The following is a 115,343-nucleotide window of genomic DNA, read 5'->3' as shown; positions in this document are numbered from 1 at the left end:
GTTCGTTACTCGATTTACGTCGCACTAAAATAGGGTTGAATGAGTTATGTGATGGGAAAGACTGTGACTTCAACAAAGTGCAAAGGCAGGGTTCTACTAAAATAGAGTTAGATCAGCTATGCAAAGAAGGAAGGTGTGATTCTAATGAGATAAAGAAGTACAGCTCTTATGAGCTTAACTGTTACTATCAAAACTTGTGCTATACTGAGAGTGGTATATGGAATTATAGTTCACATGGAAACGAAGAACGGAACTGTGTCTCTTCTATAAGGTATAACAAATACGATAAAGGTAATAAGTGTGATATGTCTTCTTATCTTGAAGAGATTCAAAAGAAGCTGAAAAGTACTGAATTAGTTAATGAAAGTAATAAAGATAGCGAAGATGAAGATGATGAAAAGAATCAAGATATTTCTAGAGCTGAGGCTCTTGTTGCAAAGATAAGTGATTATTCAGGTAATGCAAATATTCCTGAGAACGAACGTGATGATATGAAGGACACTGCTAAAGGTACACAATGTCTTCCAAAAAGAAAAGGAGTACATAAGAACTTGGTATGCTCAGAACTAGACGATAATTTTAGGCATTTTTCTTTAAGGTTAGATCATGATTACGCAATAGATGTTAAAGATGTAAAACCTGATAGTAGTGTGATGCTTGCTATTGCAGATTATGATCATTACTACTATAATAGGGGTGGTTACCATGTTGAAGTAACTAAGTCATGTGAATATATTAATGGCCAAAAACTATATATCTACTTAGGTGATGAGCCACCTAAAGATTTCCATGGTGTAGGAACTAGTGATTTTCAAGTAGTGGGAATAAGAAAGGGAAAAGATGAGTATAACATATTAAATGTAATAAGTGGAAAGCATTTTCAGAATGGAGAGTCTAAAAAGATATATTTCGGTATTGATGTAAGAAGTGCCGTGAAAGATGATATTACGGACAAAAATGGTAAATATTATGAAAATAATAAGTATATTGTAACCTTATTTGTAAAAAGAAAGATTAATGATTTTATTTCATCAAATATAAACAAGGTATTTGATTTTATAAAAAAAGAAGTAATTCACAACAGCATAAAAGTTTCATATGAAGGGTATGCAAAAGGTCTCCTTCAAGGAGTAAGTGCTTTGCTTACTCTATATGTTATATTTACTGTTGTTGGCTATATGCTTGGAACAATACAGCTAAGTAAATTTGACTTTATTGTAAGGATGATGAAGATAGCATTTATAGCTTTTGCCCTTAGTGATAGAAGTTGGGAATTCTTGGGCATGACTTTATCTAAACTTTTTGTGGATGGTAGCACTTATCTAGTTGATAGTTTCTCTGGCTACATAGAAGAGGGAGGTAAAAGATTTGCATTCTTAGACTTAACAGTGGGAGTATTATTTACAGGAGAAACTTGGTTAAAGTTTTTATCATTAATGCTCGCTGGTCCTTTTGGTTTTATAGCTTTCCTGATAATACTCTATTCTAGTTTTATATTTTTACAATGTATTATTAGTGCTACATTTAAATATGTAATATCTACTATTCTAGTAGCGCTTTTGCTGTCATTAGCACCTTTGTTTATTATATTGATTTTATTTCAACAGACTAAATCCCTGTTTGATAACTGGATAAAAACTCTGGCTCATGTTGCGGTGCAACCAGTGATCTTATTTTCATCTTTATCCATTTTAAACCAATTGATGTATTCAGTCTTGTATAACCTCACGAATTTTTCTGCATGCTATCAATGCTTGGTTAGCATAAATTTCTTATCGTACGATCTTTGCATTATGAAATCAATACTACCTCTTGGGTACAATCCTGGTACTGGTATTGATGTTGCACTCAGCACCGGAGAAAGAACTGGTGGATATTTTGCAGCATTGCCTATAGATCTCATTCAGGCATTTATATATCTAATTGTTGCCAGTACAATGGAAGTTTTTGTTGGTGCATCAGAAACCATAGCACAAGCAATGTTTGGTGCTGGTTATGGGATAATAAATGGTGTGAGCAATGTTGCCAATAGCGCATCACAATCTATACTGTCAACTGTTGGCCTTGATCGTGATACTCAAGCAAATATCCAGCATATTAGAGGAGTTATGCATAAAGATCTGGTAGAAATTAAAGCTCAACTTCCAATGTCTAAGGAAAACCAAATTAAGAAATCATCGAATATATTAAATAAAGGAAAACATGATGATAGAAAAGATGTAAAGAAAAAGCAAAAACGAGCTAATGAACAACTAAAAGTACTGGGCAAAAAAGAATGCAGTGGTCAAGGAGATTATGTTGAAGCAACAAGCACTTCTGGTGAGGATCAACAATCTAAAGAAGAATGAGGAAAAATATGGGGGAGAGAATATGATTACCATGTAGTAACTGGTTAAAGAGATATTTTAGTAAAGTTTTAGAAATTTATTTCTATATTTGGAAAAAGTTTAGATATGCAGTTACGCTTAAGCAAATTTTGGTTTAGGTCACTACTTCTTGTAACTTATGTGCTGGTAACAGGTTGTGATAAGAATGATATGCCTTTTCCAAGATGTATATCTGCTGACTATTTTGGTCCTGAACCTATTACAATTAGTGCTCACTTTCCAATCGGTCATGATGCATTTTTCCCAGATGATGGAGAGGTTATTGACCCTGATACTGGAGAAATCAATTATGGTTTTCATCATAACCAGGTAATAAAGTGGAAAGATACTGGACTGGAAACTAATGGAGATGATTTGATAGTGCGAATTAGTGGTGCGTGGACATCTTGGAGTAATAATAAAAGAGAATCTCAAAATAGTTACAGTTTACAAAGTTTGGAGCAGCTAAAATATGCGACCAAATTTGAAGGAGAAGAAGGTGATAATAATTTGCCTAACTTTCACCTAGTTTGTAATGATTATAAACCTAGCACACCACAAAAGGTTTCAAATAATCCTAACGCAAGTTGCACTGTGAGTTGTAAATGCATTAATGAAGATGATGGCAAGAGTGCAGTGTCACGTGGAACTCCATGTTGGTTCACTAAAGGTTATGGTGCTTATCTTTTATTTAAATCAGGTGATGGTAACCCTAATGAAAGTTTGAAATCGATGCGTAATCCTTCATTTCCTACTGTACATTTGGGTCACAGTTCTACAGCAGAAAATGGAAGTGGATTATTTACTCTAGAAAGAAATAGCACTAAGTTAAAGGACCAAAATTGTGGCACAGTGAAATTAAAAAAGGGATGGAAAATATATGTAAAAATATTAGACAGATATTACTTAGATAATGCGGGTGGCTACTCCTTTGAATTTTTGAGTGGAGTGCAGAAGCCAAGTGCCTTTGGATTTTTTGATTATGTTTATAATTATTTGAAATGTGTGTTATTGATTAATGAAAATTGTGAGAAGCATTTTGGCAGTAAAGATCACGCAGCTGCACAAGCTATTTTCCAAAATATAGCAGAAAAAAGCACAAGTTTTCACAATTTTGTTCTTTCTCTGCTTGTTCTATTTATAGTAACTTCATCGCTTCTTTATCTTTTTGGTATGGTACAAGAAACTAAGCATGATATCTTCATCAGGATGATAAAAATCACTCTAGTAATAATGCTTATATCTCCTGGAAGCTTCAAGTTTTTCTATGATCATTTTCTTATTCTATTTATCAAAGGTCTTGAACAATTGATAAATATAATTACTAATTTTGCTCCCAACATTAATACCGGGAATGATTCAAGCTTTGCTCAAGGAGATGAAGCTTATGTTAAGTTGTTTAGCTTCATAGAGGATATGTTTGACAAATTTTTTGCTTACTCTGTTTGGAAAAAGTTTGCAGCTTTTTTACATTACCAAATGTGGGCAAGCATTTTTATGATGCCGGCTATTTTTATAGGAATCGTCTTATATTTTCTGTTGTGTTTGTATGCTTACATAATATTTCTTTCTGGTTTTATGGGTATAGCTTTTCTTATAGCTATAATGCCACTATTCCTAATCTCTATTTTATTTTCACCACTAAGAAGTCTATTTGAAGGTTGGATAAAATTTTGTATTAGTTTCTGTTTGCAATCAATTATGATGTTTACCTTACTGTCATTGTTAGCTGCAATTATAATGAGCACCTTTTATAGACAGTTAGGTTTCACTGTGTGCTATAATAAGTGGCTTGAAGTGAGATTATGTGCTCCAACATGGGTATTTGGCGGTTTTTGTGTTGTTGATAAGCAGTACTTTGGTTGGACTCCAGGGCAAATTTTTGTACCTTATACTATCGGAGAAGCTTCTACGCTGAATGTAGATAAAAGTATAGATGGCGTAGAAAAGATAAGCAGAGAAGGTGGTACAGTAAAATTTACTGGAGGGGCTAGATACATCCCACTCCCGCCGAATTATCCTAAAAATGAAAGCGGTGAATATGTAAAAGGTTTCCGTTACATAGATTATCCTTTCTTCAATCCAATTCCTAGCACTAAAGATAATTCAGCAGATCATTATATAGCAGAAAATGACATTGTAGTTAATGATAATTGCGGTGCAAAAGATCTGGTACGCTTGACAAATAGTTTACTACATGCAGTAGAAAAGGATGATATTCTATTGTTGATTAATAATATAGGCAAAAAAATAGGTGATGAGATAAAAAGGCATTATTGTCAATCTCAACAACATGAAGAAAAATGTAAAAATTATAAGGAAATAATAGGTGACCACAAAAAGGGTATCATTCGACTAAATTTAAAAAGTGAAATGAGGTCTTTAGTGCAGAGTGTGATAGAAAATCAGGGTTGTAAAATACTGAAGCTCCATGATTACAATAGTGAATACTGTCAAAAATGTAAAGGTTGTGAAGGTTGCAAAAGCTATCAAGAGAATAGTGATTATCAAAGGATACAAGATATACAAAGAGGTTATTTAATTAATGCAGAAGAGACCTTTATATTATTCTTGCTTTCGTTTTTAATGTTTTCTTTACGCAGGTTTGTACAACAGATGGGCTCAAGTGTAGCTGGTGGTGGATACGGCATTTACAATATGTCTAAAATATATGAAGGAGGTGGTATATTATCCCAAATTGATTTGCCATTTAAAATAGGTGGACAAAACATTAGCTTAATGCGTGCTATTTCTATGCCTAAGTATTTGTGGCAAGGTGCAATTGGTGGAAGATTAGATGCTCTTGGTAAGTTTGCTACTGAACTTCCTAACAGGTTAGCTGGAGGCACAGCTAATCTGTTAGGAAGAATGCCAAGGGTGGGAGGTGTATTGAAACATGCTATTGATATACCACGTAAACTTGTAGGTGCTACAATTGAGGCAACAAAATTTGCAACATTACCTGAAAGTGATGTTGATAAGCTTGAGGAGAAGATTTATAGAGCATTTGGAATTGATAAAGAAAATATTACACACAGAAGGATTGCTAGATATTTAGATTATTACAAAAGATATGTAGGCTCACATCTGAGCTACACAACAGAAGATGCTATGAAATTTACTTGGGAACATGGTCTTGATTCTATAGGGAAGCATGGCTATAATCATAATCTACTTTATAGGGCAAAAGAATACAGAAGAGCATTCTTAGAGAAGCTTCATGATGACACAATGGGACGTAAGAGGAAGCCAGAGAGACATAAAGATAAAGGTGGTAACAGCCAACTTGATACACCAGGTTTGAAACAAAACAAGAATTTATCGAATGAGTCAGCGAAAAGAGGTGTACCAAACAAGCTAACAAAAGGTAGGAATAATGAATAGGAATAACAAGGCTAGTAAAAGAAATTTCAAGGGCTTTGATTATTATAGACTGCAACAAGATGACAATGGTAACATAAAGTTAAATAATTATGATGATATTTTGAATGCGCGTAGAGCAAGAGTAGACTTATTGTTGGATAGTATCAAGCAAAGTGATGTTAATCTTTCAAAGCTAGATAAAGCTCTTAATGAGAAGCTCGTAAATGATAGAGGATTATTGTCTGAATTTGATCAGGAAGATCGCGAAATTGTGCAGGAGGAGCTTAAGATATTTAATATTTTAAATAATATTAATAATCTTACAAATATTAAAAGCGAAGATCTATTAGAGGTTAGTTTACTGCTGTCAGATCTTAGCTTCATTGAGAGAAATATTGTACTCAATACTGACCAGAATTCTGATTTAATAGACTTTAAAGGTTTATTCATTGAAAAAAGGGCATCTGGTGAGGAGTATAGCGATGAAGACTGTAAAAGCTTTCTCAACAATATAGACAAAATTAATACTATAATTAAGTTGGAGTTAGAAAGCAGAATTGAAGAATTGAACTATGATGAAAGGAATGACCATAATGACTTACAGGATGAAATTGGTTATGCAATTGGTATAGTTGATAAATCAAAAAAAAGTGATTGATTGATCTTGCGTTCGACTTGGAGCCAATTCTGGCAGCATTCACTTATTAGTGATTCTTTCCATAATAAGAAAGAAGTACTTAAGTAAACACAAAATAGTGCATATGTTGCAAAGAAAATTAAGTGCTGTAATTACAGCAAAAAAGCATAGTATAGCAGCAGTAACAAAATATGTTTCATTTCAAGAACAGCACTTAACTTTCTTTGCAACATATGCACTATTTTGTGTTTACTTAGATATTTCTTTTGCTGATTCCATGACTTTTTTTATCCAAAAATTTTGCTTTCAAAGCTATTTAACTAGTGCTATTTTACTTACTTTAGTATGGCTTCTTTTTCATTGTTATCTGTCTGTTCTTTTTATAATGGAATAGCATAAGATGCTAAGGTCATATTGACATAATTATATATTATTAAATAATTATTTATTTGGGAGCTCATTTAGTATGCTGCGTGTTATTGCAGGAAAATATCGTGGAAGAAAAATAACTGCAGGCAAGCATTTAGCTGCGCGGCCAACTACAAGTATTGTCCGAGAAGCAGTATTTAACGTACTCTCCTCAAAAAAAACTCTTTATAACTCAAATATACTTGATCTATTCTGTGGTAGTGGTTCTTTTTCAATTGAAGCTCTTTCTCGCGGTGCTAAGCATGCGTTCATGGTAGATTCAAACTATTATAATTTGCAATTACCTAAAAAAACAGCAAAAGATCTTGGTATTATAGACAGTATTACACCAATTTGTTGCAGTGCTAACGTATTGCCAAAGCCTATTTCAAAATGTGACATAGTTTTTATAGATCCGCCTTATCATAGCAATCTAGTTGACTCAACTTTGGAGGAATTGGCTAATTCAGGCTGGTTAAGTAACGATGCATTAATAGTTTTAGAAATTAGAAAAAATGAAGATTTTCAGTGCAGTAAAAACTTTAGTGTAATCTTAGAACGTACTTACGGCATAGCAAGAATAATTTTTCTTTCTTTATTAACTTAAATTGTATATACTCTATCATTGATAGGCCTCATGTTAATCCTTATTTCTCATTATTAATAAATCAAGCGAGTGACGTTGCAGAGTTGTTTAATTGCGAAGTAAAAAAAGAGGAATAAGTTTATATAAAGCGCTCTCAAGCAAAGCAATTGTATCATTAGACTTTGTTCATAAAATGTTCTATTTTATATACAACCAAAGTCTCTTAATAGGATTGAATTCAGGTGAGTATGGTAATGGATATATAATCTCGATATTTTACTATCTACCTTTATCTTGTTCATTATGAATTGGTCTTGGAATAATATATGAAAACTTCATTTAGTTTTTTTAACATATACGTTATTTCGTGCTTTCTTCAGCATTTCTTTTGCTGATTTCACGACTTTTTTTATCCAATAATTTTGATTTTAGCGCTATTTAATCTTCGCTATTTGCTTACTTCTGTGTGTCTTTTTTTTTATTATTGTCTATGCGTTTCTTATATAGTGGGAATTGATATTATTAACTAAACCTTTCAATAGATCATTGCTAAGTTCGTAATCCAACTCTCACCACACTTACTTTCATGCAGTATTGGTTACCTATAGAAAATAATCTTGAGTTATATTCCTTGCTTTTTGTATTGTCTTATTTTTAGTGAAGTTTTTGCATTTCTTTATTTGGCTGCTTTTTATAATGAGTGGTTTTTTGTATTAATTGTTCTGATATTTTTTTGAAAAATTACACTTTTACTTTTGCAAGTCCAGCTTTATGAAGCCCTAAAACTTTTGACTGCCTTTTCTGACAAGTCTGTTATCCTATCCTTAAATAAGTGGTCATCTGTTGTTAACTCTTACAACAAGCTTTCTTCCATTTTTTGAATTAATGACAAGAGCAAAGCAGGGTAGAGATAAAGTCTTATGGCTGCGGAAATCAAGAGTGACGGTTAAACACTTCTTCATTGCTGCAAGTGTGCCATGATCTTCTGTTCCATACCGATGTGCTATCTCTATTTCTTTATAATGGTTTCAATATTTGGGGTGGTAAGTTATACTATTGATTGTATTGATATTATCAATTTTATAATAGCTTGCAGTGTCATGACACCTGTTGAGGAAATTGCAACTACTTGTCAAAATGAATGTTAAGTGTAGAAGGGTTAGATTTTTTGTTGTTGTATTTAGTGAAGGTGGGTGATATTATGATGATTTTAAATTTTACTATACTAAATTTAGTAATAAGTAAAAATCTGCTGCTAAATATGAATGGAGTTCAGGAAGGAGTAATACATATAATTGGTATAGGTGGAATTGGAATGAGTGCTATCGCTGAAATTCTTCATAATTCCAGTTACAAAGTTCAAGGTAGTGATACGCAATTGAGCAATAATGTAGATAGGTTACAAAAGCTGGGTATAGAGGTCTACATTGGTCATAATGCCAATAATATTAGACAAGCTCAAGTAGTTGTATATTCTTCCGCCATAAAATCTGATAATGTGGAGTTAGTTGCGGCGAGAGATGGTAATAAGGCTATTTTGCATAGATCAGGCATACTTGCTGAGATTATGAAAGATAAGTATGTGATAGCGGTTTCAGGTTCAAGTGGAAAGACAACAACAACGGCCATGATTGCTTCTATTTTTGATCATTCTGGTGTTGATGCAACTGTAATTGTGGGAGGAATATTAAACTCCTATCAAAATAACTCAAGACTTGGCAAGAGTGACATTTTTTTAATTGAAGCTGATGAATCTGATGGAACTATGCTAAAGATCCCTGCAAATATTGCTGTTATAACAAGTATTAATGATGATCATATAGACTATTATGGAACATTTGATAATATCAAAAATGCATTTTCTCAATTTATAAGCAGTGCAGATTTTGCAATTTTGCCTGATTATGTAGAAATTAGCGATAGCAAAAGTAGTTACATAACATTTGAAGTTGAGGGTATTTATCCCTTTGTCATACAATCCCTTTTTATTACCCCAGTATATAACATTGTGCTCCAGAAAAAAAAATTGATGTCACGCCATGCAAAAGCGAGTAATATCAAAGCAAGTAACATTAAGCAACATAATAACAGTATAGAATTTGATGTGTTGATTGATGATTATAGTATAGATAGAAGTCACATGGTCCAGGTGTCATGTGCTGAGATGGCAGCAATCCCTGCTTTATCTGCCATTCAAATGACACTAGTTAGATCCAGAATTATAAAAAATATAGTACTATCAAACGCAATAGGAATACATAAGGTTAGTAATGCTATAGCTGCAATATCAGTTGCAATGAAGCTGGGAGTCACCGATTTGGATATTAAAAAAGGCCTTTTGAGGTTTAAAGGAGTTGCGAGAAGATTTTCTTTAGTGGCCGATATTAAAGGCGTTAAGTTAATTGAAGATTATGCCCATCATCCAAGTGAAATACAGGCAACTTTAACAGCAGCACGTTCAATCGCTAAAGGGAAGATAATAGGCGTTGTTGAGCTACTTCGTTTCACTCGTGTTCGTAATTTTTTCAATGAATTTATACGAATTTTCATGATGTTTGACTATATAATCCTTATTCCTATTTATCCTCCAGAAGACAAACCTATTTCTGGTTGTAGGATTGATGATATACAAGAAGCTTTAATCGGTAATGGATTTAATAACGTAAAGATTATGGATGATGCTTTGCTCGTTTCAAATTTTATTAGTAATTCGACAAATTCAGGTGATATTGTACTATTTATTGGTGCCGGTAATAATATAGCTAGGCTGGCAAGAGAAACTGTAGTGTTTATGTCAGGAGTGGAGATTTAATATGATAAAAAGAATAATTAATAATGTATTTGCAAGAGAAATTTTAGACAGCAGGGGTTACCCCACTATTGAGGTGGAAATTGAGCTCCGTGATGGAGCAATAGGTAGGGCATCTGTACCTTCTGGGGCTTCAACTGGCAAATTAGAAGCTTTGGAATTGAGGGATCAGGACGAAAAAAGGTATTGTGGTAAGGGAGTGCTGAAGGCTGTTCAGGCAGTCAATGAAGTGATAGCAGATGCGATTATTGGAATGGATGCAGCAGATCAAAGTTCAATTGATGAAACGTTAATCGAGTTAGATGGGACAAGAAATAAGTCTAAGCTTGGAGCGAATGCAACTTTAGGAGTGTCTTTTGCATCTGCAAAAGCGGCAGCAAACAGTTTCAAGATGCCGTTATATAGATATTTGGGAGGAGAGCAGGCAAGTGTTATGCCGTTTCCGCTGATTAACATAATTAATGGTGGAGTTCATGCAGATAATAAACTAGATTTTCAAGAATTTATGATTCTCCCTATTGGAGCTGAGGCTTTTAGTGAAGCGATCAGAATGTCTGCAGAGGTATTTCATAATTTGCGTGATATTCTTAGAAAGAAAGGTTATAGCACAAATATAGGAGATGAAGGTGGTTTTGCATCTAACATTGAAAGTACTGAGGAAGCACTTGACTTAATCATACAAGCTATAGAATCTGCTAGTTATTCAACACAGAGCCATTTTGCACTGGGGCTTGATATTGCTTCATCTGCTTTTTATAAAAATAGAATTTACAAATTTGCAAATAAGGAGCTTCCTTCAGAGAAGCTGGTTGAATACTATTATGACCTTATAAGAAAATATCCGATAGCTTCCATGGAAGATGCGATGAGTGAGGACGATTATGAGGGTTGGAAGTTGCTTACTGCAAAGCTGGGAAATAAAGTCCAATTGATCGGAGATGATTTATTCGTTACAAATTGTGAGCTAATACGTAAAGGAATAGAGGAAAAAATGGCAAATGCTGTACTAATCAAACCCAATCAAATAGGAACGTTAACAGAAACTTTTGCTGCTATTAGAATGGCAAGATTAGGTGGCTATAAAGCTGTTATTTCTCATCGCTCAGGTGAAACAGAAGACACAACAATATCTCATATAGCAATTGCGTCAAATTGTGGGCAAATAAAGACTGGTTCTCTATCACGTTCTGATAGACTTGCAAAGTATAATGAGCTAATGAGAATAGAGGGTGCATTAGGAAAAAATGCTAAATATTATCGCGAGTTAGTACATGGTCTTTGTAGACGAGGTTAAATTATATTTAAAAGCGGGTAATGGTGGCGATGGTTATGTAAGTTTTCGTCGAGAAAAATTTGTTGAATTTGGTGGTCCAGATGGTGGTAATGGAGGAAATGGTGGAAGCATAATTTTTGTTAGTAATGCAAATCTTAACACTTTACTTAATTTTCGTTATAGGAAAAACATTAAAGCAGGTAATGGAAAAAGTGGTGCGAGTAGAGATAGATCTGGCACAGCAGGGAAAAATGTTGTACTTAAAGTGCCAGTTGGCACACAAATGATCGATGAAGAAAGTGAAAAGGTAATAGTAGATTTTAATAAGCCTGATATGGAGTTTTTAATAGTGCAAGGTGGAAAAGGTGGACTTGGTAATGCTAATTTTAAGTCTTCTATTAATAAGGTACCAAAGCGTTTTACTTATGGTCAGTCTGGTGAAGAAAAATGTGTAGTATTAAAGCTCAAAGTTTTATCTGATGTTGGTATTATTGGTATGCCAAATGCAGGTAAATCTAAATTTTTAACTCGCTGTTCAAATGCAGATACAAAGGTAGGAGACTATCCGTTTACCACCATTAAGCCTCATTTAGGTGTAGCAAAAGTGGATAATAGTGAAGTTATAATAGTAGACATTCCTGGAATAATTACTGATGCTCACCTTGGAGTTGGACTTGGGCATAAATTTTTGAAACACGTAGAAAGGTGCAAAATCTTATTGCATTTGATTGATATAACTCACGATAATGTCATTTCAGCTTATAATTGTACGCGCAATGAACTAGAACTTTACAATAGTGATCTTGTTAAAAAAGAAGAAATTGTAATGTTAAACAAATGCGATTTGTTAAGGGAAGTAGAAATTTTTGAAAAAAAGAATCATCTAGCTGATTATCTTAATAAAGAGGTGCTGTGCTTATCAATTAGTGAAGATTTACAGCCAATTCTAAGATTATTAAATGAAAAATTAAAAAGGGGAAGTCCTAGGGAAATGGGTGTATATGATCCTTTTAGGAGATGAATTCTATCTTACAATAAGATTGAGCTCAGATGAGTATAGTGGTAGATATATAATATTGATATTTTTAGGTACCTTAAAATTTTTTGACTTATACCAACTAGTACAATCTATAATTAAGAAAGGCATCTCATATTCTTAAGTATTGCAACATTTGTTCAAGAAATATATTCATACAATCAATGGTGATATTCGATACAAATAAGCTGTAACTCTCTTTATTTTTAGAATTAATTGCACTGTAAAGATAAAAATTTTTCTACTAACTTTACTTTAATCTGTGTTTTGGCACCCTTTTAAAATCGCCCGTATCCAACTTTCAAATGTGTACTAAACCGCGATTCATCAAAGAAAAATAACTCTATTTCTCTTAGATTCTTATTCTCATTTCTTTAGTGATAATATTGGTTTTTTTTGTATTCATATTTCAACTTATTTAAATATGCTCTGATTCAATTTAGTTTTTCTACAAAGTTGAAGAATAGTCAATGCTCTTTTTGAAATAGAACATATTTTTGCTACTGCAGTTATATTGTGCTTTTTTATTATAATTACAGCATTTAGTTTTTTTGCACATATGTGTTATTTTGGACTTTCTTTAGCGTTTCCTTTGCTGATTACATAACTTTTTCATCCGATATTTTAATACCATTTGAACCTAGCTATTTTACTTACTTCAACATGGCTTCTTTTCCATTGTTGTCCATCTGTTCTTTGTAAAGTAGGAACTAGTACTAAAACACAGGTTAAAGTAAAATTAGTAGAAAAAGTTTTTATCTTTACAGCGCAATTAATCCTAAAAATAAAGAGAGTTATAGCTTATTTGTATCGAATATCACCACTGATTGTGTGAATATATTTCTTGAATAAATGTTGCAATACTTAAGAATATGAGATGCTTTTCTTAATTATAGATTGTACTAGTTGGTATAAGTCAAAAAATTTTAAGGTACCTAAAAATATCAATATTATATATCTACCACTATACTCATCTAAGCTCAATCTTATTGAGAGGCTTTAATTATATGTAAAATAGAACATTTTCGTAACAAAGTCTATAATACAATTACTTTTCTTAAGAGCGTTTTGTATAGATTTGTTATCTCATATATTCTTGCTTTGCAATTGAACAACTCTGTAATGTCATTTATTTGATCCATAACCAATGAGAATTGGTATAAGAAAATAAGGTAAAGAGTATACTTCATTCCCCATATGTGCTATTGAAGAATAAGCTATTTAATATAGTGATTTATAAATTTATCAATAACTTTAAATTCATCGTTATCTTCTATCATAGATTCTGTAATCCAATCGTTATTTTTTGAATTTATACTGCCTGTAGTGCTAAATTAATTGCGTGAGAAACGAAAATCCATATATTTTAAATTAAACAATATTACTTAATTATACTACAAATTGGTATTGTTGTCGATAATTATTGCTAATATTTTAGCAAGTAATAAGATATTTTATTGTCTAATTGTAGAAAAATTTTATTTCCATAGAGTGAATATTAGGGTTATTACATGGGTAACAAATGAAAAACCTCTGTGCTAAATTTTAGTTGACGTGCATGTTAAAGATATTAAAATTGTTTTTGAGGTATTGCATTTTGTTCTTGTTTTAACTATAAGGTTGGTTTAAGTTGAATTTTCAACATTTTTGTATTATTTATGTTTAAGATAATGATTTTGAAATTTTTTGGGGGCACTTCATGAAAAAATTTACTTATACTAGAACTGCTCTAGCTTCTTTATTAACTTTATGTTCTTTCAACAGTTTTGCTGCTGACTCTTTTAATGAAGTTATGAAGGAAGTAAAAAAGCAAGAGAACACAGAGTCAACCGTAACTTCCGAGAAAATGGAAATTATGAAGACATCAAACAAAAAGCTAAAAGAGAAAATGCATAGGATATGTAATGCTGATCCAAGAACAAAAGCTGAAGAGCTTAAGAAGAAAGATGAGCTCAAATTAGCAGCTCAGAAAAAGAAAGAAGAATTAACTGAAAAGAAAAAAAGGAGGATGAGTCTAGCAAATGAAAAGAGAGCAGAATCTTCAAATGCTAGGAATTCTAATGTAGAGAGTTCAAAGACTAGAAGTGCAAAAACTAAGAAAGCTAGAGATATAAAGAAGGATTTAAAGAAAGATGTAAAAGTTGTTAATCAAAATGTAGAGAAAAAAGGTAAAACAAGCCCTGTTGTCTCGGTTAGTAGCATTGATGTTGTCGATACTAATCAAGGAATAAGTGGTTTGAAAGTAACTTTTGGTGGTGTTGTTGATGCTCAAGGTTATGGCAAAGCTGGGCCAAGTGATGAAGATTATAAACGCTATAATGTTATGTCAGGCAAATCTACTGGTTACTATGATGGTATTTCAGATAAGGTAAAAGGAGCAAATCCAATATTTCCTAGTGAGATAGGAAATATCGGTGATTATAGTGAAGACATGGGTATGATTGCAGATGCGATATTGCACTTGAGAGCAGAGAATGAAAATGAAGATAAGGGTCTTCTTTATGGTGCTGATGTGCAATTCCAAGTTCCGGTAACAGAAGGTAAAGGAGCTTCACAGGGTATTCGTGCTGCGAGGGGTAGAAGTGCACATGTCTTTTTGAGTTCGAGGTATGGTGACTTAAAACTTGGTTATCAGTTTGGTCCTGAGGCTCTGATGAGGCTTGATGCAACAAGGATTGCAACTATTGATGGAGCTGCAGATAGTGACTGGTTTAGAAAAGTGAATTTAGAAGGAAGTGCTGCAAGCTTTCCATTTTATGTAACACCACGTCTTTACACTGAAAGTTTCTCAAGCGAAAGTGAAAAACTTTCTTTCCGCATGGCGGGGAAATATTATAAAGACGTTATGGCGGCTACATTGCCATTTAGAGTCGCTTACTACTCGCCAAATTATGTAGGTGCAAGATTTGGTATTAGCTACTCACCTCGCTACAATAGTAATTTGTTTGTTATAAAGGATGGTGATGATATAAAACATGTTGGTCCAGGCTATGAGCACATAGTAAGTGCTGGTACATTATATGAGTATGATTTTAGTAAACATAAGGTAAAAATTAAAGTTGCTGCAGTTGGTGAATATGGTCAAGCAAAAGAACCTGATAGTACTAAGTATGCTTATAGAGAGTATGTGAAGTACAATAACCTAATGGGTGTTAATTTAGGTATAAGTGCTGACTACAATATTAATGAGAATCAAGGTGTAAAATTTGCTACCTCTTTTGCATATTTAGGTAAATCTGGTCAACCAAGGGGTATTGAAAAGTTGGTTGGTAATGCCTATCAAAAAATTGATGGTAAAGGTGTTACTGATGATGATAAGAGAGTGAAAGGGCTCGAAGATCAGTTTAAAGGAGATGATAAAAATACTATGTATTGGACTACAGGGGCTGGTTATCGACATGAGAATTTCTATACAAGCTTGACGTACTTTGGTAGTAAGATGAGTGATGGAGATAAGCTTCACGATGTTGCATTTGGTATTCAGTATGATCTCTCTCCTGCTTGCAGTAAGGGAAAATTTGTTCCTTATGCATCTTTCCATTATTTTAAAACTGATGAAAAGCAAGGTGATGGATATAAAATTACAAAAAAAGATAGTTCGGAAATAGTGCCTTCTAATCAAGGGGTTCTCTTTCTTACTGGTATGAAATTTTCTTTCTAATTAGGGTTAGTGCACACCACAGCTGTGGTGTGTATTTCCATGTCATCTACTCAGGCTTTCAGGATTATTTTTGTGTGGAAAAATTTTTAATATATGTCTAGATTAGAATGAAAGTAGCAATATTATTGATATAATAGTGAATCTTGATAAAGAGTTTGAGAAGATAGTATAATCTTATTTCATGTTGTAACGAGTAAAGCGCTAGATCCCAAATTGGTCAGATAATCCTCCTGGACTAAGTTACAACGTGTCACTAAAGAAATTCTATCAAGTATTAATGGTGCTAATTAGGAAATATAACAAGTATTGTCATCTTATACTCATTCTCATTATTAATGGGTTAAATGAGTGATATTGTAAAATTGTTTAATTGCGGAGTGAAAAAGAGAAGTAATAAATTTGCACAAAGCGCTTTCAAGCAAAGCAATTGTATTATAGACTTATTACGCAAAATATTCTATTTTATATAGAACAAAAGTCTTTCAATAAGATTGGAGCTCAGGTGAGTATGGTGGTAGGTACGTAATCTCGATATTTTTGGTACGTTTAAATTTTTTGACTTATATTAACTAGCACGATCTACGATAAGAAAGGCCTCTTGTGATATTTGTTCAAGAAATATATTCATATAATCATTGTTAACATTCTAGTACAAATAAGCTAGAACTCTCTCCATTTCTAAGATTAACTATACTGTAGAGATAAAAATTTTGTCTACCTAACTTGCTTTAGTCTGTGTTTTAATGTCCTTTTAAGCTACCATGATCTAACTTTCGAATGTATGCCAAGTTGAGAGATTCATCAAAAACAATAACTCTTGTTTAGGATACTTATAATCAATTATCACTGTATAAGGAACGTATAGGTGTAGTAAGGGAAAAGAAGCTTTGCTGAAAATGAGTAAAATGGCGAGGTTTAAATGAGGCGTTGACATCAAAATTAGTTGAAAAAATTAAATGCTGTAATTGCAAGTAAAAAGACATAGTAAAGCATAGCAAAAGTATTTTTATTTCAAGAATAAGTATTGATTACATGGATAAAGCACCTAAAATTTGGAAGAGAAGAAAAATCATTTACTTTTCATCAACTTCATAAAAAAATTAGATTGAATCTAGGTTAACTTGAGCAAGTTAAAGTATGAATATAAGAAAACGCTAACTTTACCTTTAAAGAAATGAGCATAAGGATCCGTGAAAAATTTAGCTTAAATATTAGTAAGTATTACAGTATACCTTAAATATGCAAAAATGAAGTTTTTGTATACTACACCAAGACTAATTTACGATGAACAAGATAAAGGTAGATAGGAAAAATTAAAAAAAACTTAACGAAATTATTGATAAATATCCTGAAAAGAAGCTGCTTTTTTTTGACGAATCGAGGTTTGGTACACATTCAAAAGTTGGATATAGGTGATTTAAAAAGGGCGTTAAAATGCAGATTAAAGTAAAATTAGGTAGACAAAAATTTTATCTCTCAGTGTAGTTAATCTTAGAAATGGAGAGAGTTCTAGCTTATTTGTACTAGAATGTTAACAATGATTACATGAATATATTTCTTGAACAAATATCACAAGGCCTTTCTTGTCGTAGATCGTGCTAGTTAATATAAGTCAAAAAATTTAAACGTACCAAAAATATCGAGATTACGTACCTACCACCATACTCACCTGAGCTCCAATCTTATTGAGAGACTTTTGTTCTATATAAAATAGAATATTTTGCGTAATAAGTCTATAATACAATTGCTTTGCTTGAAAGCGCTTTGTGCAAATTTATTACTTCTCTTTTTCACTCCGCAATTAAACAACTTTATAATATCCTCATTTAACCTATTAATAATGAGAACAGGTATCATTTCTTTAATGTAATATTAGAATTTTCTTGTATCCATACTTCAACTTATTCAGAATTGACTTTGATTTAATCTAGTTTTTTTTATGAAGTTGAGGAGGAGTAAATAATTTTTTTCTCTTCGAGTTTTGAGTACTTTATCCATGTAGTCAATACTTGTTCTTGAAATCGACATATTTTTGTTATGCTATACTGTGCCTTTTTACTGCAGTTACAGCATTTAATTTTTTCCAACATAAGAATTATTTCATACTTTCTTCAGAATTTCTTTTGTTGATTCCACAACTTTTTCATCCAATAATTTTAGGTTTAATACTACTTAAATCTCGCTATTTTATCTGCTTAAGTGTAATTTCTTTCTATTATTGTCTATTTATTTCCTGTACAGTAGGAATTGGTATAATTTTATTTTTACTGGTATGCTTTTTCTTAGCTGGGTAAGCAGGCATTTCATAATGAATTTTGTCGATAATTACCATATTTTCTGATGTTGTGCAAAAAGCCATTCCAGCACTTAACGCTGAAGTGACACCATTTTCGTTTACCTATTTAAAAGCATTGGCGTTTTTTATGTTTTAAGCACTTAATAATCGTGATTCAGCTGCTTTTTGACAAAATCAACCTTTAGTTAAAATATTTATGAAATTTATTAGGAGGAAAGAAAGGTACAAGATGCCATGTGATAGAAATTGCTCATTCTTTAAATTATGAAATTAGTATATTTTATTGTCTTAAATGCTTTATAAGCTTGTTTCAGTTTATATGGGAAAAATCTCAAAACATTGCGGAGACATAAGATGTACATAGTGCAAAAAATTAAACATAAAATGCCAACTACGTGATATTTTTCATTTAATTTGTACAGATTAAGGTAACTGAATACCTTCAGGCTATAGTCAAGAGTGCTGGTGAGATTTGTTAAGTAATTTTTATTGAAAAACAGTAAAATGCCTAACGCACTGTCAAGAACTGACTTGTTATGAGAGAAGGGGTCCTTATTGACTTTCTACACTTTAGTCTGTACAACTCTGGTATCTTGAATTATTAATATGCCAGATCTAAAGACAATGATGTTAAATTTTGGACCTCAGCATCCAGCTGCACATGGGGTATTGCGTCTTGTTTTGGAAATGGATGGCGAAATAATTGAAAGGGCTGATCCTCATATTGGGCTTTTGCATCGTGGTACTGAAAAACTAATAGAACATAAAACTTATCTTCAAGCTTTACCTTATTTTGATCGCCTTGACTATGTATCACCAATGTCACAAGAGCATGCGTATTCACTATGCGTGGAGAAGTTGCTGCAATGTAAAGTTCCAATTAGGGCAAAGTATTTGCGTGTTTTGTTTTGTGAACTGACAAGGATACTGAATCATCTGCTTAATATCTCTTCTCAAGCACTTGATGTCGGTGCAATGACTCCTCTTTTATGGCTTTTTGAGGAGAGAGAAAAAATATTAGAATTTTATGAAAGAGCTTCAGGTGCAAGGTTTCATGCAGCTTACATCAGGCCAGGTGGAGTTGCGGCAGATGTTCCAGAGGGTTTAATTGAGGATATTGCAGAATTTATAGAGCACTTTCCAAAGTATATAGATGACGTAGATGAACTTTTAACGGAAAATAGAATATGGAAGCAACGCACCGTAGGAATTAGTGAAATATCAATTAAACAGGCACTTGACTGGGGCTTTAGTGGACCAATGCTGCGTGCTACTGGGCTTGCTTGGGATCTACGAAAAAGTCAACCATATGAAATATACGATCAATTAGATTTCGATATACCTATTGGTCAAAATGGTGATTGTTATAACCGTTATCTAGTAAGGATGGAAGAGATTAGACAATCTATTAGTTTGGTAAAGCAGTGCATAGAGAAAATGCCTAAAGGGCCAGTAAAAACTGAGAATAGAAAGATTTCTCCACCACCAAGAACTGAGATGAAAAGATCTATGGAAGCTCTGATCCACCATTTTAAACTTTATTCAGAGGGGTATCATGTACCAGAAGGTGAAGCTTATGTAGCTATTGAGGCACCAAAAGGTGAGTTTGGAGTATATATAGTTTCAGATGGCACTAATAGACCATATAGATGCAGAATAAGAGCACCTGGCTTTGCACATTTGCAAGCCCTAGATTTTATGGCAAAAGGACATATGCTTGCTGATGTTGCAGCAATTATTGGTTCACTTGATATAGTTTTCGGAGAGATTGATAGGTAGCTGCAATAATTCAATTGATGGCTAACACATCTTCTATTAAAAATTGCACAAATTTATTGCCATTCCAATAATTCATAGAGATTCTACCTAAAATAGCTTCAACATTGCCCTGCATGATAGCAGAACCAAGATGAGTATTTACAGAACGAAATGCAATAGCTCTGACCATAACGTCATCATCAGCGATGAAACATTTTATATGGTCAAATCCTACAATTTCTGGCTTCCTAATTTTTGCTCCTTGAATGATAAATCTTGGTTCAGGGTTGCCAATACCAAATGGCTCAAGGCGTTGTAGTTGATTCCACAGAGATAAGTTTATTGCCTTAGCAGTTACTATGCCGTCAACTTTTAAAGCTTTATCATTTATAGAATGTACAAACCTTTCAGTGAAAAAGTCATGTAAATCGCTTATTTTATCTTCTTTAATTGAAAATCCTGCTGCCATGCTATGGCCGCCTCCTTCAATAATTAAATTCATGCACTTTGCAGAAAGAACTGCAGTACCAATATCAACTCCAGGAATTGACCTGCAACTTGCTTTTCCTATTTTATTATTCATAGATATTACTATTGTTGGCAAGTGAAATTTTTCCTTAAGTCTTGATGCAATAATACCAATTATTCCCTGATGCCAATTGCCACTTACCATTATAAAATTTGTGCCTGTCTGCATAGACTTTTCTACTTGTATTATAGCCTCTAAAAGAGCTTCATTTTCCATCATCTTTCTTGCATTATTCAAATCTATCAATTTTAATGCAATGGAATACGCTTCATTTTCATCATTTGTAGATAGCAACTTTGCACCTAGCAATGCTTCTCCGATTCTCCCTCCAGCATTTATGCACGGCCCAATGTTAAAACCTAGCTGAGAAACACTAGGTCTTTCAAGAATTCCTAAAGCATCAAATAAAACGCGCAAGCCAACGTTCTTTCTTGCTGACATAACTTTTAATCCTTGTGAGACGAATGCTCTGTTCAGGTCAGTAATCTGCATAACATCGCAAACGGTTCCAAGAGCAACTAAATCCAGCAAATCAAATAAATCTGGTTCTTTTTTGCCTGCAAAAAAATCTTGTTCACGTAATCTTTTATTAAGAGCAACAGTTAGCAAAAATGATACTCCAACTGCTGCAAGGCAGTTATAAGGGGAACTTTCATCAAGACGATTTGGGTTTACAATTGCTACAGCACTTGGCAGTTTTTCTGTGCCAAGGTGATGATCAATAACTATAATATCAAGACCAAAGTCCTTTGCATCTTCTATTGGCCGATATGCAAGCGTACCACAATCAACGGAAATGCATAAGTTAATTCCTTTCTTTTTGAGCTGCAACAAAGCATCTGCATTTAATCCATACCCCTCATCAACACGATCTGGGATATAGATTATAGAGTGTATACCAATTGCTCTTAAGTACCTGCTAATCAGTGCTGATGACGCTGCACCATCAACATCATAGTCACCAAATATTGCTATATTTTCGTCATTATTTATTGCCTGTATTATGCGAAAAACAGCTTTATCCATATCAAGAAGATGAAAAGGATCTGGTAATAGCGATTTGATTAATGGATATAAGAAATTGCCCGCATTTTCTATATTGACACCACGAGTAACTAGTGTCCTAGCTAGGATTTCTGGTAATTCAAATCTCTGAGTAAGGGTTAGAACATCCCTTTGATCGGCTTCTTGTAATTTCCATAATGCATTTGTTATGCTGCGTTTTTCAAAACTATGTAGCATAGTTGCAAATAAAAAAAATATTTTACTAGACTTTTTAAGTTTATTCTACAATTGTATTTACCATTTTTTTGAAGCTGGCGTAATTCAGTAAATAATTTGTAGATTAAACATAAAAGTGCTGTGATGTGCTTTTTAACAAGGCATTAAGGGAAATTATATAAGAAAAAGGGATTATGAGTGTGTCTTTTAGTGAGCAAATAGATTATTTTACTAATTTTAATGAGATGCAGGAAGTAGTTGTGGGAGCTGTTGTGGAAGTGAGTGCTGTAATAGGAGCTATTGTAAGACTAAGTTTTACAGTTCTGTGCTAGTGCTTGTAGCTATAGAGTTGCGTTTGTTGTTATCACGATGAATTAACGAAAAGAAAGGGAAAGGAAAAATTGTTGAAAAACGTGTAATAGCAGCACTTATGTCGTTTTTATCTCTATGGCAGGCCATCAGGTATAGTAACTGTAATTTGCCTTTGCAAAAATCGCAAATGCTGTTCCTCTTAGTGAATTTGCAATTTAATGGTAATAGCAATAGGTGTAGAAGTAGGAGCTATTATACTACCAGAAAAAATTATCATGGTGACAATTGTTACAGCATATTTGCAAGAAGTTTATTAGAATATATTAATCCAGATAAGTATGTAATTGAATTACAAATTCCTTCTGCAAGCGAAAACAGCAACTTGACTATTGGCAATTTTTATCTTTGATGAGCTCAGATAATTGTTTGCTGTCTGCAGAAATATTTGCATAATTTGAGTAACATTAATTGATAAAAATTAGCTATGGAACTTAATAAGATTGCAGCATCGATTTTACTTTCTGGGCTAATCATTATGATAGTCAGTAACGTAGTTGATATACTTTATAGTCCAGAGGAATATAAGATTGAACACCAAATAATAGTGGCTAATGACAGTAATAATAAACCTCAGCAAAAAATTGAACAAGTGGTACTAGATATTGGAGAACTCATGCAAAATGCTAGCTTTGAAAAAGGTAAATCAATAGCAAAAAAATGTGTAGCTTGCCATAGTTTTGACAAAGGTGGAATCAGTAAAGTAGGGCCAAACTTATGGAACATAGTTGGAAATAAAAAAGCACACCTTAGTGACTCATTCAATTACTCAAGAGCAGTGCTTGAAAAAGGCGGAAAGTGGGGATATGAAGAATTATTTGCTTTCTTAAAGAGTCCAAAAGACTATATAAAAGGTACACGTATGGCATTTGCAGGTATTGCTAATCCGCAAGAAATTGCAGATTTAGTCAGTTACTTACGTCAATTAAGCGATAGTCCAGTTGCTTTGCCAAAATAATATGGATTATAATAAATTGTTTGATGAAAATGGTAAGTACATAGTATAATTGTAAGCTACAAAGAAGGAAAGCTTTTATAGTCTTTTTCGGTGAATTTGTATCCAATATGAGAGTAACTAAAGCAACTGCTATTTATAAATTTTGTCAAGAAAATGATATAGTATTCGTGTTACTTGATTACTTTGGTCACGGTTATTCAAGTGGTGATTTTATTGATTACACGATGAGTGATTGGCAAGAAAATTGTGCTAAAGTAGTGCGTGAATTAACTGGTAAAAAACAAATAATTATAGGTTTAAGCATGGGAGAGTGGCTGATGTTGCTCACTGTTCTTTAACTTCAAGAAAGAATTGCAGCATTAATTGGCATATCGTCTACTCTTGACTTTACTGAGGATTTAATCTTCTATTAACTATCTCATGAGAAAAAAGAAGAACTTGACTCTAAAGATAGAGTAGATTTTACTTCAGAACATGGCATATACAAAATAACTAAAAGCTTGATAGGAGATGGTAGAAAAAAATCTACTTTTAAAGAAAGAAACAATAGATATAAACTGTCCTGTGCGTTTGTTGCATAGTATTGATGACAAAGATGTTTCTTACTAACTTCGTTAAAGTTAGCTAAAAAGTTCAGGTCAATCAATGTTGAAGTGCATTTGATAAAATAAGTAAAATATAACATATATGACAATCATTCATTGAAAGTTTTATTTCAGACCATTAAAGAATTTTTGCTGGCTGGGTAGTTGCACACTGATTTTGGTGTTCATATCTTTGCAAAGTAAGAAGTTTTATTGGGGCGAGCGACCAGAATCGAACTGGCGGCATTCAGTACCACAAACTGACGCTCTACCAACTGAGCTACACTCGCCAAAGTATGAAATTTCTAACACGCATGTGTAAGAGGTATAAAGTATCTAACATATCAGTAAAAAAGTCAATTGACTATTTAAGTAGATTCTTTTATTTTAGACTATATTGTGATACTCGTTATATGTAAAATTGTAAGATTTCTAATAAATTCAGCGTTCGCATTTATTGGCGTGTGTGATGCTTAACTTTATATCTTGTATTTTTCCTGTTCTTTCTCTAAAAGCAGCAGCAATAATTAATAATCCTAGCAACTTATTTAAGTTGCAATTAAATGGAATAATCTATATCCTTGGAGTATTGACTGGCATGTTGATATATCCTTAACAATATTAACGCTACGTAATGTAGGTTATGTACTGGGCTGGAATTTTAATATGCAATCTCCTGCTTGTGTACTGTTGCTATATAAATGTTTGCAATAAGCTTGTATTTTTATAGCTTATATTGATGTTCTTTCTTGTATTTTCTCATTTAGATAGAGCTGACAATGTTTTTTTTGGTAAATACTTTCAGCGTTGGTTACAACTCCATGTCTTATACCTTTTCATGACTCCTGCTATAGATTTTGCTCTTACTGAGTCAGTAATACTTATTTCTGTTAGCATTTTTTTTACTTCTTGATTTTGGCATTTTACTTCTATACTTAATTATATCATTTTTTCCTAACACACTTGAATTTTTTTAGAAACTTAGTGAGTGACTGTAGCATTGAAGCATTTTCTACTTTTTTTCTGTATCTTTATCTGTGATTTGACTATTTGGGATGCTACTAAAAAGAGTCAACAGTGCCTGTACTAACTGGGCTGCTAAGCTTTCCATTTAGCATATGGATATGGGTTAATAACGGTATAAGATTCACCTATTAGACTTATTATTTCTGCACTGTTCTTTCGTTTAATCTGTTACCGCTTATCTTACCTGAGATAGTGCAAAAAGCTCTCTTTCAGAGAAATTCATAAATCCAGAAGATAAATTTCTATTAAGCTATTATAGTCAATTATATTGACACTAAATATAGTCTAGAGTAGTGGTAAATAGCAATGTTTAAAAGTATTTTCACATTTAGTTTTTTTACAGCTGTTTCAAGAATCTTAGGATTAATAAGAGACATATTAATTGCTATAGTTGTCGGTGCAACCTCTCTTGCAGATGTATTTTTTTCTTCATTTCGCTTTGCCAACCTATTTCGAGCATTTTTTGCAGAGGGAGCATTTACTATCTCTTTTATACCATTGTATTCAGCAGAGTCACGTGATGATAAGAGAGCATTTGCTTTTGCAAGTAGTGTAATATCCATTACGTTTATTATTGTATTAATTTTTTGTTTTATAACACAAACTTTCTTTTCTTATATAGTTCAAATATTTACTCCTGGCTTTGACCAAAGCAAGCTTGCTCTCACTGTAACTTTGTCAAGAATTATGATGCCTTATGTAATCTTTGCTTCAATTGCATCCCTCATTGGAGGGATGTTACAAGTTAAGCGACATTTTGCTTTAACAGCTATTGCACCGATTATTTTAAACCTCTGTTTAATCGCTAGTTTATTTGTGCCTTACATAAAAACACCAGTTCATAATCTTTCTATAGCTGTTCTGATTGGAGGAATGTTGCAGTTATTATTGATGCTATTTGGTGCGTACAAATTAAAGGCCGTCTTTTTCTTTAGCATGAAATTGAGTAATGAAGTAAAGTTATTTTTTAAGCGTGTGATACCAGCAATTATCAACAATTGTGTAATTCAGATAAGCCTATGGATTGATATAGTTATGGCAAGTTCTACACCAAATGCGATATCCTATATATATTATGCTGATAGACTAAATCAATTACCGCAAGGAGTAATAGGTACTGCAATTGGCGCGGTACTTCTTCCTTTAATCTCAAAACAGGCAAATGATACCGAAAATACAGTTAAAATACAGAACAGGGCTCTTAACATAGGATTAATGTTAATTATGCCAACAACTGCTGCCTTTATTATTATTCCCAACACAATTTTACTGACACTTTTTTCTTACGGTAAGTTTGATCACTATGCAGTACAGCAAACTGCTCCAACGTTGATAGCACTTTCTCTTTCTTTACCTGCATTCATTATCAATAAAGTATTACTTCCCACTTTCTTTGCTAAAGGTAATCTAAAAATACCAACTATATTTTCACTAGTGTGCCTTGGAATTAATATGGGGTTAAATCTCTTGTTAATGAACAAGTATCAGCATACGGGAATTGCTATTGCTACTTCCATTTCCACTTGGATAAATTCTATTCTATTGATTAATTACTTAACAATAAACAAAATGTATAGAGTTAGCCAAGTATTATTATTAAATATTGTAAAAATTCTTGTAGCAACGATAGTTATGTCGATAGCTCTTTATGTTTCTAATTCCTTATCAGTAGGGTTCTTCTTCGATAGAATATTTGCTCGTGTTATCTATTTAGCAGCTTTAATAGTTTTAAGTGTTGTTGTTTATTTTGGTACTCTTTACTTAATGTTTATGGGTGATTTTAAGTATATAAAATTATGAAACTCTCTGTATATTTCACATTATCAATTGTTTTGGTGATAATTTTCTTACAAATTGCTGTGACTTTTAAGGACTGGAATAGTTATAAAGAATACATTGTGCAAGAATTAGAAAAGACTTACAACGCTAAAGTACGCATTGGAGGAAAAGTCGAAGTTTTATTAATCGCACCAAAGCTCACTCTTCATAACGTATACGTACAGTGCAACAACAATAAAGAACAAAAATTATCGGCCTTGATTTGCGTAGATAAAATTGAAGTAAGGCCATCTGTTTTATCGTTGCTCTTATTTTCGCTACAACCAAAGTCAATTACATTGCTTGGTATGAAAAGCAATAGAGAAAATTTTATTAATATTATAAATGCAAAAGCCAGTAGTGACGCAATTGATATAGTAATGAAAGACAGCCAAGTGAGTTTAAACGATAATTTCGCTGACCATGACAGTGTTGTTAACATAAAGGAAGTTGCTATAAGGAGAAATAGGCATTTCTCTGGTAAAGTAAAGTTAGGTAGTAATAATTATGACTTTTTAGGAAAAGTTAATATTGTAAAAAATAATGTACATATCAGTGTAGAGTCAAATTTTATAAATCTGCTATTTACAGGCAGCAGAGATCAAGTAGGACTGCAGGGCAAGTTAACGCTAATAATTAATAATAGTTCTGATTTTATAAGAGACTTAGCAAAAATTATTAATCTTAGCTTTCTTGCTTATATCATCCCTGGTAAAAATATTGAGATATCATCTAATATCGGTTTTAATGCAAATGAGTTCACAGCAACTGACCTGAGAATAAAATCCAAAAGCATACAGGCTAGCGGTACAATACAAAATAATAGAAAAAATAATCACACTAATGTCAAAATTAGCTTCAGCAAGGTTGATTTGGATTTTATACAAAATGACTCGCGGAAAGCAATAGATATAAAGGATATTCTGGAATCTTTTAGAAAAGTTGTGCCAAAAAATTTGAGCTTAGGTTTTAATATAGAAGCTTCAAATATTCAATATCAAAATAAGATGTTGGATAAATTTCACGCTATATTTAAATTTGCTAATGGTGAAATAAAAGTTGACACATTGCTTAAATTTCCTGGAGTCAATAACATATCTTCCTTGTCAGGAAAAGTTTCAAATAGTGGTACTTTATCCGAATTTAATGGTAATTTATTGGTAAAGGGTGATGATTTTGAGTCATTCATTTCGTGCTTCTTTCCTTTTATAAAGGTGAAGGAAAATCGTAAAAATGGATTTACACTGAATTCTGAATTGCATTTTGCCCCTAGGGTACTGTCTATTTTCGATATCAAGTTTCTAAATGATAAAGAGTTTTTGCAGGGATCAATTAAGGTAAGTCACACAAAAAAACATAATGTAATTGATGGTAGGCTTAGTGTACATAATCTTGATGCAGATAAGTACGATTGTTCATTATTTAATAGTTCATCTAAAGTGCGATGGCTAAAGAATCTGAAGTATGATGTAAATATAAAAATCAATGCTAGTGATTTTAAATTAAATGATACGGGAATTCAAAATCTGAATTTCTTACTAAAAATGGAAAAGGGTAAGCTAGTTGTAGATAAAATCAAGCTATCTGGGGAAGATTGTAATATTACCGGTAGCACAAAGATATTAGTAGATCAAAGATATACTAAACCATTGTTAGATGTAAGCCTTACAGGAAATAAATTTAATGGAGATATCTTTAAATTGCCGAATTTAATAGAAGTAACAAAGGATTCGAGAAATAAAATAAATCAAATGCAATGGTCAACAAAGCGGTTTGACTTTTTGGACGACAAAGAAAGCTTTGATGCAAATGTGCAAATTAATGCTGCAGAATTTAAGGCTGGGCAGAATGTTTTAAAGAATTTTAATTTGGATGCAGTAATAAGAAATAACACTATCACTGTGAGACAAGCAAAGTATGCACTAGAACATGGACAAGTATTTTTTCAAGGTTATCTGAGATCCGGCTCAATGTATACGAAATTTCTTATTGCAGATTTAGATGCTAAGGGCGTTGGTGAAGCCATGGGAATTGACAATATAGATGGTCAGATAAGCTTAAATGGTGAAATTAGAGCTCGAGGGAAAAGTTTTTATGATTGGGCTAATAATTTAGCAGGAGAAATTAATTTGCAAGCACAAGAAATAGAGTTTACTAATGTAGATTTTAATTCATTTATCACGAATTCATTAAACAGTAAGAATAAACCTGAAATTTCTACGCTTGCTCATGATGGTATATACGACGGTAGTACACTTTTTGAAAATGTTATAGGAAAAGTAAGTGTTAAAAATGGCGTATGTTCAATTAGTTTGCAATTTAGAATTAATCAAGCTTCAGGGTCTATCTCTTCTAATTTAACTTTACCCAACTTTGCTTTAATTTCTTTAGTCAGGTTCTTTTTTATTCTACCAGGTCATAGTAATCCAATCTATATTGATATGCATTTAGATGGACCTATTTGGCACCCTAAGATGAATTTTGATGTAGATCAAATATTTAGTACTTTGGAAAAAGGAGTTATATCAATTCCCACTACACAAGAAATGGATAGGCAATAATGAAAAACAAGCTATATTCAAGTAAGTAAAGTAGCGAGTTTTAAATGGCGTTAAAATTTAAATTGTGGATGAAAAGGTTGTGTGGAATTAGTAAAAATATATTGTATTTCAAGAACAGCACTAACTGAATAGATAAAACACCTCAACATCATAGAAAAACTAAATTGAACCAAAATCAGTTTGAACGAGTTAAAGTATAGATATAAGAAAATTACAATATTACCATTAAAGAAACGAGAATAAAAATCTAGGAAAAATTTGGCTTGAATGTTAGCAAGTTTACGGTACACCGCAATATGCAAAAAATGAAATTTTTATATATTATATAAAACTAATTCACAATGAACGAGATAAAGGTAGATAGGAAGAGTTTTAGGAAACTTAATGAGACACTATTGGTAATACCAATTCTCTCATTGTTAATGAATCGAATAAATAACATTACAGAGTTGTTTAAGTGTCTAATGAGGAAGACAAATAATAAATTTGCATAAAGCGCTCTATTACGCAAAATATTCTGTTTTATATACAATCAAAGTATTCAGTAGGATTGAGCTCTGGTAGGTATGGAGTAGATATATAATCTAGATATTTTAAAGGCCTATCTTATTCTTAAAATTGTGACATTTATTCAAGAAATATATTAATACAATTAGTATTGACATTCAGTACAAATAAGCTAGAACTCTTTCTATTTTTAAGATTACTACACTGTAGAGATAAAAGTTTTTTGTCACCTAATTTTACTTTGACTTGTGTTCTAATGCACTTTTAAACTACCAGTGTCAAACTTTTGATGTGGATCAAATGTCGATTTGTTAAAGGAAAATAGTTCTTGTTTAAGATACTTACCAATAATCTCTAAGTTTTTTTAAACTCTTCTTATCTACCTTTATCTCGTTCATTGTGAATTGGTTTTTATATAATATATAAAAATTTCATTTTTTGCATATTGCGGTGTATTGTAAACTTGCTAACATTCAAGCCAAATTTTTCCTAGATTTTTATTCTCGTTTCTTTAATGGTAATATTGTAATTTTCTTATATCTATACTTTAACTCGTTCAAACTGATTCTGGTTCAATTTAATTTTTCTATGATGTTGAGTGGGCATTAAAACAATTTTTCTTCAATTTTAATTTTAACGCCATTTAAAATTGCTATTTCACTTACTTTAGTGTAGCTTGTTTTCCATTATTGTCTATCCACTTCTTCTGTGATGGAAATTATTGGTATAAGAATTTAGTTGATTAATTACTGATTTATGCGCTATATTTTGTGAATTAGATGGAGTATTTTATGAGTGACAGTATTACATCAGTAAATGATCAAAATTTTAAGTCTGAAGTCACTGATTACAAAGGGTTCGTGCTAGTAGACTTTTGGGCAGAGTGGTGTGGACCATGTAAAAGTTTAATGCCGCGTGTTGAGCAGTTGGCTAAAGATAAAAAAGATAAAATCAAAATCTGTAAATTCAATATAGATGAAGGAGAGGAAGTGCCAGGTAAATATGGAATTCAATCTATACCTACATTAATCATATTTCGAGATGGTAGAGAAATTGTGCGCAAAATTGGTACTGTAAATGATTTGTCAAGTTGGGTTGATGATAAAATAAACTGATAGACAACTCTGTTTTCACTATATTATAAATGTTAATGAAAGGGATTGTAGCTCAGTTGGTTAGAGCAGTTCGCTCATAACGAATTGGTCGTAGGTTCGAGCCCTACCAATCCCACCTATTATATTGGTTTCAATATACTATGGCTCCTGCTAGAGTTGTTCATACTACGCCAAGTACGTACAAGGTGATAAACATTTTAACAGAATCTAAGCTTGCTCACAAAGTTCTTTACATACTAGCTATAGTGGGTAAAAGACATAATCTTCACTTTTAAAAATTTTATCAACTTCTTTGTTAACAAGAGAAGATTCCAGAAAGTTATAATTTTAGCATTAATGAGAAAGTTAAAGCACATTTTCTTAGTATTCTTAAAAAGAAGAGACTGCTTAATTATAATTTAGTGAAATAATTGTGTGATGTAAAAGTCAGTATCTAGACACTTGTTTCAATGTTTTTTGAACACAATTTACGTTACAGTTGTGTGTAGTTATATGTTCTTTTATACTTAACTAGCCTAAATGGACTTTTTCTGATTTATTTATATGTGTGTTTAAACATATTTTGTCATTAAAATAATGACTATAAATTGCACAGAAGTTTAGCCTTAATCTTAATTATCATGTGCTTTATCTCTACAATGTCAGTGATCATTACCAAGATTCCTTTTTTACTTTCAGTGCCTCTTGAAATTTTTTTAGTGCCTTCTTATACTTTTTTTGATGAATTAATGTGCAACCATACTGTAAATCGTGTTTGTGATGCAACGAAGGAAAATTTAATTGTTATTAGAGTGTTTTTTTCTATAAGATTACCTCTTAAAAGTATTTTAAAAACTCCTCACATTTTTCCTGATAGCTGAATACAATGGTAATTTTGTACATAGTAGATAAAAAGTATCATGTAGTCACTTTTTCCAAGTTTTTTTCTTTTAGCACCTTTTAAAACTTTGCTAGCGCTTTCTCATACTTTTCTTAGCAATTTAATGTTACGGCCATCTTATATATTTGGTTGAGAGCGCGATAAGAAGTAAAATTGTCTTTCTAGTTCTTTTATGTACAACACCTCTTTAAAGAGTTTTGATGCATTTTTATATTTTCCTGGAGATTGAGTAGTGCAGCCATTTTATATATAAAAGCTCTTCTTCACCTTTGTATATTAGAAAACATTTTTCTTTTTTTTATCTAATTTAGAATTTTTTCCTTAAAGCGAATGTAAACACGTTCTTCTTATTAATATAATTAAACTACTTACCTAACTCATATGTTATTTTCTAATACTAATTTCCAGTGTACAAGAAATGGATGGACAAGTAGTAGGAAATAAGCTATACTGAAGTAAGTAAAATAGCGAGTTTTAAAGTGTTGGACCAAATCTATTAAAATGCTTTAATTGCAGCAAAGAAGTATACTATAATAGTAGCAATAAAAATATGTTGTATTTCAAGGACAGCACTGACTGTATGTAAAGCATTATATTACCATTAAAGAAATGAGAATCAGAATCTAAGAAAATTTGGCTTGAATGTCAGCAAGTATACAGTATAACGTAATATATAAAAAGTGAAGTTTTTATATATTACACCAAAACCAATTTATAATAAATAAGATAAAGGTAGACAGAAAGAGTTTAAAAAAAACTTAATGAGATTATTGGTAAGTATCCTAAACAAGAGTTATTTTTCTTTAACAAACTGGCTTTGCCCACATTCAAAAGTTAGGCACTGGTAGTTTAAAAAGGGCGTTAGAACACAGGTTAAAGTAAAATTAGATAGATAAAAATTTTTGCCTCTACAGTATAGCTAATCTTAGAAATGGAAAGAGTTTTAGCTTATTTGCACTGAATGTCAACACTGATTGTATTGATATATTTCTTGAATAAATGTTACAATTCTAAGAATAAGATAGGCCTTTTTTATCATAGATAGTGCTAGTTAGCACAGGTCGCAAAATTTGAAAGTGCTTTAAAATATCTAGATTATATATCTACTACCATATTACCAGAGCTCAATCCTACTAAGGACTTTGATTGTATATAAAAACAGAATATTTTGCGTAATAAAGTCCACAATACAATTGTCTTGTTTGAGAGTGCTTTATACAAATTTATTACCTGTCTTTCTCACTACGCAATTAAACAACTCTGCAATGTTACCTATTTGATTCATTAACAATGAGAGTTAGTATAAACTATCCACAAAAATGATATTTTTAGGAAGAAGAGGGATAATTATAGTTTCAATGTTATTATTTACTGCTATAGGAGCCACACTTTGCTGTCATGGAAATAATTATACTTAAAATTGCTCCTATTGTTGAGCAGTTGTAACAGCAGTCTTATCAAGAATTGCTGATGCTATAGTAGGACATCTTGTTGATGTAGCATTAAATTAATGGCTATGGTAGTTAGAAATATACAACTCAGTAATTTAAAAGTAAGACCAATCTGGTAAATAAGCATTTGTAGAAGTGGGAATTATTTTGTGAATTTTTTTTACGAGATCTACTAAATACAGTTTAGAACTGTTCTGTGATTCTATTTTTGTAAAGATAATTCCTCTGCCATTTGGTAGCAGATTCGATTTTGTGTCCTTTGGGAAGTAGATGTTTTCCTTTGCCATCTTAGTTTCATAATTCCTAAGATCTCCCTTTGGCGAATAAACAGGTGTAGCGTATCTTCACTTCCAAAACTAATTTTTTTAGGTTTTTTATTTTTTTTGATAAAATTAATAATGTAAAGTTGTTAACTTCCACTTACATCAGAATTAAAAATCATGTATTTCTGATCTGGAGAAAAGAGGGAGAAGTGCTTATAGCTGAACTTTTAGTAGTTTTTCCGTACATTTACTGCTTAAATCTAAAGACAATATATTTCTCTCACCGTCAAATGAATGAGAAATGAGAAGGGATTTGCCATCAGGAAAAAATCTAGGAGCAGAAATAACGCCTTCAAATATACTAACTATTGATTTAGTATTGTTTTTTTAATTCTTCAATGTTATGTAGCTTCTGCTATCTAAATATGAGATATAAACAATACTATCCCCATTTGGTGAAAATCTAAGTATTGACACAAGTTTATTTCCGTTTATTAAGTATTTTATATCGCTTCCACATCTTGATTCATAACAGCAATTTTGCGTATGGACTTGTAATTGCTATCTTTTTCTTCTGCGATACATACTATTTTTGTATTAAAATATCCTTTTCACCAGTTAATCTATAATATATTACATCTGAAATGAGATGGCAATTTTTCTCCAACTTTTTGCAAGAAAATGACTGACTTAGTAAACAATTCTCTTTCTTTTAGAAGAATCAAATAAATGAAATGATAGCTCTAAAGCATTACCGGGATACTTCGTTTAAGCTTACTGTAACTAATATATCACTTTTCCAAGATTTAAATGGTGAATTTCAGATTCCAAGCCTCGTTCTACATTAAATAAACTGCAATTAAATAAATTTTTCTCAATTATTTTTGTAATATTTTCGCTTAATTCACTTTCCAGCTCTGTCTTGCATGTGCATTTGCACAATAAGACTAATATTATCAACACTGCTCTTTCTTACTTCAACATATAAGGCAGCTTCAGTAAAATAAGAAATAAATAATAAAAGAAGTAACATTAGTTGAACGGACCACTTCATTAGGCTTCCTCTCGATCATTCCAGCAAGAGTTTGTTTTTGAGGGTAAACTGTATACAGATGATGTCATGAGAGTGGCTAATATACGTGGACTGTTTAAATATTTTTTGTGTTACAGAGCATGTAGTATCAGCCTCTAGTGTCATTCTAGTGCATGGTATTTTGGTCCAGTTTTTTGGTAATTTTATTGAAGATGTTGCATAGTGTGCTTGTTTACAATTAATCTTTCTAAATCTTAGTATCACGCACTGAAATGATAAGAAAGAGGCACTGGAATGACATAATCTAATATGCAAATTACCTACAAATCGCAATGTTCGTACAGTTATGTGTCGGGACACTGAGATAACATCATTCTTTTTTCTGGATTCTAAGGTGCTTATGCACTAGAATGACAGGAAGAGAATACTGGAATGACACTATTTAACACACAAATTACCCGCAAATTGCAATATTCATGCAAAGAAAGGGACATTATTAGCATGATATGCTCTTGGTAAACTTAAATCACAATGTTTGTACAGCTGTGTGCTTGATATAGATTCTTTATTTCTAGATTCAGCGTCACATGTTGGGGTGACATCAAAGAGTACATTGTTAACTTCTTGCTCAAATAATGGTTAATAAAAGAAGTCTATTTCACACCTGTTCTATTTGAACCTCAATTATAGGTCTTTTTAGTAAATATTCTTTTAAGATATTAAATATTGAGCTTTCAATCTTACTTTTTACTTTTTTTGTTGACTGTAAATTAAATGCTGACTCAACCGCTTTTATGATCCTTTGTATGATGGCTACATCTTCTACTACTTCCAAAACACCAGGTGCAAATACTTTTGGTTTAGCCAACAATTTATTTTTCTTGTTTACAATTACTGTTACTACAATAGCTCCAGCATCTCTCATCTTTCTACGCATTTTTATAACGTTACTCTCAGGGTGACGTAGCAACATACCATCAATACCAAAATAGTCAACATTAATTGAATCAACTTTCTCTCCACTCTCCAAGTTAACAATATCACCTGGTGCAATCATTATTGCTTTTTTCACACCACACTCTTTAGCAAATTTTACATGTGCATGCGTGTGAATATATTCGCCATGAACTGGAATGGATATTTTAGGCTTTATCAAAGAATACATTTCTCTTAGCTCTGTTTTGACTGGGTGCCCAGAGGCATGAACATGTTCTGTTTTTTCAGTGACAACCTCCACTCCCATCTTAATGAAAGCATTAAATATACCATGTGCACGAATTTCATTGCCGGGAATAATCTTTGACGAAAAAATCACTGTATCACCTTGTTGCATTTTAAATGCGTGATGACTCTTATTAGCAAGTTTTGAAATTGACGCCATTGGTTCGCCTTGGCAACCAGTGCAGATTAATAATAATTTCTCCCTTGGCAAATCTGCCACATCTTTTGCTTCATAAAATTCAACAGAATTGGTTAAATATCCACTATTTTGTGCAACTCTTACTATTCTCCATAAGGACTTACCAAGTAAAACCACTTTTCTGCCTAGTACCTTTGCAGCTTGGCCTATCGTTTTAATCCGTGCTACGTTTGAAGCAAATAATGACACGGCAACTAGCTTTTTAGACCTCCTTATTATATTATAAATATTATTATAAATTTCACCTTCTGATTCAGGATTATATTTGCTTAACACATTTGTTGAATCACAAATTACTGCAAGTAAGTTACCTTTATCACCAATTTCTTTTAAACGACTTATGTTGGAAGTTAAACCAACAATAGGTTTTGGATCGAATTTCCAATCACCAGTATGAAGTGCGCTACCTACATCAGTACTAACTAATATTGAATGTGCTTCAGGAATTGAGTGAGTTACATTTATAAATTCAATGGTAAAAGGATTTAAATTTATACTGCCATTTATGTCCACTTCTTTCACAGATATCATACTTTCTAGCTTAAATTTCTTTAATTTCTCCTTGAGAAAGTTAACTGTGAACTTTGTTGTATATATGGGGCATTGTAACTTTTCCCACAAGTAAGGCACTGCACCGCAGTGGTCTTCATGTGCATGTGTAATTATCATTCCGAGTAGATCTTTCTTCCTTTGAGTAATGAAACTTACATCAGCGATTAATAATTCAATACCTGGCATAGTTTCATCGGCAAAACCAATACCAAGATCAATCATAATCCACTTGCCTTGGTAGTGATATAGGCTAACATTCATCCCAATCTTACCTACTCCTCCAAGTAAAAGAAATAAAAATTCGTTTTTGTTTATACTCATTAATTTCAAGTTATTAAAATGTGAGGATAGCAAAACTTCGGCCTTAAATAAAGGAGTTTGTTACTTTCAATAACCATGAAGAGAAAAAGAGATTACACAAGATTTTTGCTATTCTATTTACCAAAATTCATATCTAATGCAAGGTCGATGTATACTAAATTTGACTCCAAACATTACTTTAAACACAGTTGACTTTACCTAATTAATATTCCAAATTAGAAAAAATAGATAATTCTATGGCAATAAGTTTACTACAAGGTAAAAAGGGATTAATAACTGGAATAACAAATAAGAGGTCTATAGCCTATGGTATAGCAAGAACTCTCTCAGAACATGGCGCAGAATTTGCAATCACTTACCAGAATGAAATAGTAAGAGAGAGGTTATTATCAATAGCAGCTGAATTAAATGTGGAGTTAGTGCTGAATTGTGATGTTGCAAATGAAAGAACTATAAATGATGTTTTCAAGTTAATAGAAGGAAAATGGGGTACCTTTGATTTTTTGGTACATGCAATTGCATTTTCTGACAAAAATGAATTAAGTGGCAAGTATGTTAATACTTCACTGAACAATTTTCAAAATGCGATGAATATATCATGCTATTCTTTTACTGCCTTAGCACAGAGGGCTGAAAAAATGATGTCAAATGGTGGTAGTTTACTTACTTTATCTTATTACGGTGCTGAAAAAGTCATGCCAAATTACAACGTCATGGGCTTGTGTAAAGCAGCACTTGAAGCAAGTGTAAAGTATCTAGCATGTGACTTAGGTCCACAAAATATCAGGGTAAATGCTATTTCTGCTGGTCCAATCAGAACTTTAGCGTCTTCTGGAATAAGTGATTTTCACTTCATATCAGAATGGAATAGAAATAATTCTCCTCTTAGACGCAACACTACTCTTGAGGATGTTGGAAAAGCAGCGCTATATTTATTAAGTGACCTAAGTAGTGGTACCACCGGAGAAATTTTACATGTTGATTCAGGGTATAATGTTGTAGGGATGAAGGTAATTGATTCAAATATAATTAATAGCTGCCAAAATTGAAAATCGAGCATAAAAAAAAGCCTTTTAAAAGCTGGTAACATAATTTATAATTACCATCATAAATTTTAAACACTTTATGCTTAAGAAACTAGCTTGGTATTACTCCTTCGTGGAGTTAATCAAAGGATTTATTATTACACTTAGGTATGCGTTTAAACCGAAAGTTACGCTTAAATATCCTATGGAAAAGGGTCACTTAAGCCCAAGGTTTCGTGGTGAGCATGCATTGCGTAGATACTCAAATGGTGAAGAATTGTGCATAGCTTGTAAATTATGTGAAGTTATCTGCCCTGCTCAAGCAATAGTTATTGAAGCAGAAGAAAGAGAAGATGGTAGCCGTCGTACTACTCGTTATGATATTGATATGACAAAATGTATATATTGTGGACTTTGTCAAGAAGCGTGTCCTGTTGACGCAATTGTTGAAGGTCCTAATTTTGAGTTTGCGACAGAAACAAGAGAGGAGCTAATGTACAATAAAGAAAAGCTATTGCGTAATGGTGAAATTTGGGAAGAAGCAATAGCTCTTAGATTGAAAAAGGATATATCATATCACTAATGTTAGAAGTTTACAATATTAGACCTCTATTATTCCGGTATCCTCTTATATCATTTCAGTGCTTGATACTTAGATGCGAAAAAAAATGTGTTCACATGCTGGAAAATATTGATCTCCACTTGTTGTGTAAAAGTTTTACTTATGATTAGAATTACTTTTTTAGCAAAACAAAAAGTAGAAGAATATAGCAGTGTAGTTACTGGTTTTGATATACTACAACCAGACCTTTCAAAAGAAGCAATTGCCTTAAGGGTGAATGGTGAGCTGTATGACCTCTCACGTGAAATTGAATCTGATGCAGAGATAGATGTTATACAACTTAATGATGAAGAGGGTTTGAATATAATAAGGCACGATGCTGCTCACATAATGGCTCAGGCAGTAAAAGAGCTCTTTCCTAGTACTCAGGTTACTATTGGTCCAACGATTCAGGACGGGTTCTACTACGATTTTGCTGCAGATCACACTTTTACTACAGAAGATTTTGCTGCAATAGAGAAGAAAATGAAAGAAATTATAAAGAGTAACCATAGATTTATTCGGGAAGTTTGGACCCGTAAGCAAGCAATTGATTTTTTTAGTAGTATAGGTGAAAAATATAAGGTCGATATTATCTCTTCTATATCAGAGAGTGAAAGTCTAACTGTTTATAAGCAAGGTGATTTTGTTGACTTATGTCGCGGTCCACACTCTCCTTCAACTGGTAAAGTTAAAGCGTTTAAGCTCATGAAAGTCGCAGGAGCATATTGGCGTGGCGATGCAAAGGGTCCAATGTTGCAGCGAATATATGGTACTGTATGGCGAAACAAAGTTGAACTAAACACTTATCTTAAGCGTCTAAAAGAGATAGAAAAACGTGACCATCGCAAAATTGCTAAGGATATGGACTTATTTCATATTCAAGAAGAAGCTATTGGGCAAGTTTTTTGGCATGAACAGGGCTATATTTTATATAGCATTCTAGAATATTACATAAGGAAAAAATTAGTAAACAATGGCTATACTGAAGTAAAAACTCCTGTCTTAGTCAGCAAGGAGTTGTGGGAAAAATCTGGGCATTGGAATAAGTTTCGTGAAAACATGTTTATTGTTGGCGAGCCTGAGAGTAAAAAACTGGCAATAAAACCCATGAATTGTCCTTGTCATGTGCAAATTTTTAACTCTTATACAAGAAGCTATCGCGATTTGCCAATACGTATGGCAGAACTAGGCATGTGCCATAGGAATGAAAGCTCAGGTTCATTACATGGACTGATGCGTGTGTGCGGCTTTACACAAGATGATGCACACATTTTTTGTACGGAAGAACAAGTTAATTCCGAGACTGTAAGATTTTGTGATCTTTTAAAAGAAGTATATTCAGAGCTTGGGTTCAATAAAATTTCCTTAAAATTTTCAGATCGTCCGAGTGTTAGAGCAGGAAATAATGAAGTGTGGGATAGAGCTGAAAAAGCGCTGCTTGAGGCTGTTAAAAGAACTGGACTCAGTTATGAACTTAATCATGGTGAAGGCGCATTTTATGGTCCAAAGTTAGAATTTATTTTGAAAGATGCGATAGGCAGAAGTTGGCAATGTGGGACGCTACAAGTTGATTTCATTTTACCAGAACGTCTGGGGGCCTTTTATATAGGGGCAGATGGACAAAAGCATCATCCTGTTATGTTGCACAGGGCAATCCTTGGAACTTTTGAACGTTTTATTGGAATTTTAATAGAGCATTATGCAGGAAAATTTCCGCTGTGGCTTGCTCCAACACAACTTGTCATTTTAACTGTCACAAATGAAGCTAACAGTTATGCCATAGAAATTAGTAACGTTTTAAAAGAACAAGGTGTTAGGGTTAAGACCGATTTGACCAATGAGAAAATTAGTTATAAGATACGCTTGCATAGTTCAAATAAGGTTCCTATATTATGGATTGTAGGTAAAAATGAAGTTGCAAGCAAAACTGTGTCAGTGAGAAATTTAGGGTCAGATAAACAGGAATCTTCTTCTTATGAAAAAGCTGCTAAACTGCTACTAAAGAGTATTAATTTAGGTTAAGGGAGTTAAAACTTGCAAGTTAAAAAAAACAGAGTTAATGAGTTTATTGCAGCCAAGGAGGTGCGTTTAGTTGATCATAATGGCGAGATGGTTGGAATTGTATCAATAGAAAGGGCTTTGACATTTGCACAGGATGTAGGTTTAGACTTGGTAGAAGTTGCACCTGATTCGATTCCTCCGGTATGTAAAATACTGAATTATAGTAAGCAAAAGTACGATGCAAAAAAGAAGGCAAGTGAAGCAAAAAAGAAACAGAAAACATTGACTGTAAAAGAAATTAAACTAGGTCCTAATATTGGTGATCATGACTATGAAACAAAGTTGCGTCACGCGAGAGATTTTCTTACACATGGGCATAAAATCAAGGTTACAATGAAATTTAAAGGCAGAGAGCTGATAAATACTGAAATTGGGCTAGAAAAATTAGAACGGCTAATTAGAGATACTCAAGATATTGCTAAAATAGAATTAGCACCTAAACGAGAAGGAAATCAATATTTCTTGGCTCTGGCTGCCAAGTAGCAGGTAGGATTTACTAAGTAAAATCTTTAACTAGTTTTTATTTAAATAAATGACTATATTTTATAATTTTTGTAGCAAGAAAGGGTTCTTGTATTCTTAAATATTGCTACATTTGTGCAAGAAATATTCATATAATCAGTGATGACATTTCTGTGGTGTAAACAGCTAGAGCTCTCTACCATCTCTAGGATTACCCAGACTGTAGAGATAAAGATTTTGTCTACCTAATTTTACTCTAATCTGTATTCTAACATCACTTTTAAATCGCTCGTGTTTAACTTTTATATGCTAAACTACAGTTCATTAAGTTTTTTTTAACTCTTCCTGTTTACCTTTATCTTGTTCATTATAAATTGATCTTGATGTAATATATAAAAACTCCATTTTTTACATATTATGGTGTACTGTAGACTTCTGAAAGTCAAACTAAATTTCTTTTGGATTCTTATTTTCATTTCTTTAATTATAATATTAGTATATCCTTATATCCATACTTTAAACCTGTTTAAATTGATTCTGATTCAATCTAGTTTTTCTACGAAGAGTTGAGGAAGCCAAGTAATTCTTCTTCTCTTCTAAATTTTAGGCGCTTTATTCATGTAATGTCAATGCTCCTCTTTAAAAGCAACATGTTTTTGCTACAGTGTCATATTGTACTTTTTTGCTACAATTATTACAGCATTTAGTTCCTTTTACATATATGCGTTATTTTGCGCTCTCTTCAGCGTTTCTTTTGCTTTTGATTTCGCGACTTTTTTGCCCAATGTTGTTTATAACGTCCCTTTTGCAAGAGGCTAGCAATATTTTGCATAAGAGCTAAGTGCAGCATGTGGCTTTCTTTCTAAGAAGATGATAATTGTCTTCAATATTTTAAATATTTAATTTTTTTGGATCTTCCATATAAATTCTACTGGTGCAGACTTAAGTTATAAATTGAAATAATAGGTTATGTACAAACATCAATTTATATTATTTCAGTGAAACTTAACAAGTTTATCTATAGTTTTAGTAATGATTCTTGGAGTATCTGGAGAAACTTCTAAATTAAGTCTATTTAATTGCTTTACAGCAAACTCGCTATTCTCATTGGCTATAAAGTTACATAAAATGTCTTCTATATTCTTAGTAATATTTTCATACTTTCTCAAAGGATGATTTTGTGGATATCTATTGATGGTTTTGATACTGGAATACTCAATAAAAGCTTGATCTTTAAAAGCAAGTTGTCTCAGTTGTTCTTTGAGTTTTACTTCTTCCTCTTTTGCTAAAAGGCAAGAGTGTATCAGTGATTTTACGATCAAATTTATTGTTTGATGTATCTCAGAGTTTACTACTATGTTGATACTATTCTCTTTTACCACGCAATCATACGTACTTTTTTCATTCTTTAACAGCTTTGTTAACGTTTTACTATTTCGTGAATTGAGTTTTAAATTTTCTTCGCTCATAGGAATCATGATGAAGGTATTTTTATTCACCCTAATGTTGAATTGTGGAGAATTGCTAAAAAAGGAAAACGCTATGTCCTTAGACTCAAGTACATGATTGCATGCAGAAGAAAGAGTACGAGCTATAACGCTACTTGGCACCTTCATTCCGTGTTTACTCAAGTGGTACAATACATTTTCAACATCATGGTACGTGAAGCCTGAACTTTTTAGTAGATCAACAACCTCTATGCTATCTTGTTGTTTATACTCTATCCTCACCTCTTCTGTAAAAAGAGTTTTAGCTGCTACATGTTTATCGAGTACTGTGAAAATTTTAATGAAATCACCTAAATCTTGTTTGTCAACTAGTTCAATAGTAATTAAGTTCTTGCTAACAATTGAAATATTTTTTATCATTTTCCCACTAAAAAAACCCACTAAATGAATTGTATTTTTAATTCATTAAAATTTATTTAAAGCAAATATGATAGTTTTTCATTTGAATGTTACAAGACAATAAAAGCGAGAAAAATCACATAAAATCATCATGAGATGTTACACATTCTTCATATTCATTGCTGCTACTTGTATAAGTTGTTACATCAATTTTATCATAATTGATACTTAACATATCATCTAACTTTCCTTCCTTTTCAAGGTTCATCAATTTATCATATCCAGCAATATGGTGTACATAATCGCCGTTTTCATCAACAATAAAAATTTGCGGAACTGTTCTAACATTATATTTTGACTTTATGTCATTAAACAAATCTGGCTTTTCAAGCACGCTAATTTCTTCATATTTTATACCTTTTTCATCCAATAATTCCTTTGCTTTCTTACAGAATGGACAATACTGCTTTATATATATGACAACCTTTCCGTTAGCATTCACAATTTACCTCCTAAAGTTTCTAAAATACAGTTATTATAGTAATATACAAGAAACATATAAAATATCAAATTGTTATGAAAATTATTTATGATTGCGAGCGAGGAACAGAAAATAACGTAGCATTAACCTTTGGAAACTTCGATGGCATTCACTTAGGACATAAGTTAGCAATTTCTACTTTAAAAAAGATAGCACAAGAAAGAGGATTACCCTCCGCGATCTTAACTTTTGAACCTCATCCATCGACTGTTTTATTTAATAAGAATAACTTTGAATTGATAAATCAGAAACAAAAAAAGGAATTAATCAGCAGCTATGGTATAGATTACTTATACATTATCAATTTTAATAAAGATTTTTCTCAAATCAGCTGTGATGACTTTATCAGCAAGATTTTGGTAGATAAGTATAACACTAAACACATAATTGTCGGAGAAAGTTGTACTTTTGGTCATAAACGATTGGGCAATACACTAACCTTAAGGAAACATTCTGAAACGTATGGATACTCCTTGACTGAATTAGAATTATTAACAATTGGTAGAGAAATTTGCTCTTCTTCTTCAATTAGGGAGCACATGCAAAAGGGCGAAATAGAAATTGCTAATAAGTTACTTGGCAGGCCTTATCAAGTTTCTGGTACTGTAATGAAAGGTGCGCTTAGAGGTAGAAAAATCGGATTCCCAACTATAAACATTCCAATAGAGGATCGGATGATAAAACCTAAGTTTGGTACATATTATGCTAAGGTGGCATTTACCTCTTTAGATGTTATTTCAGTACGTAATGCTGGAATTTGTAGATCCCAGTGTCAAAGGAATGGAATAACAGAAGATTTTGCAAAAGATTCATTCCCTAATAAGGTTCCAAATTGGCTGTACGGAGTAGTCAACATTGGTATGAGGCCTACGTTTAAGGATTTAAAAAAGCCCATAGCAGAAATGCACATATTCAATTTTAATGAAGACGCATATGATTGTAAGGTTAATATACAACTTTTAAAGTTCATAAGATCGGAAAAGAGGTTTCTTAGTGTTGACGAATTAACAAAACAGATAAATCATGATATATTTGAAGCTTATCGGTTAGGGACGGATTTATGAAAAAACTATGCTTGATTGTTATACTTATTATAGTATTAACAGATCAGGCAAGCAAGCTTTATATAAATTCATTGATTGATGAGGGAAAATCAATTGAGGTTTCCAGATTTATAAAATTAGTTGAAGTATGGAACTCAGGCATTAGTTTTGGAATGTTCAGCACCTTACCATATAACGGTCTTTTTTTTTCAGCGTTCTCAACACTAATAGTTAGTGTACTTGCATACTTGGTTTATAAGTCTAATGATAAATTAACTTGTCTTGGTTTTTCTTTGATGATTGGTGGAGCAATAGGAAATGTGGTTGACAGGATTTACTGGGGAGCTGTATATGACTTCATATATTTTCATATTGGCAATTGGTGCTGGCCAGCTTTCAATTTAGCAGATTTATATATAGCTTGTGGAATGTTTACATTATTATATAAATGGTACATATATGATAGGCTTATTTCCAAGTAAAGTTGAGGAATAAAATCATTGTTTTGAGTTCAACTATATTAGATAAGAATAATGCTTAATAAGTTTTTTAGTTTTTTTATATTGCTTATATTTTTTCCCGTTTGTCTAATTGTCCTGAAAGCTGAAAGTGTAGAATATAACGCAAAGCATGTTAAACTTAGCAATGGATTAGATGTTTATGTTGTACCTAATCATCGAATTCCTGCTGTTCTACATGCAGTAATATATAAAGTTGGAGGAATGGATGATTTAATCGGCAAAACAGGACTGGCTCACTATTTTGAACATTTAATGTTTAAAACTATAGGAAAGTTTAAAGACATAGAATCTACTATGAGCAGTATCGGGGCTCAATTTAACGCTGGTACGACTAAAGAATATACTATTTACTACGAATTGGTCCTCAAAAAAGATTTACCACTGGCAATGGAAGTCGAAGCAGACAGAATGGGCAACTTTAATGTTACTCAAGACAAAATAGATAGGGAAAAAAACATTGTGCTGGAAGAAAGAAAGATGAGATTTGACAATCATCCTAGCAATTTATTATGGGAAGAAATGAATAGTGCATTTTACCGTACTGGCTATGGTAGACCTGTTATTGGCTGGGAAAATGATATTAAAACTTACAATCAGGATGATATAACAAGGTTTCATGATAATTATTATCACCCAAATAATGCAATACTACTGGTTGTTGGTGATGTTGAATTTGATGAAGTAGTGAGATTAGCGAAAGAAAAATATGGAGAAATTAAAGCTAAGCCAGTAATTAGATATTACCCAAATCAGGATCCAGTACATAATGCAGATTTATCAGTAACTTTAGAAAGCACTAAAGTAAAAGAACCAGTGTTATATTTTCGTTATCGTGTTCCTTTATTTAAGCATATAAGTGAAACCTCTACTGTTGATTTGGCAGTTAATATTTTAGGGAGTGGCAAATCTAGTAAACTATATAAAGATTTGGTTCTAGATAAAGACATAGCAGTGTCGGTCTCTGCTTATTATGATAGTTTAACTTTTAGTGATGGTTATATTGATATTAAAATAACTCCAAAAAGCGGAGTAAGTTTAGATGTCGTTGAAAGAGAGCTAGATAGTGCTATTAATTACTTTATTTCTGAAGGAATAACGAATGAGGAATTGCAAAGCACAAAGTATAGGTACAAGGCAGCACAGCTTGATAATCTATCGAGCTTAACTGATATAGCATTTTTCTATGGTTCACATCTAGCGCTTGGTATTCCACTTGATGAAATAGATATTTCATATAGTAAAATTGATGATGTTAATTTAGAAGATGTGAATAGTAAAATTCGCACCATCTTTTCTGCTAATAAGTTGGTTGGTCGTTTGCTACCAATAAGGGGGTAATGATGAAGATAAGTAAATTTGTGTTTCTGTTTTTTTTCTGTCTAGGCTTTAATTTACAAGCAAGTGGTAACTTAAATATAGAAAAGGTCACTACTAGGAAGGGGTTTAAGTTTTTATTCGTTGAAAACCGCGATTTACCAAAGGTTTCACTGAATATATCATTTAAAGATGCAGGTTACGCGTATGAGAACGTAGATAAACAGGGACTCACTTGGTTCACTTCTCTTGCAATTCAAGAAGGAGCGGGCAAAAATGATGCCAGGGATTTTGCAAAAAGTCTTGAAAATAAAGGAATTAATTTAAATTTCATTGCTGATTTGGAAGCATTTAGGGTTTCGTTAAATACTTTATCTGAAAATTTAGAGGATGCAGTTTCGTTGCTAAGCGATGCTATAATGCGCCCTAAGATTGACCAAGAAGGATTGAATAGAACTTTCGAGAAAGCCAAAGTTAATTTTAATAATCTTGAAAAAAATCCTTATTTTGTTGCTGAAAAAAAAATGAGTGTATTATTGTTTAAAAAACATCCTTACTCAAAAAGTGAATATGGAACTCTTGACACTGTAATGAGCTTTACTAGAGATGATGTTTTAGCATACGTAAAGCGTAATTTCGCTAAAGATAATATAGTTATCAGTGTTGTTGGTTGCACAACAAAGGAAGAAGTTAGTACACTACTGGATAAATACTTATACAAACTACCATTAAAGAGATCAAAAGTTGAAAAAATGCCTATAAGAAACGATTTTGGTCCTGCAGAAAGTAAAAACATTTTTATGGATATACCGCAGAGTGTAATATTTTTTGCTCAAAAAGGTATATCTTATGAAGATCCTGATTATTACAACGCTATCGTCTTAATTAATGCTCTTGGTGGTATGGGACTGAACTCAATATTAATGAGAGAGCTGAGACAAAATTTGGGTATTACTTACAGTATTTTTGCGCGTGTTATTCCCAATAAACATGGTAATGCTATAGTTGGAAATATGAGTACTGATAGTTCTACTGCTGGCAAGGCTATATTAGCAGTAAAAGATACATTGAATAGAATAAAAAAGAAAGGAATTGATGAACAATTATTCAAAGATGCTAAAATTAGTTTAGTAAACAACCTTACCTTTTTTTTATCTAGTAATACAAATACAGCAATGCTATTAGATGATACGCAAATAAATGATCGTGATATTAACTACATAAATAGTTATGTGGATATCATTAATTATGTTAAGCTAGAGAAAGTAAATGAATTAGCGAATTCTTTATTGGATCCTGACAATTTATTTTTTGTTGAAGTCGGAAGAAATACTTAAAGTGAATGGTTACTACAATATAGGTAAATTTTTAACTATATATCCTTATGGCTTTAAATATATAGTTAATTTAACGTTCAGTGAAGATAATATAAAAAAAGTGCTCTAATAGGTTCATTAATAATGATATTGTCTATTATCAACACGAGCATATTTATGATTATTAATACCAATTTTTATTTTTAGTGGTCAAAAAATAACACTGCAGAGTTATGTAATTGTGAAGTGAGAAAGAAAGATGATAAATTATCATAAAGCGCTTTCAAGCAAAGCAATTATATTATAGACTTTATTACGTAAAATGTTCTGTTTTATATAATAATCAAAGTCTCTTAATAAGAGTGAGCTCAATTTTTAGAATTACTGAACCTATGGGATAAAAATTTTATCCACCTAATTTTACTTTAACCTATGCTCTAACACCAATTCCCACTGTATAAGAAACCGGAGAGAGATAATAGTGGAAAAGAAGGTCGTATTTATTGAATAAGTTGAAGTGTAGATATAAAAAAACCCTAATGTTACATTTAAAGAAATGAGAGTAGTAATCCAGAAAAAATTTTGCACAATAAAATCTATAATACAATTGCTTTGCTTGAAAGCGCTTCGTGCAGATTTATTATCTCTCTTTCTTACTCTGCGATTAGGTAATTCTGTAATATTACTTATTTGACCTACTAACAATCAGAATTAGTACGAGTCAGAAACGCTATAGCTGCCACAATTCAGAAGGTTGGCTAAGTTTATCAAGTAGTTTTTTTGCATTCTATAGAACACAAAATTTAATGAGAGAAGCTACGAGTACCAGTGAAAAACATAGCAATTTTACTTTCATTTGCAATTTTTATCACATCTTGATCTTTCAGTGAGCCACCAGGCTGAATTATGGCTGTGATTCCATGTTTTACACTTTCTACTATACTATCTGTGAATGGAAAAAATGCATCTGAAGCAAGCACAGCACCATTACACTTTTTATCCGCCTTTTTCACGGCAATATTCACACTATCTATTCTGCTTGTTTGTCCTGCACCGATACCAATAGCACAACCGTCTTTTGCTATAACTATTGCATTAGATTTTACATGTTTACATATTTTCCAAGCAAAGATGAGATCTTCTTTTTCTTTTTTCGTTGCAGAGTATTCTGTTACTTGACTCATCTCTTCTATTTTTATTGCGTAGCTATTATTTTCTTGTATTAAAAACCCACCAATAATATTTTTAATTTGATATTTCGTATTTTGCTGAAGAGATCTATGAATCATCACTCTTAGATTTTTCTTTCTTTGCAAAATTTTTAGTGCCTCATCACTGACTGATGGTACTATCACTACCTCCAAGAATATACTGCTTAATTTTTCTGCTAGCTTTAAATCTACCTCACGATTTAAAGCAACTATGCTGCCAAAACTGCTTATCTCATCACATGATAGAGCTTTTTTATATGCTTCTAAAACATTATTACCAACGGCAGCACCACATGGATTATTGTGTTTAATTATCACTGCTGCAGGTTCTTCAAACTCAGAAATTATGTTGAGCGCAGATTCTATATCTACTATGTTATTATAACTTAACTCTTTTCCATGTATTTTTTCCAGTGGATATTTAGTAAATTGATTACTATAAAATGCGGCTTTCTGATGAGGATTTTCACCGTACCTTAATTCTTGTGCCTTATTTCCATATAGAACAAAAAACTCTGGTAATTTGCTACTTCTACTCTTAGATAAAAACCAACTATAAATATTAGAATCGTAGTGTGTAGTAAGAGCAAATGCCTTAGTTGCCAAGTATTTTCTATATTCTAATGTTATTTTATTGTTATTTTTTATCATTTCAGCTTTCAATGCTTCATAGTCCTGAACACTGGAAATGACTGAAGTAAAATGAAAGTTTTTTGCTGCAGCTCTAATTAAAGCCACTCCGCCAATATCTATTTGCTCTACGATTTGTTCTTCACTTGACTCATTATTAACTGTTTCCCAGAATGGATATAAATTAATTATAAGCAGATCTATAGATTCAATTTCTAGATCCTGCATTTCCTTTTTGTGCTTTTCTCGATTACAGAGTATTCCTCCATGGATTTTAGGATGTAGAGTCTTTACTCTACCACCTAATATCTCTGGAAATTGTGTATAATCGGAGATTTCCCTTGTCTTTATCCCTGCATTGCACAGCACTTTATATGTATTTCCTGTTGAAAGAATCTCTATTTGTTGCTGCACTAAAAATAGTGCAAGATTGATTATATTTGTCTTATCGTATACTGATATTAAAACTCTTTCAATCTTCACTTTTATGTAGAAAGTTTTTTAAAGATTATACATAAAAAAAGTGATTTGGCTATAGCTATATTACTCACAAATGAATGACCTCTTGCCTTTTTATATATACAGTTCCTATATTTGAACATGAAGCTTAATGTTTATTATACTTACATAAGCAAAGTTTGGTGGATGTTTTTCATTATACTAGCGCGAGCAATTACTTTTTCTTCACCAGTATCCATATTTTTAATCTTTAAAGTTTTACTGCCTAATTCTTCATTGCCAAAAATTAACACAGCCTTAGCATTTACTTGACTTGCTTTTTTCATTCGCTTTTTAAGCACTCCATTATACTCACAAATTACATATAAACCATTCCTGCGCAATTTATTTGCAAGTATCAAAGCATACTCTCCAGCCTCTTTGCCAATAGGGACTAAGCAAATAGGTCTCCTTTCTTTCACGGAATAGTTAATTAATTCCATTATGCGCTCAATGCCACCTGCAAATCCTATTGCTGGAGTATATTTTCCACCTACTGAAGATACCAAATTGTCATATCTCCCACCTGCAAAGACCGCTCCTTGTGCGCCCAAACTCTCTGTAATAAATTCAAACACTGTGTGGCAATAATAATCTAGTCCTCGAACTAATTTATTGTTTACGGTATAAGGTATATCGAGAGCTGTTAATCCGTTTAATATTTGCTCAAAAAAATCTAAGGATTCTTTTGTATAATAATCACTGATTTTGGGTGCATCAAAGATTATCAATTTATCTTTTTCATCCTTGGAATCTAATATTCTGAGTGGGTTTTTAATTAATCTATTTTGGCTAATCTCTGATAGGTCATTTTGAAACTTTTTAAAGTACGATGTTAAAACTTCTCTATACTTAACCATTGTTTCACTGCTACCCAAAGAGTTAATTTCTAGTCTTACATTCTTGTCGATATTAAATTCAGTTAACAAATGCTGAGCGAGTGATATCACTTCAATATCAGCTTTTGGATCTTTTACACCCAAAAACTCAAAATTTATTTGGTGAAATTGCCTTTGTCGTCCCTTTTGTGGTCTTTCATAGCGAAACGCAGGTCCTGTTGAAAATAATTTTATTGGTGTTTGCAGTTTCTTTTCAATAAATAGCCTAACAATCGCTGCAGTTAACTCTGGACGTAGAGTTATGCTCTTCCCTCCTTTATCGTTAAAAGTATACATCTCTTTATTGATAATGTCAGAACTATCACCTAAAGTTTTCGTAAAGACTTCTGTATATTCAAATATTGGGGTTTGTGCAGGTAAAAAGCCATAAAAACTTGAGATTTTGTTTGCTATCTGTTGAATGTATTTAAACTTATACCATTCATCAAATAAAAGATCCTTCATTCCTCTGGCTGTTTGATTAGTCATAACATAGTCTCTATACCTGAAACTTCTGGTATGTGATAACACAGCATATTTTGCACTCCTTGCTTTAGGGTAATTGCAGCACTTGGGCATCCAGAACAAGCTCCTTGCAATTCAACATAAACTATTCCATCTTTATAGCCGCGAAATTTGATATCGCCGCCATCTTGAGTGACTGCAGGTTTGATGTAATTTTCCATCAACTCTTTTATTCTATTTACAATTTCTATATCATTTTCATCAAAAAATTCCTCATCAGGTATGTTATTGTCACTCCCTCCCTTTCTATCTAATGCCTTCCCGCCAGAGGTAAAGTGATTCGTGACCGTAGTTAAAATTTCCACTTTTAATATATCCCAACTAATTTCATCAGATTTTGTTACTGAAATAAAATCATGGCTAAAAAATACTCTTACCACATGTTCTATTTGAAAAAGATCTGCTGCTAATTTGGAATTTTTTACTTCATCTTGATTTGAAAAATCAGCAGTCTCCCTTTCGTCTAAGATTGTAAACCCAGGAAGGAATTTTAGCGTGTTGGGGTTTGGTGTTTCTTCAATTTGAATGAACATGTTATTTACTATGATGATTATAATTGTTACTATTTAATCACAAAGTGATAAAAAAATATACATGTTATTCATTTTTTTGGTTTATAACAATTACTTTATCCTACATAGTGTTGTTGTATTTTCTTTCTTTGTGACAAAAAGAAATAACATAAATTTCATGATAATTCTATACTAAGTAAATTTTTGAATGAATTCTACAGTGATAGAAGTCACATTAAAAATTATACTGGTAATAATATGTCTATAGAGAGACATTAAAATACTGTAGCCAATACCAATTCTTATTTTTAGTAGGTCAAATAAGTGACACTGCAGAGTTGTGTGATTGTGGAGTAAAAAAAAAGATAATAAATTGTCCAAAGCGCTTTCAAACAAAGCAATTCTATTATTATTTTTATTATATAAAATATTCTGTTTTATATACAATCAAAGTCTCTTAATAAGATTGAGCTCAGGCTAGTATAGTGGTAGGTATATAACCTCGATATTCTTAAGTACATTTGAATTCTTTGATTTATGTCAAGTAGCACAATTTATGATAAGAAAGGCTTCTTGTGTTCTTAAATATTATGACATGTATTCAAGAAATATATTCATACAATCAGTGTTCACACATTCGGTGCAAATAAGCTAGGACGCGCTCTCTATATTTTAGAATTAACTGAACTATAAGGATAAAAATTTTATCTACCTAATTTTACTTTAATTGATGTTTTTAACACCATTTTTAAACCGCACGCATTCAACTTTACTAATGTGTGCCAAAATTGCAATTTATTAAAGAAAAATGACTCTTAAATTTAGGCTATTCACCAATAACCTCATTAGATTTTTTTAACTCTTCCTGTCTACCTTTATCTTGTTCATTATAAACTAGCCTTTTTTGCATACTTAAAATGTACTGTAGTCTTGTTGACATTCAGCCAAATTTTCCCCTTAATTCTTATTCTCATTTCTTTAATGTAAGATTCAGATTTTCTTGTATTATACTTCAACTTATTCAAATTTACTTAGATTCAATTTGATTTTGCTATGATGTTGAGAGGAGTAAACAATCTTTTTTCTCTTATAAGTTTTAGCGCTTTATCTATGCAGTTAGTGCTGTTTTTAAAATGCAACATCTTTGCTACGGCTATTATACTTGTTCTTTTGCTGCAATTATAGTATTTAGTTTTTTATCACATATGCGTTGTTTCGTACTTACTTCAGCACTTTTTTATTTATTATATAACTTTTTTATCCGATAATTCTGATTTTAATGCCATTTAATCCTCGCTATTTTACTTGCCTAAGTGTGCTTCTTTTTTATTATTATCTATCTTCGTTTCTTATACAGTGAGAATTGTGATGAGCATTAAAAAAGATCGGAAAAAACATCAATATTTAAGGTAATAAATGTTTACCTTTTTCTAGGTTATCAAAAAATTTAATGACGAACTTCTCTATGCATCTAGTTTAAGTTTGCTTTAATACTTAAATATTTTGCTATTTTTGTATAATATGTTATTATAAGTATATATTTTTGTAATTGTGTTATTATTTATTTAATAAAGTATTAGTATAATCTATTAACTAGATTAAGTGGAGAAATTTGAATGAGCAAACTACCGAACAATGCGAAAATAAGTAAGTCTCAAGTTACTCAGTGGGAAGTAGTAAAAAATTGTGAATATGCTGATAACTGTTTATCAAAAATAATGACTTTATATGTCATCAAAATGGCTAAACTATCAGATTTTTATACGAGCGACGAACCTAAAATCAACACTATTTTAATAAGAGTAAGTATGACAAGTGAAAATGTATTTTTAAATAGGGCTGCTACTATTGAAATCGTGGAAGATATTTTCCCATATAAGTTCAACAGTAGGAAGAAAAATAATATATCAAGATTAGAAGACCTGTACAGTTATTTGTGCTCTATTGTTGGCAATAGTCTTCCAAAAGAAATGCTTGAAAGTCTAGTAAGGGAATATAAGGATGCTGTTAACTTATTTAAAGCAATTACCTAATTGTGAACGCAATATTTTAAAAACTTTGTTCTCTATTTTAGAAACGCCGCTCTTAAGGCTTTTATCTATCAAGCATATGGTAAACAGATATATCTGTTGTTTTTTTGTAACATCAATAGTTAAAGTGCCAGGAGTAATTGTGACTGAATTGGCGAACAATGCAATGCTCATGTCGTTGTGTCCTTTGTATTTCTTTAGGATGATTATCGGCTCAAGTTTAAGTTTAGCTTGCACTACCTTTTTTGTTACGTAAACACTTGATAGAATAACTTGGTATGTTAACCATAGTATATAGCTTAACAATTTGCAAAACTGCAGTCTATTTGTATCATTTAAGATCTGACTGAGAACGCTTTCAGCATCCATTAACCGTTTAAGGATAAATAGCGTAAACATAGAGGAAAATATTCCACAAAAAATAAAAAACAGCTCAAAATAACCAGACAATATGGTCCATAAAGAAAATAAAATTAAAAAGGATAGAGAAAAAAACTTGATTTTTTGCCTAAGGTTCATGTTCTGTAATATAATCTGAATGATTTTTAAAGAAAAGATAATAATGACTCTACTCCCGAAAAATTGAAGAGAAAATTGACCACTCTTATGAATTGAGGACGATAAAGTACCTGACCATTGATGTTGGTGAGTCATGTACATTTTGTTAAAGCATAACAATAATTAGTAATATCAGCTTCCACTATACGAAGAACGGATAGATAATAATGGGGAAGAAGCTATACCGATGGGTAAATAAATAGCGGTGGTTAAATGATGTTAAAATCAAAATTATTAGATAAAAAAAGTAGTAAAATTAGCAAAAAGAGTGCTGAAGAAAGTGCGAGATAACGCATATGTTGCAATAGTACTAACTGCATGAATAAAACACTAAAATTTAAAAGAGAAAAAAACTCTTTGCTCCTTTAACGTCGTAGAAAAATTAGGTTAGAGTTAATTTGAATAAATTGAAGTATGGGTATAAGAAAATCCTGATATCACTATTAAGATCAATTCATAATGAACAAGATAAAGATAAATAAGAGGAGTTTAAAAAAACTTAATGAGGGTATTGGTAAATATATTGGACAAGAGTTATTCATCTTTCATGAATCGCGATTTGGCACACGCTCGAAAGTTAGATATTGGTAGTTTAAAAGGGACATTAGAGACAAGTTAAAGTAAAATTACGTAGAAAAAATTTATTTCTTCATTTTTATAGATTGTGCTGGTTGATATAAGTTAAAAATTAAATATACTTAAAGATATTGAAACTATATATTCATCACTGTGCTTACCAGAGCTCAATCTTATTGAGGAACTTTGGTTGTATATAAGACAAAACATTTTGTGTAATGAAGTCTGTGATATAATTGCTTTGCTTAAAAATACTTTGTGCAGATTATTACCTCTCTTTTTGCTACGCAATTAGATAACTCTAAATATCACTTATTTGATCCACTAATTAATGAGAATTGATATAACGTCCTTTTAAAATCATCAGTATCTAACTTTTGAGTATGTGCAAAATTGCGATTCATCAAAGATGAATAACTCTTGTTTAATATATTTACCAATACCCTCATTAAGTTTTTTTAAACTCCTCTTGTTTATCTTTATCTTGTTCATTATGAATTGATCTTGATGGTGATATCAGGTTTTTTTATATCAGTACTTTAACTTGTTCAAAGTAACTCTAATCTAACTTAATTTTTTACAATGTTAAAGGAGCAAACAGTTTTTTTTCTCTTTTAAATTTTAGTGCTTTATTATTATTTATCTGTTCCTCGTATAGTGGAAATTAGTATGACAACTTTTGTACATCAGATTTTATATTGAGGAAAAATTATATCTTGAAAAAATTAATTTTTAGTGCTATGAAAAACTGTAACTTCTATGTTCAAAACTTTTATACCGATTATGAATGTGAAAAATGGGAAAGTACACAGTGCTAAAGTGAAATTACCAATATTTCTTGATTATCAATCTACTACTAAAGTAGATCCTCGTGTTTTAAAGGTGATGATGCCTTATTTTGGTGAGTTCAGTAATGCACATTCTCGTAGCCATTCGTTTGGTTGGGCTGCTGAGGAAGTAGTGGAAAAGGCGAGAAGGCACATTGCTGATCTGGTAAATGCCGATAGTAAGGAAATTATCTTTACCTCAGGTGCAACTGAGTCAAATAACATGGCAATCAAGGGTGTTGCTCACTTTTATAAAAATAAAGGAGATCATTTAATAACTGTTTGCACAGAACATAAGTGCGTTCTGGATTCTTGTCGGCATCTGGAGAGTGAAGGCTTTAAGGTTACATATTTGCCTGTTAAGCAAAATGGAATTATAGATTTGTCTAAACTTGAAGAGGCAATAATTGATAGAACAATTCTTGTTTCAGTAATGATGGTAAATAATGAAATTGGAGTAATTCAGCCTATAAAAGAAATTGGTTCAATATGCAGAAAGCATAACGTGTTTTTCCATACAGATGCTGCTCAAAGTTTTGGAAAAGTTTCAGTAGATGTAAATGAAATGAACATTGATCTAATGAGCATTACTAGCCACAAAATTTATGGGCCTATGGGAATAGGTGCGTTGTATATTCGTAGAAAAAATCCTCGTGTTAGGCTGACGCCATTGATTAATGGTGGAGGGCAGGAAAGGGGTATGCGTTCTGGAACAGTTCCAACCCCACTTGTAGTTGGTTTTGGTGAAGCAGCACGTATTGCTAAAAAGGAGATGAAAAAAGAGGCAACTAAATTAGAAAAGTTAAGGGATATTTTGTACAATAAAATAAAAGAAGCATTTCCTGATGTTGTTTTAAATGGTGATTATGAGAATAGAATTCCAGGAAATTTAAACTTAAGTTTTCCCTATGTTGAAGGTGAATCTCTCATCATGGCAATCAAGGATTTGGCAGTAAGTTCTGGTTCTGCATGCACATCTGCATCTCTTGAACCTTCCTATGTTATACGATCCCTGAATAGTGGTAATGGCCTTGAGCATTCATCAATTAGATTTGGCCTTGGCCGATTTACGACTAAAGACGAAATTTTATATGCGGCAGATCTTATTGCTAAAAATATAGAGCGGCTAAGAGAAATGAGCCCACTTTGGGAAATGGTGCAAGAAGGAATGGATTTAAACACTGTAAAATGGGACTCTCATTAAATTTTATGGTGAATATCTGTTTAAAATAGGTGGCAAACAAAGGTAAGATATGTTGTAGTAGTAATTTTTTTTATATATGTAAATAACCTTTCTGAAAAAGCTTTATGAAATTAGCAATTTTTTAAATTGCTTTCTTATTAAGCACAAATTGTGTTATTGTAACAAGATAAGGTAGATCCTGTCTTGCAAATAAAAGATAAATATAAGTATCACCTATAGACTAATTAAAGTAGAGAGTTTTCTCAAGGTTATATAGGACAATCCCATTTACGAAAGAGCCTTGATCTAGTTATCGGGTGATGATTTGGTATTGTATTACCCAAGATGGGAAGATAAAAAACTGGATTTATCTAATAGTCATAAAACACTTGGTAAAGTGGGTGCTATTTATAGAGGCTATTGTCGTAAAATTTACTTAGCATAGATAATGTACTATATGCAATAAGTGAAAATCAACGTTATATGAAAAAAGGAGTTAAAGTGTTTGATAAGAGAAAATTTTACAACTTTTAATGATAGACTGGTAATTTGAACTTTAGACGACTGTTTGTACTTACTGAACATAGAGAATGATAGTACAGTTGGTCCTATCATAAGTCATGTCATGATGATAGCAATTAAGCAACAAGGTCAAATTACGTGTATTTCCTGTAATTATGCGTGATAAGCTCATAGTTTAGTTTTTCAAAATGGAAAGTTAGTATCTTTCATTTAAAGATGGGAAAAGGTTGTGATCTTATGCGAATTCTCATTATTATTAGATTAAATAAGTGGCATTGCAAAGTTGTTTAATTGCGGTGTGAAAAAGGGAGGTAATAAATTTATACAAAGCGCTCTCAAGCAAAGTATTGTATTACAGACTTTATTATGTAAAATGTTCTGCTTTATGTAGAACCAAAGTCTCTCAATAGGATTGAACTCAGGTAGGTATATAATCTCAATATCTTTAGATGCATTTAAATCTTTTGACTTGTTTTACTAGCGCAACCCATGTCAAGAAAGACTTCTTGTGTTCTTAAATATTGCAATATTTATTTAAAAGATATATTCATATAGTCAGTGTTAACATTTGGTACAAATAAGTTAGAACTCTCTCCATTTTTATGATTAACTGCACTGTAGAGATAAAAATTTTGTCTACCTAATTTTACTTTAACCTGTGTTTTAACGCTCTTTTAAAACCATTAATGTCCAATTTTTAAATAGGTGAAAAATTGCGATTTATCAAGGATAAATAACTCTTATTTATGATACTTACCAATAGTCTCATTAAATTTTTTTACTCTTTCTTCCTACTTTTATCTTGTTCATTGTAAATTGATCTTGATGTAATATATGAAAACTTCATTTTTACATATTACTGCAGGCTTACTGACATTCAAGCTAAATTTTTCCTGAATTCTTATTCCCACTTCTTTAATGGTAACATTAGGTTTTTTTTGTATCTATACTTTAACTTGTTTAAATTGACTTAGATTTAAATCTAATTTTTCTATGAAATTAAAAGAGGTGAACAATTTTTCTTCTTTTCTGAATTTAAAATATTTTATCCATTTTACTACAGCTAGTATACTGTGTTTTTTTGCTGCAATTATAGCATTTAGTTCTTTTGTACATATATGTTATTTCGCACTTTCTTCGGTGTTCCTTTTACTGATTTCACAACTTTTTTATTTGATAACTTTGGTTTCAACGCCATTTAAACCTTGTTACTTTACTTACTTCAGTTAAATCTTCTGAACAAGAGTTATTTTCCCTCGATAAATCACGATTTTCATACATTTAAAAGTTGGACACTAATGGTTTTAAAAGAACGTTAAAACACAGGTTAGAGTAAAATTAGGTAGACAAAATTTTTATCTCTATAGTGCAGTTAATCATAAAAATGAAAAGAGTTCTAACTTATTTGTACCAAATGTTAACACTGACTATATGAATATATCTTTTAAATAAATATTGCAATATTTAAGAATACAAGAGGTCTTTCTTGACATGGGTTGCGCTAGTAAAATAAGTCAAAAGATTTAAATGCATCTAAAGATATTGAGATTATATACCTACCTGAGTTCAATCCTATTGAGAGACTTTAGTTCTACATAAAGCAGAACATTTTACGTAATAAAGTCTGTAATAAATACTTTGCTTGAGAGCGCTTTGTGTAAATTTATTACTTCTCTTTTTTACACCGCAATTAAACAATTCTGCAGTATCACTTATTTAACCTATTAACAGTAAAAATTAGTATTATAAGTGACCTTCTACAATATTTTAGATACTCAATTTACAGATGTTACACCTTACTACGGTAGTAAAGCGTAATATATTAATAGCAACAAATAACTCTCTGTTGTTGCTGTTGATACAGAATTAGGAAATCTTTTGTGATCACCAGCTTATGCAAGCAAAAAATATCAGTGATATGATTATGTGGGGTATATCAAGGGAGCGGTTGCCTACAACATCATATAAAGATATGAATAGTAACAAATTTTTTATGATAAACTCAAAAAATGAGATTATGAAAATTGTGCTCACTGATGGTCAGTGATTTGGAATACTAACTTAGTAGTGAATGATGAACTAAAAGATTGCCTATTATGTTAGGCCAATATTATAAGTAATAAGGAAATCATGTTTCTATTAAATCAGGAATCTAGTTTGATAAAGAAAGTAGTCAGTATTTTGGAAGGTATGTGTACCATCTTTCTGTAACTGATTTCACAGTTAGAAATTATTGCTTTATGACTGAGAAGAAAAGATTTATATAGATGTATTGATTTAAGTATCAGCGCATGAAATGCTGCAGGTAGCAACAAGGCAATGATGTTTTTACTATAGCGCTAGTACAACCTTATACTGGACTACTAATTAAGCAGCATAAGTTACTTTAGTTATGTCTTAACTATATTGATAATTGACAGCTGCATTTTTACGCAAGTCATCTAATAGTAAGTTGCTTTGTGTTATAATCTTTTGTTGATATATTTGTTGTTTAAGTGCTTCTGTATCTACTGTGTTATCTTTGATATCACATAACATCATTAACCTTACAGTGCTATTTTCTCTGGATTCTATTATTTCGTTTACACTTGTTTTTCTAAATAAAGCCTGTAAATTAGGATTTAAATCCCGCATTTTTATTTCAAATTCTTTTGCGTTTGGCAAATTAAGATTATTTGCCACTTCATTAAAGTTTAAGCAATTAACTTCTTGTTTTTTGAGATTATCTAATAAATTTTCTGAGTCTTTTACTACAATCTGTTTTAATTTTAGAGTGCTTTCCATCATTGCATGATCAAGTTGTACTTTATCTATTGCTTTTACAATAGAATAACCATCACTGGAACTAACTGGACCTGCTATGTCGCCAGTTTCGAGTCTTTCTAAAATGCTCTTGAGGTTGCTTTTTAATTGATTTAAATTAACAGTTACTTTACGCATCTTTATTGGAGCTTCTGGAATGAAGGTGTTATTACTATTCCTTAATTTTTCCATTAAATCTCCAGCTATACTGTAGATATTTACGTCTTTCTGATTGGGAATTATAAACTCTTGGAACGTGATAAGATAATCTGGCTTTTCTATTTGTCTTTTTGCGTCGTTTACTTCCTTGTCGCTTATTTTAATGAATAGCATGATTCTTGCTTCGATGATTTTGCCCCACAAAAGCTGGCATTCTATTTGCTTTTTTAAGATGTTAAGGTCTATATTATGCCCTTTTACGTATTGATCAATTTCATTATCCTTGATTTTAAAACTTTGAGTTAGGAATAACACGACAGCGTTGCTTAACTCTTCATCACTTAATTTTATATTTAATCTTTGTGCTTCGTTGCTAATGATAGCTTCATCTATTAGCTGCTTCAAAATTTGAAGCTTTAGTTCATTTTTATTAACGCCATGAGCACCGAATAATGAATGTATCAAATTAATGCGTTTTTCAATGTCTAAATTTGAAATTGGCTCACCATTTACATCTGCAATAATCTCAATTTTAACTGCAAGCAACTTGATTGGTAATATTATCAATAATAAAATCAGCATTTTGTGCATAAGCAAGGTTATTTAGTTCGTAATCAATTCTATAATAAATATTAAGTTAATACTAGCCAACATGGGGAATTTTAAAGATTCTTTGTAAGATAGATATATTTGATTTCTTAATATAGCGTTATTGTATTGCTATAAATTAGCAAAGCAAATAAAAATTTTTAGCATTTTAAAATTAGGTATTTTGCTTCTTTGAAGGTAACATTGTTGAGAGATAAACCATTTATATATGATGAACATAGATGAAACTATTTTTTCTTTATCAACCGTCTTTGGTAAGTCAGGAATTGCAGTAATTAGGATTTCAGGTGATCGTGCGCTTAAAGCTTTAAATCATTTTCATGTTAAGAAAGATATTAAACCCAGGTTTGCTACTTTGGTTGATCTGTATGATAGTACAGGTCAATTGATTGATAATGGAATAGCAATTTATTTCCCTGCTCCAAGCAGCTTTACTGGCGAAGATGTTATAGAATTGCAAGTGCATGGAAGCAAAGCAGTAATAAAGATCATTTTTGAAGAATTGTCGAAAATTTTTGTCATAGCTAAGCCTGGGGAATTTTCTCTTAGGGCTTTTCTGAATGGCAAGTTTGATTTAACGCAGATAGAAGGAATAGCAGATTTAATCGATGCTGAAACAAAGATGCAAGCTAAACAAGCAATTAAGCAGATGTCAGGAGAATTGGAAAGGCTATATAGTAGTTGGAGAAGGAGGTTAATAGCAGTGCAGTCCAAAATTGAAGCTTATATAAACTTTCCAGAGGATGTTGCAATAGAAAGAGAGGAACTGGAAAGAGTCAGCAATGAGGTGCAAGCTCTTGTGCAGTCAATGCAAGAGTATTTGAATGATAATAGGCGTGGTGAAAGATTGCGTGAGGGTTTACATGTTGTAATAACTGGTAAACCAAATGTTGGCAAGTCAACGCTATTTAATTTCTTGGCCAGGCGCGATATCGCTATTGTTTCTGAATATGTAGGCACAACAAGAGATGTACTTGAAGCTCATATTGATATTGGCGGATACCCAATTATTCTTTCTGATACTGCTGGAATTCGTGAGAGTTCAGATCCTGTGGAATTAGAAGGTATAGATCGAGCAAAAAAGAGGTCTTGTGAAGCTGATTTAAGAATAGAGCTATTTCCTTTTGAGCAGCGTTATAACATCAATTGCAATGTTATAAGTAGTAATACTATTTACGTGTTGAGTAAAGCTGACAATGTTGCCAATGATCACAATATAAAAATTAACGACATAGATTTTTTACCTCTTTCTATTTTAAAAGGAATAGGCACAAAAAAGCTAGTTTATGTAATTAGAGAAGAAATAGAGAAAAAATTTGGCTATGATAAGAATGTTCCTGTAATTACTAGGCAAAGGCATAGGAATTGCATGCAGAAAGCTATAGAATATTTGCGACGTTTTAATATGAACAATCCAATTGAATTGATATCTGAAGATTTAAGGCTTGCAGCGTCTGAACTTGGTGCAGTGACCGGGATTATTAATGTTGAAGAAGTATTGGATGATATATTCAATAGCTTCTGTGTAGGCAAGTGAAACTTTTATAAGTTGCTTAAAATTAAATATTGTGATAAAAAAAAAGTGGACGGATGGCCGAGAGGTTTAAGGCACCAGTCTTGAAAACTGACGTACGTGGTAAGCGTACCATGGGTTCGAATCCCATTCCGTCCGCGTGCATATATAGTAGATTTAGATAACGTTAGCTTATTTTTACCATATTTAGGTATGTGCGTCTATAGTTTTATTGCAATGACTCAAAAATCTTCTTTATTTATTGGCATAAGTTTAACTTTCACATGTAAGCCACTCTGCTGACTTGTATAGATTAAATATCATTTATAATAGCTCCAACTATTCGAGGAATGGATAGATGGTGAATAGAAAAGAAGCCTTGCTGGAGTAAGTAAAATAGCAAAATTTAAATAGTGTTAAAATCGAAATTATTGGATGAAAAAGTTATGGAATGGTAAAAGAAACTTAGAAAAAAGTGCAAGATAACGCATGTTGCAAAAAACTAAATGCTGTATAGTAGCAGTAGCAAAAATATGTTGCATTTTTAAGAAAAGTGCTAACTGCACGGATAAAGCACTTAAAACTTAAAAGAGAAGAAAACTGTTTGCTCTTCTCAATTTCTTGGAAAAATTAGATTGAATCTAAGTTAATTTGAATAAGTTGTAGTGTGGATACGAGAAGACCCTAATATTATACTGCTTCTCATTATTAGTGAGTGAGTTAGATAAGTAGCATTGCAGAGTGTTTAATTATAGAGTGAAAAAGAGAGGTAATAAATTTGTACTAAAGAGCTCTCAAGCAAAGCAATTATACTCTATGGACTTTATTACACAAAATGTTCTGTTTTATATATAACCAAAGTCTCTAAATAAGATTTGGTTCAGGTAAGCATGGTAGCTGGTATATAATCTCAATATTTTTAGGTACCTTTGAATTTTAAGAAATATATTCATATAATCAGTGTTGACAATTTGGTACAAATGAGTTAAAGATCTCTCCATTTCTGGGATTAACTGCGCTGTAGAGATAAAAATTTTATTTACCTAATTTCTTTTACTTTAACTGTGTTTTAACGTCCTTTTTGAACTATCAGTGTCCAATTTTCTTGTGTGAGTGTAATTTATCAAAGATGAATAACTCTTTTATGATACTTGCCAGTAGTCTTATTAAGTTTTTTAAAAATTTTTCTTGTCTACCTTTACCTTATTCATTATGAATTGATCTTGATGTAATATGCGAAAACTTCATTTTTTGCATATCACGGTGTACTACAAACTTGCTGGTATTTAAGCTAAATTTTCCTAGATTATTTTATCTTATTTCTTTAATGGTAGTATTAGGGTTTTCTTATATCTTACTTCAATTTATTCAAATTAGCTTAGATTTAATCTAATTTTTCTATAAAATTGAGAAAGAGTAAACAATTTTTCTTCTCTTTCGAATTTTAGGTAATTTGTCCATTTTGTACCGAATGTCGATGATTGTATGAATGTGTTTCTTGAACAGATGTTACAATATTTAAGAACGTAAGAAGCCTTTTTTATCATAGATAATGCTAGTTGAATAAGTCAAAAAATTTAAAGGTACATAAAAATATTGAAATTATGTACCAGCTACCATGCTTACCTGAGCCAAATCTTATTTAGAGACTTTGGTTGCATATAAAATAAGACATTTTATGTAATGAGATCTATGGTGTAATTGCTTTACTTGAGAATACTTTATGTAAGTTTATTATCTCTCTTTCTTACTTTATAATTAAACACATTTTCAATGTCACTTATTTGACTTATTAATAATGAGCATTGGTATAAGTAATACTCAAAACAATGATTAACACCAGAATTCATAAAATAAAAAAAGAGCAAATTACCTATTGTAGCTGATTCTACACTAACAATAATTGGAATTGCTTTCGGGAAGATATTGCAATTTAGCTAAAAATGTTACTAGTAGGAATAGTAGTTGTGGTTTGTTTATCTTATTACTGCTGCAAGCATACACTATTGTAATAGATTATCGAAGTTGCTTAAAATAGTAAGGTCTAAAAGATTTCTAAAAATGTTCCACAACCCGCTTCATAAAATGAAAAGGACCAATTAAAGCATTTTTTTACTTTTCATCGTATATTCCTCAACATATTATCTTTAAGTACTAATATAATAATATGGCATTGTTGATAGTTGAGTCGCCTGCAAAAGCAAAGACGGTAAGTAAATATTTAAGTAAAGAGTTTAAAGTTGCTGCGTCTTTTGGACATGTAAGAGATCTTCCAGTGAAGGACGGTTCTGTTGATCCAGATAATGATTTTGCCATAAAATATGAAATTGTTGAAAAAGCAGAGAAGCATGTAAAAGAGCTAGTAAAGGAAGCCAGTCAAACGTCAGATATATACCTTGCAACAGACCCAGATAGGGAAGGGGAAGCAATAGCTTGGAATATAATAGAGGTACTAAAGGAGAAGAAAGCAATCAATGATAAAAGCAACATTTATAGAGTGGTCTTTAATGAAATAACAAAAAGGGCGGTACAAGAGGCGATAGAAAATCCACGTGGGATGAATATGGACTTAGTACGTGCGCAACAAGCACGTAGAGCTTTGGATTATTTGGTTGGGTTTAGCTTATCACCACTGCTGTGGACAAAATTGTCTGGAAGCAAATCTGCAGGGCGAGTGCAATCTGTTGCATTAAAGCTTATATGCGAACGAGAAAATGAAATTAGTAAATTTATATCACAAGAGTATTGGAGCATCAGGGCAGAAATGCAAAATAGAAAAAGAGAAACTTTTTTTGTTGTGCTGAGCCACTATGACAATAAAAAGCTAGAAAAATTTGGTATTAGAGACAAAGAAGAGACAAAAGCCTTAATTAGGCAAGTTAAATCTAGGCAATATGCTGTAAACACAGTAGAACGCAGGCAATTTAGGAGAAATCCGCTACCTCCATTCATTACTTCTAGTCTTCAGCAAGATGCAGTGAATAAGCTCTATTTTAATGTAAAAAATGTTATGCGCATAGCACAAAATTTGTACGAAGGTATCGATATTGGGGACGAGACTGTAGGGTTAATAACTTACATGCGTACAGATGGGTTTTATATTGCAGATGAGGCTATAAACTCAATCAGAGGGTTAATTAAGTCATTGTATGGTGATAAATACTTACCAAAGTCTCCTCGTCAGTATGTAAAAAAGGTTAAAAATGCTCAAGAAGCGCATGAAGCAATTCGTCCGACTGATATAAATAGAACGCCGGAGAGCATTAAGGATTACTTAACGCCAGAACAGTTTAAATTGTATGATTTGATTTGGAAAAGAACCACTGCAAGTCAGATGGAATCGGCGATCCTTGATCAAGTGGTAGTTAAAATTAGTTCTGCTGATCAGAAAGTGCTTTTTCAAGCAAGTGGATCGAGCATATTCTTTGATGGTTTCTATAAGGTTTATAAAGATAATATGAATAGTGAGGACGAGAACATGCTACCTGCTATGAGAGAAGGTGAAGAGTGTAAGCTGATTTCTGTTGATCTAAAACAACATTTTACTCAACCTCCACCACGTTATAATGAAGCAAGTATAGTTAAGAAAATGGAAGAAATTGGTATAGGGCGTCCATCAACTTATGCGGCAGTTATCTCAGTGTTACAAGATCGTGAGTACGTTACGTTGGATAATAAAAGATTTATTCCAAGCAGCCGCGGCAAAATTGTTACCATATTTTTAGAAACTTTTTTTCAGCGTTGTGTAGAGTATGACTTCACAGCGCAAATGGAAGAAAAGCTCGATTTAATCTCAAATGGACGTGCGGATTGGAAGAAGGAACTGGGTTATTTTTGGGTACCATTTTTTAATCATGTAAACTCTGTCAGGCAAATGACGCATGATGAAGTTTTTAACGGCATTCATGATTTAGTAATTGATTGGTTTTGTTCAGAAGAAGGGAAAAAAGAAGTAAATAAGAAATGTCTTAATTGTCATGATGGAGTATTAAGATTAAACTTTGGAAAAGCTGGAGTGTTTCTTGGATGTTCTAACTATCCTACATGTACTCATACAAAAGAGATTACTGGCAGTAATGACAGTTATGAATATCCAAAAAGCTTGGGTATAGATGATGTAACTGGTCAGGAAGTAGTGATCAAAAAAGGTCCTTTTGGGCTTTACCTGAAGCTTAATAGTGAGTCAGAAAAGAAAAAAACGGTTTCCATACCAAAAGATATAAATGTTAGTGATATTGATCTTAATACCGCTATTAGGCTGCTCTCCTTACCGAAAGTAATTGGAAAACACCCAGAAACCGGGAAAGAGGTAAAAATGGGCCTCGGACGATTTGGATACTATATTTTTTATGATAGTAAATACTTTTCTCTTAAGAAAAGTTCCAAAGAAGTGCTAGAAACACAGTTAGATGAAGCCGTGCAAATTATTGTAAACAATGCGCGCAAAGAGCTCAAATCTCTTGGTTTTAATGAAGAAGGGAAAGAAGTTTTTATCTGTAGTGGTAGATATGGATTTTATATAAAGTGCGGTAAAATAAATGTTGCTTTAGGTAAAAATGTGGATGTTGAGGGTATCTCTTTGAAAAGAGCTCTGGAGTTGATTAGAAGTAAGAAATAAATGCATGCAAGATTTAAATTTACTGAGACTTTATTCAGTTCTAATACGTAAACTTTCTTGTAATTATGAAGATTTGCAATTGAAACAAATCACTTGGCCGCGTGAGACTGATTTTAGCTTATCTGTTGAAACTTGATTTGAGCAAAATATGCATTTTATTTTATCACTTGGGTTAAGTGAGTTATTAATGGCGATTCTATCATCAAAAACGAAACACTCACCTTCCCAATTACCATTTTTATTGTGAGTTCTTTTAAGGTAAGAAAGAATGCCACCTTTAAGATGATACACATTATTAAATCCGAGGCTTTTCATGTACGCTGTAGATTTTTCGCACCTAATCCCACCTGTGCAATACATAGCCAAGTTCAAGTCTTTACTCTTGGAGAAGGACTTTGCCCATTGAGGGAATTCACGAAAACATTGCGTATGTGGATTGATTGCATTTTTAAACTTGCCCAACCTCACTTCATACTCATTTCGTGTATCTATTACTAAAACTTCAGGTTGAGAGATAAAATCATCCCAATAGTCTGGGTCGATGTATTTGCCTCTAAGAGAAATATCAAGATTGTTTACACCAAGATTAACAATTTCTCTTTTTAACTTTACCTTCATCTTACTAAATGGTTGATATTCTACTGCACTTTCTTTCCATGTAAGATCTTTCAGCCTATAATCGAAATGTAGAAAATCAAATATTTTATTAATTGCATTTCTTTTACCGGATATAGTTGCGTTAATGCCTTCTTCTGCAAGGAGTATGGTACCCTTTAGCTCAATGTTATTACATATGGCTTTTATTTCATCTTTCATGTCATAATAATTAGAGAGTTCTACAAAACGATAGAAAGTTGCTATAACAAAGCTCATGATTATTAACTTACTAACTTAGGATATGATATACAAAATTATAAAGATATTCAATAGATCAACTCTGGGTATCTTAGGCTTTTGTATATAACATTTTAATATTAAGTGTGGATTTGATTTAGTTTTTTTAAAGAGTATTTTAAAATATATGTTCTTAGTTTCTAGTAAGTATATTATTTGTTCGTTCTATATTATTATTGATATAGATTCTATTTACAAAGTTGGCGAATTCTGAATGGGTAATCAGCACGCTTTTTCCTGAGTATATACTTAATAAGTTAATTATGATGATAGAGGAGTTGGAAGTATATCTTTATATGTTTGGGCTAATTCTAGCTTAGCTTACCACATTTTTTCCATTCTCTGGAAATAAGGTTTTTAAGTTGCTTTGTTTATTAAGAGAAATTTTTTACTGAAGTAAAAGTGATTATTGATTTTCTGAAATAAAATTTCTAGGAGGTGGAATATTAGTGATGGGATTCAGTTTATATCTATACGTTTACATATTAATCCGCTCAAGTCTAAAAAATGTTAGCAATTCAATTACTGTTGCATCAACGCTTGAGTTCTCTTTTTTTACAGAGCTTATTTTTTTGGCGTTATTCCCTCTATACGTCCATCAATTATAGCTGAGATACATTTTTTGGTGCTAATGGAAGGGGTGATTACATATTTTGCTACACCATAATTTCTTGCGATTGGTACCTTTACCACAGGGGTATATCGCATCTAATTTTTACTACATGATAAATATTCAGCTGCTATTTTAGTAGTTGCAGAATCATTCTGCATTACAGCACTGATAGCTGTCAAAAAAATTCTACGAAAAGATGGGATGTCCTATTCTGCCATCAATACTAATTCAGATTACCACAATAAACATAGTATAAGTGGTGCTATATCATTAATTTTTACTTATCTTATGTGTAATTGCTGATATTAGTAAGTTTTACTTTGCAGATTATTCTATTTATAGATTAGAACATAGAGAAGGGATTTTTTATATACAAAGCAAGATTTTATAACAGTATAGCAAATACTGCAATAATGATAAGATATACGGCACTTAAGGATAAGGTGATCGTTAATATAGTTAGTGCGTCTAATTTCTTTGAGTTACACGATTCCAAATGCAATTATTGCTATTAGTATAGTGCTATTTTAAAGTAGGATATCTTCTATTTATTTCGTTTTTTGCTATATCTTTCAAGGGAATAGAGTTAAGGATTTAAAAAATACCGAATGAGGTTGAATGGACCATATATACTATGGGTCATCGACCTGTTTTCACATGCCTGAATATTCATATTCCTCTTATGAAGAAAAATATATTATCAGGATTTTTGCTTGTATTTATGGATACTGTTAAAGAGCTGACAGCAATACTCATTATCAGGCCATTTAATTTTAGAATTCTACTAATTAGAATATATGAACTTGTAAGCAATGAACGTTATAGAAAAGCTGCCCTATTTTTATTAATGTTAGTTATAATTGGCTTAATCTCTATAATAATCTTATTTAAGCTTGATGACAAAGGTAAAAAATAGGTTTTGATAGCGCCAATTAGTTGGTTTAATGTGGCCTGGTGTTTGTGTATGGACTATCCAAAGAAAAAGGCGGTATTGTAACCTCAAAAACTTTTGTACTTTCTTCATTTAGAAATTCGTACTTACCTTGCATTATTCCTGAAGGTGCATTCAAGTATGTCCCGCTTGTGTATTTAAATACTTCTCCAGGTTTTATCACAGGCTGCTCTCCAATAACACCAGCTCCGACAATTTCATTTACCTTTCCTTTGTGATCTATTATTTGCCAATGGCGGCTCAGCAATTGAATAGTTGATAAACTTTTATTTTTTATCTTAACATTGTACATCCATACGTAGCAATTTTCATAAGGAATAGATTGCTCTTCGATGTAAACTGGAAAAACTGTAACTTCAACAGAGTTAGTAGTAAGTGTATATTCTAAAGTCATGACAGAGTACTCATGATAGAAAAATAATACTTTAATTATACACTGTTTTTGTAGCTTCTTCAAGCATATTGTAGTATTCTAATTAAGAATTATTTATCGATTGTATGAGTAAGTCGGATGTACTTTGCAAAAGAGTGATAGGAATAGTAGGCAGTGGACAATTAGGTAAAATGATCGCTATTGCTGCAACAAAACTTGGACAAAAAACATATGTCTTTGCTAATGCTAGAGATGATCCTGCTTGTTCTGTTGCTGATGATTTAACAGTAGCAGATTTTTCTGATAAAAAGGCGATTGAGTCTTTTGCACAGAGTGTGGATTTAGTTACTATTGAATCTGAAAATATTCCATGTGAGGCAATTGATATTATGTCACAATATGTGGATTTTTATCCAGGTAAAAAAGCGTTGTACATTTCACAAAATAGGCTTAGGGAGAAAGATTTCATTAGAAATTTAGGCATAAGAACCACTGATTATAAAAGTGTACAAAATCATAATGAACTATTAGAAATTAGCAGAGCTTTTGGCTATCCAACAAGGCTGAAAACAGCAGAAATGGGTTACGATGGAAAGGGACAATATATAATATGGAATGATTCTCAAGCTAAGCGATCTGCTTCCTTTGACTGGAATGCACAGTACATTCTTGAAGCAAGTGTTGACTTACTAAAAGAGGTTTCAATAGTTATTGTAAGGGATAAAAATAGTAAAGTAGCTTTTTTTCCTGTGGCAGAAAATTACCATGTTGATGGAATATTGGATACTTCAATAGTGCCGGCTAAAGTGGATAGCAAGTTAGTTCGAGAAATACAACAAACCGCGGAGAAAATAGCAGGTGCGCTTGATGTAGTGGGAATTCTAGCTATTGAGCTTTTCATTACTAAAAATAGTGAGCTACTAGTTAATGAATTAGCTCCAAGACCTCATAATTCTTGCCACTGGAGCTTGGATGCATGTAATGTTAGTCAATTTGAGCAATTGGTTAGGGTAATATGTGAATTACCTATACAAGAAGTGGTATTGCGTTTTCCTTGTATGACGAAAAACATAATAGGTGATGATGTATATCATACTTGTAGGTATTTAAGTAACAAGAAGGCTAATTTAACCATATATGGAAAAAAAGAGGCTAGAGATAGGCGTAAAATGGGGCATGTTAATGTAGATTTAAGTTAACATAAAGTTTTGCCTCAAACACAAGTGTCACTGGTATCTAGAAGAGTTTGCTTATGATACAGATTATCACTGTACAAGGAGTGGATAGACAATAATGAAAAAAGAGTTCTGCTGCTGAGGTAGGTAAAAAAGTACAGTATAATAGCTGTAGCAAAAATATGTTGCATTTCAAAGACCGCATTGATTACATGGATAAAGTACCTAAAATTTGGAAGAGAAGAAAATTGTTTACTTTTCCTCAATCTAGTAGAAAAACTAGATTGAATCAGAGTTAATTTTAACGGGTTGAAGTGTGGATATAAAAAATATAGTATATTACCATTAAAGAAATGAGAATAGGAATCTAGGGGGAAAATTTAGCTTGAATGTCAGCAAGTTTAATGAACAAGATAAAGATAGACAAGAAGGATTAAAAAAACTTAATAGGGCTATTGGTAAATAGCCTGAATAAGAGTTAATCATTTTTGATGAATTGCAGTTTGCACATATTCAGAAGTTGGACACGGGTGATTTAAAAAAGGTGTTAGAACACAGGTTAAAATAAAATTAGGTAGATAAAATTTTTATCTCTATAGTGCAGTTAATCCTAGAAATAGAGAGAGTTCTAGCTTATTTATACTGAATGTTCAATACTGATTGAATGAATATATTTTTTGAATAAATGTTGCAATATTTGAGAACACAAGAAGCCTTTCTTATCATGAATTGTGCCAGTTGATATGAGTCAAGAAATTTAAAAATACCTAAAAATATCGAGATTATATATCTGCTACCAGCTTACCTGAATTCAATATTATTGAAGGACTCTAGGAGTTGTGTATAAAATAGAATATTTCGCGTAATAAAGGCAATAATATAATTGCTTTACTTGAGAAGTGTACTTTATACAAATTTATTACTTCTCTTAGCTATAAATGTCTAAGAAATTTATCAAATAGAAAAAAGGCAAGAAAAACCGGAGTAGCTAGTTGCAAACTCTTTAATTTAAAAAATTTGATATTGTGTGATGTCTTAAGTGCTTTATAAGCACGTTTCAGCTTGAATAGGGTTTAAGAAATCCAGAAATTTCTATAAAGACATATGGTACGTATAGTACAAAAGATTAAACAATAGTATACGGAATACAAGAACATTCTTGTTATTTTAATTTGCATAGACTGGAAAGTTATATAAATCAGCTACACTGATATAACTAAGTGGACTAGCAAAATGTGTCAAGCAATTTTCTACATTTCTGTAAGCTATTTTGAATGACTGCTATAGCAGTTGTGCTTGATGAGTAAGCAATACAAAGGTCCATTATTTTATCGATTTACTAGGCACCTGTACAGTTATTGATATTATTAAGGTATTCTCTAATCTTCTTCAAATCTTCCCAGGCTAAATGTTTTTGTGCTGGTTGACGAAGTAGATAAGCTGGGTGAAATATAGCAGCTGTAATAATCGAATGCGATAAGTATTGATTAGTATACGTATGGAATCTGCCACGCAAAATTGATATAGTTTTTGTGTTATCAAGAAGGCTATAACACGCGATACCTCCAACCAAAATAAGGATCTGAGGTGAAACTAGTGCAATATGTTTCTCAACGAATGGCTTACACATGTCGAGCTCTAGATCAGTTGGCTTTCTATTGCCTGGTGGGCGCCAAAATACAGTATTGCTTATGTATACTTTGGTGCGATCAAGATTGATTGCACTAAGCATCTTATCGAGCAGTATTCCGCTTACACCACAAAATGGTATGCCTTGACGGTCTTCATTTACTCCTGGAGCTTCACCAATAAGCATAATTTTCGCACTTTGATTACCATCGGAAAAAACAGTATTAGTTGCAGTTTTTTTTATCTCACAACCTTCAAATAACCTAACTGTACTTCTTAATTCATCTATGCTGTTACATTTACTTGCAAGTTTTCTTGCTTCAATTATCCAGTCACTTGGAAACATAGATTGCTGCTCTTTTTTTTGCCATTTATCTTGAGTAATAAAAGATTGCACAACTTTGCTACTTTTCTCTCTTTTTACTTTTTTTTCATCTTCACTTTCTGTTAGTGTGCAATCAACACCCACTTCGTGATAAAACTTTAGTAATTCTAAATCTTCATCGCTCATAGTAACTCTTAACCTTTTGCGCTTTTTTTATGGCGATATCATACTTCAATTTAGATAAATGTCTAATATATAATATACCATTTAGGTGGTCTAGCTCATGCTGAATACACCTTGCAAGCCAACCACTAGCTTTTAGTGTCTGTTCTTTATTATTTAAGTCTTTATATTTCACAGTTAAGTATTTTGGGCGTCTAATTTCATGACTTTGCTCTGGGATTGAAAGGCACCCTTCTTTAAGAAAGACTGGTTCATCTGATAGTTCTGTAATTTCAGGATTAATCATGCAAAATTTGCCAGTCGATTCATACCCTGCTGGTCTATCTTCGATATCCTCTAACTGAATATCCACGACAAAAACTCTCTTTGGCACTCCAACTTGTACCGCGGCAAGGCCAAGACCTTCTGCATCGTACATAGTTTCGAACATGTTATTTACTAGTTCTTTAATTTTATTATTTATGTCTGTTACTTCATTGGCACATGTGGTTAACCTTTTATCTGGAGCGATTATAATTGATAATTTAGGCATAAAGTTATAATTCTATGCTTTATTTTTTCCTTTGTCTAGTATTTAGATATATAAAAATGTTGCTGTATTTTTGTAATAGAAATATAAATTATTAAAGGAATCTGCTTAAATAAAATTATGTAATAAGGTCAACTAATGTACTCTGCAGTAATAGTAAAACCCAAGAGAGATGTTTTTGCTGTTTTAGATATAGGTACAACGAAAATTATCTGTCTAATTGTTAAGATGAGTAGCAACTTCAGCTATAAAATAATAGGCGCAGGTTATAAAGTTGCAGAAGGCGTAAACGGTGGATTAATAACTGATATAAAATATGCAAATTACTCTATTTCATCTACTATAGATTTAGCTGAGCAAATGTCAGAGGAAACTATAGACCAAATATGTGTTAATATTGCTGGGTGTGGAATCTTATCTTTTAATGTGCATAATGAGATTATTGCAGGTAATCATGAGATTTCTGACTTGGATATAAAACGTGTGGTTTTTCAAACGTTTGAGAAATATATCGAAGAAAATGTTATTATTCACAATATACCACTAAAATACCGCTTGGATGATATGACTGATATAAGAGAAGTTAGTGGATTATATGGAAAGAGATTGTCTGCTGATGTTAATGTTGTCACTGCTTCACGTCCAGCACTTACTAACATTGAAAATTGCATAACCAATAATAGTGATTTAAGTATGGCAGGTTGCATTGCTTCCGCGTATTCTGCAGGTCTTGCTTGTCTCAGTGAAGATGAAAAAGAGTTAGGAACTGCTATTATTGATATAGGAGGTGGGTGCACCGCAGTTGGGATTTTCAAAAGAAGCAAGCTTATATATGCAAACAGCATCCCAATTGGTGGTATTCATATTACTCGAGATATAGCTTATGGATTATGTGTGAACATAAAACATGCGGAGCGTATGAAAATACTGTATGGTAGTACTGTTGTAACTTCAATAGATGAGAACGAGTACATTGCAGTGCAAAATAGTGAGAATGATGAACAGATTCGAGTGCCCAAGTCTGAACTTATTGACATTATAAGACCAAGGATTGAAGAGATACTTGAGTTAGTAAAAGGGCACTTTCAGAAGCAGCAAGATCCAATTAATAAAGTGGTTATCACTGGTGGCACTAGCAAACTAGCAAGTATAAAGGAGATTGCAAGCTATATATTTAATAAACAAGTCCGTATTGGATACCCTGAGTCATGTAGTGGTCTTGATGGTGAATACGATAAGAATCCTGTATTTTCTGCTGCCATAGGCTCTATAAAGTTAATAATTGACACTTTTTATAAAAATAATCCTAGTATGCTAGGTCAGAATGGTAAAATAAGTAAGTTATACCACTGGGTGAAGTCGAAAGTCATGGTCTAGTCTCTGTGGACAAGATTTGATAGTCCTATAAAAACCTCAACTATTTTATTAGATCTGGGTAAATATGCCTAATACCAATTCTAATTGCTAGTGGATCAAATAAGTGACATTGCAGAATTATTTAATTGCTAAGTGGAAAAGAAAAGTAATAAGTTTGCACAAAGCCACTCTCGCGCAAAGCAATTGTGTTATAGACTTTAATTACGCAAAATGTTCTGTTTTATGTACAGCTTGAAATTTCTCAATAGGATTGAGCTCTGGTAAGTATGGTGATAGATATGTAATCTTGATATTTTAATATACCTTTAATTTTTTTGACTTATGCTAACTAATATAATCAATGATAAGAAAATTGTCTCGTATTCTAAAATATTGCAACATTTGTTCATGAAATGAATTCATACAATCAGTGTTAATATTTGGTACAAATACCTAAAAACTCTCTACATTTCTAGAATTAACTAGACTGTAGAGATAAAAATTTTACTACCTAATTTTACTTTAATCTTTGTTCTAGTATTAGTTCCATCCTACAAAGAGCACAGATAAATGATAGTGGATAAAGAAGAGCCATACCGAAGTAAGTAAGATAGCAAGATTTAAATGGCGTTAAAATGAAAATTATTGGATAAAGAAATCTTAAAATCAGCAAAAAAATGCTGAAGAAAATACGAAATAACGTATATGTTACAAAAAACAAAACGCTGTAATTGTAGCAAAAAAGCACAGCATAATAGCCGTTGCATTTCGAGAACAACATTAATTACATGAAGAAAGTACCTAAAATTTAGAAGAGAAGAAAATTGTTTACTCTTACTAGCGCTATAGAAAAATTAGATTGAACCGGGATTAATTTGAATAAGTTGAGTATAAATTTAAGAAAATTCTAGTCTTCTCATTAAAGAAACGAGAATAAGAATCTGGGGAAATTTGGCTAATGTCAGCAAGTTTACAGTAATGTGTAAAATGAAGTTTTCATGTATCAGTCCAGACCAATTCACAATAAAAAAGATAAAAGTAGACAAAAAGAGTAAAAAAACTTAATGAGATATTGATAAGTATCCTGAACAAGAATTATTTATCTTTGATAAATTGCAATTTGGTGTACATCATTGATTATGCTAGTTAGCACAAGTTAAAAGATTTAAAGGTATATTAAAATATCAAGATTACATACTTACCACCATATTTACCAGAGTTCAATCTCATTGGGAGACTTTAGATTGTACATATGTTTTATTTTGTACTTTTCTTTAGCATTTCTTTTGCTGACTTACTTACTTCTGTATGACTTCTTTTCCATTACTGTCTATCCGTTTCCTGTAAAGGAGAATTAGTATGAAATATGTAATTCGTAGACATCTATGAATTTACAAAATATTCAATCTGATTTTTGACTTACAATTTTGAGTATTTACCATTAATTTGACACGTATAGTTATGTATTACGCACTAATTTCCTGCTTTAGTGGAAGCATATTGCAATGTTTGTATAGTTATATGCTTGACACTGGGATCTATGGAATTTACTTTGATAACTGATAAACTGTAAGCAAAGCTGTTAATCTTACATAAAAATGTGTATGGTAACTACAATAATATGCGAAAAATATGAACATAACTTTACATTCACAAAAAGATTTTGAATTTATGCGTAAAGCTGGAAGGTTAGCAGCTAAAACTCTTGATTTCATTGCACCATATGTAAAACTAGGAGTAACAACTAATGAATTAAATGATTTATGTCATGATTTTATAGTTAAAGCAGGTGCAATTCCGGCGCCATTAAACTACAAAGGATATCCCAAGTCGATTTGCACTTCAAAAAATGCTGTTGTATGTCATGGCATTCCTGATGATGAGCAGCTTAAAGATGGGGATATTTTAAATATTGATGTTACGGTGATTTTAAATGGTTGGTATGGTGATACAAGCCGCATGTTTTGGGTTGGTAAACCATCAATGAAAGCAAAACGCTTATGTGATGCTACTTATGGTGCATTGATGGAAGCAATAAAACAGGTTAAGCCTGGTAATAAATTGAATGAGATAGGCCTTGCTATAGAAAAGTATATTAGAGATTTTGGCTATTCTATCGTACGTAACTATTGCGGACATGGTATAGGAAAAGTCTTTCATGCTCCGCCGAATGTAGTACATTTCTATGATCAAGATGAAAGCCTTGTATTAAAGGAAGGGATGTTTTTTACAATAGAACCAATGATCAACGCTGGGAAGCATGAAACTCTCCTTAGTAAGCTTGATAATTGGACAGTAATAACATGTGATCTTTCACTTTCTGCGCAATTTGAGCATACACTTGGGGTAACAAAAGATGGTGTTGAAATATTTACATTATCACCTAAAAATTGGCATTTCCCTCCTTATAACTAAATTCTTTTACAAACCATATGAATATCATAATTTGAAAATAGGGGGAACGGAATTACAGAAAACTACTTGATAAGCATGTTATTGGAGTCACTTAATTATCTTCAATCTGTGTGAATAAAATGACGAAAAACTTAATGTACTTGGTGTCTTGTGTTTAGTTTTTTGCATTATATACACCTCATGTCTTTAATAAACTTTAAAATTTTACCTAATATAAGCTAAAAATGCACTTGCTAAAGTATTTGAGATAGTATAGGACGCCTAATTTAAAAAAATAGATAGTAAATATTAACAGTGATTCTTTTACCTTATTTTCTACTTGATGAAGCTTCTAATACTAATTTTCAATGTTAGTGGGTTAAATAAGTGACATTGTACAGAGTTATTTAGTTGGGAGTGAGAAAGAGAGGTAATAAATTTGCACGAAGCACTCTCATGCAAAGCAATTGTACTATAGACTTTATTACACAAAATATTCTATTTTATATACAACCAAAGTCTCTCAATAGGATTAAGTTCAGGTAGGTGTGGTATCAAGTATATAATTTCGATACTTTTAGATACTTCTAAATTTTTTAACTTAGATCAATTAGCACAGTCCATAGAGATAAAAATTTTATTTACCTAATTTTACTTTAATCTTTGTTCTTATTGATTCAACAATATAAAGAATAGATAGGTAATAATGGATAAAGAAGCAATGCTGAAGTAAGTAGGATAGCAAAGTTTTAATGGCGTTGAAATGAAAATTTATTGGATAAAAAAATCTTAGAATTAGCAAAAGAAATGCTGAAGAAAGTACGAAATAATACATATGTTGCAAAAAAGTTAAATGCTATAATTGCAGCAAAAAGCACAGCATAACAGCTGTTGCATTTCAAGAATAACATTAACTATATGGAGAAAGTACTTAAAACTTAAAAGAGAAGTGAAATTGTTTACTCTCTTCAACGTTGTTGAAAAACTAGATTGAATTTTAAAATCAATTCGAATAAATTAAAGTATGCATATGAGAAAACCGTGATATTGCCCATTAAAGAAATGGGAATAAGAATTTAGGGAAAATTTGGCTTTAATATTAGCAAGTCTACAGTATGCTGTATATTTAAAAATGAAGTTTTTTGTATATTACGTCAAGAACAATTTACAATGGATAAGATAGAGGTAGACAGGAAATTTTTAAAAACTTAAATAGACAAACTTTTGTTTCTACAGTAGTTAATCTTAGAAATGTAGAAAATTCTAGTGTATTTGCACTAAATATCAACACTAATTGTATGAATATATTTCTTGAACAAATGCTGCAATATTTAAGAATGCAAGAAGTCTTTTTGAGAGACTTTGGTTTTCTATAAAAAATAGAATATTTTGTGTAATTAAAGTCTATAGTACAATTGCTTTGCGTGAGAGTGTTTCGTGCAAATTTATTACCTCTCTTTCCTCACTTAGCAATGTCGCTTATTTAATCTATTAACACTGAGAATTGGTATTAATTTTATTGTTGATAGTGAAAGTATGAAACGGAAATACATCGGTACATTTTATCCATTGTCAATGGATTTACGTTTATTATGAGTGAAATTGTAGTATTAACGTTAGCCCTTTTACAGGTCATAAATGGCGCTTTTGCAGTATTTGCAATTATTAGCCACTAGTATTTTAATACTGCTACAAGAGAAGCACGTTCTAAAAATAAAGTAGCCGAAGCTTAGGTTGATTATTATATTATATTCATATATTGTAATACTCACTAAATTATGGATTGCGTTACAACAAGGGGTATGACAGTAACTAAGGCAATAATAGCTGAAGATATAAACCAAGAAATTGGGTTATCAAAAGAAGACTCTGCTGCAATAATAGATGATATATTGGATGAGATAAAAACAAGCTTGGTAAAGGACGGCATAGTAAAAATATCTTCATTTGGAACATTTTCGATTAAAAAAAAGAAAGAAAGGCCAGGAAATGTACCAAATACGTCAAAAAAAGTAATAATCCAGGCAAGAAATTCAGTTTCTTTTAGACCATCAAAAGTAGTAAAAAAATTAATAAATAATCAATGAATAAGGAAAAATTGTTTTATACAATTGGGGATGTAGCTTAAGAATTGCATTTAAAGCAGCCCATTTAAAGGGGTTAAGGAAATCAATTTCGTCAGATTAAACTCATACAACGTAAGGGAAGAAGGCTATATGATAATAAATGTATAGAAGTCATAAAGAAAATAAAGTACATGCTATATTATAAAGGATATACGATAAAGGGGATGCAAAGAGAATTTGATTCTAATATAAGAAGTGGTTGTGATTTTAGTAATTTATTACAACGACTTACTAACTTGAGAGATTACTATTTAATCAGCAAAATAGATAGTGAGAAAAGTAATGAATATCATAAGAGTGGTATGAATGTATTTGGTATATATAGCTAAAAATTAACTAAGTAAGGTGTGGCCTACGTTAAAGTAATGGTTAGAGAAAGTACTATATCAGTTACATAGCAGTATGGGTATCTAGGTGACACGTACCCTTGTGGTTAAGAAAAAATCAATACATTCACAGTAGATTAAGCTTATATCTGTGTTTTATATGTGGATGTTGGAATGGGAATTTATACAGGTAGAGAAAGAAGAATAGCAAATGTAGTGACTCAGTACTGGAGTGAGATAAAAGGACCAAATAGAGACTGGCCAGAAAGGCAAGAGATAGATACTGCTGAAATAATGGAGTCATGGCAACATTGCTATATTATTGAAGTTAATGATCGAGGTTATATCTGTGAGAATGCAGGAGAAAAAGCTGTTGAGTTCTATGGTTTTGAGAAAAATATGTGTATTGATAGCAAATGTTCAATTAATGCACCGTTTTTACGATTATATAAAATAGATGCGGTTATTGATAAATTTGATACTATAGTAGATAGTAAATGTCCAATCAATGAAGAGGAAGAAAGTGAAAGTGTTAAAATGAGGCAAGTATTGTTGCCACTCGGAAATAAAGAAGATGTAACCCATATATTAGGTGTAACTACATTTAAGCTCCTGTAATATATAGATTGTGATTATATTACAACTTTAGGTTGCATGCTATTTGATTCTTTGATAATATTACTCATATTACTGAAAAATTTGATGATAATGTTCGTGAACTTATTTAAGATATGAAGAAAATAAAATTGAAGACCAAGTCCTCTGTTAAAAAGCGTTTTAGTCTTACAGCTAAGGGCAAGGTTATTTCTACGCAATCAGGTAAAAGGCATGGTATGGCAAAGAGAAGTAAATCTAATATTCGTAACCAGCGCGGTACTACGATTCTTGGTAAATCTGACTCACGCATAGTTAAGCTTTATATGCCTTATGGAATTTAACAAAACGGGGGTAATAAAATGGCTCGAGTAAAACGTGGAGTCACTACTCACGCTCGTCATAAAAAAGTATTAAGTTTAGCAAAGGGTTATAGAGGGCGTGCGAAAAGTTGCTATAGAGTTGCGTTACAAAAGGTTGAAAAAGCATTGCAATATGCTTACAGAGACAGAAGAAATCGTAAGCGCGATTTCCGTAGTTTGTGGATAATACGTATTAATGCAGCAGTAAGGGAATACGGGCTTACTTATAGTAGATTTATGCACGGTCTTGCACTTACTGGAATTGATTTAAGTAGAAAGATTCTTGCTGAAATGGCCGTTAACTATAAAGATGATTTTGCAAAATTAGTAGGAGATGTAAGTAATAAACTGACAGAGAATTCTTGATTTCCTTAGGCAAAAGCATTTGGCGGTATGAGAATCATTTTTATGGGATCACCAGAGTTTGCTGTCAATGCGCTAAATTCGCTATTAAAGTCAAAAAATGAGGTAGTGACAGTATATACTAAGGCTCCAAAACCTTCAGGGCGTGGACAAAAACTAACAAAATCTCCAGTGCATGTTATTGCTGAAGAAAGAGGTATAGAGGTATGTACTCCTACTTCTCTGAAATTTTTGGTAGAGCAAGAAAGGTTTGAGAAATTTAAACCAGACATTGCAGTTGTTGCTGCTTATGGACTGATGCTTCCAAGAGAAATTCTGGGTATTCCAAAGTATAGTTGTATTAATATTCACCCTTCACTGCTGCCTAGATGGCGTGGAGCAGCTCCCATACAGCACACTATTTTAGCTGGAGACCAAGAAACTGGAGTTAGCATTATACAATTGAATGAGGAATTAGATTCTGGTCCTATTTTAAAGCAGAAAAAAATTCTAATTAAAAAAAATGATAATTATAAAACTTTACATAATAAATTATCTAAGCTAGGTAGTGACTTACTGATGGAAGTAATAGATGAAATTGAAAAGCACCTTCCTCTAGAACAAAGTGATGATGGAGTATGCTATGCTGAAAAAATGGAAGATTATAAAATTTATGCAAGTGACATCTGTGAAGTTGCTTATAGAAAAGTTAAAGCTTTTTATCCCAAGGCATTTGTTAAGATAGAGCATAGACGTGTAAGGATACTCGATGCTGATTTTAAAGTAAATGCTTCTCTAACTTCAGGACAAGGTAAAATTATTAATGATAATATGCACATAAGTTTAGAAAGTGGCACCTTAATTCCTAAAATTGTCCAAATGGAAGGAAGAAGTCCTTGCAATATTGAAGATTTCGTTCGTGGCTTAAAATTTAGCATAATAAGAAAATTTATAGAATAAAATCATATATAGCTGTGTGGTAAAGAAATACGAGACAATACAGCTTACTTAATCAACGTACACAAAATAAGTATAGAGGTGAGAGCTATACATGGCGTTCTTGTAATGGGACAAATTTTTCAATGCTACTAACAATAAAATTAGTTATATTTTCAGCTATATCATCGAATTTATCGTTTATGCTTGTACTCATTTCTTTATCTTCAGCATATTTATAATCCTTAGTATATTCATGTATGGCTAGAATGGCTACAGTTGCACATGTTATAGCTATACCAGTTTTTGCTATGATAAGCAGTGATAATCCACCTGCAAATGTGGATATTAACCCAACGATTAGGTTTACAATCCTGCTTTGTGTTGTTTGTGGCGTTGATTGATTTGGATCTGCCTGTTTATCCTCTAAGACATTCAATAGTGTTTTTGAGGCAATTTTTACTGCTATTGCTATAACTGAGATCATGATTAGTCCTATGACCATTTTTGCTAAAAGAAAAATTGAAGGTAACATCGTCATAAATAATAGTGAGTTAGCTCCTATAATTAGCCACTTCTGATTTATTTTTTTAGGTAATTTACTATTAGCAAACATTATACTCTCCAATATATTAACTTAATAATTAAGTCAAATTTAATATGAAATATGAAAGTAGTCAATGATATATTTAAATTTAAGGTGTATAAAAGTTTTTTTCATGTTATTTAATTATGACTAAATTCTAATTTTTAGAAAGAGTTATACATTATTAGAAATTCTTATATACTATTTTAAATCAGTTTAGAGAGAATTTAGTGCAGGATACAGTTCTAGTTTTACAAGATGGCAAGTGCTTTTTAGGAAAGTCAATAGGTAAAAAAGGCAAGTGCATAGGTGAGATCTGTTTTACTACTGGTGTTACCGGTTATCAGCATACTATAACCGATCCTTCTTTTACTGATCAGATCATAATGTTTACTTTTCCTCATATTGGCAATATTGGAATAAACGATAAAGATAATGAAGGAAAGAAAATTTTTGCAAGTGGTGTGATTATGCGCGAACTTTCTCCTGTATCTCATCCTTCTTCATATGTAAGTTTAAAAGATTGGTTAGAAAAAAGTAACTTAGTTGGAATATCAGGAATTGACACTAGAGCCTTGACTAGGCATTTGAGAAAACATGGGCCTCAAAATGGAATAATATGCCCATTGACCCACTCTGATGTTACCACGATGTGTAACACTGGTATCTGTAATGATCAAGGTATTTTGGTAATAAAAGATCTATTTAATGAATTAAAAAAACATAAGCCTGTAAATGGAATAGAAATAATCGGTAAAGTTAGTTTAAATAACAATTTTAAAAATGGCCTCAATGCAAAATATAAAGTTGCAGTAGTTGATTTTGGTGTAAAAGCTAGTATAATTTCACGCTTAATAGAGCTTGGTTGTGCAATTGAATTAATTAAGCCAGATAGAGGTTTCGCTCAAAAAATATTAAGTATATGTCCAGATGGTATAGTGCTCTCTAACGGTCCTGGAGATCCGCAAGAAATAGGAAAAAGTGTAACTCCAGAGATAGATGTTATTGTAAAATCTAAAATACCAATTTTTGGTATATGCATGGGTCATCAATTATTAGCGATTACTTTGGGGGCAAAAACTATCAAGATGAACGTTGGTCACCGAGGAAGTAATCATCCGGTTTATAACGTAAGTAGCGATAAAGTTGAGATCACTAGCCAAAATCATGGCTTTGTTTTAGATCCATCTTCTCTACCAAATAACGTTGAAGTTACTCATATTTCTATGTTTGATAGTAGTATAGAGGGAATAATGGCAAAGGATTATCCAGTTTTTTCTGTACAGTATCACCCAGAAGAAGCGCCAGGTACACATGATTCACATTACTTATTTAAGCGTTTTATTGGCAATATTGTGTTGTATAAAATGAAATCTGTCTGATTTTAAAAATCAGGCAAAGGTTTTATTGCTTGATTTTTTGGTTTTTGGTGTTAATATAAAGTATAATAAAAGCTTAAGTTAGAATACTGGAATAGTGCTCTCTTAACAAATTCTTGTGGAGGAGTGACCGAGTGGTTAAAGGTAACAGACTGTAAATCTGTCCGCGTTGCGTACGTAGGTTCGAATCCTACCTCCTCCATTGCGCGGGTATAGCTTAATTGGTAGAGCTCTAGCCTTCCAAGCTAGCGGAGTGGGTTCGAATCCCACTATCCGCTCTTTTTTTTGTTGTATTTTTATAAAATCAATATATTACTTATTGATGTATTTGTATTTTAGGTAGAAAAGTTAAAGTTATGACACAAGTAGTGGAAGCATTTGGAAAGCCGCATGTCAATGTGGGAACAATAGGGCATGTGGACCATGGGAAGACAACGTTGACAGCAGCAATAACAAAGCATTATGGAAATTTTGTAGCGTACGATCAAATAGATAAGGCGCCAGAAGAGAGAAAAAGAGGAATAACAATTGCAACAGCACATGTTGAATATCAAACGGAGAGTAGACATTATGCACATGTTGATTGTCCTGGACACGCTGATTATGTGAAGAATATGATAGTTGGTGCAGCACAAATGGATGCAGCGATTTTGGTGGTGTCAGGAGTTGATGGACCTATGCCGCAAACGAGGGAACATATATTGCTCGCTAAGCAAGTTGGTGTTGGATATATTGTAGTGTATATAAATAAAGCTGATGTATCTGATTCTGATATGATAGGTTTGGTAGAGATGGAAGTGAGGGAATTGCTAAGTAAATACGGATTCCCAGGTGGTGATGTTCCAGTGATAGTTGGGTCTGCATTGAAAGCATTGGAGGAAAATGGTGGTGAATATGGGAAGAAATCAATAGATAAATTGATGGAGAAGTTAGATGAGTATGTAGAAGTTCCACCAAGACCTGTAGATTTACCATTCCTATTGCCAATTGAGGATGTATTTTCAATATCAGGGCGTGGAACAGTAGTAACAGGAAGAATAGAAAAAGGAGAAATAAAGGCTGGTGATGAGGTAGAGATAATAGGTCTAAAAACTACACAGAAAACAACATGCACTGGTGTAGAAATGTTTAAGAAATTGCTAGAAAAAGGAAGTGCTGGGTTAAACGTGGGTATATTGTTAAGAGGTACGAAGAGAGAAGAAGTGGAAAGAGGACAAGTATTAGCAAAACCAGGAACAATAACGCCTCACAAGAAATTCAAGGCAGAAGTTTACATATTAAAAAAAGAAGAGGGAGGAAGGCACACACCATTTTTTGCGAATTATCAGCCACAATTTTATTTAAGGACGACAGATGTAACGGGGAATATAAAGTTACTAGAGGGAAAAGAAATGGTAATGCCTGGAGATAATGTAAGTATAGAGGTAGAATTGCAAGTGCCGATAGCAATGGATAAGGGATTGCGCTTTGCAATAAGAGAAGGAGGTAGAACTGTTGGTTCTGGTGTTGTTTCTGAAGTTTTGGAGTGAAAGGGGAGAGGATTTTGAGTTATAGGAGTGTAGCTCAATTGGTAGAGCGCTGGTCTCCAAAACCAGAAGTTGTAGGTTCAACTCCTATCACTCCTGCATTAATATTGTAGCAGAAATGTTGAAAATTTTAAGTATTTTTTTTTGTGATATAAAGCAGGAAGTAAGAAGAATTGCCTGGATGAAAAAGCAAGAAGTTTTATCATCTCTATTTGTTGTAGTGATTGTTATATTATGCTTTTCAGTTTTCTTTTGCTTTGTAGATTTTATATCTCTTTATGCGATTAAGGCTTTATTTGGAATTGTTTATGGCATATGAACATAAATGGTATATTATTAAAATTAATTATGGGCATGAGAGCAATATACTTGAATTAGTAAGCAATGCTACCTATTTTAAGGAGGTATTTATTCCTTATCAGACAGTATGTAACTTGAAGTCTAATATAGAAGTATGTGAAGTGTATGTATGTATGTATCTATGTGATGAGAGTAGAAATATCTTAAGCAAAACGCTTGGATTTTACAGTAGTGATTCCTGTAGTTTTGAAACAGTTTCAGATGAAGAGGTGGATTTGAAGCGTAAGGAATTTAATAAATATAAGTGGTATATTTTAAGAGTTGCTTCTAATTATGAAGAAAAGGTGTGTCAACACGTACTGGAAAATTCTATGAGATTAGGGGTCGATGGTTATTTTAAGGAAGTTTTCATTCCGTATGAAGAACCAAGTGAAGTAGAACTAAGATCTAAAAAAGCTACTATACGAAGAAAGTGTTTTCCTGGTTATGTTTTTTTATATGTGAATTTGTGTGATGAAGTGCTAAATTTTGTTAATAATATACCAAAATCTCTTAAAGTCTATGGATTCTTAAAAAATGGTAATGTTCCAAAAATGATTTCTGATGATGAAATTCACTCAATGTGTAATGCGCTTTACAGTGCTCAAGAAACGAAAAAGTTAAGCCATGGTTATGAAAAAGGTGAAAAGGTAAAAATTAATGATGGTCTTTTCCAAAATTTCACTGGCAAGGTAGATGTGATTAATGATGAAAAGAGAGTTATTAATGTAGAAGTGTCAATTCTAGGTAAGCCAACAATAATAGAGCTTGATCTAGCTCAAGTGGAAAAAATAGAGGATTAATTATGAATGTAATAGTTGCCAAGATTAACTTACTGATGGAAGCGGGAAAAGCAGTTCCTGGGCCAAAAATTGCTTCAGTGCTTGGTCCGCGTGGTATATCTATTCCTAAGTTCTGCGAGGCTTTCAATAAAGTGACTAGTACAGCTAATACCAATTATAAGGTTGGTGATTTGGTAACAGTGCGAATTTCTATAAAGGATGACCGATCTCACGATTTTACTATCAGTGGCCCACCTGTAGCTTACTTACTTAAGCAGGAAGCTAAATTGAATAAAGGTTCTGGTAATTCTGGTAAAGAATTGGTAGCTAGATTGCCTATATCTGCTATAATTAAAATAGCAAGATATAAGATGGTTGATATGAAAGTGGATAATGAAGATTCAGCAGTGAAAATGGTTATAGGCACTGCTAAATCTATGGGTATAGAAATTATAGAAGATTAGAAGCATGAATATGCATAATGGCAGTCCTAAGGAGTGTTTGGAGGAGATTATTAAGTCTGCTTCAGCGAAATTTAACGAATCAATTGACATTGCAGTTAATTTGGGTATAGATTCACGTAAATCTGAAGAACAAGTGCGTGGTATAATAGTTTTGCCTAAAGGTATTGGGAAAGATATTAAAGTAGCTGCCTTCACTCAAGATAAGCATTTATTAGAAGCTAAAAAAGCTGGTGCTAATATTGTGGGGGGAGAAAATTTGGTTGAAGATATAAAAAGAGGTAGAAAATTGGATGTTGATTGGTGTATTACCACTCCTGATTTTATAGCAAAAATTACTCCTATTGCAAAGTTATTGGGCACTAAAGGATTAATGCCTAATCCTAAATTTGGTACCGTCACTTTTAACGTTGCAGAAGCTATTAAAACCATCAAGTCTGGTCAAATAAAATTTAGGACAGATAAAAATGGTATTGTTCACGGCAAATTAGGGAATATCAAATTTGCTGTTGATGATTTGCTAGAAAATTTAAAAGCCTTTCTTAAAGTAATTAAAAGTAATAAACCTATTTCTGTAAAAGGAGTGTACTTTAAGAGTATTTTTTTAAATTCAACTATGGGTAAGGCTTATAAAGTGAGTAAAGTGGAAGATATAATTTAGGGGGTAATACCGTGAAGCGCAAGAATAAAAATGAATTTATACGAAATATAATAAACGTGTTTATAAATAATGATTTTTTAATACTGGTAAACTTTAAGTCTATAAATGCTAGTGATTCATTAGCACTTAGGGATAGCTTAAAGTCTACGGCAAGTGGGATGCTAGTAGTTAAAAACACTCTAGCACGTTTGGCTTTAGAAAAAACTGATAAATTTTCTTACTTGTTAGATAAGTTTTCTGGTCCCGTTGCTATTATATACTCTAGCAGTATAGTAGAGGCTGCAAAACTAATAATTGACTTCATTAATGCTAATAAAGAAAAGATGTCTGTGATTTGTGCAGCTCACTTAAATCAGTTGCTTACAGCAGAGGATGTTAATAAGCTAGCTATGTTGCCTTCTCTTGATGAGCTGCGTATTAAAGTTGTGCATTTAATATTTTATAATATTTCTGCAAGATTGGTGTTATCTATTAACTCACCTTCCATGAGGCTTATGAAAGTATTAGATTATTATAGTTCTAAAAAATAAATTTTATTGTCAAGTAAGGTAGTAGTATGAGTAATGTAACAAACGATTTAGTTGATAAAATATTATCTTTAAATCTATTAGAGGTCTCTGAACTTGTGAAAAGTCTAGAAGAGAAAATAGGGTTACCTGCTGGTTCTTTTGTTGGTGGAGCTGTTAATGCTAATGCACCTACTAGTGATAACGCTGCCATTTCTGCTGCTCAAGAGAAAACTGAATGTAAAGTTGTGATTAAAGAAATTGATGCAAGTAAAAAAATGGAGATCATTAGAACAGTGAGAAAAATTGATTCCACATTAAGCTTAAAAGAAGCAAAAGAGTTAGTTGAATCCTTGCCTAAAGATTTGACTGCTAATATTCCTAGGGATGAGGCAGAGAAAGTAAAGCAGCAGCTCATTGAGTCAGGGGCGATCAAAGTGGAACTCGAGTAGGATGTTGATATTAATATATTAATTTTATATTGATATAGCCCTTTGTAGTTAATTTGAGGTATTTTAATGATTAATTCTTCTTATATGTGTGCTCCTAGTGCTTTTATTCCTAGAGTTTCTTACTCTAGATCAATTGATTTAAAAGATTCTTTATCAGATTTAGTTAAAGTTCAAAAAGAGTCATACAAGTCATTTACTCCTGGAAGTCATGGTAATGAAAGACTTGAGTCTATCTTTCATTCAGTTTTTCCAGTAAATGATCCTTTGCACAGAGCTACTATTGAGTTTATAAGTTGTAGGATAGATAATCCTAAATATGATGAGTCTGAGTGTATAAAGCGTGGTATAACTTTTTCTGCTAGGGTTATTGCTTCTATACGCCTTGTTATTATGCAAGATGGTATTTCCCTTGATGAATATAAATTAATTAAAGGGAGTGGTAATCATTCTAAGCTTGCAACCGTTATAAAATTTATAGAGGAGCAAGAAGTTCATTTCTGTGAATTACCGATGATGACCGATAAAGGCACCTTCATTATTAATGGTGTAGAAAAAGTTATAGTTTCACAAATGCATAGGTCTCCTGGTGTATTTTTTGATAGTGATAAGGGAAAAACTTATAATTCTGGTAAACTAATCTATTCCGCTAGGGTTATTCCTTATAGAGGTTCTTGGCTTGATATTGAATTTGATGTTAAAGACCTCTTATATTTTCGTATTGACAGGAAAAGAAAATTGCCAGTTTCGGTCTTATTAAAAGCATTGGGCTTATCAAATAATGACATACTCAATAAATTTTATGAAAAGATAAGATATATAAAATATAAGAATAGTTGGAAAGTGCAGTTTATTCCTGATAAATTTAAGGGAGTTAGATTACCTTTCGATTTAATGGACGTTGAAGGTAATGTGTTGTTTAAAGCTAACGTCCGTATTACTTCAAGATTAGCTAAAAAGCTGTATGATGATGGATTGAAAGAGTACTTAGTGCCTTTTGATTCTATATGTGGTTTATTCCTTGCAGAAGATTTAATAGATAGTGTTAGCTCTATGAGAATTTTATCTGCCGGTGAATCTATAAAGATAGAAGATATAAAAAAGCTTGAGTTATTGTCTGTGGATGAAATATCGGTACTAAATATTGATAACTTATCTGTTGGTCCTTATATATTAAATACGCTTTTCTTAGACGAAAACATGTCTTATCAAGACGCGCTATATGAGATATATAGAGTCTTGCGCCCTGGTGAAGTTCCTGTATTAGAAATAGTAGAGGAGCTTTTTTATAATCTTTTCTTTAATCCCGAGTATTATGATCTATCTAATATTGGTAGATCAAAACTTAACTCTTATCTTGGGTTAAATTATGACGAAGATTTGACTGTTTTAACACATGAAGATATTATTGAAATTGTAAAAAAGATAGTATTGCTACGTGACGGCCAAGGATCTGTAGATGACATTGACCATTTGGGAAATAGACGAGTAAGGTCAGTTGGCGAGTTTATAGAAAATCAGTTTAGAGCTGGGCTATTAAAGCTAGAACGTGCAGTGATTGATTCCATGTCTACTTCTAGTTTAGATAAAGTTTCTTCATCTGATTTTATTAATCCAAAAGTGTTAACTAATGTCTTAAGGGATTTCTTTAATTCTTCTCAATTATCTCAGTTTATGGATCAGACTAATCCATTATCTGAAATAACACATAAAAGGAGGTTGTCAGCATTAGGTCCTGGTGGTTTAACGAGAGATCGTGCAGGATTTGAAGTGCGAGATGTTCATCCAACTCATTATGGAAGAATTTGTCCTATTGAAACTCCAGAGGGGCAAAATATAGGGTTAATCAATAGTTTAGCTATATATGCACGAGTTAACAAATATGGCTTTATTGAAAGTCCTTATAGAAAAGTAGTTAATAGGGTTGCCACTGATCAAATTGACTACTTGTCTGCTATAGATGAAGGTTTATATTATATAGCTGATGCCAGCGCAAAGCTTGACGACAATAATTGTTTTGTCGATGACATGCTGTACTGTAGATATGCTGGTAGTTTTGTCATGGTCAGTAGTGATCAAGTAAGCTACATTGACGTATCTCCTAAACAAGTAATATCAGTTGCAGCCTCTTTGATTCCATTTTTAGAAAATGATGATGCTAATAGAGCATTAATGGGTTCAAATATGCAACGTCAAGCTGTACCTTTATTAAAGCCTACTGCTCCTTTAGTTGGTACTGGCATAGAGTCTTTTGTGGCTTCTGGTTCTGGTGCTGTAGTTTTAGCAAAACGCGACGGCATAGTTGATAGTTCTGATAGTAACTCTATAGTTATACGTGCTTTTGATGAAAAAAGGGTTAACTACCTTGGCGTGGATATTTATCACTTAAAGAAATTTCAACGCTCTAACCATAATACTTGCATTAATCAAAGACCGCTAGTACGTGTAGGTGATTATGTTAAAGAGGGTGATGTAATAGCTGATGGTCCTGCAATTAATAGTGGTGAGTTAGCACTTGGTCAAAATTTGCTGGTCGCTTTCATGTCTTGGCAAGGTTATAATTTTGAAGACTCTATTGTTATCTCTAGTGAAATTGTTAAAAAAGATCTCTTTACTTCAATACATATAGAAGAATTTGAATGTGTTGTACACGATACTCCTTTAGGGTCAGAAAAAATAACTCGTGCTATACCTGGCGTTAATGAGGAAAATCTATATCACTTAGATGATACTGGTATAGTAAAAATTGGTACAAGAGTTGGCCCAGGGTATATTCTTGTAGGTAAAGTTACACCTAAACCTTCCCTTTTATTGCCTCCTGAAACAAAGTTATTAATGACAATTTTTGGTGAAAAGTCATTCGATTGTGCAGATTCTTCTCTATATACATCCCCAGATGTTGAAGGAACAGTAATTAATGTACAGGTCTTTACACGTAGAGGAGTTGAAGAAAATGAAAGGGCACTGCTTATTAAGCAGAAAGAGATGAATGATTTAGAAAAAGAACGAGATTATATAATCAATGTTGCTAGTGAATATTTCTATGATGAATTGAAAAAACTTCTTACTCATTCTTGCCTTCAAGATCAAGAAAAACTTGACGCTATTGAACGTGAACAATGGTGGGGTATAGGATTAAGAAATCGATCTATTTCTGAGCAAGTTAAGAGATTAAAAAAAGATTTTGATGAAAAAGTATCGAATGCAATAGTACAATTTAAACAAAAAGTAGAAAAGTTAAATGAAGGCTATGACTTGCCTCAAGGTGTGTCAATGTCAGTAAAAGTTTTCATTGCTGTAAAACATAGTCTGCAGCCAGGGGATAAAATGGCTGGTAGACATGGGAATAAAGGGGTGATTTCTCGAGTTGTACCAGTGGAAGATATGCCTTATTTAGAGGATGGTACGCCTGTTGATATTATCCTAAACCCTCTTGGTGTTCCGTCAAGGATGAATGTGGGACAAATATTGGAAACTCACGTGGGTTGGGCTTGCAAAAAATTAGGAGAAAAAGTAGGCAATATTCTAGATAAAATTAACAAGATTAACAGTGATTTTTGCAAAGAAATTAGATCTCTTGACGATGATAACTTTGCAAAATTTGCAGTGGTATATTTTGCTAATAAAAAAGCTGAAGAAGTTAGCGATGATGAAATAACGAATTCCCTTATTCATATATCTAATGAAGGTGCGCTCAATGATGAATTAAACGTGTTAGTGAAAGGTTATTTAAACTCTTGCAAAAGTGCGTACGAAGATTTGCGTAGCTTCCTCATTGAAATTTATAGCTGTGGTAGTGACGTATCTATTTGCAACAATATTCGCAACATTGACAATAGTAACTTGATTGAATTTGCGCATAAATTACGTTATGGCGTTCCTGTTGCTGCACCTGTGTTTGAAGGTCCGAAGGATAAAAAAATAACAAAATTATTTACACTTGCTGGCTTAGATCCTTCTGGACAAACTGAAGCATATGATGGCCGCACCGGTGAGAAATTTGACCGTAAGGTCACGGTTGGTTATATGTATATGCTTAAGCTGCATCATCTGGTCGATGATAAAATTCATGCGCGTTCAGTAGGGCCTTACAGTTTAGTTACTCAGCAACCTCTTGGAGGAAAATCCCATTTTGGCGGTCAACGTTTTGGTGAAATGGAATGTTGGGCATTGCAAGCTTATGGTGCCGCTTATACTTTACAAGAAATGCTAACTGTGAAGTCTGATGACATTAATGGTAGGGTTAAGATTTATGAATCGATAATAAAAGGTGACAGCAACTTCGAATGTGGAACTCCTGAATCTTTCAATGTGATGATAAAAGAACTACGTTCTTTATGTTTAAATGTGGCTTTAAAGCAAAATAATGTTGTTATTGAAGACATATCTCACACTAACATTGCACAGCCTTTTGATAAAATTGGCATATCAATTGCTAGCCCTGAGAATATTAAGTCTATGTCTTACGGTGAGGTAAAAGACGTCTCAACTGCAAATTATCGTACATTCAAAGTTGAAAAAGGTGGATTATTTTGTCCTAAGATCTTTGGTCCAGTTAATGATGATGAATGTTTGTGTGGAAAATACAAAAAAAGAAGACACAGAGGCCGTATATGTGAAAAATGTGGAGTGGAGGTTACATCTTCTAAAGTAAGAAGAGAAAGAATGGGTCATATAGAGCTTGCGTCTCCTGTTGCCCATATATGGTTTTTAAAGTCACTCCCTTCAAGAATTGGAGCATTATTAGACATGTCTCTCAGAGATATTGAGAATATTTTGTATAGCGATAATTACATTGTGATAGATCCCCTTATTTCTCCTTTTGAAAAGGGTGAGATTATTAGTGAGAAAACTTATAATGAAGCTAAAGATGACTATGGTATCGATAGTTTTGTAGCTATGCAAGGTGTTGAAGCTATAAGAGAGTTACTGACTTGTCTTGATTTGCATCAAATCAGAAAGGATTTAAGAATGGAATTAGAGTCTGTTGCCTCTGAAATAAGAAGAAAGAAGATCATAAAGAGATTACGTATTATTGAAAATTTTATTAAATCTGGAAATAGACCTGAGTGGATGATACTTACGACTATACCTATTTTACCACCTGACTTACGTCCTTTAGTGTCGCTTGAAAGTGGTCGTCCTGCAGTTTCTGACTTAAATCATCATTATAGGACTATTATTAATAGAAATAACAGATTGAGAAAATTATTAAGCTTAAATCCTCCTGAAATTATGATTCGTAATGAAAAAAGGATGTTACAAGAAGCAGTTGATTCTCTTTTCGATAATAGCCGTCGTAATGCTCTAACAAATAAAGCTGGTGCTATTGGATATAAAAAATCTATTAGTGACATGCTGAAAGGAAAACAAGGACGTTTCCGCCAGAATCTCTTGGGAAAAAGGGTAGATTATTCTGGACGTTCTGTAATAGTCGTTGGTCCAGCTTTGAAGTTGAATCAATGTGGGTTACCGAAAAGAATGGCTCTTGAACTATTTAAGCCTTTTGTTTATTCAAAGCTTAAGATGTATGGTATGGCTCCAACTATCAAGTTTGCTAGTAAATTGATAAGAGCGGAAAAACCTGAAGTTTGGGATATGCTAGAAGAAGTGATAAAAGAGCATCCTGTTTTGCTAAATAGAGCGCCTACTCTACATAGGCTTGGTATTCAAGCCTTTGAGCCAATCCTTATTGAAGGCAAAGCTATACAACTTCATCCACTTGTTTGTACAGCATTTAACGCAGATTTTGATGGCGATCAAATGGCAGTGCATGTGCCGATTTCATTAGAAGCCCAGCTTGAAGCGAGGGTACTAATGATGTCAACCAATAATGTTTTAAGCCCTTCTAATGGCAGGCCAATTATAGTTCCTAGTAAAGATATAATACTTGGTATATATTATTTAACTTTGCAGGAACAAACTGATAAAGAAGATGGTGATTTACCATTTTTAGGCACTTTCGGTGAAGTTGAACACTCTTTAAGTGATGGCGCTTTACATATTCATTCTAATATAAAGTATAGAATGGAGTATAAAAATGGCGAAGGCGAAATTTGCTATAAAACCATTCACACGACTCCTGGTCGCTTAATATTGTGGCAGATTTTTCCTAAACATGAGAATCTAAGTTTTGGTCTTGTAAATCAGGTATTAACAGTTAAAGAAGTAACTAGTATAGTTGATTTAATATATCGCAACTGTGGTCAAAGTGCTACAGTGGAGTTTTCTGATAGGTTGATGGTACTTGGCTTTGAATATGCTACATTTTCTGGCATTTCTTTTAGCCGTTGTGATCTGGTTATACCTGAAACTAAAGCTGAACACGTCGATCGTGCAAGAGGTGAAATCAAGAAGTTCTCTATGCAATATCAAGATGGTCTAATAACTAGAAGTGAGAGATATAATAAGGTTATAGACGAATGGTCTAAATGTACAGATATGATAGCTAATGATATGTTAAAATCAATATCTATATATGATAGAGATAGTAAGTACAATTCAGTGTATATGATGGTTAATTCCGGTGCCAGGGGTTCTACTTCACAGATGAAGCAGCTAGCTGGGATGCGAGGGCTTATGACTAAGCCTTCTGGTGAGATCATAGAGACACCTATAATTTCTAACTTCCGTGAAGGGTTAAATGTATTTGAGTATTTTAATTCTACTCATGGTGCACGTAAAGGTCTTGCTGATACTGCACTTAAAACTGCTAATTCTGGATATTTAACTCGTCGTTTAGTTGATGTATCTCAAAATTGTATAGTTACAAAGCGTGACTGTAAAACGAAAAATGGCCTTGTTGTAAGAGCTACAGTTGAAGGAGGTACTATAGTTGCATCTTTAGAAAGAGTTGTGCTGGGCAGAACAGCTGCAAATGATATATATAATCCAGTGACAAAAGAATTATTGGTGAAAGCAGGAGAATTAATTGATGAGGATAAGGTTAAACAGATCAATATTGCAGGTCTTGATGCTGTAAAAATTAGATCACCTTTAACTTGTGAAGTAAGTCCGGGAGTATGTTCTTTGTGCTATGGAAGAGATCTTGCAACTGGTAGAATTGTCTCGATAGGTGAAGCAGTTGGTGTAATAGCTGCTCAGTCTGTTGGAGAGCCTGGTACTCAGTTGACGATGCGTACTTTTCACATAGGTGGAGTGATGACTAGAGGTGTTGAATCCTCAAATATTGTAGCATCTATCAATGCCAAAATAAAATTGAATAACAGTAACATAATTGTAGATAAAAATGGAGATAAAATTGCAATAAGTCGTTCTTGTGAAGTAGTGTTAACTGATAATCTTGGTAGTGAGAAGTTGAGACATAGTATACCTTATGGTGCTAAACTTTATATAGATGAAGGTGAGTCAGTGAAAATTGGTGATAAGATTGCAGAATGGGATCCTTATACATTGCCTATTATCACGGAAAAGACTGGTACAGTATTGTACCAAGATTTAAAAGATGGGGTGTCAATTACTGAAGTTATGGATGAATCTACGGGAATATCAAGTAAAGTAGTAAAAGATTGGAAACTGTACTCCGGTGGAGCTAATTTACGTCCTCGCATAGTGCTACTTGATGATAATGGTGAGGTAATGACGCTCGCAAGCGGTGTTGAAGCATGTTATTTTATACCAATTGGTGCAGTACTTAATGTGCAAGATGGTCAGAAAGTTCATGCAGGTGACGTTATTACAAGAACACCTAGGGAATCAGTTAAAACTCGTGATATTACTGGAGGTTTGCCGAGAGTTATAGAATTGTTCGAAGCACGGCGTCCTAGGGAGCATGCCATCGTTAGTGAGATAGATGGTCATGTGGTATTTTCTGAGAAAGATCGAAGAGGAAAACGTAGTATACTTATAAAACCTTCAGATGAACAGATTTCTCCAATTGAGTATTTGGTGTCAAGAAGTAAACACGTAATAGTTAATGAGGGTGATTTTGTACGTAAAGGTGATTTATTGATGGATGGTGATCCTGATCTCCATGATATTTTGCGCGTACTTGGATTAGAAGCTTTGGCGCATTATATGATTTCTGAAATACAGCAGGTTTACAGATTGCAGGGTGTTCGTATAGATAACAAGCATTTAGAGGTGATATTAAAGCAAATGTTGCAGAAAGTAGAAATTACTGATCCTGGTGATACTATGTACTTGGTTGGCGAAAGCATTGACAAGTTGGAAGTTGATAAAAGAAATCATATTATGAATAACTCTGGCAAGCGGCCTGCTTGTTATCTTCCTATTCTGCAAGGAATTACTAGAGCAAGTCTTGAAACTAAATCCTTTATTTCTGCTGCTTCTTTTCAAGAGACAACAAAAGTGCTGACAGAAGCAGCATTCTGTGGGAAAGAAGATCCTTTAAGTGGATTAAAGGAAAATGTTATAGTGGGAAGATTAATTCCTGCTGGTACAGGCTTGATTATGAGTAAAGTCAGGGCACTTTCGCTTTGTGATAATATAGATAAATATGAAAAGTATTTTGATATTGAAACTTATGACGAGAAATCGTTAAGGGGTAATGGTTGCCACTTGGCTTCTGGAGAGAAGGAAAGTGTAGTAGAATCACATTATAATCATCCAAATTAAATGTGGCTAACAAAAACAGATGTGTAAAACTGTGTGAACGCTAGCGTAGTCTTATACTAATTCTTATTGTTAATGGATCAAATAGATGATATTGCAAAGTTATTTAATTGCGGAGTGAGAAAAAGAGGTAATAACTTTACATAAAGTGCTCTCAAGTAAAGCAATTGTATTACAGGCTTTTTTTATACACAATTAAAATCTCTCTTAATAGGATTGAGCCCTGGTAAGGGTGGTGATAGGTATATAATCTTGATATTTTTAGATACTTTAAATTTTTTGACTTATGCTAACTAGCACAATTCATGACAAGAAAGATGTCTCGTGTTCTTAAATATTGCAATTGGTGCAAACGTCTAGAATTTTCTCCATTTTGTAATTAACTGCACTGTAGAAATGAAAATTTTATTTACCTAATTTTATTTTAATCTGTTTTCTTATAAAACTTTATTTTTTGCATATTACGGTATACTGCAGGATTTATTGACATTCAAGCCAGATTTTTTTCTAGATTCTTATTTCTTTAACGTTAATATTGTATTCTCTTGTATCCATACTTCAACTTGTTTAAATTAACTCTGATTCAATCTAGTTTTTCTACTCCATTAAGGTGGAGTAAGTAATTTTTTTCTCTTCCAAATTTTATGTGCTTTATTTATGCAGTTAGTGCTGTTCTTGAAATGCAACATATTTTTGCTACTGCTGTTTATGCCGTGTTTTTTTTGCTGCGATTGCAGCATTTTTCGTGACTTTTTCATCCAATAATTTTGATTTCAATGCCATGTCACTTTTTTTTACTAATTAACAATTAGAATTGGTACGAATATCTCTGCTGTAATTATGATTATATCGGTAAGCAGGCAAAGTAATTCTCTTTCTGAAAATCTTAATTTTATTTAAGCTATCAATTAACTTAAAGTTAAGTATCTTGACATTTATTAAATATTGCTATACAATGACTAGGTGTACTTTGATACGCTATGGCAATAAAATTACCTTATAATAAGTGTATTGGACCCGAGGGCAGTGCTCGGCGCCTCCACCATATTTTTAATTTACATGGGGGCGAATTAAGAGTAGACATACATAGTAAAGATGGTAACTTTGCTCGGTTAGATACCACCGCTAAGAGTTCATAATTTAAATGCAAACGATAATTTTGCTGCTGAAAACGATGTTGCGGTAGCTGCTTAATTTAAGCACTATAACTGCATTGCTATAAGCACGGTTTAGGGAACGCCGGGTAACAGAAGTTTCCCAAAATTCACATGTTTAAGATTTATATGGATAAGGTAAGTTATAAGAAATCACTCAATTCTGCCAAATTTCAAGTTATCAAAAAGGCTTTAACGATTATATCATGTGAAAGCTTTACTCCTCATTTAGAAATATTATTTTTCACGTATTTTAATAGTGTTGTCATACCAAATTACTTAAGAAAGTTACATCCTACTCAAATGCTTATTGTATTGCAGCATCAATTTTATAATTTGAAAATTTTTGAGGATAGATTTAGTGTTGGTTTGAGTTTTTGCGGAAAACAAGAGCAAGTCACCGTGCCGTTTTTTGCTATTGGGAAATTTTATGATAAAATTTCAGGAGATGTTTTAATATTTGATAAAATCAGTATAGATTCTGACAAAGAATATAAAAGTGAGAAATATACTGAGAATTCATCAAATGATAGTATTATATCTATAGGCCAATTGCGTGATAAGTAGTTATTTGTAGGATGTTTGAAAATATACTCTATAAATAAAAAAATAAGCAGATAGGATTGTCAGACTTGCTGCCAAAATTTTATAGATATAGTCATACGAAGCTACTTTTTCTGATAAGTTCTCTAATTTATGTTAAAATAACATATTGAACTTGGAAAGGGGGGGTTGATTTAAAATTCCTAAATACTTATCTTTTATATAATTTTCATATAATGGACACGCATGCATCCAATCATATATTTACTGAACATGTTGCTTGATCTTTATAGCTTCATTCTAATATGTTGGATTATTCTGGATTGCTTGATCAAGCTTAATATAGTAAACATGTATAACGAAGTTTTAAGCAACATAATGCACGCTTTGAATCTGCTCATCCATCCACCACTGAAAGTTATCAGGAGGTATATACAACCACTCAATGGGTTGGACTTATCTGTAATGATATTGCTAATAGCGATTCACTTTGTAAAATATACAATAACTTACTACTTTAAGTAGATGCTAAAAAAATATCTAAAAGCAGTAATATATTTATCACTTTTGATATACATATATATATCAGTTTTTAGTTATAATTATAAAGATCCATCCTTAAACACAGTCACAGATAGAGAAGTAACAAATTTAGGTGGAATAGTAGGTTCTTATTTAGCTGATATATTAGTTCAATTTTTTGGATTAATTAGTGTTACAATAGCTACCACTATAGTTTATTTTTTGATCTTTAAATCATCAGGAAGGCTACTGAAAATTCTCTACTCAATATTAATCAATATAGGAATATGTGCTATATTACCACAACTTTCACTGGGCATTACTGCTGGATATATGCACAGTGGAGTAATAGGAAATGCACTAATTAATAACTGCCCTTTTTACGTATTTATGATAGCAACGTTAATAGGTATTATAGGGTTAATTGGTTGGAGGAGAACGGTTTACTTGCTATTCCTCTTATGTAAAAAAGCAGCTTCTCTTTTTGTAAGGGTTCTGTTTTTTAGGTCATATAAAGTTGCTGAGTATCTGACTGCACCATTAGTAGTGGATAAAAAATGCAGAGCTCAAATTACTACTAAACAGCAACCAAAAGAAATGCAGAAGAAAGTTATTGAAGAGATCTTTAAATCTTCTAATGAGTTTGAGTTTCCAAGCATTCACTTACTTTCTAAAGCAGAAAAATCTTTACAGATAGACCAGCTGAATGAGGTGGAGGGCAATAAAAATTTATTTTTGCTGAAGCAAGTCCTTAGTGATTTTGGAATACAAGGAAAAATTATTAGTGTGTGTTATGGGCCAGTTGTAACTTTATATAAGCTTGAACCACAAGCTGGTACAAAATCTGCAAGAGTAATTGGCCTCGCAGATGACATTGCACGTTCAATGAGTGCATTATCTACACGTATTTCAATAATTCGTGGACAAAATGCTATGGGAATAGAATTCCCAAACAAGGAACGAGAAATCGTTATGCTACGTGACTTGCTTGAATCATCGGAGTACCAAAATGTAAATTTAAACCTTCCAATTGCACTTGGTAAAGAAATAAGTGGGAAACCAGTTGTTGCTGATCTGGCTAAAATGCCTCACTTGCTTGTTGCTGGGACTACAGGATCAGGTAAATCAGTTGCAGTTAACACTATGATTCTTTCACTTATTTATCGATTAAGTCCTGATGCGTGTAAGATGATAATGATCGATCCAAAGATGCTTGAGCTTTCAATATATGATGCAATACCACACCTAATAACGCCGGTAGTAACAGAGCCAAAAAAGGCTGTTATTGCTCTTAAGTGGATAGTAAAAGAGATGGAAAATCGCTATCGTATGATGTCATATTTGAATGTACGCAATGTAATAAACTATAACCAAAAGATCATAGAAGCAATGAATAGTGGGATAGAATTAGAGCGTGTTGTACAGATTGGATTTAACTCAATAACAGGCAAACCCTTATTTGAAAAGATACCAATCAAGATGGAGACATTTCCATATATTGTAGTAATTGTAGATGAAATGGCAGATTTGATGCTTGTTGCTGGTAAAGAAATAGAGTGTTCTATTCAACGTTTAGCTCAAATGGCTCGTGCTGCAGGAATACACATTATAGTAGCAACACAACGTCCATCTGTGGATGTGATAACAGGCGTGATAAAAGCGAACTTTCCAACGAGAATCAGTTTTGCTGTCACTTCTAAAATAGATAGCAGGACAATACTTGGTGAACAAGGTGCTGAACAATTGCTCGGTATGGGTGACATGCTCTATATGGCCTCTGGTGGTAAGATTATGCGAGTTCATGGTCCATTTGTGAGTGATGCAGAAGTGCAAAATATAGTTGATCATCTAAAAATGCAAGGTAAACCAAACTATATAGAGGAAATCACAAAAGAAGATTCTTCTGCAGAATTAGAGGGTGAAATAGAAGATGGAGAGAATGCTTTATATAAGCAAGCAATAGCTATTATTCAAAGGGATCAAAAAGTTTCAACTAGTTACATTCAACGACAGCTTAGAATAGGCTATAACAGGGCTGCAAATATTGTTGAAAAAATGGAAAAAGAAGGTATTATCAGCGCTCCAAATTACTCAGGAAAGAGAGAGATATTAGTAGAGTAATTACCAATATCTCTGCGTTATGATATATTTATGAGTATCAGATATGATATTAAATCAGTTAGTTTAAATGGATAGATGAAGTTACTTGCAAAAATATTTTTCACTTCATTTATTCTTGGGTTTATTCTTTTCCCTTATTTTATAAAATTTCTAAAAAAAATTAGCAAAAATAGACAACCTATCAGGTTATGCAATCCAGAAAGTCATTTAATTACAAAAAGAAATACACCTACCATGGGGGGAATAGTAATACTGACTTCTTCTTTATTATCAATTTTATTTTTGGTTCAGTTAACGCCAGAGATTTTATTGCTAGTGTCTATAACTCTATCCTTTGCTCTAATTGGATTTGTTGACGATTATTTAAAGTTAAAAGCAAATAGCGATCGAGGGTTAAGCGCGAAAACCAAAATACTCATCCAATTTATTATTGCACTGGTTAGCATGTTTGTATTTAAGCTCAGCTTTGCTGAAGATTTTGCAAAAACGGTTCTATTTAAAAGGGTAATGATCGACTTTGGCTACCTATATGTTCCATTTGCTGCATTTGTAGTGGTTGGTTCTTCTAATGCTGTAAACTTAACAGATGGCCTAGATGGCCTTGTAGCAACTCAAATCATTATTTCTTTTGTTTCTTTGGGGTTAATTGCATATATGACTCAAGCAGATATAAATATTATCCTGTTCTGCATCGCGTTTATAGGAGCGACTTTAAGTTTCTTGTGGTTTAATACGCATCCAGCAAAAATGTTTATGGGTGACATTGGCAGTTTATCAATTGGTGCAGCTCTAGGATTAACTAGTATTTTAATTAAAAGAGAAATGCTTTTTACTATTATTGGAGTAATCTTTGTGATAGAGACTTTATCTGTTATTATTCAGGTATCGTACTTCAAATATACAAAATTTAAGTATGGAAAGGGAAAAAGGATTTTTCTTATGACACCAATACACCATCATTTTGAAAAGAAAGGATGGTCAGAAAACGAGATAGTTATAAAATTTTTGATAATTACTGTTATCTTTTCAGTTTTCACTGTTACTTTTTTGTTATAGAAGCTTATGGCATATCCTGATTTTACATTAGAAAATAAATTATCAGGAGTGATAGCAGGAGTAGATGAAGTTGGAAGGGGGGCACTAGCTGGTCCAGTAATATCTGCGGCTGTAATATTCCCTAGCAGAAGTATGGTCATTGAAGAAATTAACGATTCAAAGAAATTGACCGCTAGAAATAGGCAAATCCTATATGAAAAAATAACATCCATTGCAAAATTTGGTATAGGAATAGCAAGTGTAGCAGAAATAAATTCATATAATATTTTGCAAGCAACGAAACTTTCAATGGAACGTGCGTTGGTAGAATTAGGTGTAGAGTTAGATTACGTGCTAATTGATGGTAATCAGCCACCTAAAATAAGATGGAAAATGAAGTCCATAATAAACGGCGATAATTTGAGCATATCAATTGCGGCAGCTTCAATCGTTGCAAAAGTGACAAGAGATCAATTGATGCAAGAATTGCATAATCAATATCCAAAATATAACTGGTATAAGAATAAAGGATATGGAACAAAGGAGCACATAAGTGCCATAAATCTTTATGGTGTTACAGGATATCATAGAAAAAGTTTTGCACCCGTTTTAAGCTCCATTAAACGGGCACTACTTTAACGCGCGATTACTTATATTCATAATCATTAACAATAAATTTAAATGGTATTATACCAGCTAGAGTTGCTTTTATATTTGACAAAGTAAAGCTAATCTCAATAGTTTGATCCTTTGTTTTCTTATCTTGCTCGATTATGAAAATCACAGTAGCATTTCCAACAAACGTGACTAAATCTTTGATTGATCGGTCAATGGACAATTTTACTACATTTATGTTGAAAATTTTTCTTTTAGATGAAGGCAAATCACCAGCTTCATCATTCATTTTTTTCTGAAAGTTTTGGTAGATTTTATGTGTAGAGTTGTTTTTTATGAAATTTTTCTGGTACCATGGCTCAACAACTTTATTAGATTCATACATTTCGACATATTTACTCATTAAGTATCTTGCTACAGAAGTGTATTCATCTTCATCTTTTTTAAAACTAAGCTTACGTATTACAGAAAACTCATCCTCTGTGTGACTTACATACTTCACGAAGTTTAAATCTTTTTTAATAGGGAATAATAAGTATATATTTAATAGTAATAGGCACAGACACACTAAGAGGCACAATACTATCAGCGCCATCCAAGATCTTTCTGCTACGCAAAATAGATATTTATGACAGTACCATTCAATTGCTTTACTGAAATAACTCTTATTTTTTACTGATTCACGCAGCTTATCTTCCATAATGTAAAGCACTATTGAATTATTATTATAATAATAAACCCTAAAAATTTTAAAATATATTTAAATTTCTCAAAACAGGATGAATGATTATATCATCTTATCCAGCTATAAAATAGAATTTGTTGATTTTACTCACATCTACATTTATCATCTTTACGCTGAAATTTTAGGATGATAAATGTCACTTTTTACACTTTTATTATTATTATAATAATGTAATTTATCTTGGTTAAAATAACCAAATTCATCAGCAAGAACTTCTGTCTTTACCACCTTTAACTATCCAAATAAGTCGACTGAATGATTTTGAAACTTGGGCTCAATAGCTCCTTCCGTGGTAAAAATTTAGGTGTGTGATTAACATATTCCTTAAATTTTAGACTATATAAATCTTTTCTACATTACTAAAATCCACAAGCTTATATTCATCTAAAACGTTAGAATATTGTTGATCATAATCTAAAATATTATAAAACTTTAGTTTATAATCGCCTTCATTTAATTTAACACCTTTAAGGTAATGAAATACTCTAGTAATTCTTGTCTCCTCTTTTGTAATGTAATTGCGCGTACAACTAACTCACTATTGAATATGTGATAGCCAATTTTTTGGCAAAGTAGCTATATTAATTGCATTTGTTTAGCTTAAAAATTTGCTTTGTAAATACGATTCTATAACTCTTTCCCTTTCTTTAAAGTTACATTCGGATCTGAACTATATTTTTAATTCAGTTTAGTTCTTTCTGCATGCCTTATGCCGGTCCTCATATTGTTAATTGGTTAAATAAGTGTGACATTACATAGTTGTTTAATTGCGGAGCGAGAAAAAGAGGTAATAAATTTATATAAAGCGTTCTAGTAATGGTACTTTTAAATTTTTTGACTATGTCCATTAGCAAAATCCATAATAAGAAAGGCTTCTTGAATAATGAAAGTAAGAATTCAGAAGAAATTTGGCTTTTGAAAAATGTTAGCAAGTCTACATTACGTTGTAATGTGCAAAAAATGAAGTCTTTGTATATTACGCCAAAGCCAATTTGCAATGAACAAGATGAAGGTAGAAAGGAAGAGTTAAAAAATTAATGAGACTATTGGTAAGTGTGCTCTGAATAAGAAGAGTTATTCATCTTTGATGAACTACAGTTTTATACATATTTGAAAGTTGAACATGAGTAATTAAAAAGGGGCATTAGAACATTAGGTTAAAGTAAAATTAGGTAGACAAAATTTTTGCCTCTGCAGAGAGGGAGCTTATTTGTATCTAATTATCAACACTGATTGTATGAATATATTTTTTGAACAAGTGTTGCAATATTTTAGAACATGAGACATCTTTCTTATCATGGATTATGCTAGTTATCATAAGTTAAGAAATTTAAAAGTGCCTAAATGTTACTTATTTTGCCTTATTAATAATAAGAATTGGTATCAGTACAGCTTTATTAAGACTTCTATTGCAACACTTATTAAAAAAATATATTGATACAATCAATGTTGACAATTAGATACAAAATTGATTGCCGTACAGTTAATTTACTATTAGTCAGATCAATGCTTGAAATATTAAATTAACGAAATTTAATTATAAATTTATATTGAAAATATTATACTTCATAAACTGATGCTACGATATTAACTACGTTAGTTAAAACGTGCTTTTTATCTAAGTGAAGCTGTCCAGCAGCAGAAAAAAGTTCATCTATTTTTCTCCATTGACTAAGTAAGATTTCGATATTGTGGACCTTTCTCTTTATTCTTTCTAGAATGAAGGCCTGAATTATATATGATGCTAATTCCAGTTCAATTTCGCTATTAATTACTTTATTAATGGCATTAGGATTTTTTAAATTATGAAGGAATTTATAAAAGCACTTATATGAGTTATAAGTATCACTACTTATTGTATTTATTATTATTCCTGGCATTCCTGGAAATAAAGTAATGATTTCTTCAAATGTGCTACTGTCTAATTTACACTGAGATAAAACAATTTGCTTCGTTTCATTATAAGTTAATGGCAGTAAGTTCAGCTGAAAACACCTGCATTGAATAGTGGTTTGTATATTGTATGGCCTATGACTAATTATGAATATCTTTGAGTTTTTTGGCGGTTCTTCTAATACTTTTAATATTGCATTTCTAGCGTTGTTTGTCATTGCTTCTAGGCTATCTATTATAGCTATCTTGTATTCTGATTGAATAGGGCTTAAGTGCAGAAAATTTTTCATTTCTCTCACTTTTTCTACTCCAATGATATCACCTTCAACAATGTGTAAGTCCAGTGCTGCTTCATTGCAGTTTTTTACAAGAAACCAATTGGAAAAGGATTTTGCGAGCGTTGCTTTTCCTATACCTTTTTTACCACAAATTAACCAGGATTGAATAGATAAGTTATCCATCAATCTTTTTTTGGCTTGATCATGACCTATTACTTTTTTCATTCTTTTTTTATAGATTTCAGTCCGAAAGCATATTATTTACTGCTTGCAATGAAATTGTACCTTCTCTTAAAATCTTAACCTTATCCACAGTTAAGTCAATAATACTAGATTCTGTACTAGAAACTAATTCATCATCTTCAATCACTGCAGATAAATGTTGCTTAATAGGTTGAGGTATATCGCTTGCCTTACACACACTTTTTTCTCCCGAAATATTTATACTGGTTGCAACTATTGGAGTTTTTAGCCTATTTAATATTGAAATTGCAATAGGATGATCAGGTATTCTTACTCCTATAGTACCTTTAAAGAATCTATTTGGCAATATGTTGTTATTTTTAAGCGGTAAAATATAGGTAATTGGTCCAGGAGAAAAGTGATTTATTAAATTAATATATTTTCCCTCTAGCTTTGCTATTTTTGCTAAACTGTGAACATCACTAACAAATATAGATAGTGGCTTATCTTGAGAGCGTTTCTTTACCTGATATGTTTTTTCGATAGCTCCACTATCTAGTGCATTGCAAGCAAGAGCATATACTGTCTCTGTTGGGAAACAGACTAGCAAATTATTCTGTATTGCATTTATTGTTTTAGCTATCATATAGCTAAACTTAGCGATCAGATTAGCCTTTTGCATAAGTAGTTGAATAGTTATTTATATTGAACTTTACTAGCACTTCTAGTTAGTGTGAATATTATAAGTTTACTGCAAATTTGCTAGATTCCAAATTCTTCATTGATTTTATCAACTATCTCTGGTGACGGATCCTCTCCCCATCCTGAGTATAAAACTTCTCCGTAATCTGCAACATCCATAGAACCAGTTCTACTTTTTGCGAGAAACATTTCTTTCTTGTCTTTATCAACTAATACATAGTGCCATGCTGATCTTCCACGGTCTTTACCACGGACTAAATATATGAGATCTGACCTACTTCTTCTTGTTGCATCAGCAAAAGATCTTTCATTGACAGTTCTGCTTTTGCCTTTTATGTTAATACTCTCAGAAAAAATTTCTTTCGATTCAATTTTTTTGCTTGCTAACTGGGAAATTTTTCCTCTCTCTTCTAGTGCACGTGCTTTAGTATTTTGAGATGAATATTTACTAGAAAAACTTCCTCCTGTACTATTAGAACTCCTATTTGCGAAACGCTTAATAAATGAATTATCCTCGTTGTTTTCTACCATAAAAATCTCCAAATTTTAGATTGCATAATCTAAATTTTTACTACACCCTACCATACGTTAATTAAATTAATACTAATGAGAAATAGAATAATAATTATTACAGGAATTACAGCTTCAGGTAAATCAGAATTGTGTGATGACTTGATAGAAAAGTATAGAAATATTAGTATACTAAACTGTGATTCAAAGCAAGTGTACAAAGAAATTCCCATAATCACTGCTCAGCCACCAAAGCAAGAAGAGCTTTATAAACTATATGGTTATGTTTCAGTAAAAGAAAATTATTCTGTGGGTTTATGGCTAGAAGACCTAAAAAGAGAAATTGATTGCGCGTTAGAAAATGCGCGAATGCCTATTCTTACTGGAGGAAGTGGGCTTTATATTAGCAGTTTAATCAAGGGCTTATCAGTAATACCAAAAATAAGTGAGGAAATAAGAAAAAATGTAAATGAACTCAGGCAAAATTTAAGTAAAGAGGAGTTTTATAAATTAGTGCTAAGCAAAGACTCGAAAATTCAAGGTAAAATATCCGCAAATGACTCGCATCGCCTTTCAAGGGCACTTGAAGTTATTACTGCGACTGGCAAGTCAATTTTCTTATGGCAAGAAAATAAACAGCCCCCTTTATTTGATAATTTTAAGATGTATGTAGTTTTGCCTAAACGTGAGGGCGTATACCGAAAAATAAATTCCCGTTTTGTTACAATGATTAAAAATGGGGCAGTTGACGAAGTAAAAAAACTGCTTAGCATGAAACTAGCTCCGCATTTGCCAGCTATGAAAGTGCACGGAGCACCAGAAATTATAAAGTACTTAAAAGGTAAGATTACTTTAAGTGAGGCGATACAAATCGCTCAAACAAATACAAGGCATTACGCAAAACGTCAGTATACCTGGTTTAAAAACCAATTTCCAAATTCTGAAGTAATTGACTGTGCAAAAAAATTGATAGGATTTGAGATATTTTAATTGTTGTCAAAGTCAAGTCTCATGTTCCTTGTTTAAGGATTCACATCTGTGGGTTTTTTGCTTCCAGCAAATCGCTTAGCCCGTGCTCTATCTTTATTTAAAAGAATCTAAGCTTTTTGCCTAATTTCTGGAATATTCTTTTCATGATAAAAAATAAGCTTTTATCACTTATATTATAATCCTTTAATCTCTTAAAAACAGTAAAGGATAATTTACTATCCTTATATATGTCACACCATCTTTTCCATCTTAGGATTTAAGTGTGAATCTTGCTGATACCAATTCTCATTGTTGGTATGTCAAATAAGTGACATTGTAAAGTAGGAAAGAGAGGTAATAAATTTGCATAAATCGCTCTTAAATAAAGCAATTTATTTAAGAAAAGCTTCTCGTATTCTTAAATATTGCAACATTTATTTAAGAAAAATGTTTGTACAATCAGTGTTGATATTAGGTACAAATAAGCTAGAAACCTCTCTATCATAGTCTTATTAGGTTTTTTCAGTCTTCTTATCTACTTCATCTTGTTCATTGCGAATTGATCTTGGCGTGATATACGAAAACTTCATTTATACTGTGCTTTTTGCTATAATGACAGTATTTAATTTTTTTCAAATGTGCGCTATTGCTGATTTTATGACTTTTTCATCTAGTAATTTTGATTTTAATGTCATTTAAATTTGATTGTTTTACTTACTTCAGTATGGCTTCTTTTTCATTATTGTCCATCTGTTATTTGTATAGTGAGAATTGGTATAAGTATCCTGAATAAGAGTTATTTTCTTTGATGAACCGCAGTTTTACACATATTCGAAAGTTAAACATGAATAATTAAAAAGTGGCATTAGAACATAGGTTAAAGTAAAATTAAGTAGATAAAATTTTTGTCTCTACAGTGCAATTAATCCTAAAAATGAAGAGAGTTCTGGCTTATTTGTACCTAATGTCAACACTAATTGTACGAACATATTTCTTGAATAAATGTTATAATATTTAAGAATATGAGAAGCTTTTCTTATCATGGATTTTGCTAATCGGCATAAGTCAAAAATTTAAAAGTACCTAAAAATATCGAGATTATATATACCTACCACCATATTTACCTGAGCTCAATCTTATTGAGAGATTTTAGTTGTATATAAAACAGAACATTTTGCACAATAAAGTTTATAATACAATTGCTTTGCTTGAGAGTGCTTTATGCAAATTTATCTCACTCCACAATTAAGCAACTCTGCAATGTTACTTATTTGACCACTAAAAATAAGAATTAGTATTAGCTTCATTTTTATTAATGCACTAATTATTGCTTTTTGGAGCTTTTAACTTATTAAAATCAAGTTTTTCTACCTGAGCTTTTAGCGTAAATACTCGATTTTCCTTATTAATATCTTGATATAGGTTGCTAATGATATAATAATATATAAAATTATTAATTATTTAATAAGCATGTCTAGTATAAATTTTATGATAGAAAATAGTGCATAGCTTAACTATATAGGGGCAGGACTTTAAGAAGATTAATAAACAGTTTTACACAGTATGAATATCAATAAGCAACTAGATGTGCTGACTTTTTAAAATGGCAATTTAAAAGGCGTATCTAGATTCCATTTAGGAATACTGCCTAAACTTTGCGGTGGAAAATAAAGTGTTGGACCTGCTATTTTATAGACCACTCAGTTATGTAGATAGAAGCAAGTCACTATTTGATGCTCAGGTTGGGAGCAGGACATGTAAAATAGTCGTTGCAAGTGAAGGTAATTGTATATTTATAGTTTTTTTAATTACTCAATTAAGTATTTATACAGATTATTTTCAGTTGTAGCTGATGTGGTTATCAGTAGTAAATTCGAAAAATTTATTAAGCACTGGCAAATTGCTCACCCAGATTACGTATTGCTTGACACCAATCAATTTAAAGAAATAGCTTGTATAAAATCAGTTTACCAATTATGTCGCAGTATTACTAACAAGAGTATTAAGAACGTAATAGACTCTAATCTAAAATGGTTGCCTGACTTGCCAGAGTGGATAGGTGATACATTAGTTAAAAAAAATAAATGGCTAAGTTGGAAAGAAAGCATCATAAAGCTGCATAGACTAGCCTTATTGGCAGAAGCAGAAGATTGCAGAAGAAAGGCTTGCTCGTGATGAATTGTTTACATATCAGATAGCGCTTAAACTTGCAAGAGAAAGTTATATAAAAAAAGGGGACGAGAATTTGCAATATCCAACAAATATAAAGAGCAAGTTTTAGATGAATTGTCGTTTCGATTAACAAGTGATCAAATTCGTGCAATAGATAAAATCTCAGAGAGACAAAAATCCAAATGCTATATGGCAAGTTTACTGCAAGGTGATGTTGGTAATGGCAAGACTGTAATTGCACTTTTTATGATGCTAAATGTGATAGAAAATAACATGCAAGCAGCTTTGATGGGCACCAACTACTATCTTGGCAGAGCAGTACTATAACTGAATCTGGGGGACATTATCTTGTACCGATATAAAAGTTGCTTTACTTACTGATAAAATTACTTTCAAGGAAAGAAGGATTATTACAAACGAACTTGTAAGTGGTATTTTGAATATAATAATCGGTACTTACGCACTATTTCAAGCTAGTGTTATATTTAAAAATTTAGGGCTTGCAGTTATAGATGAGCAACAAAGATTTGAAGTGATGCAGAGAAACTGCGTGATAAGTAAGGGAGAAAATGCTGATATACTTTTTGTTTTGCAGATGTTTATTGAAAAACTAGAAAGTGCTATAAATAGAGGCGAAAAAGCGTATTGGATTTGTTCATATATAGAAGAAAATGAAGGGCTCAATATTGCAGCAGTAGAGATGCGCTTTCAAGAATTACAAAAGACATTTTTTGATAAAGTTAGGATAATATATGAAAAATTAACTCAAGATTAGAAAGATCAAGTTATGTTTTCTTCAAAAGGAATGAGTTTCCTTTTCTTGTTGCAACTACTGTGATAAAAGTTGGTATCTCTATACCAGATGCAATTATTATGATAGTAGAAAAATGTCAGAACGATTTAGACTGTCGCAATTACATCAGTTAAGAGGTAGAACGAGAAAATAAACCTTCTTTTTGTGTATTATTGTATGATTACTCAAGTAAAAGCTCATTTTCAAGATTAAAAATCATGTGCAGTTCACAGGATGGGTTTTTCATTGCTGAAAAGGATATGATACTAAGAGGCAATGGAGAATATCCTAGGCCTAAAATAATCAAGGTGCATGGGATTTAAGTTTGCTGATTTATACAAGGATAAAAAGCTATTCAACCTTGCATACAATAATGCAAAAAGTACAGTTGCTGAGAATAAGTCTTTTGAATTACTGCTTGATATATTTAAATATAGTAATAGATTACAAATTTCAGTGAAAGGGTATAGTGTTATTGATACATAAAGGATGTTATTTGTATCGAAGGTTTCTTTGTGTTTGGTCACAAACAGATTCGCGCCATAATTTCATCGTTTAAAATCTTACATGTAATTATTCCTTCAAGTTCTTCTGTCTTTTTACCTGAATCAATAGGGCTTTTATAAAACCTGCCTTATTATTGGATAAAAAGTCGTATAATCAGTAAAAGAAATGTTGAAGGGAGTGTGAAATAGCGCATATATTGCAAAAAAACTAAATGCTGTTATTGCAGTAAAAAAGCACAGTATAATAGCTGTAGCAAAAATATGTTGCATTTCAAGAATAGCACTGACTATATGGATAAATCACCTAAAATTTGAAGAAGAAGTAAAATTATTTACTTCCATCTCGATGTTGTAAAAACTAGATTGAAGTCTAGATGCAAGGAAACCTAATATTACCATTAAAGAAATGAGAATTGGCAAATCTATAGTACAACATAATATGTAAAAATGAAGTTTTCATGTATTATGGCAAAACCAATTTGCAATGAACAAGATGAAGGAAGAGTAAAAAACTAGTGAGATTATTAGTAAGTATCAGGAGCAAGAGTTGTTTTTCTTTCTAAAAGAATTGAGATTATATATCTGCCATCATACTTACCTCAACTAAATCCTATTATGTACTTTGATTGTATATAAAATGGGAATATTTTTATAATAAAGCCTGTAATAAAGTTGCTTTATTTGAGAGCGTTTTATGCAAGTTTATTGCCTCTCTTTCTTGTTCTGCAATCAAATAATTATGCTCCTTTAATAGTTTTCTATTTTTTAAAAATCTGCTAAGTAATAGTTTATCAAATTTAATTAAATCAGTTGTGAATAGCTCATTTATTGCCTTTATAATTCTTGATCTTGTTGTTTGTGGAAGATTGGGGGAAATTTATTTTAGTAAAGTTTTTTAAGTAAGTAATGTCATATTTCAGTTTATGTCCTCTCGCTTTTTTAGGTAGCACTGTGTTTCACAGTCTATATCCTCTTCATTAATAATATTGGCTAGTGCAATCTTTTCTATTTCACATCCAATTCTTTTTGTGGTTAACCTTCTTGCTAATTCTTGAATAGGATCTTTAGTAACTTCAGCTAGTCTAACAAGGTGATGTGGTGTTTTTAGATCGAATGCTATGTTAATCTTGAACTTATTATAAATTTTACTAAAGCCCAATACTGCAGCTGATATAGAATATTTTTCTAAATTTTTTTAAAAAAAAGAGTATTTACATGAAGCTTTATAAAGCAAGCAATGACACAGAGAAAGTAGTTATATATTGTACATTTATAGTAGAGTTAATAACGTACATTAATCTCTCTCTTTATCTTATATAAATTAGTCAGGTAAAGTGAATGCAATGCCCACACTACTAAAAAAAATGTGATATAAAATGTAAACATTGCAATTAACGGTAACAATAGAGAACCTTCTATTGCTATTCCACCCTTTCTGAGAATACTTGCTGGTTGGTGAAGAGTGGCCCACAGATTCACAGAGAATTTTACTATAGGAATATTTATAGCACTAAAGATGGCAAATATTGCTGCTGATTTTTTAATTCTTTCTTCATTGTCAAAGGCGCTCCACAATGAAAGGTATCCAACGTATAAAAAAAATAAAATCAGCATTGAAGTAAGCCTTGCATCCCACACCCACCATGTACCCCAAGTTCCTTTTCCCCAGATGCTGCCTGTGATTAAACATATTGCAGAAAAGACCATCCCTGCAGGAGCAGCAGCATGTGCCAAGACGCTGGCAATGCCGTTACTCCATACTAGAGAAATGAAACTGAGTGATGCAATTAATTCATATATTCCGAGGGAAAGCCATGCGGAAGGCACATGAAGATACATAATGCGTACAATTTCTCCTTGTTTATAATCCTCTGGAGAGAAAAATAAAGCTAAAAACATTCCGACTAAAAAACATGTAAAACAAATAACTTCAAGCCAAGGCAGAGCTTTCTTAGCAAAAGAAGAGAAATTTTTAGACTTTAATGAAGACATTTACTTTAAGAATAATTATGTAAGAATCTATCAATTAGTTTGAGCTTTATCAATAAGATAGTGTCTATGTTTACATAAGCAGAAAATTAGTACGATCTAGCTTTCACGTAATGTCATTAAAAAGCTATGTTTTAATATGAGATTGGCTACTTTTATGCTTACTAACTTAGTATCAAGTTTGGATTGCAATATTACATGTTGAAGGATATCATTCTTGTTTGCTCCTAAGTTGCTTCAGCTACAGATACTTAGGAAATTTATTAAGTAAAAAAGGTAAAGGAATTTCTGCTGACTAGTTTATTCATTATCTATTTTTTAGTGTTCTTTACTATCTTAAACGCTTTAATAGCAGACTAAAGATAAATGAATAACTTTAGGACTGCGATAGGGAAGCTGGAGAAGTTTATCAAGTAATTATTAATCCAGATTCTCTGTTTTTATGTTTGTGCAATTTTAGTAGCATGTTGCTTAAATCTGTACTATTATTTAACATGATATTACTTAAAACATGACTCTTAAAAAGCTCAATTTACACTTAGTATCGGACTCGAGTGGTGAGACTGTTATATCAGTTGCAAAATCGGCTCTAAAACACTTTCGTTCTGTAGAAACGGTTGAATATGTTTGGTCTTTTGTGAAAGAAGGAGAACAAGTTGATAAAATTTTGGGGGAAATCAATAAGAAGAGTAATGAGCATAACTTTGTTATATGCACCATTACTAATGATGAGCTGAGGAAATATCTAAAAGATAACTGTGTGAAATTGAAAATTCCCTATAGAGCAATATTGTCCCATATTATTAAGGAGATTTCGTCCTATCTTGAAATTGAAAAAGACGAAAAGCTAGACTTGTATACTGAGATAAATGCTGAATATTTTCAGCGCATTGAGGTCATAAATTACACTATTAATCATGATGATGGACAAAATGTTCAAGATATTGATAAATCAGATATAATTTTGATTGGAGTTTCACGCACGTCAAAATCTCCCACCAGTATGTATTTGGCTTATCGTGGCTATAAGGTTG

76 protein-coding genes, 6 tRNA genes, 1 other RNA gene and 6 pseudogenes (2 of these 89 cut by a window edge) are annotated in these 115,343 nt (G+C 32.2%); 64 read left to right on the top strand and 25 right to left on the bottom strand.

The features are described 5' to 3' along the window. The 9 genes from GOY07_RS03045 to GOY07_RS03000 all read left to right on the top strand — a co-directional run. Positions 1–2,348, top strand: the 3' portion of a protein-coding gene (locus tag GOY07_RS03045; RefSeq protein ID WP_175838117.1) for a TrbL/VirB6 family protein. It extends 745 nt beyond the left edge of the window; the window shows 2,348 of its 3,093 coding nt (coding positions 746–3,093); its start codon lies off the left edge, out of view; its stop codon occupies positions 2,346–2,348. 105 nt (positions 2,349–2,453) lie between these two features. Continuing rightward, complete coding sequence (locus GOY07_RS03040) at positions 2,454–5,750, top strand: TrbL/VirB6 family protein (RefSeq protein WP_175838115.1); 3,297 nt, start codon at positions 2,454–2,456, stop codon at positions 5,748–5,750. Further along, a complete protein-coding gene (locus GOY07_RS03035) occupies positions 5,743–6,387 on the top strand; it encodes a WD_0853 family protein (RefSeq protein ID WP_175838113.1) in 645 nt (214 codons plus the stop codon). The genes GOY07_RS03040 and GOY07_RS03035 overlap by 8 nt, the downstream gene beginning before the upstream one ends. Positions 6,388–6,832: 445 nt before the next feature. Next, positions 6,833–7,381 (top strand): 16S rRNA (guanine(966)-N(2))-methyltransferase RsmD, encoded by a 549-nt coding sequence (gene rsmD / locus GOY07_RS03030; RefSeq protein ID WP_175838112.1) that lies wholly within the window; start codon positions 6,833–6,835, stop codon positions 7,379–7,381. 1,180 nt (positions 7,382–8,561) lie between these two features. Further along, a complete protein-coding gene (gene murC / locus GOY07_RS03020; protein WP_175838536.1) occupies positions 8,562–10,172 on the top strand; it encodes a UDP-N-acetylmuramate--L-alanine ligase in 1,611 nt (536 codons plus the stop codon). Position 10,173: 1 nt separating this feature from the next. After that, complete coding sequence (gene eno, locus GOY07_RS03015) at positions 10,174–11,463, top strand: phosphopyruvate hydratase (protein WP_175838110.1); 1,290 nt, start codon at positions 10,174–10,176, stop codon at positions 11,461–11,463. Next, a complete protein-coding gene (gene cgtA, locus GOY07_RS03010) occupies positions 11,441–12,463 on the top strand; it encodes an Obg family GTPase CgtA (protein WP_175838108.1) in 1,023 nt (340 codons plus the stop codon). Before eno ends, cgtA begins: the two co-directional genes overlap by 23 nt. A gap of 1,714 nt (positions 12,464–14,177) precedes the next feature. Continuing rightward, positions 14,178–16,139, top strand: coding sequence for a WD0745 family porin (locus tag GOY07_RS03005; RefSeq protein WP_175838106.1), 1,962 nt, complete (start codon positions 14,178–14,180; stop codon positions 16,137–16,139). Between the two features lie 2,902 nt (positions 16,140–19,041). Further along, positions 19,042–20,214, top strand: a complete 1,173-nt coding sequence (locus GOY07_RS03000) for an NADH-quinone oxidoreductase subunit D (RefSeq protein ID WP_175838104.1) — start codon at positions 19,042–19,044, stop codon at positions 20,212–20,214. 10 nt (positions 20,215–20,224) lie between these two features. On the opposite strand, the gene recJ is transcribed toward GOY07_RS03000, so the two are convergent. After that, a complete protein-coding gene (gene recJ / locus GOY07_RS02995; RefSeq protein WP_175838102.1) occupies positions 20,225–21,964 on the bottom strand; it encodes a single-stranded-DNA-specific exonuclease RecJ in 1,740 nt (579 codons plus the stop codon). A 173-nt stretch (positions 21,965–22,137) separates the two neighbouring features. Between recJ and GOY07_RS02990 the strand changes: the two genes are divergently transcribed. The 3 genes from GOY07_RS02990 to GOY07_RS04415 all read left to right on the top strand — a co-directional run bounded on the left by GOY07_RS02990 (position 22,138) and on the right by GOY07_RS04415 (position 23,608). Continuing rightward, positions 22,138–22,275, top strand: a complete 138-nt coding sequence (locus GOY07_RS02990) for a hypothetical protein (protein WP_175838100.1) — start codon at positions 22,138–22,140, stop codon at positions 22,273–22,275. Positions 22,276–22,739: 464 nt separating this feature from the next. Next, on the top strand, positions 22,740–23,270 hold the full coding sequence (locus GOY07_RS02980; RefSeq protein ID WP_175838097.1) for a c-type cytochrome: 531 nt from the start codon (positions 22,740–22,742) through the stop codon (positions 23,268–23,270). A 107-nt stretch (positions 23,271–23,377) separates the two neighbouring features. Then, positions 23,378–23,608, top strand: coding sequence for an alpha/beta fold hydrolase (locus GOY07_RS04415; RefSeq protein ID WP_246224380.1), 231 nt, complete (start codon positions 23,378–23,380; stop codon positions 23,606–23,608). Positions 23,609–24,068: 460 nt separating this feature from the next. On the opposite strand, the gene GOY07_RS02970 is transcribed toward GOY07_RS04415, so the two are convergent. After that, positions 24,069–24,144: transfer RNA gene (locus tag GOY07_RS02970), tRNA-His, on the bottom strand. 1,042 nt (positions 24,145–25,186) lie between these two features. Between GOY07_RS02970 and murJ the strand changes: the two genes are divergently transcribed. The 4 genes from murJ to GOY07_RS02950 all read left to right on the top strand — a co-directional run bounded on the left by murJ (position 25,187) and on the right by GOY07_RS02950 (position 30,996). After that, entirely contained in the window at positions 25,187–26,680 is a 1,494-nt protein-coding gene (gene murJ, locus GOY07_RS02965) for a murein biosynthesis integral membrane protein MurJ (RefSeq protein ID WP_175838095.1), read from the top strand. Then, a complete protein-coding gene (locus GOY07_RS02960) occupies positions 26,677–29,259 on the top strand; it encodes an AsmA family protein (RefSeq protein WP_175838093.1) in 2,583 nt (860 codons plus the stop codon). The genes murJ and GOY07_RS02960 overlap by 4 nt, the downstream gene beginning before the upstream one ends. Positions 29,260–30,557: 1,298 nt before the next feature. Next, the gene (gene trxA / locus GOY07_RS02955; RefSeq protein WP_175838091.1) at positions 30,558–30,881 is read left to right on the top strand and encodes a thioredoxin; all 324 of its coding nucleotides are present in this window, start codon (positions 30,558–30,560) and stop codon (positions 30,879–30,881) included. Positions 30,882–30,922: 41 nt separating this feature from the next. Next, a tRNA-Ile gene (locus tag GOY07_RS02950) sits at positions 30,923–30,996 on the top strand. A gap of 2,311 nt (positions 30,997–33,307) precedes the next feature. Here the strand turns inward: GOY07_RS02950 and GOY07_RS02945 are convergent. Beyond that, positions 33,308–34,529 (bottom strand): annotated as a pseudogene (locus GOY07_RS02945) (protein TolB). A gap of 637 nt (positions 34,530–35,166) precedes the next feature. After that, entirely contained in the window at positions 35,167–36,801 is a 1,635-nt protein-coding gene (locus tag GOY07_RS02940; protein WP_175838089.1) for a ribonuclease J, read from the bottom strand. A gap of 236 nt (positions 36,802–37,037) precedes the next feature. Here GOY07_RS02940 and GOY07_RS02935 point away from each other — a divergent pair, with 236 nt between their 5' ends. The 4 genes from GOY07_RS02935 (at position 37,038) to infC (ending at position 40,974) form a co-directional block, all read left to right on the top strand. Then, positions 37,038–37,850, top strand: a complete 813-nt coding sequence (locus tag GOY07_RS02935; protein ID WP_175838087.1) for an enoyl-ACP reductase FabI — start codon at positions 37,038–37,040, stop codon at positions 37,848–37,850. 76 nt (positions 37,851–37,926) lie between these two features. Next, on the top strand, positions 37,927–38,409 hold the full coding sequence (nuoI, locus tag GOY07_RS02930) for an NADH-quinone oxidoreductase subunit NuoI (RefSeq protein WP_175838085.1): 483 nt from the start codon (positions 37,927–37,929) through the stop codon (positions 38,407–38,409). 141 nt (positions 38,410–38,550) lie between these two features. Further along, positions 38,551–40,452, top strand: coding sequence for a threonine--tRNA ligase (gene thrS, locus GOY07_RS02925; RefSeq protein WP_175838083.1), 1,902 nt, complete (start codon positions 38,551–38,553; stop codon positions 40,450–40,452). Between the two features lie 12 nt (positions 40,453–40,464). Continuing rightward, complete coding sequence (gene infC, locus GOY07_RS02920) at positions 40,465–40,974, top strand: translation initiation factor IF-3 (protein ID WP_175838081.1); 510 nt, start codon at positions 40,465–40,467, stop codon at positions 40,972–40,974. A 974-nt stretch (positions 40,975–41,948) separates the two neighbouring features. Here infC and GOY07_RS02915 read toward each other — a convergent pair. Together GOY07_RS02915 and GOY07_RS02910 are read right to left on the bottom strand one after the other, a co-directional pair. Then, positions 41,949–42,821 carry a hypothetical protein gene (locus tag GOY07_RS02915; RefSeq protein WP_175838080.1) on the bottom strand — a complete coding sequence of 291 codons (873 nt, stop codon included), beginning with the start codon at positions 42,819–42,821 and terminating at the stop codon, positions 41,949–41,951. A 115-nt stretch (positions 42,822–42,936) separates the two neighbouring features. Further along, positions 42,937–43,305: a glutaredoxin domain-containing protein gene (locus tag GOY07_RS02910; protein WP_175838534.1), complete on the bottom strand. Its 369-nt coding sequence runs from the start codon at positions 43,303–43,305 to the stop codon at positions 42,937–42,939. A 71-nt stretch (positions 43,306–43,376) separates the two neighbouring features. Between GOY07_RS02910 and ribF the strand changes: the two genes are divergently transcribed. The 4 genes and pseudogenes from ribF to GOY07_RS02890 all read left to right on the top strand — a co-directional run bounded on the left by ribF (position 43,377) and on the right by GOY07_RS02890 (position 47,556). Next, a complete protein-coding gene (gene ribF / locus GOY07_RS02905; RefSeq protein ID WP_175838078.1) occupies positions 43,377–44,405 on the top strand; it encodes a riboflavin biosynthesis protein RibF in 1,029 nt (342 codons plus the stop codon). After that, positions 44,402–44,866, top strand: coding sequence for a signal peptidase II (gene lspA / locus GOY07_RS02900; RefSeq protein WP_175838076.1), 465 nt, complete (start codon positions 44,402–44,404; stop codon positions 44,864–44,866). The genes ribF and lspA overlap by 4 nt, the downstream gene beginning before the upstream one ends. Before the next feature lie 51 nt (positions 44,867–44,917). Then, positions 44,918–46,259 (top strand): annotated as a pseudogene (locus tag GOY07_RS02895) (M16 family metallopeptidase). Then, positions 46,246–47,556, top strand: coding sequence for a M16 family metallopeptidase (locus tag GOY07_RS02890; RefSeq protein WP_175838532.1), 1,311 nt, complete (start codon positions 46,246–46,248; stop codon positions 47,554–47,556). Before GOY07_RS02895 ends, GOY07_RS02890 begins: the two are co-directional and overlap by 14 nt. 782 nt (positions 47,557–48,338) lie before the next feature. Here the strand turns inward: GOY07_RS02890 and purH are convergent. The 3 genes from purH to GOY07_RS02875 all read right to left on the bottom strand — a co-directional run bounded on the left by purH (position 48,339) and on the right by GOY07_RS02875 (position 51,810). Further along, complete coding sequence (gene purH / locus GOY07_RS02885) at positions 48,339–49,859, bottom strand: bifunctional phosphoribosylaminoimidazolecarboxamide formyltransferase/IMP cyclohydrolase (protein WP_175838074.1); 1,521 nt, start codon at positions 49,857–49,859, stop codon at positions 48,339–48,341. A 140-nt stretch (positions 49,860–49,999) separates the two neighbouring features. Further along, positions 50,000–51,241 (bottom strand): histidine--tRNA ligase, encoded by a 1,242-nt coding sequence (gene hisS, locus GOY07_RS02880; protein WP_175838072.1) that lies wholly within the window; start codon positions 51,239–51,241, stop codon positions 50,000–50,002. Next, positions 51,238–51,810 (bottom strand): NifU family protein, encoded by a 573-nt coding sequence (locus GOY07_RS02875; protein ID WP_175838071.1) that lies wholly within the window; start codon positions 51,808–51,810, stop codon positions 51,238–51,240. Before GOY07_RS02875 ends, hisS begins: the two co-directional genes overlap by 4 nt. A gap of 1,595 nt (positions 51,811–53,405) precedes the next feature. On the opposite strand from GOY07_RS02875, the gene GOY07_RS02870 reads away from it, so the two are divergent. Next, a complete protein-coding gene (locus tag GOY07_RS02870; protein WP_175838069.1) occupies positions 53,406–53,822 on the top strand; it encodes a hypothetical protein in 417 nt (138 codons plus the stop codon). Here the strand turns inward: GOY07_RS02870 and GOY07_RS02865 are convergent. Beyond that, positions 53,802–54,338 (bottom strand): Na+/H+ antiporter subunit E, encoded by a 537-nt coding sequence (locus GOY07_RS02865; RefSeq protein WP_175838067.1) that lies wholly within the window; start codon positions 54,336–54,338, stop codon positions 53,802–53,804. The two genes, GOY07_RS02870 and GOY07_RS02865, sit on opposite strands and share 21 nt — an antisense overlap. A 252-nt stretch (positions 54,339–54,590) precedes the next feature. Here GOY07_RS02865 and GOY07_RS04690 point away from each other — a divergent pair. Both GOY07_RS04690 and GOY07_RS02860 read left to right on the top strand, forming a co-directional pair. Next, positions 54,591–54,696 (top strand): annotated as a pseudogene (locus GOY07_RS04690) (IS630-like element ISWpi10 family transposase); the annotation flags it as partial. 1,040 nt (positions 54,697–55,736) lie between these two features. Continuing rightward, the gene (locus GOY07_RS02860) at positions 55,737–56,984 is read left to right on the top strand and encodes an IscS subfamily cysteine desulfurase (RefSeq protein ID WP_175838531.1); all 1,248 of its coding nucleotides are present in this window, start codon (positions 55,737–55,739) and stop codon (positions 56,982–56,984) included. A gap of 757 nt (positions 56,985–57,741) precedes the next feature. Here GOY07_RS02860 and GOY07_RS02855 read toward each other — a convergent pair. Beyond that, a pseudogene (locus GOY07_RS02855) lies at positions 57,742–58,683 on the bottom strand (IS630 family transposase). A 696-nt stretch (positions 58,684–59,379) separates the two neighbouring features. On the opposite strand from GOY07_RS02855, the gene GOY07_RS02850 reads away from it, so the two are divergent. Beyond that, positions 59,380–59,532: a hypothetical protein gene (locus tag GOY07_RS02850; protein WP_175838065.1), complete on the top strand. Its 153-nt coding sequence runs from the start codon at positions 59,380–59,382 to the stop codon at positions 59,530–59,532. A 350-nt stretch (positions 59,533–59,882) separates the two neighbouring features. On the opposite strand, the gene GOY07_RS02845 is transcribed toward GOY07_RS02850, so the two are convergent. After that, on the bottom strand, positions 59,883–61,037 hold the full coding sequence (locus GOY07_RS02845; protein ID WP_175838063.1) for a SurA N-terminal domain-containing protein: 1,155 nt from the start codon (positions 61,035–61,037) through the stop codon (positions 59,883–59,885). 226 nt (positions 61,038–61,263) lie between these two features. Here GOY07_RS02845 and mnmE point away from each other — a divergent pair, with 226 nt between their 5' ends. The 3 genes from mnmE (at position 61,264) to topA (ending at position 67,186) form a co-directional block, all read left to right on the top strand. After that, complete coding sequence (gene mnmE / locus GOY07_RS02840) at positions 61,264–62,592, top strand: tRNA uridine-5-carboxymethylaminomethyl(34) synthesis GTPase MnmE (protein WP_175838062.1); 1,329 nt, start codon at positions 61,264–61,266, stop codon at positions 62,590–62,592. A 47-nt stretch (positions 62,593–62,639) separates the two neighbouring features. Beyond that, positions 62,640–62,727: transfer RNA gene (locus GOY07_RS02835), tRNA-Ser, on the top strand. 2,008 nt (positions 62,728–64,735) lie between these two features. Next, positions 64,736–67,186 carry a type I DNA topoisomerase gene (gene topA / locus GOY07_RS02830; protein WP_175838060.1) on the top strand — a complete coding sequence of 817 codons (2,451 nt, stop codon included), beginning with the start codon at positions 64,736–64,738 and terminating at the stop codon, positions 67,184–67,186. Between the two features lie 63 nt (positions 67,187–67,249). Here topA and trhO read toward each other — a convergent pair whose 3' ends face one another. Continuing rightward, entirely contained in the window at positions 67,250–68,059 is an 810-nt protein-coding gene (gene trhO, locus GOY07_RS02825; protein WP_175838058.1) for an oxygen-dependent tRNA uridine(34) hydroxylase TrhO, read from the bottom strand. Between the two features lie 585 nt (positions 68,060–68,644). Beyond that, positions 68,645–68,788: a hypothetical protein gene (locus tag GOY07_RS04405; RefSeq protein ID WP_246224379.1), complete on the bottom strand. Its 144-nt coding sequence runs from the start codon at positions 68,786–68,788 to the stop codon at positions 68,645–68,647. Between the two features lie 587 nt (positions 68,789–69,375). Here GOY07_RS04405 and GOY07_RS04400 point away from each other — a divergent pair. Next, positions 69,376–69,609, top strand: coding sequence for a hypothetical protein (locus GOY07_RS04400; protein WP_246224375.1), 234 nt, complete (start codon positions 69,376–69,378; stop codon positions 69,607–69,609). Between the two features lie 25 nt (positions 69,610–69,634). On the opposite strand, the gene apaG is transcribed toward GOY07_RS04400, so the two are convergent. Beyond that, on the bottom strand, positions 69,635–70,039 hold the full coding sequence (gene apaG, locus GOY07_RS02815; protein ID WP_175838056.1) for a Co2+/Mg2+ efflux protein ApaG: 405 nt from the start codon (positions 70,037–70,039) through the stop codon (positions 69,635–69,637). Positions 70,040–70,143: 104 nt separating this feature from the next. Between apaG and GOY07_RS02810 the strand changes: the two genes are divergently transcribed. Then, entirely contained in the window at positions 70,144–71,217 is a 1,074-nt protein-coding gene (locus GOY07_RS02810) for a 5-(carboxyamino)imidazole ribonucleotide synthase (protein WP_175838054.1), read from the top strand. A 1,315-nt stretch (positions 71,218–72,532) separates the two neighbouring features. Here GOY07_RS02810 and GOY07_RS02805 read toward each other — a convergent pair. Both GOY07_RS02805 and def read right to left on the bottom strand, forming a co-directional pair. Beyond that, the gene (locus tag GOY07_RS02805) at positions 72,533–73,333 is read right to left on the bottom strand and encodes a uracil-DNA glycosylase (RefSeq protein ID WP_175838052.1); all 801 of its coding nucleotides are present in this window, start codon (positions 73,331–73,333) and stop codon (positions 72,533–72,535) included. Continuing rightward, positions 73,323–73,862 (bottom strand): peptide deformylase, encoded by a 540-nt coding sequence (gene def, locus GOY07_RS02800; protein WP_175838051.1) that lies wholly within the window; start codon positions 73,860–73,862, stop codon positions 73,323–73,325. Before def ends, GOY07_RS02805 begins: the two co-directional genes overlap by 11 nt. A gap of 135 nt (positions 73,863–73,997) precedes the next feature. On the opposite strand from def, the gene ftsA reads away from it, so the two are divergent. From ftsA to fmt, 9 genes and pseudogenes are all read left to right on the top strand, one after another. Then, positions 73,998–75,236, top strand: coding sequence for a cell division protein FtsA (gene ftsA / locus GOY07_RS02795; RefSeq protein WP_175838049.1), 1,239 nt, complete (start codon positions 73,998–74,000; stop codon positions 75,234–75,236). Positions 75,237–76,847: 1,611 nt separating this feature from the next. After that, positions 76,848–77,630 carry a type I methionyl aminopeptidase gene (map, locus tag GOY07_RS02790; protein WP_175838047.1) on the top strand — a complete coding sequence of 261 codons (783 nt, stop codon included), beginning with the start codon at positions 76,848–76,850 and terminating at the stop codon, positions 77,628–77,630. Positions 77,631–79,387: 1,757 nt separating this feature from the next. Beyond that, a complete protein-coding gene (locus tag GOY07_RS02785; RefSeq protein WP_175838046.1) occupies positions 79,388–79,696 on the top strand; it encodes an integration host factor subunit alpha in 309 nt (102 codons plus the stop codon). Between the two features lie 95 nt (positions 79,697–79,791). Continuing rightward, positions 79,792–79,863 (top strand): annotated as a pseudogene (locus GOY07_RS04685) (MerR family transcriptional regulator); the annotation flags it as partial. A 3-nt stretch (positions 79,864–79,866) separates the two neighbouring features. Beyond that, positions 79,867–80,064 (top strand): hypothetical protein, encoded by a 198-nt coding sequence (locus GOY07_RS04390; RefSeq protein ID WP_246224373.1) that lies wholly within the window; start codon positions 79,867–79,869, stop codon positions 80,062–80,064. Positions 80,065–80,235: 171 nt separating this feature from the next. Continuing rightward, positions 80,236–80,679: a PAS domain-containing protein gene (locus GOY07_RS02775; protein WP_175838044.1), complete on the top strand. Its 444-nt coding sequence runs from the start codon at positions 80,236–80,238 to the stop codon at positions 80,677–80,679. 113 nt (positions 80,680–80,792) lie between these two features. Next, positions 80,793–80,999, top strand: a complete 207-nt coding sequence (gene rpmI / locus GOY07_RS02770; RefSeq protein WP_175838042.1) for a 50S ribosomal protein L35 — start codon at positions 80,793–80,795, stop codon at positions 80,997–80,999. A gap of 18 nt (positions 81,000–81,017) precedes the next feature. Then, positions 81,018–81,383 carry a 50S ribosomal protein L20 gene (rplT, locus tag GOY07_RS02765; protein ID WP_175838041.1) on the top strand — a complete coding sequence of 122 codons (366 nt, stop codon included), beginning with the start codon at positions 81,018–81,020 and terminating at the stop codon, positions 81,381–81,383. 27 nt (positions 81,384–81,410) lie between these two features. After that, on the top strand, positions 81,411–82,319 hold the full coding sequence (gene fmt / locus GOY07_RS02760) for a methionyl-tRNA formyltransferase (protein ID WP_175838040.1): 909 nt from the start codon (positions 81,411–81,413) through the stop codon (positions 82,317–82,319). Positions 82,320–82,404: 85 nt separating this feature from the next. Here the strand turns inward: fmt and GOY07_RS02755 are convergent, their stop codons facing one another. Beyond that, a complete protein-coding gene (locus GOY07_RS02755; protein ID WP_175838039.1) occupies positions 82,405–82,911 on the bottom strand; it encodes a hypothetical protein in 507 nt (168 codons plus the stop codon). Between the two features lie 200 nt (positions 82,912–83,111). On the opposite strand from GOY07_RS02755, the gene carA reads away from it, so the two are divergent. The 12 genes from carA to GOY07_RS02695 all read left to right on the top strand — a co-directional run bounded on the left by carA (position 83,112) and on the right by GOY07_RS02695 (position 97,582). Continuing rightward, positions 83,112–84,263 carry a glutamine-hydrolyzing carbamoyl-phosphate synthase small subunit gene (carA, locus tag GOY07_RS02750; RefSeq protein WP_175838038.1) on the top strand — a complete coding sequence of 384 codons (1,152 nt, stop codon included), beginning with the start codon at positions 83,112–83,114 and terminating at the stop codon, positions 84,261–84,263. Positions 84,264–84,380: 117 nt separating this feature from the next. Further along, positions 84,381–84,462 (top strand) — tRNA-Tyr (locus GOY07_RS02745). Positions 84,463–84,466: 4 nt separating this feature from the next. After that, positions 84,467–84,538: transfer RNA gene (locus GOY07_RS02740), tRNA-Gly, on the top strand. A gap of 78 nt (positions 84,539–84,616) precedes the next feature. Continuing rightward, positions 84,617–85,789 carry an elongation factor Tu gene (tuf, locus tag GOY07_RS02735; RefSeq protein WP_175838037.1) on the top strand — a complete coding sequence of 391 codons (1,173 nt, stop codon included), beginning with the start codon at positions 84,617–84,619 and terminating at the stop codon, positions 85,787–85,789. Positions 85,790–85,812: 23 nt separating this feature from the next. Continuing rightward, a tRNA-Trp gene (locus GOY07_RS02730) sits at positions 85,813–85,885 on the top strand. A 19-nt stretch (positions 85,886–85,904) separates the two neighbouring features. Further along, positions 85,905–86,105, top strand: a complete 201-nt coding sequence (gene secE, locus GOY07_RS02725) for a preprotein translocase subunit SecE (protein WP_175838036.1) — start codon at positions 85,905–85,907, stop codon at positions 86,103–86,105. Beyond that, positions 86,095–86,928 carry a transcription termination/antitermination protein NusG gene (gene nusG / locus GOY07_RS02720; protein ID WP_175838035.1) on the top strand — a complete coding sequence of 278 codons (834 nt, stop codon included), beginning with the start codon at positions 86,095–86,097 and terminating at the stop codon, positions 86,926–86,928. The genes secE and nusG overlap by 11 nt, the downstream gene beginning before the upstream one ends. 2 nt (positions 86,929–86,930) lie before the next feature. Next, on the top strand, positions 86,931–87,371 hold the full coding sequence (locus tag GOY07_RS02715; protein ID WP_175838034.1) for a 50S ribosomal protein L11: 441 nt from the start codon (positions 86,931–86,933) through the stop codon (positions 87,369–87,371). 4 nt (positions 87,372–87,375) lie between these two features. Beyond that, positions 87,376–88,029 (top strand): 50S ribosomal protein L1, encoded by a 654-nt coding sequence (gene rplA / locus GOY07_RS02710; protein ID WP_175838033.1) that lies wholly within the window; start codon positions 87,376–87,378, stop codon positions 88,027–88,029. Between the two features lie 11 nt (positions 88,030–88,040). After that, a complete protein-coding gene (rplJ, locus tag GOY07_RS02705) occupies positions 88,041–88,559 on the top strand; it encodes a 50S ribosomal protein L10 (RefSeq protein WP_175838032.1) in 519 nt (172 codons plus the stop codon). A 26-nt stretch (positions 88,560–88,585) separates the two neighbouring features. Then, positions 88,586–88,987, top strand: coding sequence for a 50S ribosomal protein L7/L12 (gene rplL, locus GOY07_RS02700; protein WP_175838031.1), 402 nt, complete (start codon positions 88,586–88,588; stop codon positions 88,985–88,987). A 66-nt stretch (positions 88,988–89,053) separates the two neighbouring features. Beyond that, positions 89,054–97,582, top strand: a complete 8,529-nt coding sequence (locus tag GOY07_RS02695; RefSeq protein ID WP_175838030.1) for a DNA-directed RNA polymerase subunit beta/beta' — start codon at positions 89,054–89,056, stop codon at positions 97,580–97,582. A gap of 602 nt (positions 97,583–98,184) precedes the next feature. Here GOY07_RS02695 and GOY07_RS04215 read toward each other — a convergent pair. Next, on the bottom strand, positions 98,185–98,337 hold the full coding sequence (locus tag GOY07_RS04215; RefSeq protein ID WP_218938961.1) for a hypothetical protein: 153 nt from the start codon (positions 98,335–98,337) through the stop codon (positions 98,185–98,187). Between the two features lie 166 nt (positions 98,338–98,503). Between GOY07_RS04215 and ssrA the strand changes: the two genes are divergently transcribed. The 6 genes from ssrA to GOY07_RS02665 all read left to right on the top strand — a co-directional run bounded on the left by ssrA (position 98,504) and on the right by GOY07_RS02665 (position 103,593). Beyond that, positions 98,504–98,841, top strand: a transfer-messenger RNA (tmRNA) gene (gene ssrA / locus GOY07_RS02690). Positions 98,842–98,862: 21 nt separating this feature from the next. After that, entirely contained in the window at positions 98,863–99,300 is a 438-nt protein-coding gene (locus tag GOY07_RS02685) for a ClpXP protease specificity-enhancing factor SspB (protein ID WP_175838029.1), read from the top strand. Between the two features lie 222 nt (positions 99,301–99,522). Beyond that, a complete protein-coding gene (locus tag GOY07_RS02680) occupies positions 99,523–99,801 on the top strand; it encodes a YggT family protein (protein ID WP_175838028.1) in 279 nt (92 codons plus the stop codon). Further along, entirely contained in the window at positions 99,802–101,919 is a 2,118-nt protein-coding gene (locus GOY07_RS02675; RefSeq protein WP_175838027.1) for a DNA translocase FtsK, read from the top strand. Between the two features lie 75 nt (positions 101,920–101,994). Beyond that, on the top strand, positions 101,995–102,975 hold the full coding sequence (mraY, locus tag GOY07_RS02670) for a phospho-N-acetylmuramoyl-pentapeptide-transferase (protein WP_175838026.1): 981 nt from the start codon (positions 101,995–101,997) through the stop codon (positions 102,973–102,975). 6 nt (positions 102,976–102,981) lie between these two features. Further along, a complete protein-coding gene (locus GOY07_RS02665) occupies positions 102,982–103,593 on the top strand; it encodes a ribonuclease HII (RefSeq protein WP_175838025.1) in 612 nt (203 codons plus the stop codon). A gap of 7 nt (positions 103,594–103,600) precedes the next feature. On the opposite strand, the gene GOY07_RS02660 is transcribed toward GOY07_RS02665, so the two are convergent. Next, on the bottom strand, positions 103,601–104,269 hold the full coding sequence (locus tag GOY07_RS02660) for a VirB8/TrbF family protein (protein WP_175838024.1): 669 nt from the start codon (positions 104,267–104,269) through the stop codon (positions 103,601–103,603). Between the two features lie 861 nt (positions 104,270–105,130). Between GOY07_RS02660 and GOY07_RS02655 the strand changes: the two genes are divergently transcribed. Beyond that, a complete protein-coding gene (locus GOY07_RS02655) occupies positions 105,131–105,352 on the top strand; it encodes a hypothetical protein (RefSeq protein WP_175838023.1) in 222 nt (73 codons plus the stop codon). 521 nt (positions 105,353–105,873) lie between these two features. On the opposite strand, the gene GOY07_RS02650 is transcribed toward GOY07_RS02655, so the two are convergent. The 3 genes from GOY07_RS02650 to GOY07_RS02640 all read right to left on the bottom strand — a co-directional run bounded on the left by GOY07_RS02650 (position 105,874) and on the right by GOY07_RS02640 (position 107,901). Continuing rightward, entirely contained in the window at positions 105,874–106,710 is an 837-nt protein-coding gene (locus GOY07_RS02650) for a DNA polymerase III subunit delta' (protein ID WP_175838022.1), read from the bottom strand. A 16-nt stretch (positions 106,711–106,726) separates the two neighbouring features. Next, positions 106,727–107,314, bottom strand: coding sequence for an L-threonylcarbamoyladenylate synthase (locus tag GOY07_RS02645; RefSeq protein ID WP_175838020.1), 588 nt, complete (start codon positions 107,312–107,314; stop codon positions 106,727–106,729). Positions 107,315–107,430: 116 nt separating this feature from the next. Continuing rightward, positions 107,431–107,901: a hypothetical protein gene (locus tag GOY07_RS02640; RefSeq protein WP_175838018.1), complete on the bottom strand. Its 471-nt coding sequence runs from the start codon at positions 107,899–107,901 to the stop codon at positions 107,431–107,433. Positions 107,902–107,976: 75 nt separating this feature from the next. Between GOY07_RS02640 and miaA the strand changes: the two genes are divergently transcribed. Both miaA and GOY07_RS04680 read left to right on the top strand, forming a co-directional pair. Then, positions 107,977–108,870 (top strand): tRNA (adenosine(37)-N6)-dimethylallyltransferase MiaA, encoded by an 894-nt coding sequence (miaA, locus tag GOY07_RS02635; protein ID WP_175838016.1) that lies wholly within the window; start codon positions 107,977–107,979, stop codon positions 108,868–108,870. 1,620 nt (positions 108,871–110,490) lie between these two features. Next, positions 110,491–112,300: pseudogene (locus GOY07_RS04680) on the top strand (ATP-dependent DNA helicase RecG). A gap of 936 nt (positions 112,301–113,236) precedes the next feature. On the opposite strand, the gene GOY07_RS02625 reads toward GOY07_RS04680, so the two are convergent. Next, complete coding sequence (locus GOY07_RS02625; protein ID WP_246224355.1) at positions 113,237–113,479, bottom strand: hypothetical protein; 243 nt, start codon at positions 113,477–113,479, stop codon at positions 113,237–113,239. A 122-nt stretch (positions 113,480–113,601) separates the two neighbouring features. Further along, a complete protein-coding gene (ccmC, locus tag GOY07_RS02620; protein ID WP_175838014.1) occupies positions 113,602–114,312 on the bottom strand; it encodes a heme ABC transporter permease CcmC in 711 nt (236 codons plus the stop codon). 508 nt (positions 114,313–114,820) lie between these two features. Here ccmC and GOY07_RS02615 point away from each other — a divergent pair. Further along, positions 114,821–115,343, top strand: partial view of a pyruvate, water dikinase regulatory protein gene (locus tag GOY07_RS02615; RefSeq protein ID WP_175838013.1) — the 5' portion only. Its footprint extends 296 nt past the window's final position; 523 of the gene's 819 nt are visible here — the first part of the coding sequence; its start codon is at positions 114,821–114,823; its stop codon lies beyond the right edge, outside the window.

The organism is Wolbachia endosymbiont of Litomosoides sigmodontis (assembly GCF_013365435.1).
Classification (GTDB): Bacteria; Pseudomonadota; Alphaproteobacteria; order Rickettsiales; family Anaplasmataceae; genus Wolbachia.
Note: the sequence above shows the minus strand (reverse complement) of the source record. Positions and strands in the feature narration are given on the sequence as shown.

Bases quoted from the DNA above. Each gene is read 5' to 3' on its own strand.
- GOY07_RS02805 (WP_175838052.1), bottom strand. From the start codon at position 73,333: ATGAGCGATGAAGATTTAGAATTACTAAAGTTTTATCACGAAGTGGGT.
- mnmE (WP_175838062.1), top strand. From the start codon at position 61,264: ATGATGAACATAGATGAAACTATTTTTTCTTTATCAACCGTCTTTGGT.
- map (WP_175838047.1), top strand. From the start codon at position 76,848: ATGAACATAACTTTACATTCACAAAAAGATTTTGAATTTATGCGTAAA.
- rplA (WP_175838033.1), top strand. From the start codon at position 87,376: ATGAATATGCATAATGGCAGTCCTAAGGAGTGTTTGGAGGAGATTATT.
- GOY07_RS02990 (WP_175838100.1), top strand. From the start codon at position 22,138: ATGAGTGTGTCTTTTAGTGAGCAAATAGATTATTTTACTAATTTTAAT.
- trxA (WP_175838091.1), top strand. From the start codon at position 30,558: ATGAGTGACAGTATTACATCAGTAAATGATCAAAATTTTAAGTCTGAA.
- GOY07_RS02655 (WP_175838023.1), top strand. From the start codon at position 105,131: ATGGTACTTTTAAATTTTTTGACTATGTCCATTAGCAAAATCCATAAT.
- GOY07_RS02785 (WP_175838046.1), top strand. From the start codon at position 79,388: ATGGATTGCGTTACAACAAGGGGTATGACAGTAACTAAGGCAATAATA.
- nuoI (WP_175838085.1), top strand. From the start codon at position 37,927: ATGCTTAAGAAACTAGCTTGGTATTACTCCTTCGTGGAGTTAATCAAA.
- miaA (WP_175838016.1), top strand. From the start codon at position 107,977: ATGAGAAATAGAATAATAATTATTACAGGAATTACAGCTTCAGGTAAA.
- GOY07_RS02875 (WP_175838071.1), bottom strand. From the start codon at position 51,810: ATGTTCATTCAAATTGAAGAAACACCAAACCCCAACACGCTAAAATTC.
- GOY07_RS02890 (WP_175838532.1), top strand. From the start codon at position 46,246: ATGAAGATAAGTAAATTTGTGTTTCTGTTTTTTTTCTGTCTAGGCTTT.
- secE (WP_175838036.1), top strand. From the start codon at position 85,905: ATGTTGAAAATTTTAAGTATTTTTTTTTGTGATATAAAGCAGGAAGTA.
- GOY07_RS04405 (WP_246224379.1), bottom strand. From the start codon at position 68,788: ATGCGATATACCCCTGTGGTAAAGGTACCAATCGCAAGAAATTATGGT.
- GOY07_RS02665 (WP_175838025.1), top strand. From the start codon at position 102,982: ATGGCATATCCTGATTTTACATTAGAAAATAAATTATCAGGAGTGATA.
- rsmD (WP_175838112.1), top strand. From the start codon at position 6,833: ATGCTGCGTGTTATTGCAGGAAAATATCGTGGAAGAAAAATAACTGCA.
- GOY07_RS04400 (WP_246224375.1), top strand. From the start codon at position 69,376: ATGAAGAAAAATATATTATCAGGATTTTTGCTTGTATTTATGGATACT.
- GOY07_RS02685 (WP_175838029.1), top strand. From the start codon at position 98,863: ATGGATAAGGTAAGTTATAAGAAATCACTCAATTCTGCCAAATTTCAA.
- fmt (WP_175838040.1), top strand. From the start codon at position 81,411: ATGAGAATCATTTTTATGGGATCACCAGAGTTTGCTGTCAATGCGCTA.
- GOY07_RS02775 (WP_175838044.1), top strand. From the start codon at position 80,236: ATGGGAATTTATACAGGTAGAGAAAGAAGAATAGCAAATGTAGTGACT.
- thrS (WP_175838083.1), top strand. From the start codon at position 38,551: ATGATTAGAATTACTTTTTTAGCAAAACAAAAAGTAGAAGAATATAGC.
- rplL (WP_175838031.1), top strand. From the start codon at position 88,586: ATGAGTAATGTAACAAACGATTTAGTTGATAAAATATTATCTTTAAAT.
- GOY07_RS02935 (WP_175838087.1), top strand. From the start codon at position 37,038: ATGGCAATAAGTTTACTACAAGGTAAAAAGGGATTAATAACTGGAATA.
- GOY07_RS04215 (WP_218938961.1), bottom strand. From the start codon at position 98,337: ATGAAAAAGTCACGAAAAATGCTGCAATCGCAGCAAAAAAAACACGGC.
- GOY07_RS02755 (WP_175838039.1), bottom strand. From the start codon at position 82,911: ATGTTTGCTAATAGTAAATTACCTAAAAAAATAAATCAGAAGTGGCTA.
- ftsA (WP_175838049.1), top strand. From the start codon at position 73,998: ATGTACTCTGCAGTAATAGTAAAACCCAAGAGAGATGTTTTTGCTGTT.
- GOY07_RS02660 (WP_175838024.1), bottom strand. From the start codon at position 104,269: ATGGAAGATAAGCTGCGTGAATCAGTAAAAAATAAGAGTTATTTCAGT.
- GOY07_RS03005 (WP_175838106.1), top strand. From the start codon at position 14,178: ATGAAAAAATTTACTTATACTAGAACTGCTCTAGCTTCTTTATTAACT.
- GOY07_RS02645 (WP_175838020.1), bottom strand. From the start codon at position 107,314: ATGATAGCTAAAACAATAAATGCAATACAGAATAATTTGCTAGTCTGT.
- GOY07_RS03000 (WP_175838104.1), top strand. From the start codon at position 19,042: ATGCCAGATCTAAAGACAATGATGTTAAATTTTGGACCTCAGCATCCA.
- GOY07_RS02810 (WP_175838054.1), top strand. From the start codon at position 70,144: ATGAGTAAGTCGGATGTACTTTGCAAAAGAGTGATAGGAATAGTAGGC.
- GOY07_RS03040 (WP_175838115.1), top strand. From the start codon at position 2,454: ATGCAGTTACGCTTAAGCAAATTTTGGTTTAGGTCACTACTTCTTGTA.
- GOY07_RS02960 (WP_175838093.1), top strand. From the start codon at position 26,677: ATGAAACTCTCTGTATATTTCACATTATCAATTGTTTTGGTGATAATT.
- GOY07_RS02915 (WP_175838080.1), bottom strand. From the start codon at position 42,821: ATGATAAAAAATATTTCAATTGTTAGCAAGAACTTAATTACTATTGAA.
- apaG (WP_175838056.1), bottom strand. From the start codon at position 70,039: ATGACTTTAGAATATACACTTACTACTAACTCTGTTGAAGTTACAGTT.
- GOY07_RS02695 (WP_175838030.1), top strand. From the start codon at position 89,054: ATGATTAATTCTTCTTATATGTGTGCTCCTAGTGCTTTTATTCCTAGA.
- ribF (WP_175838078.1), top strand. From the start codon at position 43,377: ATGAAAATTATTTATGATTGCGAGCGAGGAACAGAAAATAACGTAGCA.
- lspA (WP_175838076.1), top strand. From the start codon at position 44,402: ATGAAAAAACTATGCTTGATTGTTATACTTATTATAGTATTAACAGAT.
- tuf (WP_175838037.1), top strand. From the start codon at position 84,617: ATGACACAAGTAGTGGAAGCATTTGGAAAGCCGCATGTCAATGTGGGA.
- GOY07_RS02870 (WP_175838069.1), top strand. From the start codon at position 53,406: ATGAGCAAACTACCGAACAATGCGAAAATAAGTAAGTCTCAAGTTACT.
- GOY07_RS02640 (WP_175838018.1), bottom strand. From the start codon at position 107,901: ATGGTAGAAAACAACGAGGATAATTCATTTATTAAGCGTTTCGCAAAT.
- GOY07_RS02865 (WP_175838067.1), bottom strand. From the start codon at position 54,338: ATGAACCTTAGGCAAAAAATCAAGTTTTTTTCTCTATCCTTTTTAATT.
- murC (WP_175838536.1), top strand. From the start codon at position 8,562: ATGATGATTTTAAATTTTACTATACTAAATTTAGTAATAAGTAAAAAT.
- ccmC (WP_175838014.1), bottom strand. From the start codon at position 114,312: ATGTCTTCATTAAAGTCTAAAAATTTCTCTTCTTTTGCTAAGAAAGCT.
- GOY07_RS04415 (WP_246224380.1), top strand. From the start codon at position 23,378: ATGAGAGTAACTAAAGCAACTGCTATTTATAAATTTTGTCAAGAAAAT.
- GOY07_RS02845 (WP_175838063.1), bottom strand. From the start codon at position 61,037: ATGCACAAAATGCTGATTTTATTATTGATAATATTACCAATCAAGTTG.
- GOY07_RS02715 (WP_175838034.1), top strand. From the start codon at position 86,931: ATGAATGTAATAGTTGCCAAGATTAACTTACTGATGGAAGCGGGAAAA.
- eno (WP_175838110.1), top strand. From the start codon at position 10,174: ATGATAAAAAGAATAATTAATAATGTATTTGCAAGAGAAATTTTAGAC.
- GOY07_RS03035 (WP_175838113.1), top strand. From the start codon at position 5,743: ATGAATAGGAATAACAAGGCTAGTAAAAGAAATTTCAAGGGCTTTGAT.
- def (WP_175838051.1), bottom strand. From the start codon at position 73,862: ATGCCTAAATTATCAATTATAATCGCTCCAGATAAAAGGTTAACCACA.
- topA (WP_175838060.1), top strand. From the start codon at position 64,736: ATGGCATTGTTGATAGTTGAGTCGCCTGCAAAAGCAAAGACGGTAAGT.
- GOY07_RS02940 (WP_175838089.1), bottom strand. From the start codon at position 36,801: ATGAGTATAAACAAAAACGAATTTTTATTTCTTTTACTTGGAGGAGTA.
- rpmI (WP_175838042.1), top strand. From the start codon at position 80,793: ATGAAGAAAATAAAATTGAAGACCAAGTCCTCTGTTAAAAAGCGTTTT.
- nusG (WP_175838035.1), top strand. From the start codon at position 86,095: ATGGCATATGAACATAAATGGTATATTATTAAAATTAATTATGGGCAT.
- hisS (WP_175838072.1), bottom strand. From the start codon at position 51,241: ATGACTAATCAAACAGCCAGAGGAATGAAGGATCTTTTATTTGATGAA.
- GOY07_RS02680 (WP_175838028.1), top strand. From the start codon at position 99,523: ATGCATCCAATCATATATTTACTGAACATGTTGCTTGATCTTTATAGC.
- GOY07_RS04390 (WP_246224373.1), top strand. From the start codon at position 79,867: ATGCTATATTATAAAGGATATACGATAAAGGGGATGCAAAGAGAATTT.
- mraY (WP_175838026.1), top strand. From the start codon at position 101,995: ATGAAGTTACTTGCAAAAATATTTTTCACTTCATTTATTCTTGGGTTT.
- GOY07_RS02650 (WP_175838022.1), bottom strand. From the start codon at position 106,710: ATGAAAAAAGTAATAGGTCATGATCAAGCCAAAAAAAGATTGATGGAT.
- trhO (WP_175838058.1), bottom strand. From the start codon at position 68,059: ATGAGCTTTGTTATAGCAACTTTCTATCGTTTTGTAGAACTCTCTAAT.
- GOY07_RS02675 (WP_175838027.1), top strand. From the start codon at position 99,802: ATGCTAAAAAAATATCTAAAAGCAGTAATATATTTATCACTTTTGATA.
- recJ (WP_175838102.1), bottom strand. From the start codon at position 21,964: ATGCTACATAGTTTTGAAAAACGCAGCATAACAAATGCATTATGGAAA.
- GOY07_RS02860 (WP_175838531.1), top strand. From the start codon at position 55,737: ATGAATGTGAAAAATGGGAAAGTACACAGTGCTAAAGTGAAATTACCA.
- GOY07_RS02980 (WP_175838097.1), top strand. From the start codon at position 22,740: ATGGAACTTAATAAGATTGCAGCATCGATTTTACTTTCTGGGCTAATC.
- rplT (WP_175838041.1), top strand. From the start codon at position 81,018: ATGGCTCGAGTAAAACGTGGAGTCACTACTCACGCTCGTCATAAAAAA.
- GOY07_RS02850 (WP_175838065.1), top strand. From the start codon at position 59,380: ATGCAAGCAAAAAATATCAGTGATATGATTATGTGGGGTATATCAAGG.
- murJ (WP_175838095.1), top strand. From the start codon at position 25,187: ATGTTTAAAAGTATTTTCACATTTAGTTTTTTTACAGCTGTTTCAAGA.
- cgtA (WP_175838108.1), top strand. From the start codon at position 11,441: ATGGTCTTTGTAGACGAGGTTAAATTATATTTAAAAGCGGGTAATGGT.